The 112,360-nt window shown below is 73.9% G+C and carries 102 protein-coding genes and 2 pseudogenes (2 of these 104 only partly in view); 48 read left to right on the plus strand and 56 right to left on the minus strand.

Annotation, left to right across the window (positions count from 1 at the left end; genetic code table 11):
* Together KV205_RS08875 and KV205_RS08880 are read left to right on the plus strand one after the other, a co-directional pair.
* Positions 1-1,382 carry the 3' portion of an NHLP family bacteriocin export ABC transporter peptidase/permease/ATPase subunit gene (locus KV205_RS08875; RefSeq protein WP_265863696.1) on the plus strand. It extends 793 nt beyond the left edge of the window, so 1,382 of the gene's 2,175 nt are visible here — the last part of the coding sequence; its start codon lies beyond the left edge, outside the window; its stop codon occupies positions 1,380-1,382.
* A 1-nt stretch (position 1,383) separates the two neighbouring features.
* A complete protein-coding gene (locus KV205_RS08880; RefSeq protein ID WP_265863539.1) occupies positions 1,384-4,329 on the plus strand; it encodes an NHLP bacteriocin export ABC transporter permease/ATPase subunit in 2,946 nt (981 codons plus the stop codon).
* Between the two features lie 15 nt (positions 4,330-4,344).
* Here the strand turns inward: KV205_RS08880 and KV205_RS08885 are convergent, their stop codons facing one another.
* From KV205_RS08885 to KV205_RS08910, 6 genes are all read right to left on the minus strand, one after another.
* Positions 4,345-5,931, minus strand: coding sequence for a glycoside hydrolase family 13 protein (locus KV205_RS08885; RefSeq protein ID WP_265863540.1), 1,587 nt, complete (start codon positions 5,929-5,931; stop codon positions 4,345-4,347).
* Positions 5,932-5,963: 32 nt separating this feature from the next.
* Positions 5,964-6,839 (minus strand): carbohydrate ABC transporter permease, encoded by an 876-nt coding sequence (locus KV205_RS08890; protein WP_265863541.1) that lies wholly within the window; start codon positions 6,837-6,839, stop codon positions 5,964-5,966.
* Positions 6,840-6,858: 19 nt separating this feature from the next.
* Entirely contained in the window at positions 6,859-7,815 is a 957-nt protein-coding gene (locus tag KV205_RS08895) for a carbohydrate ABC transporter permease (RefSeq protein ID WP_265863542.1), read from the minus strand.
* Positions 7,816-7,928: 113 nt separating this feature from the next.
* A complete protein-coding gene (locus tag KV205_RS08900) occupies positions 7,929-9,341 on the minus strand; it encodes an extracellular solute-binding protein (protein ID WP_265863543.1) in 1,413 nt (470 codons plus the stop codon).
* A 188-nt stretch (positions 9,342-9,529) separates the two neighbouring features.
* Positions 9,530-13,762 (minus strand): discoidin domain-containing protein, encoded by a 4,233-nt coding sequence (locus KV205_RS08905; protein ID WP_374214653.1) that lies wholly within the window; start codon positions 13,760-13,762, stop codon positions 9,530-9,532.
* A 237-nt stretch (positions 13,763-13,999) separates the two neighbouring features.
* Positions 14,000-15,010, minus strand: coding sequence for a LacI family DNA-binding transcriptional regulator (locus KV205_RS08910; protein WP_265863544.1), 1,011 nt, complete (start codon positions 15,008-15,010; stop codon positions 14,000-14,002).
* An 86-nt stretch (positions 15,011-15,096) separates the two neighbouring features.
* On the opposite strand from KV205_RS08910, the gene KV205_RS08915 reads away from it, so the two are divergent.
* A complete protein-coding gene (locus KV205_RS08915) occupies positions 15,097-15,522 on the plus strand; it encodes a hypothetical protein (RefSeq protein ID WP_265863545.1) in 426 nt (141 codons plus the stop codon).
* Between the two features lie 38 nt (positions 15,523-15,560).
* Here KV205_RS08915 and KV205_RS08920 read toward each other — a convergent pair whose 3' ends face one another.
* From KV205_RS08920 to KV205_RS08930, 3 genes are all read right to left on the minus strand, one after another.
* The gene (locus tag KV205_RS08920; protein WP_265863546.1) at positions 15,561-16,208 is read right to left on the minus strand and encodes an alpha-ketoglutarate-dependent dioxygenase AlkB; all 648 of its coding nucleotides are present in this window, start codon (positions 16,206-16,208) and stop codon (positions 15,561-15,563) included.
* Positions 16,209-16,269: 61 nt separating this feature from the next.
* The gene (locus KV205_RS08925; protein WP_265863547.1) at positions 16,270-17,142 is read right to left on the minus strand and encodes an SDR family oxidoreductase; all 873 of its coding nucleotides are present in this window, start codon (positions 17,140-17,142) and stop codon (positions 16,270-16,272) included.
* 110 nt (positions 17,143-17,252) lie between these two features.
* Complete coding sequence (locus KV205_RS08930) at positions 17,253-18,611, minus strand: aldehyde dehydrogenase family protein (protein ID WP_265863549.1); 1,359 nt, start codon at positions 18,609-18,611, stop codon at positions 17,253-17,255.
* Positions 18,612-18,735: 124 nt separating this feature from the next.
* Between KV205_RS08930 and KV205_RS08935 the strand changes: the two genes are divergently transcribed.
* The 5 genes from KV205_RS08935 to KV205_RS08955 are packed head-to-tail and all read left to right on the plus strand — an operon-like array spanning position 18,736 to position 24,387.
* Entirely contained in the window at positions 18,736-20,493 is a 1,758-nt protein-coding gene (locus KV205_RS08935; protein WP_265863550.1) for an ABC transporter substrate-binding protein, read from the plus strand.
* Between the two features lie 6 nt (positions 20,494-20,499).
* Entirely contained in the window at positions 20,500-21,450 is a 951-nt protein-coding gene (locus KV205_RS08940) for an ABC transporter permease (protein ID WP_265863551.1), read from the plus strand.
* A 5-nt stretch (positions 21,451-21,455) separates the two neighbouring features.
* Positions 21,456-22,442, plus strand: a complete 987-nt coding sequence (locus KV205_RS08945) for an ABC transporter permease (protein WP_265863698.1) — start codon at positions 21,456-21,458, stop codon at positions 22,440-22,442.
* Complete coding sequence (locus KV205_RS08950) at positions 22,442-23,416, plus strand: ABC transporter ATP-binding protein (RefSeq protein ID WP_265863553.1); 975 nt, start codon at positions 22,442-22,444, stop codon at positions 23,414-23,416. The genes KV205_RS08945 and KV205_RS08950 overlap by 1 nt, the downstream gene beginning before the upstream one ends.
* Positions 23,413-24,387, plus strand: coding sequence for an ABC transporter ATP-binding protein (locus tag KV205_RS08955; RefSeq protein ID WP_265863554.1), 975 nt, complete (start codon positions 23,413-23,415; stop codon positions 24,385-24,387). The genes KV205_RS08950 and KV205_RS08955 overlap by 4 nt, the downstream gene beginning before the upstream one ends.
* A 71-nt stretch (positions 24,388-24,458) precedes the next feature.
* Here KV205_RS08955 and KV205_RS08960 read toward each other — a convergent pair whose 3' ends face one another.
* From KV205_RS08960 to KV205_RS08970, 3 genes are all read right to left on the minus strand, one after another.
* On the minus strand, positions 24,459-26,135 hold the full coding sequence (locus KV205_RS08960; RefSeq protein WP_265863555.1) for a carbohydrate binding domain-containing protein: 1,677 nt from the start codon (positions 26,133-26,135) through the stop codon (positions 24,459-24,461).
* Between the two features lie 172 nt (positions 26,136-26,307).
* Entirely contained in the window at positions 26,308-27,453 is a 1,146-nt protein-coding gene (locus KV205_RS08965) for an LCP family protein (protein ID WP_265863556.1), read from the minus strand.
* Between the two features lie 137 nt (positions 27,454-27,590).
* Positions 27,591-28,250, minus strand: coding sequence for a hypothetical protein (locus KV205_RS08970; protein WP_265863557.1), 660 nt, complete (start codon positions 28,248-28,250; stop codon positions 27,591-27,593).
* 606 nt (positions 28,251-28,856) lie between these two features.
* On the opposite strand from KV205_RS08970, the gene KV205_RS08975 reads away from it, so the two are divergent.
* Entirely contained in the window at positions 28,857-29,636 is a 780-nt protein-coding gene (locus KV205_RS08975; RefSeq protein WP_265863558.1) for an NPP1 family protein, read from the plus strand.
* A 102-nt stretch (positions 29,637-29,738) separates the two neighbouring features.
* The gene (locus KV205_RS08980) at positions 29,739-32,669 is read left to right on the plus strand and encodes an AfsR/SARP family transcriptional regulator (RefSeq protein ID WP_265863559.1); all 2,931 of its coding nucleotides are present in this window, start codon (positions 29,739-29,741) and stop codon (positions 32,667-32,669) included.
* Between the two features lie 30 nt (positions 32,670-32,699).
* On the opposite strand, the gene KV205_RS08985 is transcribed toward KV205_RS08980, so the two are convergent.
* A complete protein-coding gene (locus KV205_RS08985) occupies positions 32,700-33,635 on the minus strand; it encodes a MerR family transcriptional regulator (protein WP_265863560.1) in 936 nt (311 codons plus the stop codon).
* A gap of 96 nt (positions 33,636-33,731) precedes the next feature.
* On the opposite strand from KV205_RS08985, the gene KV205_RS08990 reads away from it, so the two are divergent.
* The 5 genes from KV205_RS08990 (at position 33,732) to KV205_RS09010 (ending at position 38,604) form a co-directional block, all read left to right on the plus strand.
* Positions 33,732-35,267, plus strand: coding sequence for an alpha/beta hydrolase (locus tag KV205_RS08990; protein ID WP_265863561.1), 1,536 nt, complete (start codon positions 33,732-33,734; stop codon positions 35,265-35,267).
* Between the two features lie 93 nt (positions 35,268-35,360).
* Entirely contained in the window at positions 35,361-36,044 is a 684-nt protein-coding gene (locus KV205_RS08995) for a hypothetical protein (protein WP_265863562.1), read from the plus strand.
* Positions 36,045-36,134: 90 nt separating this feature from the next.
* Positions 36,135-36,848: a molybdopterin-dependent oxidoreductase gene (locus KV205_RS09000; protein ID WP_265863563.1), complete on the plus strand. Its 714-nt coding sequence runs from the start codon at positions 36,135-36,137 to the stop codon at positions 36,846-36,848.
* Complete coding sequence (locus KV205_RS09005) at positions 36,832-37,500, plus strand: cytochrome b/b6 domain-containing protein (protein WP_265863564.1); 669 nt, start codon at positions 36,832-36,834, stop codon at positions 37,498-37,500. Before KV205_RS09000 ends, KV205_RS09005 begins: the two co-directional genes overlap by 17 nt.
* 54 nt (positions 37,501-37,554) lie before the next feature.
* Complete coding sequence (locus KV205_RS09010; protein ID WP_265863565.1) at positions 37,555-38,604, plus strand: NAD(P)-dependent oxidoreductase; 1,050 nt, start codon at positions 37,555-37,557, stop codon at positions 38,602-38,604.
* A 361-nt stretch (positions 38,605-38,965) separates the two neighbouring features.
* Here the strand turns inward: KV205_RS09010 and KV205_RS09015 are convergent, their stop codons facing one another.
* Complete coding sequence (locus KV205_RS09015; protein ID WP_265863566.1) at positions 38,966-40,078, minus strand: sensor histidine kinase KdpD; 1,113 nt, start codon at positions 40,076-40,078, stop codon at positions 38,966-38,968.
* Positions 40,075-40,983: a response regulator gene (locus tag KV205_RS09020; protein ID WP_265863567.1), complete on the minus strand. Its 909-nt coding sequence runs from the start codon at positions 40,981-40,983 to the stop codon at positions 40,075-40,077. The genes KV205_RS09015 and KV205_RS09020 overlap by 4 nt, the downstream gene beginning before the upstream one ends.
* A gap of 133 nt (positions 40,984-41,116) precedes the next feature.
* On the opposite strand from KV205_RS09020, the gene KV205_RS09025 reads away from it, so the two are divergent.
* Genes KV205_RS09025 through KV205_RS09035 form a run of 3 tightly spaced genes read left to right on the plus strand, consistent with a single transcriptional unit; the run spans position 41,117 to position 43,133 of the window.
* Complete coding sequence (locus KV205_RS09025) at positions 41,117-41,809, plus strand: glycosyltransferase family 2 protein (RefSeq protein ID WP_265863699.1); 693 nt, start codon at positions 41,117-41,119, stop codon at positions 41,807-41,809.
* Positions 41,806-42,438, plus strand: coding sequence for a DUF2064 domain-containing protein (locus tag KV205_RS09030; RefSeq protein WP_265863568.1), 633 nt, complete (start codon positions 41,806-41,808; stop codon positions 42,436-42,438). The genes KV205_RS09025 and KV205_RS09030 overlap by 4 nt, the downstream gene beginning before the upstream one ends.
* The gene (locus tag KV205_RS09035) at positions 42,435-43,133 is read left to right on the plus strand and encodes a bifunctional 2-polyprenyl-6-hydroxyphenol methylase/3-demethylubiquinol 3-O-methyltransferase UbiG (protein WP_265863569.1); all 699 of its coding nucleotides are present in this window, start codon (positions 42,435-42,437) and stop codon (positions 43,131-43,133) included. Before KV205_RS09030 ends, KV205_RS09035 begins: the two co-directional genes overlap by 4 nt.
* On the opposite strand, the gene KV205_RS09040 is transcribed toward KV205_RS09035, so the two are convergent.
* Complete coding sequence (locus KV205_RS09040) at positions 43,094-43,546, minus strand: hypothetical protein (protein WP_265863570.1); 453 nt, start codon at positions 43,544-43,546, stop codon at positions 43,094-43,096. The two genes, KV205_RS09035 and KV205_RS09040, sit on opposite strands and share 40 nt — an antisense overlap.
* A gap of 2 nt (positions 43,547-43,548) precedes the next feature.
* Positions 43,549-44,787, minus strand: coding sequence for a molybdopterin-dependent oxidoreductase (locus KV205_RS09045; protein ID WP_265863571.1), 1,239 nt, complete (start codon positions 44,785-44,787; stop codon positions 43,549-43,551).
* A gap of 113 nt (positions 44,788-44,900) precedes the next feature.
* Here KV205_RS09045 and KV205_RS09050 point away from each other — a divergent pair, with 113 nt between their 5' ends.
* Entirely contained in the window at positions 44,901-46,385 is a 1,485-nt protein-coding gene (locus KV205_RS09050; protein WP_265863572.1) for a glycosyltransferase family 87 protein, read from the plus strand.
* Here the strand turns inward: KV205_RS09050 and KV205_RS09055 are convergent.
* Positions 46,322-47,239: pseudogene (locus tag KV205_RS09055) on the minus strand (AraC family transcriptional regulator); the annotation flags it as partial. The gene KV205_RS09050 and the pseudogene KV205_RS09055 sit on opposite strands and share 64 nt — an antisense overlap.
* Positions 47,240-47,453: 214 nt before the next feature.
* Between KV205_RS09055 and KV205_RS09060 the strand changes: the two are divergent.
* From KV205_RS09060 to KV205_RS09085, 6 genes are all read left to right on the plus strand, one after another.
* Entirely contained in the window at positions 47,454-48,806 is a 1,353-nt protein-coding gene (locus tag KV205_RS09060; RefSeq protein WP_265863573.1) for a DUF1254 domain-containing protein, read from the plus strand.
* A 44-nt stretch (positions 48,807-48,850) separates the two neighbouring features.
* On the plus strand, positions 48,851-50,215 hold the full coding sequence (locus KV205_RS09065; protein ID WP_265863574.1) for an MFS transporter: 1,365 nt from the start codon (positions 48,851-48,853) through the stop codon (positions 50,213-50,215).
* A 76-nt stretch (positions 50,216-50,291) separates the two neighbouring features.
* Entirely contained in the window at positions 50,292-51,860 is a 1,569-nt protein-coding gene (locus KV205_RS09070) for a long-chain fatty acid--CoA ligase (protein WP_265863575.1), read from the plus strand.
* Positions 51,861-51,931: 71 nt separating this feature from the next.
* The gene (locus tag KV205_RS09075) at positions 51,932-52,819 is read left to right on the plus strand and encodes a M24 family metallopeptidase (protein WP_265863576.1); all 888 of its coding nucleotides are present in this window, start codon (positions 51,932-51,934) and stop codon (positions 52,817-52,819) included.
* Between the two features lie 145 nt (positions 52,820-52,964).
* The gene (locus KV205_RS09080) at positions 52,965-54,311 is read left to right on the plus strand and encodes an ammonium transporter (protein WP_265863577.1); all 1,347 of its coding nucleotides are present in this window, start codon (positions 52,965-52,967) and stop codon (positions 54,309-54,311) included.
* Positions 54,308-54,646, plus strand: a complete 339-nt coding sequence (locus KV205_RS09085; protein ID WP_265863578.1) for a P-II family nitrogen regulator — start codon at positions 54,308-54,310, stop codon at positions 54,644-54,646. The genes KV205_RS09080 and KV205_RS09085 overlap by 4 nt, the downstream gene beginning before the upstream one ends.
* Before the next feature lie 69 nt (positions 54,647-54,715).
* On the opposite strand, the pseudogene KV205_RS09090 reads toward KV205_RS09085, so the two are convergent.
* A pseudogene (locus KV205_RS09090) lies at positions 54,716-55,018 on the minus strand (long-chain fatty acid--CoA ligase); the annotation flags it as partial.
* Positions 55,019-55,041: 23 nt separating this feature from the next.
* Between KV205_RS09090 and KV205_RS09095 the strand changes: the two are divergent.
* On the plus strand, positions 55,042-55,815 hold the full coding sequence (locus tag KV205_RS09095; RefSeq protein WP_374214647.1) for a hypothetical protein: 774 nt from the start codon (positions 55,042-55,044) through the stop codon (positions 55,813-55,815).
* A gap of 66 nt (positions 55,816-55,881) precedes the next feature.
* Here KV205_RS09095 and KV205_RS09100 read toward each other — a convergent pair whose 3' ends face one another.
* Entirely contained in the window at positions 55,882-56,547 is a 666-nt protein-coding gene (locus KV205_RS09100; protein ID WP_265863579.1) for a Tat pathway signal sequence domain protein, read from the minus strand.
* Positions 56,548-56,970: 423 nt separating this feature from the next.
* Between KV205_RS09100 and KV205_RS09105 the strand changes: the two genes are divergently transcribed.
* From KV205_RS09105 to KV205_RS09115, 3 genes are all read left to right on the plus strand, one after another.
* Positions 56,971-57,699 (plus strand): TetR/AcrR family transcriptional regulator, encoded by a 729-nt coding sequence (locus KV205_RS09105; protein WP_265863580.1) that lies wholly within the window; start codon positions 56,971-56,973, stop codon positions 57,697-57,699.
* A gap of 180 nt (positions 57,700-57,879) precedes the next feature.
* A complete protein-coding gene (locus tag KV205_RS09110; RefSeq protein ID WP_265863581.1) occupies positions 57,880-58,536 on the plus strand; it encodes a DUF6230 family protein in 657 nt (218 codons plus the stop codon).
* A 2-nt stretch (positions 58,537-58,538) separates the two neighbouring features.
* Positions 58,539-59,018 carry a DUF6114 domain-containing protein gene (locus KV205_RS09115; protein ID WP_265863582.1) on the plus strand — a complete coding sequence of 160 codons (480 nt, stop codon included), beginning with the start codon at positions 58,539-58,541 and terminating at the stop codon, positions 59,016-59,018.
* Positions 59,019-59,163: 145 nt separating this feature from the next.
* On the opposite strand, the gene KV205_RS09120 is transcribed toward KV205_RS09115, so the two are convergent.
* Positions 59,164-59,517 (minus strand): helix-turn-helix domain-containing protein, encoded by a 354-nt coding sequence (locus tag KV205_RS09120; RefSeq protein WP_265863583.1) that lies wholly within the window; start codon positions 59,515-59,517, stop codon positions 59,164-59,166.
* A gap of 70 nt (positions 59,518-59,587) precedes the next feature.
* On the opposite strand from KV205_RS09120, the gene KV205_RS09125 reads away from it, so the two are divergent.
* Complete coding sequence (locus KV205_RS09125) at positions 59,588-60,523, plus strand: NAD(P)-binding domain-containing protein (RefSeq protein ID WP_265863584.1); 936 nt, start codon at positions 59,588-59,590, stop codon at positions 60,521-60,523.
* Here KV205_RS09125 and KV205_RS09130 read toward each other — a convergent pair.
* Together KV205_RS09130 and KV205_RS09135 are read right to left on the minus strand one after the other, a co-directional pair.
* Positions 60,520-61,689 (minus strand): alpha-hydroxy-acid oxidizing protein, encoded by a 1,170-nt coding sequence (locus KV205_RS09130; RefSeq protein WP_265863585.1) that lies wholly within the window; start codon positions 61,687-61,689, stop codon positions 60,520-60,522. The genes KV205_RS09125 and KV205_RS09130 overlap by 4 nt on opposite strands.
* A gap of 126 nt (positions 61,690-61,815) precedes the next feature.
* The gene (locus KV205_RS09135) at positions 61,816-62,397 is read right to left on the minus strand and encodes a Type-2Aa cytolytic delta-endotoxin (protein WP_265863586.1); all 582 of its coding nucleotides are present in this window, start codon (positions 62,395-62,397) and stop codon (positions 61,816-61,818) included.
* Between the two features lie 252 nt (positions 62,398-62,649).
* Here KV205_RS09135 and KV205_RS09140 point away from each other — a divergent pair, with 252 nt between their 5' ends.
* The 6 genes from KV205_RS09140 (at position 62,650) to KV205_RS09165 (ending at position 68,358) form a co-directional block, all read left to right on the plus strand.
* Positions 62,650-63,783, plus strand: a complete 1,134-nt coding sequence (locus KV205_RS09140; protein ID WP_265863587.1) for a YncE family protein — start codon at positions 62,650-62,652, stop codon at positions 63,781-63,783.
* Between the two features lie 76 nt (positions 63,784-63,859).
* Positions 63,860-64,345, plus strand: coding sequence for an NUDIX hydrolase (locus tag KV205_RS09145; protein ID WP_265863588.1), 486 nt, complete (start codon positions 63,860-63,862; stop codon positions 64,343-64,345).
* 25 nt (positions 64,346-64,370) lie between these two features.
* Positions 64,371-65,237, plus strand: a complete 867-nt coding sequence (locus KV205_RS09150) for a DUF6585 family protein (RefSeq protein WP_265863589.1) — start codon at positions 64,371-64,373, stop codon at positions 65,235-65,237.
* Positions 65,238-65,321: 84 nt separating this feature from the next.
* Positions 65,322-66,554 (plus strand): phosphodiester glycosidase family protein, encoded by a 1,233-nt coding sequence (locus KV205_RS09155; protein ID WP_374214648.1) that lies wholly within the window; start codon positions 65,322-65,324, stop codon positions 66,552-66,554.
* Positions 66,555-66,665: 111 nt separating this feature from the next.
* Positions 66,666-67,463: a VOC family protein gene (locus KV205_RS09160; RefSeq protein WP_265863590.1), complete on the plus strand. Its 798-nt coding sequence runs from the start codon at positions 66,666-66,668 to the stop codon at positions 67,461-67,463.
* A gap of 250 nt (positions 67,464-67,713) precedes the next feature.
* Complete coding sequence (locus KV205_RS09165) at positions 67,714-68,358, plus strand: GAP family protein (protein WP_265863591.1); 645 nt, start codon at positions 67,714-67,716, stop codon at positions 68,356-68,358.
* Positions 68,359-68,429: 71 nt separating this feature from the next.
* Here KV205_RS09165 and KV205_RS09170 read toward each other — a convergent pair whose 3' ends face one another.
* Positions 68,430-69,272, minus strand: coding sequence for a hypothetical protein (locus tag KV205_RS09170; protein WP_265863592.1), 843 nt, complete (start codon positions 69,270-69,272; stop codon positions 68,430-68,432).
* A gap of 205 nt (positions 69,273-69,477) precedes the next feature.
* Here KV205_RS09170 and KV205_RS09175 point away from each other — a divergent pair, with 205 nt between their 5' ends.
* Entirely contained in the window at positions 69,478-70,842 is a 1,365-nt protein-coding gene (locus KV205_RS09175) for a glutamate decarboxylase (protein ID WP_265863593.1), read from the plus strand.
* Positions 70,843-70,890: 48 nt separating this feature from the next.
* Here the strand turns inward: KV205_RS09175 and KV205_RS09180 are convergent, their stop codons facing one another.
* From KV205_RS09180 to KV205_RS09225, 10 genes are all read right to left on the minus strand, one after another.
* A complete protein-coding gene (locus KV205_RS09180; RefSeq protein ID WP_265863594.1) occupies positions 70,891-71,085 on the minus strand; it encodes a hypothetical protein in 195 nt (64 codons plus the stop codon).
* Positions 71,086-71,221: 136 nt separating this feature from the next.
* Complete coding sequence (locus KV205_RS09185) at positions 71,222-71,893, minus strand: ABC transporter ATP-binding protein (protein ID WP_265863595.1); 672 nt, start codon at positions 71,891-71,893, stop codon at positions 71,222-71,224.
* Positions 71,886-72,887, minus strand: coding sequence for an ABC transporter ATP-binding protein (locus KV205_RS09190; RefSeq protein WP_265863701.1), 1,002 nt, complete (start codon positions 72,885-72,887; stop codon positions 71,886-71,888). The genes KV205_RS09185 and KV205_RS09190 overlap by 8 nt, the downstream gene beginning before the upstream one ends.
* Positions 72,888-72,898: 11 nt before the next feature.
* Positions 72,899-73,735, minus strand: a complete 837-nt coding sequence (locus KV205_RS09195; RefSeq protein ID WP_265863596.1) for an ABC transporter permease — start codon at positions 73,733-73,735, stop codon at positions 72,899-72,901.
* Positions 73,728-74,693, minus strand: a complete 966-nt coding sequence (locus tag KV205_RS09200) for an ABC transporter permease (protein WP_265863702.1) — start codon at positions 74,691-74,693, stop codon at positions 73,728-73,730. The genes KV205_RS09195 and KV205_RS09200 overlap by 8 nt, the downstream gene beginning before the upstream one ends.
* A gap of 23 nt (positions 74,694-74,716) precedes the next feature.
* The gene (locus KV205_RS09205) at positions 74,717-76,327 is read right to left on the minus strand and encodes an ABC transporter substrate-binding protein (RefSeq protein ID WP_265863597.1); all 1,611 of its coding nucleotides are present in this window, start codon (positions 76,325-76,327) and stop codon (positions 74,717-74,719) included.
* Between the two features lie 88 nt (positions 76,328-76,415).
* On the minus strand, positions 76,416-77,525 hold the full coding sequence (locus KV205_RS09210; RefSeq protein ID WP_265863598.1) for an acyl-CoA dehydrogenase family protein: 1,110 nt from the start codon (positions 77,523-77,525) through the stop codon (positions 76,416-76,418).
* Positions 77,522-78,766 (minus strand): acyl-CoA dehydrogenase family protein, encoded by a 1,245-nt coding sequence (locus KV205_RS09215; RefSeq protein WP_265863599.1) that lies wholly within the window; start codon positions 78,764-78,766, stop codon positions 77,522-77,524. The genes KV205_RS09210 and KV205_RS09215 overlap by 4 nt, the downstream gene beginning before the upstream one ends.
* Positions 78,763-79,731, minus strand: coding sequence for an NADPH:quinone oxidoreductase family protein (locus KV205_RS09220; protein WP_265863600.1), 969 nt, complete (start codon positions 79,729-79,731; stop codon positions 78,763-78,765). Before KV205_RS09220 ends, KV205_RS09215 begins: the two co-directional genes overlap by 4 nt.
* 81 nt (positions 79,732-79,812) lie before the next feature.
* Entirely contained in the window at positions 79,813-80,517 is a 705-nt protein-coding gene (locus KV205_RS09225; RefSeq protein ID WP_265863601.1) for a helix-turn-helix domain-containing protein, read from the minus strand.
* Positions 80,518-80,582: 65 nt separating this feature from the next.
* On the opposite strand from KV205_RS09225, the gene KV205_RS09230 reads away from it, so the two are divergent.
* Positions 80,583-81,578: an NAD(P)/FAD-dependent oxidoreductase gene (locus KV205_RS09230; RefSeq protein WP_265863602.1), complete on the plus strand. Its 996-nt coding sequence runs from the start codon at positions 80,583-80,585 to the stop codon at positions 81,576-81,578.
* A 234-nt stretch (positions 81,579-81,812) separates the two neighbouring features.
* Positions 81,813-82,592 carry a VOC family protein gene (locus KV205_RS09235; protein WP_265863603.1) on the plus strand — a complete coding sequence of 260 codons (780 nt, stop codon included), beginning with the start codon at positions 81,813-81,815 and terminating at the stop codon, positions 82,590-82,592.
* Between the two features lie 32 nt (positions 82,593-82,624).
* Here the strand turns inward: KV205_RS09235 and KV205_RS09240 are convergent, their stop codons facing one another.
* From KV205_RS09240 to KV205_RS09295, 12 genes are all read right to left on the minus strand, one after another.
* Positions 82,625-83,344 carry a PIG-L deacetylase family protein gene (locus tag KV205_RS09240; RefSeq protein WP_265863703.1) on the minus strand — a complete coding sequence of 240 codons (720 nt, stop codon included), beginning with the start codon at positions 83,342-83,344 and terminating at the stop codon, positions 82,625-82,627.
* A 131-nt stretch (positions 83,345-83,475) separates the two neighbouring features.
* Positions 83,476-84,369: an SIS domain-containing protein gene (locus KV205_RS09245; protein WP_265863604.1), complete on the minus strand. Its 894-nt coding sequence runs from the start codon at positions 84,367-84,369 to the stop codon at positions 83,476-83,478.
* A 94-nt stretch (positions 84,370-84,463) separates the two neighbouring features.
* Positions 84,464-85,612 carry a substrate-binding domain-containing protein gene (locus KV205_RS09250; protein WP_265863605.1) on the minus strand — a complete coding sequence of 383 codons (1,149 nt, stop codon included), beginning with the start codon at positions 85,610-85,612 and terminating at the stop codon, positions 84,464-84,466.
* 195 nt (positions 85,613-85,807) lie between these two features.
* Complete coding sequence (locus tag KV205_RS09255) at positions 85,808-87,121, minus strand: alpha/beta fold hydrolase (protein WP_265863606.1); 1,314 nt, start codon at positions 87,119-87,121, stop codon at positions 85,808-85,810.
* A gap of 89 nt (positions 87,122-87,210) precedes the next feature.
* Positions 87,211-87,597 carry a VOC family protein gene (locus tag KV205_RS09260; RefSeq protein WP_265863704.1) on the minus strand — a complete coding sequence of 129 codons (387 nt, stop codon included), beginning with the start codon at positions 87,595-87,597 and terminating at the stop codon, positions 87,211-87,213.
* 173 nt (positions 87,598-87,770) lie between these two features.
* Positions 87,771-88,619, minus strand: coding sequence for an ammonia-dependent NAD(+) synthetase (gene nadE, locus KV205_RS09265; protein ID WP_308404071.1), 849 nt, complete (start codon positions 88,617-88,619; stop codon positions 87,771-87,773).
* A gap of 120 nt (positions 88,620-88,739) precedes the next feature.
* Positions 88,740-89,870 (minus strand): sulfite oxidase, encoded by a 1,131-nt coding sequence (locus KV205_RS09270; RefSeq protein WP_265863607.1) that lies wholly within the window; start codon positions 89,868-89,870, stop codon positions 88,740-88,742.
* 320 nt (positions 89,871-90,190) lie between these two features.
* Positions 90,191-91,771, minus strand: coding sequence for a molybdopterin-dependent oxidoreductase (locus KV205_RS09275; protein WP_265863608.1), 1,581 nt, complete (start codon positions 91,769-91,771; stop codon positions 90,191-90,193).
* 66 nt (positions 91,772-91,837) lie between these two features.
* Positions 91,838-92,752 (minus strand): amino acid ABC transporter permease, encoded by a 915-nt coding sequence (locus KV205_RS09280; protein ID WP_265863609.1) that lies wholly within the window; start codon positions 92,750-92,752, stop codon positions 91,838-91,840.
* Entirely contained in the window at positions 92,749-93,414 is a 666-nt protein-coding gene (locus tag KV205_RS09285; RefSeq protein ID WP_265863610.1) for an amino acid ABC transporter permease, read from the minus strand. The genes KV205_RS09280 and KV205_RS09285 overlap by 4 nt, the downstream gene beginning before the upstream one ends.
* Positions 93,415-93,424: 10 nt before the next feature.
* Entirely contained in the window at positions 93,425-94,264 is an 840-nt protein-coding gene (locus KV205_RS09290; protein ID WP_265863611.1) for a glutamate ABC transporter substrate-binding protein, read from the minus strand.
* A gap of 61 nt (positions 94,265-94,325) precedes the next feature.
* Positions 94,326-95,081 (minus strand): amino acid ABC transporter ATP-binding protein, encoded by a 756-nt coding sequence (locus KV205_RS09295; protein WP_265863612.1) that lies wholly within the window; start codon positions 95,079-95,081, stop codon positions 94,326-94,328.
* A gap of 317 nt (positions 95,082-95,398) precedes the next feature.
* On the opposite strand from KV205_RS09295, the gene KV205_RS09300 reads away from it, so the two are divergent.
* The 5 genes from KV205_RS09300 to KV205_RS09320 are packed head-to-tail and all read left to right on the plus strand — an operon-like array spanning position 95,399 to position 100,533.
* Complete coding sequence (locus tag KV205_RS09300) at positions 95,399-96,010, plus strand: prephenate dehydratase domain-containing protein (protein ID WP_265863613.1); 612 nt, start codon at positions 95,399-95,401, stop codon at positions 96,008-96,010.
* On the plus strand, positions 96,007-97,329 hold the full coding sequence (locus tag KV205_RS09305; RefSeq protein ID WP_265863614.1) for a DUF6421 family protein: 1,323 nt from the start codon (positions 96,007-96,009) through the stop codon (positions 97,327-97,329). The genes KV205_RS09300 and KV205_RS09305 overlap by 4 nt, the downstream gene beginning before the upstream one ends.
* On the plus strand, positions 97,326-98,381 hold the full coding sequence (locus tag KV205_RS09310; protein WP_265863615.1) for a DMT family transporter: 1,056 nt from the start codon (positions 97,326-97,328) through the stop codon (positions 98,379-98,381). Before KV205_RS09305 ends, KV205_RS09310 begins: the two co-directional genes overlap by 4 nt.
* The gene (locus KV205_RS09315; RefSeq protein WP_265863616.1) at positions 98,378-99,655 is read left to right on the plus strand and encodes an ATP-grasp domain-containing protein; all 1,278 of its coding nucleotides are present in this window, start codon (positions 98,378-98,380) and stop codon (positions 99,653-99,655) included. Before KV205_RS09310 ends, KV205_RS09315 begins: the two co-directional genes overlap by 4 nt.
* Entirely contained in the window at positions 99,652-100,533 is an 882-nt protein-coding gene (locus KV205_RS09320) for a branched-chain amino acid aminotransferase (RefSeq protein WP_265863617.1), read from the plus strand. The genes KV205_RS09315 and KV205_RS09320 overlap by 4 nt, the downstream gene beginning before the upstream one ends.
* Before the next feature lie 68 nt (positions 100,534-100,601).
* Here KV205_RS09320 and KV205_RS09325 read toward each other — a convergent pair whose 3' ends face one another.
* Positions 100,602-101,294 (minus strand): alpha/beta hydrolase, encoded by a 693-nt coding sequence (locus KV205_RS09325; protein WP_265863618.1) that lies wholly within the window; start codon positions 101,292-101,294, stop codon positions 100,602-100,604.
* Between the two features lie 207 nt (positions 101,295-101,501).
* Between KV205_RS09325 and KV205_RS09330 the strand changes: the two genes are divergently transcribed.
* Entirely contained in the window at positions 101,502-101,960 is a 459-nt protein-coding gene (locus KV205_RS09330) for a Crp/Fnr family transcriptional regulator (RefSeq protein WP_265863619.1), read from the plus strand.
* Positions 101,961-101,992: 32 nt separating this feature from the next.
* Here the strand turns inward: KV205_RS09330 and KV205_RS09335 are convergent, their stop codons facing one another.
* Positions 101,993-102,478: a GNAT family N-acetyltransferase gene (locus tag KV205_RS09335; protein WP_265863620.1), complete on the minus strand. Its 486-nt coding sequence runs from the start codon at positions 102,476-102,478 to the stop codon at positions 101,993-101,995.
* Between the two features lie 221 nt (positions 102,479-102,699).
* On the opposite strand from KV205_RS09335, the gene KV205_RS09340 reads away from it, so the two are divergent.
* The 3 genes from KV205_RS09340 to KV205_RS09350 are packed head-to-tail and all read left to right on the plus strand — an operon-like array spanning position 102,700 to position 105,046.
* On the plus strand, positions 102,700-103,986 hold the full coding sequence (locus tag KV205_RS09340; protein ID WP_265863706.1) for a diacylglycerol kinase family protein: 1,287 nt from the start codon (positions 102,700-102,702) through the stop codon (positions 103,984-103,986).
* Entirely contained in the window at positions 103,979-104,560 is a 582-nt protein-coding gene (locus tag KV205_RS09345; RefSeq protein WP_265863621.1) for a phosphatase PAP2 family protein, read from the plus strand. The genes KV205_RS09340 and KV205_RS09345 overlap by 8 nt, the downstream gene beginning before the upstream one ends.
* A gap of 54 nt (positions 104,561-104,614) precedes the next feature.
* Positions 104,615-105,046, plus strand: a complete 432-nt coding sequence (locus KV205_RS09350; protein ID WP_265863622.1) for a PPOX class F420-dependent oxidoreductase — start codon at positions 104,615-104,617, stop codon at positions 105,044-105,046.
* A gap of 18 nt (positions 105,047-105,064) precedes the next feature.
* Here the strand turns inward: KV205_RS09350 and KV205_RS09355 are convergent, their stop codons facing one another.
* The 8 genes from KV205_RS09355 to KV205_RS09390 all read right to left on the minus strand — a co-directional run.
* Positions 105,065-105,781: a GntR family transcriptional regulator gene (locus KV205_RS09355; RefSeq protein WP_265863623.1), complete on the minus strand. Its 717-nt coding sequence runs from the start codon at positions 105,779-105,781 to the stop codon at positions 105,065-105,067.
* 49 nt (positions 105,782-105,830) lie between these two features.
* Positions 105,831-106,835, minus strand: coding sequence for an ornithine cyclodeaminase family protein (locus tag KV205_RS09360; RefSeq protein WP_265863624.1), 1,005 nt, complete (start codon positions 106,833-106,835; stop codon positions 105,831-105,833).
* Positions 106,832-107,929, minus strand: coding sequence for a proline racemase family protein (locus KV205_RS09365; RefSeq protein WP_374214649.1), 1,098 nt, complete (start codon positions 107,927-107,929; stop codon positions 106,832-106,834). The genes KV205_RS09360 and KV205_RS09365 overlap by 4 nt, the downstream gene beginning before the upstream one ends.
* Positions 107,926-108,930, minus strand: coding sequence for a proline racemase family protein (locus KV205_RS09370; protein WP_265863625.1), 1,005 nt, complete (start codon positions 108,928-108,930; stop codon positions 107,926-107,928). The genes KV205_RS09365 and KV205_RS09370 overlap by 4 nt, the downstream gene beginning before the upstream one ends.
* 62 nt (positions 108,931-108,992) lie before the next feature.
* The gene (locus KV205_RS09375) at positions 108,993-109,907 is read right to left on the minus strand and encodes a dihydrodipicolinate synthase family protein (protein ID WP_265863627.1); all 915 of its coding nucleotides are present in this window, start codon (positions 109,905-109,907) and stop codon (positions 108,993-108,995) included.
* 70 nt (positions 109,908-109,977) lie between these two features.
* Positions 109,978-111,456 carry an NAD(P)/FAD-dependent oxidoreductase gene (locus KV205_RS09380; RefSeq protein ID WP_265863628.1) on the minus strand — a complete coding sequence of 493 codons (1,479 nt, stop codon included), beginning with the start codon at positions 111,454-111,456 and terminating at the stop codon, positions 109,978-109,980.
* On the minus strand, positions 111,437-111,709 hold the full coding sequence (locus tag KV205_RS09385; protein ID WP_265863630.1) for a (2Fe-2S)-binding protein: 273 nt from the start codon (positions 111,707-111,709) through the stop codon (positions 111,437-111,439). Before KV205_RS09385 ends, KV205_RS09380 begins: the two co-directional genes overlap by 20 nt.
* 64 nt (positions 111,710-111,773) lie before the next feature.
* On the minus strand, positions 111,774-112,360 hold the 3' portion of the coding sequence (locus KV205_RS09390) for an FAD-binding oxidoreductase (RefSeq protein ID WP_265863631.1). The gene runs 577 nt beyond the window's last position; only the last 587 of its 1,164 coding nucleotides appear in the window; its start codon lies beyond the right edge, outside the window — the gene reads right to left on this strand; the stop codon is at positions 111,774-111,776.

Genomic DNA, 112,360 nt, shown 5'->3' on the forward strand with positions numbered 1-112,360 from the left:
GTCCCGCCGACCTGGTGCAGCGGCTGCGCTCCAACGACCAGGTCGCCGAGACGCTGGCCCGTGACCTGTCGGCGGCGGGCGTGGACGCGGTCGTGGTGCTGCTGTACGCGGCGCTGCTGTGGACGTACGACCCCCAGCTGACCCTGGTCGGCGTCGGGGTGGCGCTGCTCAACGTGGCGGCGCTGCGGATCACGGTACGGGTGCGGGCCACCGGGGCGCACAAACTGCGCGCCGAGAGCGCCCGGCTCACCAACACCTCGTACGGCGGCCTCCAGACGATCGAGACGATCAAGGCGACCGGCGGCGAGGACGGCTTCTTCCGGCGCTGGTCGGGGCAGCACGCGGTCACCCTCGACGTGCAGCAGCGGCTCGGCGTCCCCGGCGCGTGGCTGGCGATCGTCGCGCCCACCCTGGCCGCCCTCAACAGCGCGCTGATCCTGCTGGTCGGCGGGCTGCGGGCGGTGGAGGGGCATCTGACGGTGGGTCTGCTCGTCGCCTTCCAGTCCCTGGTGACCGGCTTCACCGCGCCGGTGGCGCGGCTCGGCGGGGTCGCGGGCCGGATCCAGGACCTCACCGCGGACGTGGCGCGGCTCAAGGACGTGGAGAACTTCCCCGTCGACCCCGTGCACACCCGGCGCGAGCCGGCCACCGGGGCGCGCCGGCTCACCGGCCATGTCGAGCTGGACGGTGTCACCTTCGGCTACAACCCGCTGGACGCGCCGCTGCTCGCGGACTTCTCCCTCTCCGTCGGCCCGGGCCGGCAGGTGGCGCTCGTCGGCGGCTCGGGCAGTGGCAAGTCCACCGTCTCGCGGCTGATCGCGGGCCTGTACGCGCCGTGGGAGGGCACGGTCCGGATCGACGGGATGCGGATCGCGGACGTGCCGCGCGGCGCGCTCGCCGCCTCGGTCGCCTTCGTCGACCAGGACGTCTTCCTCTTCGAGGGCACGGTCCGCGACAACGTGGCGCTGTGGGATCCGTCGGTGCCGGACGAGGCGGTGCGCGCCGCGCTCGCGGACGCCGCCGTCCTCGACGTGGTGTCACGCCGTCCCGGCGGCATCCACAGCCGGGTCGAGCAGGACGGCCGGAACTTCTCCGGCGGACAGCGCCAGCGGCTCGAACTGGCCCGGGCCCTGGTCCGCGACCCCGGCGTCCTCGTGCTCGACGAGGTGACCAGCGCGCTCGACGCGGTCACCGAGCGGGAGGTCATCGACAATCTGCGGCGGCGCGGCTGCGCGTGCGTGGTGATCGCCCACCGGCTGAGCACCGTGCGCGACAGCGACGAGATCCTCGTCCTGGACCGGGGCACGGTCGTGGAGCGCGGACGGCACGCCGCACTGGTGGCGGCGGGCGGCCCGTACGCCGAACTGGTCAAGGAGCACTGACATGACCACCCCCGCCACCCCCTCCCCCTACGCGGCGCAGGCCGCGGCGCCCGGCCCGGCCGATCCGGTGCTCACCGCGCTCGGCGGCCTCGGCGCCCCGCTGGACTGCTCGGGTCTGCGCAGCCTGTCCCTGGAGGGGCCGTCGGTGCTCTGGCTGGTCGTGCACGGCAGCCTCGACCTGTTCGCGGTGGACGCCGGGCAGGCCGGTGCCTGGCACTTCCTCGGCCGGGTGGAGAGCGGCGCGCTGCTCCTCGGGCCCGCCGAGGGTCCCCGGCACACGCTGGTCGGCCGGCCGTCCCGGGAGTGCCTGCTGCGCCGGATCGAGCTGCGCGAGCTGCACCGGCCGGAGACGTACGCCCAGGGGTACGACGGCCATGGGTACGAGGGCCAGGGGTACGGGAGTTACGGCTACGCGGGCGGCTGGGACGCGTACGGCACCCCGCAGGTCCCGGTCGCCAGCCCGCTGGAGGACGCCTTCGCGCTGGGCGTCGGCCGCGGCCTGCGGGTGCTGTACGAGGCGCCGCTCGACGCCCGGCCCGGCGACGGGCGGGCGGCCGGCGACGACGAGGTCATGTGGATGCAGGTGCCGCCGGGCAGCGTGGCGTACGGCGCCGCGTACGAGGCGGGCACGGCCGGCGGGCTGCTCGTCGACGCGGCGCTGTGGCAGGGCATGGTGGAGCAGCAGTACCGGCTGCTCTACGCCCTCGACGACTGGATCGAGGAGCGCGAGCGCGCGCAGGAGGACCGGACGGCCGCCGGTCTCGCGGCCGGCCGGGCGGCCGGCAGCGAGGCGGACCGGACGCTGCTCGCCGCCCTCGGCCGGTCCGGCGGGCGCGGCGGCCGGCGCGGGGCCGTGAGCGGGACCGCCGGGGTCGATGCGACGCTCGCGGTGTGCCGGCTCGTCGCCGCGGACGCCGGGGTGGTGCTCGCGGAGTCGGCGGCCGGGGTGGCGGCGGGCGCCGGTGTGGACGGCGAGCGGCTCGACCCGGTCGAGCGGATCGCGCTGGCCGCGCGGGTCCGCACCCGTGAGGTCGGGCTGCACGGCCGCTGGTGGCGCGAGGACTGCGGGCCGCTGGTCGGGCGGCGGGAGGCCGACGGGGCTCCGGTGGCGCTGCTGTGGCGGCGCGGCGGCTATCTGGCCGTCGACCGGGCGGGCGCCCGCCGGGAGCGGGTCGGCGCCGACAACGCGGCGGACTTCGAGCCTCGGGCGGTGATGTTCTACCGGCCGCTGCCGGAGGGCCGGCCGACCCTGCTCCGGCTGTTGCGCTTCAGCGCCGGCGGCACCCGCCGTGAGCTGCGGGCGCTGTTGCTCGGCGGTCTGGTGTCGGTGGTGCTCGGGGCGACCGTTCCCCTGGCGACGGGCCGGATCCTCGGTGCGTACGTGCCGGCGGGCGAGCGCGGTCTGATCGTGCAGACGGCGGTGGCGCTCGGCGCGGCGGCGGTGCTGCAGGCGGCGTTCATGCTGCTGCAGAACGTGGCGCTGCTGCGGATGGAGGGCCGGATCGAGGCCACCCTGCAGCCGGCGGTGTGGGACCGGCTGCTGCGGCTGCCGGCGCCCTTCTTCGCCGGCCGGTCCACCGGCGAGCTCGCCAACGCGGCGCTCGGCATCGGGGTGATCCGGCGGATGCTGTCCGGGATCGCGCCGGTGTGTCTCCAGTCGACCGCGGTCGGCGCCGTGAACCTCGTGCTGCTGCTCGCGCACAGCGTCGCGCTCGGGCTGCTCGCCATGGCGATGCTGCTCGTGGTCGGGGCGGTGCTGCTCGGCCTGGGGCTGTGGCAGCTGCGCTATCAGCGGCGTCTCGTCGAGCTGGGCAACCGGCTCGACAACCAGGCCTTCCAGACCCTGCGCGGGCTGCCCAAGCTGCGGGTCGCGGCGGCGGAGAGCTTCGCCTACGCGGCCTGGGCGCGGGAGTTCGCCCGCACCCGGGTGCTCCAGCAGCGGGTCGGCCGGATCCAGAACACGGTCACGGTGATCGGCGCGGTGTGTCTGCCGCTGTGCACCCTGGTGATGTTCGCGCTGCTCGCGGGCCCGGCCCGGGGTGCGATGTCGGCGGCGGGCTTCCTCACCTTCTCCACCGCGCTCACCCTGCTGCTCTCCTCGGTGACCCAGCTGACCGGCGCGCTCCTTTCGGTGGCGGCCGTACTGCCGGTGTACGAGCAGGTCGAGCCGATTCTGGCGGCGGAGCCCGAGGTGCGGGCCGGGACGGTCCGGCCGGGTGTGCTCAGCGGGGCGATCGAGGCCCGCCAGGTGTCGTACCGCTACACCGAGGACGGGCCGCTGGTCCTCGACGGGGTCGATCTGTCCGTCCGGCCCGGGGAGTTCGTGGCGATCGTCGGCGCGAGCGGCTGCGGCAAGTCGACCCTGCTCCGGCTCCTCATCGGCTTCGACCGGCCCACCGAGGGCAGTGTCCTCTACGACGGGCAGGACCTTGCGGCGCTCGACCGGGCGGCCGTGCGCCGCCAGTGCGGTGTGGTGCTGCAGGACGCCCGCCCGCTGACCGGCTCGATCCTGGACTGTGTGCGCGGGGCGGAGGCGTACACCCTGGAGGAGGTGTCGGAGGCGATCACCCTGGCCGGGCTCGCCGAGGACGTGCAGGCCATGCCGATGGGGCTGCACACGATGCTCTCCGACGGCGGCGGCACCATCTCGGGCGGTCAGCGCCAGCGGCTGATGATCGCCCAGGCGCTCATCCGCAAGCCCCGCGTCCTCTTCCTCGACGAGGCCACCAGCGCCCTCGACAACGAGGCGCAGCGCGTGGTCATCGAGTCCACCCGCGCGCTGCGCACCACCCGGGTGGTGATCGCCCACCGGCTTTCCACGGTGATGGGCGCCGACCGGGTGATCGCCATGGCGGACGGCCGCGTGGTGCAGCACGGCTCGCCCGCCGAGCTGCTGGCGGACCCGACGGGTCTGTTCCATGAGCTGGTCCGGCGTCAGCTGACGTGAGCGCCGCTCCGGTTCTCAGTCTTCCCGGAGCCAGACCGAGGTGTCCGGCGGGAGTTCCCCGGCCTCGGTGAGCGGGCCGCTGGCCAGGAGCAGCAGCGCGTGCGGGGGCAGTGGGACGGGCTCGGCCGACAGGTTGGTGACGTGCAGCAGGCCGTACGGGCGGCGGAAGGCGAGCACACCGGGGGCGGCGGGCAGCCAGTCCATGGGGCCGTCGCCGAAGCCGGGTTCGGTGCGGCGCAGGGCGAGGGCGGTGCGGTAGAGAGTGAGGAGCGAGTCCGGGTCGGCGCTCTGCCGGTCGACGGCGTAGCGGGACCAGTCGGCGGGCTGCGGCAGCCAGGGTTCGGTGGTGGAGCCGAAGCCGGCCCAGGGGGCGTCGGCGGTCCAGGGCAGCGGGACGCGGCAGCCGTCGCGGCCGGGGTCGGTGCCGCCGGAGCGGAAGTGCATGGGGTCCTGGACGCGGCCGGCCGGGATGTCGGCCTCGGGCAGGCCGAGTTCCTCGCCCTGGTACACGTACACGGAGCCGGGCAGGGCGAGGGTGAGCAGGGCGGCGGCGCGGGCGCGGCGGGTGCCGAGGGCGAGGTCGGTGGGGGTGCCGTAGGCCTTGGTGGCGAAGTCGAAGGCGGTGTCGGCGCGGCCGTACCGGGTGACGGTGCGGGTCACGTCGTGGTTGCAGAGGACCCAGGTGGCGGGGGCGCCGACGGGGGCGTGTTCGGCGAGGGTGGCGTCGATGCCGGCGCGCAGCCGCTCCGGTTCCCAGGGGCAGGCGAGGAAGGAGAAGTTGAAGGCGGTGTGGAGTTCGTCGGGGCGGAGGTAGCGGGCGAAGCGTTCGGCGTCGGGGAGCCAGACCTCGCCGACGAAGACGGCGCCGTAGCCGTCGGCGACGGTCCGCCAGGAGCGGTAGATGTCGTGGAGTTCGTCCAGGTCGATGTACGGGTGGGGGTCGACGCCCGCCTCGAAGTCGGCGAGCGCGGGGTCCTTGGCGAGGAGCGCGGCGGAGTCGATGCGGACGCCGGCGACTCCGCGGTCGAACCAGAAGCGGAGCACGTCCTCGTGTTCGCGGCGGACGGCGGGGTGGGCCCAGTTGAGGTCGGGCTGTTCGGGGGTGAAGAGGTGGAGGTACCACTCGCCGTCGGGAACCCGGGTCCAGGTGGGTCCGGAGAACTGGGAGGGCCAGTTGTTGGGCGGGAGTTCGCCGTGCGCGCCGCGTCCCGGCCGGAAGTGGAAGAGCTCGCGTTCGGGGCTGCCGGGTCCGGCGGCGAGGGCGGCCCGGAACCAGGCGTGCTGGTCGGAGACGTGGTTGGGGACGATGTCGACGATGACCCGCAGGCCGAGGGCGGCGGCCTCCTCGATGAGCTTCTCGGCCTCGTCGAGGGTGCCGAAGGCGGGGTCGACGGTGCGGTAGTCGGCGACGTCGTAGCCGCCGTCGACCAGGGGCGAGACGTACCAGGGGGTGAACCAGACGGCGTCGACGCCGAGTTGGGCGAGGTAGGGCAGTCTCGCCCGGACGCCCGCGAGGTCACCGGTGCCGTCGCCGTCGCCGTCGGCGAAGCTGCGGGGGTAGACCTGATAGATGACGGCGTCGCGCCACCAGTCGGCTGACACGTGAGGTCCTTTCCGTCGGGTGCGGGGTTTGTTCAGCCCTTGAGGGAGCCGGCGGTGAGACCGCTCATGATGTTGCGCTGGAAGATCAGGAAGAGGATCAGCGTCGGCACGGAGGCGATGGTGAGCGCGGCGATCAGGACGTTGACCGGGACTCCGTTGGACAGCGAGTAGATGCCGACGTTGAGGGTCTGTTTCGCCGGGTCGGGCAGGGTGAGCATGGGCCAGAGGAAGTCCTTCCAGACCCCGACGACGGCGAAGATGGACACGACGCCGAGGATGGGGCGGGAGATCGGCAGCACGACCGACCACAGGACGCGCAGCGGGGAGGCGCCGTCCAGGCCGGCGGCGTCGAGGAGCTCCCGGGGGATCGAGTCGAAGAAGCGCTTCAGCAGGAAGATGTTGAAGGCGTTGGTGACGGACGGCAGCCAGATCGCCCAGGGCGTGTTGAGCAGATTGCGTTCGACGATCGGCACGTCGAGCACGGTGAGGTACTGCGGGACGACGAGGACGGTCGCCGGGATCATCAGGGTGGCGAGCATCATGCCGAGGATCGCCTTGCCGAGGACCGGCCGGAGCTTGGAGAGCGAGTAGGCGGCGGCGATGTCCAGGACGAGCTGGAAGAGGAGTGCGCCGACCGCGTAGTAGAGGGTGTTGAGGAGCAGCGAGGAGAGGTCCATGACCTCCCAGGCGCGGCGGTAGTTCTCCGGCTCGAAGCTGCCGGGGACGAGGGTGGGCGGGGTGGCGACGGCTTCCTGGGTGTCCTTGAGTCCGCTGGAGGCCATCCAGTAGAGCGGGCCGAGGAAGACCAGGGTGAAGCCGGCGAGTACGAGGGCGAGGGCGGCCCGGTAGAGGGCCTTGCCGCGGGGCCGGTTCAGCCGGGCCGGTGCGATGAGGGTGCGGGTGGTCATGCCGGTCTCCCCCGGGTTCCTAGGCGTCCTCGGCGCGGCTGAGCTTCACGTACACCGCCGAGAATCCGGCGAGGAGTACGAGCAGGAGCAGGCCGAGGGCGGCCGCCGCGCCGTAGTCGTTGAAGTTGAAGGCGTACTGGTAGATCAGGTAGACGACGGTCGTGGTGGAGCCCTCGGGGCCGGCGCCGCCGGTGAGCAGGAAGGGTTCGACGAAGACCTGCATGGTGGCGATGACCTGCATGAGCAGCATCAGCGAGAGCACCAGCCGGGTCTGCGGGATGGTGACGTGCCAGATCTTGCGGAGGAGGCCCGCGCCGTCGAGTTCGGCGGCCTCGTACAGCTCGCCGGGGATGCCCTGGAGGGCGGCGAGGTAGACGAGGGTGGCGCCGCCCATGTTCATCCAGGTGGCGGCGATGACGACGGAGAGCAGGGAGAGGGCGGGGTCCTGGAGCCACTGCTGTTCGGGCAGGTGGAGCAGGCGGAAGAGTTCGTTGAGGAGTCCGTAGCCGGGGTCGTAGAGGTATTTGAAGAGGAGGACGGAGGCGACCGGCGGGAGCATCACGGGCAGGTAGACGAGGAGCCGGAGGTAGCCCTGGCCGTGCCGGAGCTCGTTGATGACGAGGGCGGTGACGAAGGGGACGGCGAAGCCGAGGACCAGGGCGAGCAGGGTGAAGAGGAGGGTGTTGCGCCAGGCCTGCCAGAAGGCGGGGTCGGCGGCGACGGTGGCGAGGTTGTCGAGGCCGGTCCAGGTGCTGTGGCCGTGCTCGGTCTTCTGGAAGGCGAGGAGGACCTCGCGGACCATCGGGTACCAGGAGAAGAGCGCGAAGCAGACGACGGCGCCGATGAGGAAGCCGTGGGCGGTGAGGTTGCGGCGCAGGCTGCGGGCGAACCGGCCGGCGGGCGCGGCCTCGGTGCGGGGCGGCGGGGCGGGTCGGGGGGATCCCTTGGTGCGCGGGGTCAGGCCGGTGACCGACATCGGCGCTCCTTGTTCCTCGGTACGGGTCGGGGTTCCTCGGTACGGGTGGGGTGGGGCGTGGTGCGGGGGCCCGCGGGGCGGTCCGGCTGCGGGGCTGGACCGCCCGGGCGGGGTCATCCGTGGGCGAGGACCTGGTCGACCTGGGCCGCGGCGGTGGCGAGCAGCTTGTCGATGTCGGCGTCCTTGTTGGTGAGGATTCCGGACATCACGTTGTCGAGGACCTTGTAGATCTCCTGGGCCTGCGGCGGCTCGGCCTTGCCGGGGACCGGGTTGTCCATGAAGGTCTTGAAGTTGGCGACCGGCATGGTGGCGTTCTGCACGCGGGCCGCGTCGTCCGTGGTCTTGGACTGGCCGCGCCAGAAGTTGGGCTGCGGGACGCCGACCGGGAGGCCGTCGGCCTTGGTGCGGGCCCAGTCGAACTGGCCCTTGCCGACGGTGAGGTTCTTGAAGTTCAGCCAGGCGACGGCAGCCTTGATCTTGTCGCCGGAGATGCCCTGCTTGATCATGTAGTTGTTGCCGCCGGCCAGGGTGTTCTTGCCGCCGGGGATCGGGCCCATGCCGAAGTTCTCGTACTTGGCGCCGAGTTGCTGGACCATGTACGCGATGTCGTCGGGCGCGGCGAGGAACATGCCGAGCTTGTCGGTGGCGATCTGCTTCTGCAGGTCGCCCCACTTGAGCAGCTGGGTCTTGCCCATGCTGTCGTCCTCCCAGCGCATGGCGTGGAGGTTCCTGGCGACCTGCTTGCCGAGCTCGTTGTCGAAGGCGGCCTTCTTGCCGCTCGCGTCGACGACGTCGCCGCCGAGGCTGTACATCTGGGCGGTGAAGTGCCAGCCGCCGGTGTTGCCCGCGCTGTACTCGCCGTAGCCGGCGATGCCGCCGCCGAGGCCGGCGATCTTCTTGGCGGCGGCGCGGACCTCGTCCCAGGTGCGCGGCGGGTTGTCGGGGTCGAGACCGGCCTGCTGGAAGAGCTTGCGGTTGATGAGCAGGCCCATCGTGTAGTTGCTGGTGGGCAGGCCGTAGAGCTTGCCGTCCTGCTTGAGCGAGCCGAGGACGTCGGTGTCGATGTCGGCGAGGGCCGGGACGGTCTTGTCGTTGACGTAGGCGCTGATGTCGGCGGCGCCGTCCTCGGAGAGGACCTGGGGCAGGTCGGTGAAGTAGGTGTAGAAGACGTCGGGCTGGGACTTGGCCTTGAGCATCGCGGTGAAGCGCGGGGGCTCCAGGCACTGGCCGGGGGTGGAGCGGCCCTCGATGGTGACGTTCGGGTAGAGCTTGTTGAACGCGGCGACGTCCTCCTTCCACTCCTTGAGCTCGGCCGCCTTCGCCGCCGGGGGCATGCAGTCGATGGTGAGGGTCACCTTCGTCTTGGGGTCCAGCGGGGCGGACGGGTCGGTCGATCCGCTCCCCTCGGATCCGCCGTCGTCGCCGCTGCTGCTCGTGCCGCAGGCGGCGAGCGCGGTGAGCGCGAGGGCGGAGACGAGGGCGGCCGCGCCGGCGCGGCGGCTGCGGCGGAACCGGGCAACTCTCATGGGGGTCCCCTTCGGGCTGGGCGTGCGTGGCGTGCGGGGTGCGGCACACTCAACCACCGCCGACAGATGGACGCAAGATATCGCGCTGATTTCGTAAATGCTCGACAGGGACATGCAACTCCCCATGCAGGCAAGGCCGGTGCCCGTCGCGCGAACGACGTGCACCGGCCTGCCCGAAGGGCTCCCGACTACGGGTTGCGGTGGATGGTGAAGGTGGAGGTGGTGTTGCGGATGTCGACCACGTTTCCACTCAACTCAAGGCCATTGAACGTCACTTCGCCGACCGCCGGGCCCTGGCCCGCCTCCGGCAGCTCGTTGGCCCACAGTCCGAAGCCGGACTTCGCGTCGTACGCGTCACCGCTCTTGCGGGCGCCCGTCACCGACACGTCGGTGAACACCGTGTCCTTGATGGGGAATTGCGGCTGCCCGCCGATGTAGTTCGTCTGGAACATCACGCCGCTGTAGGTCGGGTCGACGATGTCGACATGGTTGACCCGGATCCCCTGGAAGACCTTGGACGCGGAGAACAGCCAGATCCCGGGGAAGGTCTGCCCGCCCCAGAAGTGGCCGCCGGCCCGGACCACCGAGATGTTCTCGAAGGTCGTCGGCCCGGTCCCGAAGCCGTTCATCGGATAGCCGAAGTCCAGCGAGGAGATGGTGATCCCCGAGTAGACCAGGGTGTCGGCGATGTGGATGTTGCGGAAGGTGTTGTCGTAGCCGCCGTAGACGGCGACGCCCGCCGCCCGCCAGGTCAGGGTGGTGGTCAGGTTCTCGTAGACGTTGTTCTTCTCGTCCGCGCCGCCCGCGTCGATCGCCGAGAACAGCGCGAAGCTGTCGTCGCCCGTCGCCCGGGCGTCGTTGTTGGTCACCAGGTTGTCCGTGGAGCCGTTGGTCATGTTGACGCCGTCGGCGAACATGTCGCGGATCCGGGAGTTCTTGATGGTCATCCGGTCGGTGTTGGCGCCCCAGTAGAGGCAGACCATGTGCTCGTTCCAGATGTCGTCGATGACGATGTCGGAGACGTTCGAGAAGTCGAAGACCTTCCCGGGGCCGTCGATGCGCGAGGTGTAGTTGCCGAAGTAGGCGAAGCCCTTGAAGAGCGAGCCCTTCGCGGTCGCCTCGGCCCGGTAGCCGACGTCGGTGTTCTCCTGCCCGGCCGGGGCGTGGAAGACCGTGTACCAGGGCCCGGCGCCGACCACCTGGACGGCCTTGCCGTACACCTGGAACTTGCTCGACGTCTGGTAGTCGCCGGGCGGCAGATAGACGCCGGTGAGCTTGCCGGTGGCGTCCATGCGCACCTTGTCGAGGGCGTTCTGCACGTCCTGGTGGGTGAATCCGGCCGGCACCGTGTACGTGGCGGGGTCCGGGTTCGCGGCCGGGGCGACCTGCTCCAGGTTGACGAAGTCGATCGCGTAGGGGTGCGAGTTGGCGGCGTCCTTCTGGAGCCGGATCCGGCTACCGGCCGGGATCGTCTCGCCGAACATCAGATGCGCCTCGTCGTAGATGTGGCGGGGCGCGCCGGCGCTCGGGGAGTTGCCGGGCGCGGTCTCCGCCCCGTACAGCCAGGCGTACTTCGAGGTGACGGGCAGCGCCTTCTTGAGGACGCCGTCGACATAGACGTCGATGGTGGAGTCGATTCCGCCGCCGCCCGGTGCGTCGGGCAGCGAGACGCGCGCGACCAGGGTGTTCGTGGCGGCCCGGGTGGTGAACTCGACGTACTCGCCGGTCGCGTCGAGGCTGACGGCCTTGCGGCCCGAGGCCTCGCCCGCGATGTCGCCGACGGTCCGGTTGGGGCCGACGACGGTGGCGCCGCCGCCCGTGCTGCCGTCCTCGGCCTCGTACATGTCGTACGGCATGTGGGCGCCGCGTCCGACGAACAGGCCTTGCACGGCGGTGTTGTTGGCGCGCTTGACCGCGGGTTCGTTGGCGTCGTCGGCGAGCACGGTCCTCACCGTGTACGAGCCGTTGACGGCGGCCCACGGGCCGAGGGTGACGTCGGCGGAGGCCCCGGGCGCCAGGGCGCCGGAGTGGGCGCCGGTCAGGGTCTTGACCACGGTGCCGCGGTCGTCGGCGAGGGTGAGGGTGACGCCGTGGCTGCCCGAGGCACTGGCGTCGGTGCCCTGGTTGCGCACGGTGACCTTGAAGGTGACGGTGTCGCCGGCGGCCGGGCTGGACGGGGTGGTGGTGACGGTGGCGGGGAGCAGGTCGGAGCCCGCGACCGGCTTGACGACGAGGCCGGTGGGGCTGGTGTAGGTGTTGTTGGTCTCGTTCTGTTCGATGACGGCGCCGGGCTCGTCGGCGACGGCGCTCAGCGCGTACGTACCGGCCTCGCGGGTCCCGATGGCGGCGCTGACGGTGGTCTGGGCGCCGGCCGCGAGGGCGCCGACCTGCGCGGTGGCGACCTTGCTGCCGCCGAGGCGGACGGCGAGCGTGCTGGCCGGGGCGGCGACCGGGCCGCTGTTGCGGACGGTCGCGGTGACGGTGACGGGGTCGGACTCGACGGGTGCGGCGGGGCTGACGGTGAGTCCGGTGACCTCCAGGTCGGGGTTGGGGGCGGGGGTGCCGATCGCCTGGAGTTCGGCCAACTGTCCTGCCGGGGCACCGGAGTTGGCGGTGAACTTCAGCTGCACGTCGGCGACCCGGGCGGTCAGCGGGACGGTGACGGAGTTGCCGCCGCTCGCCGGGTCGAAGGAGTAGCTCCTGGCGGCGACCAGGCTGGTGTAGCCGGTGGCGTTCTGCTCGCGGCCGAGCACCTCGACGGTCTGGCTGCGGGCGGACCAGGCGGGGTCGGGGTTGAGCTTGAGGACGAGCCGGGTGAGGTCGGCGTTGGCGCCGAGCTTCACGGTGAGGGTCTGCGGATAGCTGCCGCCCGCGCCCTCCCAGTAGGTGGCGGGGTTGTTGTCGTTGGCGTTCTCCGCCGCGTAGATGTGCACGGTGGAGCTGGCGGTGATGGGCCTGCCGACGGCGAGGTCGGAGCCGGTGCCGCCGGTGCCGTCGCGGGTGACGGCGTTGCTGGGCGCGGACCGGTTCCCGGCGGCGTCCTTGGCGCGGACGGTGTAGGTGACGGTCGCGGTGGTGGGCTGGGTGTCGGTGTAGGTCGTGGTGGATCCGCCGACGGTGGCCCGCGGGGTGTTGTTCGCGTAGATCTCGTAGCCGGTGACGCCGGTGTTGTCGGTGGCGGCGGTCCAGGTCAGCCTGATCTGGCCGGCGGCGGGTTCGGTGAGGGCGAGGTTCGCGGGCGCGGTGGGCGCCTGCGTGTCGCCGGCGTCGCCGATGCGGGTGACGGTGTTGCTGTCGCCGGACTGGTTGCCGGCGGCGTCGCGGGCGCGGACGGTGTAGGAGACGGTCTGTCCGGCGGGCCGGTTGTCGGTGTAGGTCGTGGTGTCACCGGCGACGGTGGTGAGCAGGGCGCCGTTGGCGTAGACGTCGTAGCCGGTGACGGCGGTGTCGTCGGTGGCGGCGTTCCAGGTGAGGCGGATCTGGCCGGTGGTGGGCTCGGTGTAGGCGAGGCCGGTGGGGGCGGTGGGAGCCCGGGTGTCACCGCCGGCCGGGCCGTAGATCTCCAGTTCGGAGATCTGGGCGGCGTTCTGGACGCTGTTGGCGGTGACCAGGACCCGGACGTGGCGGGTGGTGACGGCGTCGAAGGTGATCGTGGCCGTGTTCCCGGTGCCGGGGTCGAAGGCGTAGGCGCGGGCGGCGGTGAGGTCGGTGAAGGTGGAGCCGTCGGTGCTGCCCTGGATCTTCAGGGTCTGGCTGCGGGCCTCCCAGCCGGCGGGCAGTGCGAGCACCACGCGGTCGACGCGGACGGCGGAGCCGAGGTCGGCGTTCAGCCACTGCGGGAAGGCGCCGCCGGCGCTCTCCCAGTAGGTGGCGCGGTTGCCGTCGTTGGCGCCGGGCGCGGTGTACGTCTGGGTGTGGCTGCTGGCGGTGAGGGTGCGGCCGGCGGCGAGGTTGCCGGAGGAGCCGTCGGCGGCGTGCACCTCCAGTTCGGCGAGCTGGGCGGCCGGCCAGCCGGTGTTGGCGGTGACGTCGATCCGCACGAAACGGGTGAGGGCGGCGGGGAAGCCGACGGTGACGGTGTTCCCGTTGCCCGGGCCGAAGGTGTGGGCGGCGGAGCTCTTGAGGGTGGTGAAGGCGGTGCCGTCGGCGCTGCCCTGCACGAACAGGGTCTGGCTGCGGCTCTCCCAGCCGGCGGGCAGCTTCAGGACCACCTCGTCGATGCGCTGGGTGGTGCCGAGGTCGGTCTGCACCCATTGCGGCAGTGCGCTGCCGGGGGCGCTCTCCCAGTACGTGCCCTGGTTGCCGTCGGTGATGGCGCCGGCGCCGTACCCGGACTGGGAGCTGCTCGCCGCGGCCGGCTCGCCGAGGGCGGCGTTCGGCCCTCCGGCGGCGCCGGCGGGCGCGAGCGGGCCGCCGAGCATCAGGAGGCAGGTGGCGACGAGCGCGCCCGTGGTCCGGGCCCATAGTGTGCGTAGTCTCATCAGTTCCTCGATCTCGTCTACGGGAAACACGATGCTGTTCATTCCTTGCAATGAACGCTCAGAGAGTTCCAGAGGACTGTCGAGTCGTCTACGCCCCCGGACAAGACCGGGACAAGAAAAAAGACGCCCCGCTCCGGAAGGGAGCGGGGCGCCGGGCGGGCCGCCGGGGACGGCGGTTCAGCCGAGCGGCGGTGGCGCGGTCGAGCCGCGCACCACCAGCTCCGGCTCGAAGAGCAGCTCGCCGGAGTGGGTCTGGCTGCCCTGGATCTGGGCGCACAGCAGCTCGACGGCGGCCCGGCCCATCGCCTCGATGGGCTGGCGGACCGTGGAGAGCGGCGGCTCGGTGCAGTTCATGAAGGCGGAGTCGTCGAAGCCGACGACCGAGACCTCGCCGGGGACGGCGAGCCCGCGCCGGCGCGCGGCCCGGATCGCGCCGAGCGCGAGCGGGTCGCTCGCGCACACGATCCCGGTCACCCCGCGCTCCAACAGACGTCCGGCGGCGGCCTGTCCGCCCTCCAGGGAGAACATCGAGCGCTCGACGAACTCCTCGGCGAGCTCACGGCCCGCCGCCCGCGAAGCGCCGTACGCCGCTTCGAGCTTGCGCCGGGAGGGCACGTGGTCGGCCGGGCCGAGGACCAGGCCGATCCGCTCGTGCCCGAGCGAGGCGAGATGGCGCCAGGCCTGCTCGACCGCCACGGCGTCGTCGCAGGACACACAGGGGAAGTCGAGCCCCTCGATGGGGGCGTTGACCAGGACCACCGGGATCTTGCGCTCGGCGAGCCGCCGGTAGTGCTCGTGCGGGGCGTCGGCCTGGGCGAAGAGACCGCCGGCGAAGACCACTCCGGAGACGTGCTGCTGGAGCAGCAGGTCCACGTAGTCGGCCTCCGAGACGCCGCCCTTGGTCTGGGTGCAGAGCACCGGGGTGAGGCCCTGCTGGGCCAGGGCGCCGCCGATGACCTCGGCGAAGGCCGGGAAGATGGGGTTCTGCAGCTCGGGCAGGACCAGGCCGACGAGCCGGGCGCGCTCGCCGCGCAGCTGGGTGGGCCGCTCGTAGCCGAGCACGTCGAGCGCGGTGAGGACGGACTGCCGTGTCGCATCGGAGACCCCGGGCTTGCCGTTGAGTACCCGGCTGACGGTGGCCTCGCTGACCCCCACCTTCTTGGCAACCTGAGCAAGTCGTCGCGTCATACGCGCAAGGCTAGCGCAAATCCCGCAAAAGAATTGCGTTGCCGCGTCAGGACCGCTCGGGCGTTCGAAATGAGAGGATCTTGGTCATGTCGCTTCCCGAACCCGCCGATCTGACCTCGCTCGTGCTGCGTACGGACTTCGCCGACGAGCCGACCTGGGAGGCGGTCCGCGCCGCGCTCGACGCCGTGGACGCGTACCCGCACGCCACCTGCGTGGCCGAACGGCGGTTCGCCGACGCGCGCGTGGCGGAGCTGGTCGCCTGGGACTCGGCCGCGCCGGAGGGAGAGCGGATCCACTACGTGTTCCTCGCCGACGCGACCGCGCTGGCCGATCCGGAGCACCCGCTGCTCGCGGTGGACCTGGCCGACGAGCCGGGGCGGACCTTCCGGGTGCCGGTGCGCTGGTTCCCCGACGTCTCGGCGAACCTGTCGCTCGCCAACATGGACTTCGCCGAGTTCGCGGACACGGCCGACGAGGGCGACGGGACCTACCGCGGCTTCGGCGAGGACTGACGACCCGGACCGGCCGCCCCGCCCTGCCGGGCGCGGGGTCAGCGCACTCCGCGCGGCCGGAACTGGACGCTGATGCGGGGGCCGACGGCCCGCGTGGTCTTCGGTACGGCGTGCTCCCAGGTGCGCTGACAGGAACCGCCCATGACGAGCAGGTCGCCGTGCCCGGACGGCAGCCGCAGGGCCACCGGCCCGCCGCCGCGCGGGCGGAACACCAGGTCGCGCGGGTCGCCGAGGGCGAGAATGGCCACCATCGTGTCCTGGGTGGCGGACCGTCCGGTGCGGTCGCCGTGCCAGGCGACGCTGTCCCGGCCGTCGCGGTAGAGACAGAGCCCGGCGGTGGCGAAGGGCTCCCCCAGCTCGCGGGCGTAGTGCGCGCCGAGCGCGTCGCGGGCCTCGGCGAGCGCGGGGTGCGGCAGCGGGGCGCCCTCCCGGTAGTGGGCGAGCAGGCGCGGCACGGCGACCACGTTCTCGTACATCCGGCGCTCCTCGGCCTGCCAGGGCACTCCGGCGGCCAGTTCCTCGAAGAGCGCGTCGGCGCCGTGCAGCCAGCCGGGCAGGTGGTCGACCCAGGCGCCGGCGCCGAGCACGGTGCGCCGGAGGCCCGTGAGGGGTCCGGGTCCGATCTCGGCGCCCTGGTCGAAGAGGGAGCCCTGGAGTCCGGGGATGTCGGGTCGCGCCGTGGTCATGGCTCCAGCCTAGACCAGAAACCGAACACACGAGCGAATCTCTTCGGTCACGGCCTCGCCGTCAGTGCGGGAGCAGGTGCCGGTAGCACTCCGGGTGGGTCGCGAGGAAGTCGGCGAAGGCCTGCGGCGGGTGCCCGGTCAGGGTGCGCACGTCGTCGGAGACGTCGGCCATCTCGCCCGCCGCCACCGCCTCGTACGAGGTGACCCAGCCCTCGACCTCCCAGTCGGGCGCCTCGTAGACCGCGCGCGAGGCGTAGGCCTCCTCCCGGGTCTCGGGCACATAGGCGACCGGCCGCCCGCTGGCCCGGGTGAGCGCGGCGGCGATCTCCGCGAAGCTCAGCGCCTCGGGGCCGGTCATGTCGTACGTGGCGCCGTCGTGGCCACCGCCGGAGTCGAGCAGCACCGCGGCGGCCGAGTCGGCGATGTCGTCATGGGCGACGGCACCCACCCGGCCGTCCCCGGCGGGTCCTCGCAGCACGCCCTCGGGCGAGGTCATCGCGGCCAGGTCGGCCTGGTAGGTGCTGTCGCGCAGGAAGGTGAAGGCGAGGCCGGTGGAGCGGATGTGCTGCTCGGTGTGCCAGTGATCGCGGGCGTAGGTGAAGGTCGCATGGGGTGCGGCGTTGAGGTACGAGAGGTAGACGATCCGCCGCACCCCGGACGCCACGGCGGCGTCCACGGCGCCGGCGTGCAGCCTGACCCGGCCCGGCGCCTCGTGGGCGGAGACCAGGAAGAGCGTGGCCGCGCCCTCCAGCGCGGCCTCCATCGCCCCGGCGTCTGCGTAGGACGCGGCCCGGGTGTCGCCGGTGGCCAGAGCGGCCAGCTTCTCCGGGTCGCGCCCCAGCGCGCGGACGGTCGCCCCCGCCTCGGCCAGCCGGCGCACGACCCGCCGGCCGATCCGCCCGGTGGCCCCGGTCACCGCGATGAGCTCGCTCATGTCCTGCCCTTCCGCCGTGGGTCCCGCCGCGGGGCCCGCACCCCATTCGACCGCGTGGACCCCCGCCGCGCACGCCCGCGCGCGCCGCCCTCCGGCGGATTCGGGCGGGGTCAGCCGGGCGTGAGCGTGTAGGTGCGGGAAGAGGTGTAGAAGTCGAGCGCGGCCCTGCCCTGTTCGCGCGGGCCGGAGCCGGAGGCCTTGGCCCCACCGAACGGCAGATGGAAGTCGACGCCGGTGGTGGGGGCGTTGATCCGGATCATGCCGGTGTCGAGCCGGTCGAGGGAGTCCAGGGCGGCGCCGAGGTCGGCGGTGTGCACGGAGGTGACCAGGCCGTAGCGGGTGCCGTTGCCGATCCGTACCGCCTCGTCGAGGTCGCGGGCCGGCAGCAGGGCGGCGACCGGGCCGAAGACCTCCTCGGTGAGCAGCGGGTGCCCGGACGGGGCCTTCTCCACGAGGGTGGGCGCCGCGTACCAGCCGGGCCGGTCGGGGACGGTGCCGCCGGCGAGCACCGAGAGCCCCTGCCAGGCGCCGCCGACGGCCTCGCGGGCGGCCTCGCCGATGAGCGGGCCGCAGACGGTGGTCTCCTCGGCGGGGTCGCCGACCGGGAGGGCCCGCAGCGCCTCGGCGAGCGCCTCGCGCAGCGGGTCCAGGGCCGCGCCGACGGCGATGACCCGGCTGGTCGCGGTGCACTTCTGGCCGGCGTATCCGGCGACGGCGGCGGCGATGTGCGCGGCGGCCCGCTCGATGTCGGCGTCGGGCAGCACGATCGCCGCGTTGAGTCCGCCGGTCTCGGCCTGGACCGGGACGCCCCGGGCGGTGGCGGTGCGGACGACCTCGCGGCCGACGCCGGTGGAGCCGGTGAAGGAGACCGCGTCGGCCGCGCCGACCAGCGCCCCGCCCTCGGCGGCCCCGCCGGGCACGACGGTGAACACCCCTTCCGGCAGGGCACCTTGGACGAGTTCGGCGAGGCGGAGGGCGCAGGCGGTGGCCTCGGGGGCGGGCTTGAGGACCACCGCGTTGCCGACGGCGAGGGCCGGGGCGGCCTTCCAACTGGGGATGGCGAAGGGGAAGTTCCAGGGGGTGATCAGGCCGGCGACGCCGTGCGGGCGGCGCCGGGTGAGCAGTAGTCCGGGGCCGGCGGCGGGCTCGTGGACGGCGCCGGTGGGCTCGTACGGCGCCTGCGCGTAGTAGCGCCAGACGGCGACGGTACGGGCGAGTTCGGCGCGTGCCTCGGCGGCCGGCTTGCCCACCTCCCGTACGGCGAGCGCGGCGAGTTCGGCGCTCGAGGCCTCGACGGCGGCGGCGACGCCGGTGAGGGCGGCGGAGCGGGCGGCGGCCCCGCCGAGCAGCCAGCCGGGCTGCGCGGCGCGGGCCCGCTCGACCGCGTCGGCGGTGAACCGGGCGCCGGGGGCGGGGAGTTCGACGAGGACGTCGGACGGGTCTGCGGGATTGCGCGAGATGACGCTCATGCGGCGAACCTTCTCCGGGGTGCGAGGGCTTGGTCATGTCCAAGGGCTTGCGCAGTACAATTTCACATTACTATTTTACGGGTCACATTTTCTGCTTGGACTCCCCACCCGGAAGTGACCCCTGATGGACAAGCACCCTCGCATCACCCTCGCCGCGGCCCTGTTGACGGCCCTCGCGCTCGGCACCACCGCCACCGCCTGTTCCGGCTCCGGCGGCGCCTCGGACCGGGGCCGGTCCGGCACCAACCCCGCGACCGGCAACCTCGGCCGGGTCGTCGGCGGCACCCCGGCGAAGGGCGGCACCCTGAACGTGCTGTCCAACCAGGACTTCACCCACCTCGACCCGGCCCGCAACTGGGTCATGGGCGACATGGACTTCGGCACCCGGCTGCTCTACCGCACCCTGCTCACCTACAAGGCCGAACCCGGCGCCAAGGGCAGCGAGCTGGCCCCCGACCTCGCCGAGGACCTGGGCACCTCATCCAACGGGGCCAAGACCTGGACCTTCCGCCTCAAGCAGGGCCTGAAGTACGAGGACGGATCCCCCGTCACCGCGCAGGACGTCAAGTACAACGTGGAGCGGTCCTTCTCCCCCGACCTGCCCGGCGGCCCCGACTACGCGGCCCGCTACCTCGCGGGCGCCGAGGGCTACAAGGGCCCGGCCGGCGGCAAGCACCTCGCGTCCATCAAGACGCCCGACGCCCGCACCATCGTCTTCGAACTCCGCACGCCCTTCGCCGAGTTCCGCTACGCCACGGTGCTGCCCACCTTCGCCCCGGTGCCGGCCGCCCAGGACAAGGGCCCGCAGTACGACAACCGCCCGTTCTCCTCGGGGCCGTACCAGATCGAGTCGTACGCCCGGGACAAGCGGCTGGTCCTGGTCCGCAACCCGCACTGGGACGCCGCCACCGACCCGGTGCGCAAGGCCTACCCCGACCGGATCGTCGTGACCATGGGCCTCAAGGGCGGTCAGGTGGACGACCGGCTCGTCGCGGGCGCGGGCGCCGACGCCTCCGCCGTCCCCTGGGCGGGCCTGCGCCCCGAGTCCACCCCGAAGGTGCTCACCAAGCCCGACATCCGCGCCCGGCTGCTCGCCGAGTCCAAGAACTGCACCGAGATGGTGCAGATGCACACCGGCCGCGCGCCCTTCGGCGACGTGCGGGTGCGGCAGGCCGTGCAGTACGCCCTCGACCGCGAGGCGATCCTCACCGCCTCCGGCGGCCCGGCGCTCAACGACCCGGCCACCGCGCTCATGCCCGGCTCCCTCTTCACCGGCGGCAAGCAGCCCGACACCCTGAAGATCCCGCTCACCGGCGACGTGACCAAGGCCAAGCAGCTGCTCAAGGAGGCCGGGAAGGCCGACGGCCTCACCACCCGCCTCACCGTCGCCACCGGCGACAAGGGCGTCGCCGAGGCGATACAGGAGGCCCTCGGCCGCGCCGGGATCAAGGTCGTCATCGAGACCGTCGACCCCTCCGCCTTCTACGACACCATCGGCGACACCAAGAACCGCACCGACCTCGTCTACACCGGCTGGTGCCCCGACTACCCCTCCGGCTCCACCTTCCTGCCCTTCGTCTTCGACGGCCGCTACATCAAGGAGAAGGGCAACTCCGGCAACCACTCCCTCTTCCGCGACCAGCCCACGATGCGGCGGATGGACGAGATCGCCGCCATGACCGACGCCACCCAGGCCAACAAGGCCTGGCAGGAGCTCGACGGACAGATCCTCGCCAAGGCCCCGACCGCGCCCGTCGTCATCGAGCGCATGCCGCTGCTGGTCGGCCCCAACATCGCCGGTGCCTTCGGCCACAGCTCCTTCGGCGGGCAGATCGACTACGCGACGATCGGCCTCAAGGACCCCGCGAAGAGCGGGAGCTGAACCGCCGTGACCACCACCGACACGCGCCCCGAAGCCACCGCGGCGCCGCCGCCGGCCGCCGCCGGCAGCCCCTGGCGGCTCGCCCTGGCCGAACTGCGCCGCCGCCCCTCCGCCCTCGCCGGGCTCGCCGTCGTCGTCCTCTTCGCCGTGCTCGCCGCCGGCGCCCCGCTGATCGGCGGGCTCGGCGGCTGGCGCCCCGACGAGTTCGACAAGTCGGCCGTCGACCCGTACCTCGGCGGACTGCCGATCGGGCCGCTCGGCGGGATGTCCGCCGAGCACTGGCTCGGCGTCGAACCCGTCACCGGCCGCGATCTGTTCGCCCGGGTCGTGCACGGCGCGCAGGTCTCGCTGCTCATCGCCTTCGCCGCCACCGCCATCGTGGTCGTCGTCGGGGTCGCCGCGGGCGTCGCCGCCGGCTACTTCGGCGGCCGCACCGACACCGTGCTCTCCCGGCTCATGGACCTCACCATGTCCTTCCCGTCCCTCATCTTCATGATCGCGGCGATGTCGGTCGCCAGGGACGTCAACCGGATCCTGCTGATGGTCCTGGTCATCGGCCTCTTCGGCTGGCCCGGCATCGCCCGGATCGTCCGCGGCCAGACCCTCTCGCTCAAACACCGCGAGTACGTCGACGCGGCCCGCGTCGGCGGCGCCTCCACCTGGCGGGTGCTCACCCGGGACGTGCTGCCCGGGGTCGCCGGGCCGGTCATCGCGTACACCACCCTGATCGTGCCCGGCATGATCGCCACCGAGGCCGCGCTCAGCTATCTCGGCGTCGGGGTGCGCCCGCCGACCCCGTCCTGGGGGCAGATGATCGCCGAGAGCGTCGCCTTCTACGACACCGACCCGATGTACTTCATGGTGCCGAGCCTCTGTCTCTTCCTCACCGTCCTCGCCTTCACCCTGCTCGGGGACGCGCTGCGGGACGTCTTCGACCCGCGCGGAGGCCGCGCGTGAGACAGCTGATCCCCTATGTCGGCCGCCGACTCCTCGGGATGCTCGGCGTGCTCCTCGCCGTCGCCGCCATCACCTTCCTCATCTTCTACGTGCTGCCCTCCGACCCGGCCGCCGCGGCCTGCGGCAAGTCCTGCAGCACCGAACGTCTCGCCGCGATCCGCGCCCACATGGGCCTGGACCAGCCGCTGTGGCGCCAGTTCGGCGACTTCGTCACCGGCATCTTCACCGGACGGACGGTCGGCAGCGGCCCGTACGCGCTGCGCTGCGACTTCCCGTGCCTGGGCTACTCGTACGAGAACAGCCAGCCCGTCTGGGACCTCCTCGTCGACCGGATGCCGGTGTCCGCCTCGCTCGCCGTGGGCGCGGCCGTGATCTGGCTGGCGCTCGGCCTGGGCGCGGGGGTCACCGCGGCCCTGCGCAAGGACACCCTGACCGACCGGACGCTGATGGTCGGGGCGGTCGCCGCCGCCTCGCTGCCGGTCTACTTCACCTCGGTGATGCTGATCTACGGCTTCATCCGGGTCGCGGGCCTGCTGCCCTATCCGCAGTACGTGCCGTTCGGCGCCGACCCGCTCGACTGGGGGCGGAACCTGCTGCTTCCCTGGCTGGCGCTCGCCCTGCTGTACGCCGCCATGTACGCCCGGCAGAGCCGGAGTTCGATGATCGAGTCGATGGCGGAGCCGTACATCCGCACCGCCCGCGCCAAGGGCCTGCCGCGCCGGACCGTGGTGGTCAAGCACGGGCTGCGGGCCGGGATGACGCCGATCCTCACCCTCTTCGGCATGGACCTCGGCGGGCTGCTCGCCGGCGCGGTGATCACCGAGTCGCTGTTCGGGCTGCCGGGCGTGGGGCGGCTCTTCTACGGTGCCCTTTCCACCGGCGACCAGCCGGTGATCCTCGGGGTGACGCTGCTCGCCGCCGCCTTCATCGTCGTCGCCAACCTGTGCGTCGACCTGCTCTACGCCGTCGTCGACCCGCGAGTGAGGTTCTGATGCCGCCGCTGCTGTCCGTGCGCGACCTGTCGGTCGTGTTCCCGACCCGGCGCGGGCCGGTGCGCGCCGTGGACCGGCTCTCCTTCGACGTGCCGCGCGGAGGGACCCTCGGCATCGTCGGCGAGTCGGGCTCCGGCAAGTCCGTGACCTCGATGGCGGTGATGGGCCTGCACACCGGCGCCGAGGTGACCGGCTCGGTCGTCCTCGACGGCCAGGAGCTCACCGGGCTGCGCGAGCGGGAGCTGAACCGGCTGCGCGGCCGGCGGATGGCGATGGTCTTCCAGGACCCGCTGTCCAGCCTCCATCCGTACTACACCGTCGGCGAGCAGATCGCCGAGCACCACCGGGTGCACTTCGGCTCACGGCGGCGGGTGGCCCGCGAGCGCGCCGTCGAGGCGCTCGCCGAGGTCGGCATCCCGGAGCCGCGGCGGCGGGCCGGCGCGTATCCGCACCAGTTCTCCGGCGGGATGCGGCAGCGCGTGATGATCGCGACGGCGCTGGTGTGCGAGCCGGACCTGCTGATCGCGGACGAGCCGACCACCGCGCTCGACGTCACCGTGCAGGCCCAGATCCTGGACCTGATCGCCCGGGTGCAGCAGGACCGGGGCCTCGGCGTCGTGCTCATCACCCACGATCTGGGCGTGGTCGCCCGGGTCGCCCACGAGGTCCTGGTGATGTACGGCGGGCGGGCGGTCGAACAGGCCCCCGTGGACGCCCTGTTCGCCTCCCCCGCGCACCCCTACACCCAGGGACTGCTCGACTCGCTGCCCCGGCTCGACGACCCGGACGACACCCCGCTGCGGGCCATCCCCGGCTCCCCGCCGTCCCTGCTCGCCCCCGCGCCGGGCTGCGCCTTCGCGCCGCGCTGCGCGCGGGCCCGGGACCGCTGCCGGGAGGAAAGCCCGGTGCTCAGCGGTCCGGCGGACCATCCGACGGCCTGTCACTTCCCCGCGTACGAAGGCGTCGCCTCATGAGCACACCTCCCCTCCTCTCCGTCCGCGACCTCGCGATGACCTTTCCCGGGCGCGGGTCCCGCTCCGCCCGGGTGCGGGCCGTGGACGGCGTCTCCTTCGACATCGCCCGGGGCGAGACCCTGGGCCTGGTCGGGGAGTCCGGCTGCGGCAAGTCGACCACCGGACGGATGATCGTCCGGCTGCTCGAACCCACCTCCGGCACCGTCACGTACGACGGGCGGGACATCAGCCGGCTCTCCGCGCGGGCGCTCAAGCCGCTGCGCCGCGAGATCCAGATGGTCTTCCAGGACCCGCACTCCTCGCTCAACCCGCGCCGTACGGTGTCCCGGATCATCGCCGATCCCCTGCTGGTCCAGGGGAGTTCGGCCGCCGAGGCCCGGGCGCGGGCGGCCGAGCTCCTGGAGCTCGTGGGGCTGCTCCCGGAGCATCTGGACCGGTTTCCGCACGAGTTCTCCGGCGGTCAGGCGCAGCGGATCGGCATCGCGCGCGCCCTGGCGACCGGGCCGCGGCTGGTGGTCGCCGACGAGCCGGTGTCGGCCCTGGACGTGTCCGTACAGGCGCAGATCGTCAATCTGATGGGGCGGCTGCAGCGGGACCTCGGTCTGTCGTACCTCTTCGTCGCCCACGATCTGTCGGTGGTGCGGCGGGTCTGCGACCGGGTGGCGGTGATGTATCTGGGGCGGATCGTGGAGATCGGCCCGAAGGAGCGGGTGTACGGGGCGCCCGCGCACCCCTACACCCGGGCGCTGCTCTCGGCGGTGCCACTGCCGGACCCGGCGGCCGAGCGGGCCCGGGAGCGGATCACCCTGCTCGGCGACCCCCCGAGCCCGGCCGCGCCGCCCCCGGGCTGCACCTTCCATCCGCGCTGTCCGAAGGCGCAGGCGCTGTGCCGGACGGAGTCTCCCCCGCTGCGGCGGACCGCGGCGGGGGAGGCGAGGGAGGTGGCCTGCCACTTCCCGGAGGGGGGCTGAGTCCTGGGGCCCGGCCGGTCACGGGGGGCCGGCCGGGTCCCGGGGAGGGCCGCCGGTCCCGGGGACCCGGGTCAGCCGGTGAAGCCGGCGGTGATCCGGGTGAACTCCCAGTCGCTCTGGGCGATGCCGGAGCAGGTCTCGGTCACGCCGCCGCCCGCGCAGCCGCGGTCGCGGTTGACGGACCAGAAGGCGAGCCGGGCGATGTGGTTGGCGTTGGCCCAGTCGCGGATCTGCGTCCAGATCTGCTGCGTGGTGACCTCCTGCTGGTCGGAGAGGCCGTTCATGCCGGAGATGCCGACGTGGGCGTAGGCGGTGGCGTCGTCCCAGCCGTAGACCGACTTCAGCTTGTTCTTGAGGCCGTTGGCGGCGTTGACGGTGTTGCCGTACATGTCGGCGCCGCCGCCGAAGTCGAAGGGCATGATGGTGAAGACGTCGATGTTCGCGTTCAGCGCCTTGGACTGCTCGATCAGCCGGTTGCCGTAGTAGGTGGGGCCGGTGGTCGAGGTGCCGAAGGTGAGGATGGTCCGCAGGCCGGGGTTGTTGGCCTTGACGATCTTCAAGGCGCCGAGGATGCGGTCCTGGACGGCCGCGTTCTCGAACTCGTCGGTGTTCTCGATGTCGACGTCGATCGACTTCAGGCCGTAGGCGTCGATGACCTTCTGGTAGGCGCCGGCCAGGGCCTCGGGTGTCGAGCAGTTGGGGCCGAGCTTGTTGCCGGACCAGCCGCCGATCGACGGGACGATGTCGCCGCCGGCCGCCCGGACGGCGGCGATGGTGGACTGGTCGACGCCGCCGGTCAGCGGGCGCTGCCCGTCCCAGGCCGGGTTGCAGCCGCCGGAGGAGAGGATGAAGGCCATGGTGAAGGTCTTGATGCCGGTGGCGTTCATGACGGTGGCGGGCGCCGGCGGGTTGCCCCAGCCGAGGTAGAGGTAGGGCGCGGCCTGCTTGAAGCCGGTGCCGCCACCCCCGCCGCCGGCCTCGGTGGTGACGGTGGCGGTGTTGGAGGCGGGCGAGACGTTGCCCGCGGCGTCCCGGGCCTTCACGGTGAAGGTGTACGAGGTGCTCGCGGCGAGCCCGCCGACGGTGGCCGAGGTGCCAGTGACCGTGCTGACCTTGGTGGCGCCCTGGTAGACGTCGTACCCGGTGACGCCGACGTTGTCGGTGGCGGCTGCCCAGCTGAGGGTCACCGCGGAGGCGGTCTTGGACGCCACCTGGAGACCGGTGGGCGCACTCGGCGCCTGGGTGTCGGTGCCGCCGCCCCCGCCGCCGGGGCCGTCGAGGCTGATGTCGTCGGCGTGGTAGGTGCCCTGGCCGTACCAGCCGTGGGTGTAGACGGTGGCGCTGGTCTGGCTCGCGCCGGTGGTGAAGCTGAGCGACAGGCGCTGGTACGAGGGCGCGGACGCGGTCCAGGTCGAGGTGCCGCCGTCGACGCCGAGGTACACGTAGGTGCCGCGTACCCAACCGGACAGCGTGTAGGTGGTGTTGGGCTGCACGGCGACGGTCTGGGCGCAGCGGGCGTTGTCGGACGCGCTCGCGGCACCCGCCAGGGCCTTGGTGCCGCTGTGCACGGGGGTGGTGACGACGGAGCCGGTGCCGCCGGAACAGCTCCAGCCGGACAGGGTGCCGGACTCGAAGCCCGGGTTGCTCAGCAGTTCGGCGGCCTGAGCGGGGGCGGGCAGGGCGACCAGGGCCGCCGCGCCGAGGAGCGACGCGCCGAGCGTCGCCACCAGGCGGTTGCGGACGAGCACCGTACCTCCAGGGGGAGTTGTGGGGGCGGGGGAGCGTGCGGGGACTGCCGGGGAGTGCGGGAGGACAAGCGCGTCACAGATTGGACTGGACCAATGCGTCCGTCAAGCCCCCGTCTCACTCCCCGCCCGCTTTCCGCACGCCACCGGGGCCTCGACTCCCTGTCTGACCTGCCTAGTTGGTGGCAGGGCGAAGCCGGTCGATCGGATGGGTGTCGACGTAGTCCCCGACCTCGTCGTCCTTGTACGCCTGCCAGAGCGCCGTGCAGCGCGCCCGGTCGAGGTAGACCACCGACTGGCCCTTCTCCATGCCGGTGCCCTTCACCGGAGCGTTCATGAAGGTCATGTCCCCGGACCGCACCTCCCGCATGTTCCAGACCAGTTCGCGCATCTCGTCGTCACCGAAGCGCTCGTCGACCGAGACCGTCTCGGTGAAGATGTCGAGGGTCTCCTTCAGCCGCAGCGGATCCTTCAGGGAGGCGGAGTCCATCACCTTCTCCAGGACCGTGCGCAGATAGTTCTGCTGCCGGTGGGTGCGGTCGAAGTCGCCGTTGGGCAGGTCCTTGCGCTCCCCCACGTAGTCCAGGGCCTGTTCGCCGTTCAGGTGCCGGCGCTCGCCGTCCGACATGATGATGTCGACGCCGCCGACGGCGTCGGTCAGCTTGCGGAAGCCGTTCCAGTCGATGACGGCGAAGTGGTCGACCCGGACGTCGGTGAGCCGCTGCACGGTGTCGATGAGCAGCGGCGGGCCGCCCCAGGAGAAGGCCGCGTTGAGCTTCGCCCGGCCCCGGCCGGGGATGTCCACCCAGGAGTCGCGGGGCAGCGAGACGACATAGGCGGCGGAGTGGTCGGCCGGGATGTGCACCAGCATCATCGCGTCGCTGCGCTGGTCGCCGTACTTCCACAGTCTGCCCTTGGCGTCGCTGCCGGTGGTGGGCACGTCGGAGCGCGAGTCGAGGCCCATGAGCAGGAAGTTCTGGCCGCCCTTGGACGCGGCGGGCACCGGCGCGTCGGTCGGGAAGGTCTGCGGGATGCGCTGCACCCGGTCGGTGTAGTGCTGGTACGCCCAGTAGCCCGCCCCGGCGGTCAGGAGCACCGCCGCGACGAAGAGCGCGAGGGCGCTCAGGAGGACGGTCCGGCCCTTGGGGCGGCGCCGCTTCCTGGGCGCGGGGCCCTGCGGGGCGCCGTCCGACTCGGCACCGTCCTGCTCTGTGCCGTCCTGCTCGGCGGCGGGCTGCTCTACTCCGTCCCGCTCCACGCCGTCCTGCTCTGCGGCGGGCTCCCGCCCTTCCGCCTGCTCCTGCATGTCGTGCGCGCTCATGGCCGCGTCTCCCCCCTCCACGGCCCCCGCCGCGGATCACCCACCGGGCCCCCAACGCACCCCGCCGGGGGCGTACTTCAGGCCACCAGGATGCCGAAGATCGGCGGGGTGCGCATCGGGTCGGGGGAACCGGGCGGTTACCCGGTCACGGTGATCCGCTGGGCGGGGTCGGTGGTGTCGGTGATCTGGTACGTGGCGCTGAAGGTCGCGGACTGGTCGCCGGTCGGGCAGAGGAAGCCGCCGGTGACGGTGGCGGGGACGGGAGCGCCGCTGATGGCGAGGGTGGACGGGGCGCCGTTGGTCCAGGCGCCGTTGACGGCGGTGGGGCCGGCGGGCGAGGCGGTGATGGTGCAGGCGGCGAAGCCGCTGGTCTTGAGGACGACACCGCCCTTGGGGATGGTGAAGCCTCCGGTGGCCGGGGCGCCGTTCTGCGCGGACAGCGTCCAGGCGCCGTTGGTGGCGTTGGCGGTGACGCTCACGCTGACGCCGAAGACGCTGGTGGTGCAGCCGCTGAAGGTGGGCGGGTTGATGGTGGCGCTGACCGGCCCGGCGTCGTTGTGGTTGGCGGGTGCGGCGGGGACCTGGTTGTTGGCGCCGGTGCCAGGCACGGACGCGGAGACCGTGCAGGTCATGGTGGTGGACCCGGCCACGAAGGTGGCCTTGCCGGTCAGCTTGGCGGCGAAGGAGTGGCCGGCCGGCAGCAGTGTGGTGGAGGCGGCGGCCTGGGTGCCGGCGCCGCCGAAGGCGAGAGCGGCGGCCGCGGCGAGTCCGGTCGCGGAGACGAGCAGCTTGGACATGGGGATCTCCTCGGTTGCGGTGTGTGGGGAGCGAGGAGGTGCGGATGCGCGTGGGGTGGGGGACACGCGCGGTGGCTCAAGAGAAGTGACTTGAGAGTAGAACCGACCGGTAGTGACGTCCAGGCAGGTTTTCCGCCACTGCTGATGGATTGTCAGAAGGTTGGCGCGACCGCGTACTTGACCGGGATCCCGGGACCGATCCCCGCCCGGATCCGCCCCGCCCTCTCGGGTCCAGTGGACACGCCACCGCCCCCGGAGCGGAGCCTCGTCCCGGGGGCGGCGATGAGCGGCGATGTCGGCGCACGACGCTCGGCACGGGATCCGAGAGCCCCCACGGCTCTCGTTCGGAAACGACCCCGGCACCTCCGATCCTGCCGTGTCCCGGCGCCCGGTTCGATGATCGACGGGCCCCTCCCACACGATCCGGGGAAGCCGGGGGCGCGCCTTGACGGCCCGCGCGCCCCGCCGCGCGCCCGCCGGACCGGCGGGGCACGGAGGTTCCGGGCGGCGCTTCCGGAGTCGTCACTCCCTGTTCCCCGCAGGGTGGTTGACGCTCCGTACGGGCGACTGCGAAGGTCTGGCACCACCCCCACTCAAGGAGTTGACGTGCACCTGACCTCCGCGCCGCGGCGGCGCCGCCGTACGGCGCTCGCCGCCCTGCTGTGCGCCCTCGGACTCGTCGTCGGCGTCCCGGCCACCGCCCAGGCGGCCGTGCTCCCGCCGCTCCCGCAGAACGCCGACGGCCTCGACCAGACCTTCGCCCCGGCGTACGACTTCGACACCGACGGCTGTTACATGACCGCCGCCATCGGCTCCGACGGAACGCTCAACCCCGGTCTGAAGCTCGGCGGCACGGTCAACGGCCAGTGCCACGACCCGGCCCAGCTGGCCGCCGCGAACAGCTACTCGCGCGCCAAGTGCAACAACGGCTGGTGCGCCGTGATCTACGCCGGCTACTACGAGAAGGACCAGGCGACCTGGGGCCCGCTGGCGATCGGCCACACCCACGACTGGGAGCACATCGTCGTCTGGATCAGCGACAACCAGGTCAAGTACGTGTCGGCCTCGCAGCACAGCGGCTACCAGATCGCCGACCGCTCGACGATCCGCTTCGACGGCACCCACCCCAAGATCGTCTACCACAAGGACGGTCTGTCCACCCACTGCTACCGCTTCGCCAACTCCTCCGACGACCAGATCGAGAACTCCACCGGCGGCTGGTTCTACCCGCGCCTCGTCGGCTGGAACGGCTACCCAGCGGGACTGCGGGACCGGCTGACGGCGGCGAACTTCGGTTCGGCCACCCTCAAGATCGACGACGCCGACTTCTCGTACGCCCTGTCGAACGCCAAGCCGGCGGGCATCCCCTTCGACCCGAACGCCTAGACACGCCCGGAAGGGGCCGAAACCGGCCGCCTGCCGAACGACCCGGTCCCGGCGTTGGGGATACTGGAAGGCCCACGGGATCGAGGCGACAGGGAGGGCTGGGTGGAGTTCCGCCTGCTCGGGACGGTGTCCATCACGGCCGAGGCGGGTGAGCTGCCGCTCGGCCCCGCCAAGCGGAGAAGCGTGCTCGCGGCGTTGCTGCTGCGCGCCAACTCCGTCGTACCCGTCGACCGGCTGATCGACACGGTGTGGGCGGAGGACCCTCCGGCCCGGGCCCGCACGGTCGTCCAGGGGCATGTCTCCCGGCTGCGCGCGCTGTTCGAGCAGGGGGGCGCGGACGACTACGGGGTGGAGCTGGCCACCCGTTCCCAGGCCTACGAGCTGCGCATGCCGGACCGGCTCCTCGACACCCACCGCTTCGAGGAGCTGGTCCAGCTCGCCGGGCACCAGAAGCACCCGGGCGACGCCGTCCTGATGCTGCGCGAGGCACTCGCGCTGTGGCGCGGCCCGGCGCTGACCGGGACGGTGGCCAGCGAGCCGCTGCTCGTCGCCGCGCAGGCCCTGGAGGAGACCCGGCTGGTCACGGTCGAGCAGCTCGCGGCGGCGTACGGGCGGCTCGGCGAGCACACCCGGGCCGCGGCCGTCCTGCGCGCCGAGGCCTCGGCGAACCCGCTGCGCGAGTCCCTGACGGCGGCCCTGATGCTGTCGCTGTACCGCGCGGGCCACCAGTCGGACGCGCTCGACTGCTACCACCGCACCCGAGGCCTGCTCGCCGACGAGCTCGGCGTCGACCCGGGCCCGGCGCTGCGCGCCGCGTACGAGGCCGTGCTGCGCGGCCTCACGACCACGCCCCCGCAGACGGTCGCCGTCGCCGCTGTCGCCGACGGGCCGGTACGGGCCGAGCACCCGCCGCGGCCCGCCGCGACCGACGAGATCACGCCCTCCGTGGCGGCGGTACGGGACGCGGACGCCGGGCCCGGGACGGGCCCCGGTGCGGGTACGGATGCGGGTGCGAGCCCTGGTGCCGGCGCCGTCCCCGGCCCGGCCGGTCATCACGCCTTGGCGGAGATGCCGGTCGATGGTGCGGCCACCGGAACGGGACCCGGTACGGGTACGGGCGCCGGTGCCGGGGCCCCGCAGTGGCCCGCGCCCGATCTGCTGCCCCGCACCCCGCGCGGCTTCCTCGGGCGCGAACGCGAACTGGAAGAGCTGGACGCGGCCGTGGACGCCGCCCGCGTCGCGATCGTCACCGGCCCCGCCGGGGTCGGGAAGACGGCGCTCGCCCTCCAGTGGGCGCACCGGCGCGCGCCGCGCTTCCCCGACGGCGTGCTCTACGCCGACCTGCGCGGCTTCAGCCCCGACGAGGGTCTGGACGCGGCCGATGTCCTGCGGGAGTTCCTGCTCGCGCTCGGCGTGCCGCCGCGCCGGGTGCCGGAGTCGCCGACGGCCGCCGCCGCGCTGTACCGCTCGCTGACCGAGGACCGGGCGCTGCTGGTCGTCCTCGACAACGTGCGCGGCGCCGACACCGCCGGGCCGCTGCTGCCGGCCGGCGCGCGCAGCGCCGCCGTGGTGACCTCCCGGCTGCGGCTCGGCGGGCTCGTCGTCTCCGAACTGGCCCGGCCGGTGCCGCTCGGCGTGCTCGGCGTCGACGAGTCGGCGGCGCTGCTCGCGGCGGCCGTCGGCACCGACCGGGTGGCCGCCGAGCCGGCCGCCGCGCGGCTGCTCGCCTCGCTCTGCGACGGGCTGCCGCTCGCACTGCGGGTCACGGCGGCGCAGCTGGCCGCACGCCCGCACTGGCGGCTGTCCGATCTCGCCGCCGAACTCGCCGACGAACAGCGGCGGCTCGCCCTGCTGTCGGTGGACGGCTGCGCGGGCCCCGACGCGCAGGGCGTGGCCGCCGCGCTGCACCTCACGGTGCAGGGGCTGCCGGAGGAGGCGGCCCGGCTGTTCCGGCAGATCGGCGCGCTGCCGGGCCCCGATCTGGACCGGAACGCGGCGGCGGCGCTCCTCGAACGGCCGCCGGCGGTCGCCGCCGAGGCCCTGGACCGGCTCTGCGACGCACACCTCCTCACCGAGTACGCGCCGGGCCGGCACACCCTGCACGATCTGGTCCGGCTCTACGCGCGGCGACTGCGCCCCGACGACGCGGCGCTGCTGCGGCTGCTCGACCACTACATGTACACGGCGATGGCGGCGACGAAGACGGCCGAGCCCGACGACCTGCCGTGCTGCACACTGCCCGGGAACGCCCACCGGCCGCCCGCCACGCCGCACTTCGCGGGGCGTGACGCGGCGCTGCTCTGGTACGCGGCCGAGCGCGACAACCTCGCCGCGGCGGTCGCCGCCGCCCGGGCGGCCGGGCACCACGACCGGGCCTGGCGGCTCGCCCTGCTCCAGTGGCCGTACATGCTGTGGAACAGCCACGACGGCTGGGTGCCGCTCCTGGAGGCGGCGGTCGACTCGACCGCCCGCGAGCACGACCCGGACGCCGAGTCCCGGGCCCGCGCGCTGCTCGGCTGGCTCCTCACCCAGGAGGACCGCCTTCCCGAGGCCCTGGTCCACCTCCGCCTCGCCCCCGGCCTCGCGGCCCGCGCCGGCGAGCCGTCCAGCGAGGCGACCGCCCTGGTCAACCTGGCGGTCGCGCTCGACGCCTCCGGCGTCTCCGAGGAGTCCCTCGCGCACACCGCCCGCGCGATCGCCCTCGTCCGGGACGGCGACGACGTCATCACCGAACTCCTCGCCCTGGAGCACCGCGCCCAGCAGCTCCTCGCCGCCGGCGACCCCGCCGGCGCCCTCGCCTGTGCCCGCCGCGGCCTCACCCTCGACGGCGACACCGTCAACGGCCTCCTCGGCGTGCGCCACAGCATGCTCACCGCCACCATGGGCGCCGCCCTCCTCGACCTCGGCGACCCCACCGCCGCCGCACCCGCTCTCACCCGCGCCCTCGAACTGGGCCTGGCGCACGGCTACAAGGAAACGGTTCAGCGCGCGGAGAAGGAGCTCAGGCGCCTGCGGGAGACGGTCGGGGGCTGACGCGCCGCGGATGACGGGAGGGGCGGGGGGCTACTCGCCCCACACCCCGGCCGACGGATCCGGCCATGGTTCCGTCACCGCGCCCGCCTCCGCCGTGACCTCCCGTTTGAGGGCCAGGCACATGCGGCCGTGGAGGGCGCCCGCCGTGGGGCCGTGTTCCGGCGGGCGGAGTTCGGCGACGAGGTGCCAGTAGCGGCCGATCAGGGGGTCCGCGCCCGTGGCGAGGAGGCGGGCGAGGCGGCGGCGGAAGGCGGGGGTGTCGCGGGTGGCGAGGGCGTCGGCATAGGCGGCGACGAAGCGGTCCAGGGCCTCGGTGCGGTGCGCCGCCGCCAGGTCGTACGCCTCGGCGAGGCCCTCGTAGAGCGCGCTCGCTCGGTGCGCCACGCCGGCGAGGTGGACGGCCGGGGCGGGTGCCGCGGCGACGAGGGCGTGGAGCCGGGCGTACGCGAGGACCTGGGCCGGGGTGGGGTCGGCGGGCGGTTCCGGGACCGCGACGTCCACGACGGCGGCCGCGAGCCGCGCCGGGAACCGTACGGGCAGGGTGCGCCGCCAGAACCGGGCCAGCGCGGTCGTGTCCGGCGGCGTCGCCAACCCGCCGAGCAGCCGCAGGCGTTCGGCCCGCTCGGCCGCCGGGGCGTCGCGGAGCAGCCGCAGCGAGGCCTCGTGCCAGCGCAGCGCCGTCATCCGCCGCTCGACCTCGCGCAGCCGGCCCGCGACGACGTCCTCCCACGCGGACCCCTGGTCGAGCACCCGGCCCACGTCCGTCACCGGGAGCTCCAGGGCGCGCAGCGCCCGGATCGAGCGCAGCCGCTCCAACGCCCCCGGCCCGTACCGCCGGTGTCCCCCGCCGGTCCGTCCGCCCTCCGGCAGCAGCCCGCGCTCGGAGTAGTAGCGCACGGTCTTGACGGAGACGCCCGCCCGTTCGGCGAGCTCCCCGATGCTCCACACCTCGTCCTCGGCCCCCACGCTCCCGACCCTAACGGCGCTCGCCTTGAACCTCCCCCTGGGGGAGTTCCTACGGTCCTCTCCACGGAACGAGCGACGCGAGGAGAGGAGAGGGCGATGACCGCTTTCGTGTTGGTGTCCGGGCCCTTCACCGGCGGCTGGGTCTGGGACGAGGTGGCGGAGCGGCTGCGGAAGGCCGGGGCCGCCGCGTACCCGGTGACGCTCACCGGCATGGCGGGGGCCGAGACTTCAGAGCCGGAGACGGAGACGGAGGCAGAGACGGAGACGGATCTGGAGACGGATCTGGAGACGCACATCGGGGACGTGCTGCGGGCGATCGACGAGGCGGGAACCGGCCCGGACGCGGGCGAGGTCGTCCTCGTCGGGCACGACTACGGCATCCATCCGGTGCTCGGGGCCGCCGACCGGCGGGCCGGGCGGGTCGCGCGGGTGGTCTACCTGGACGCGGGGCTGCCGGGCGACGGGGACCCGGCGAGCGCCTTCGTCCCGGACCCGACCGCCGTCGGGCGGGCCGGCGCGGACAGGCTCGTACCGCCGCCGTCGGGCGCCGAGTGGGCGCGGTGGGGCAGTACGGAGGGGCTGTCGGCGGCGGTTCTGGCCCGGCTTGACCGGCTGGCCGCGCCGCAGCCGGTGCGCACCCTGACCCAGCCGCTGCGGCTGACCGGCAGCCCGTTCGGCCGGCCGACGACGGGCGTGCTGTGCACCGCGAACGGCCCGGGGATCTCGGGCGTGGAGATGCTGCTCGCCGCGGGCCCGCCGCGGTTCCGGGTGCTCGCGTCCCCCACGGTGACCTTCTTCGAGCTGGAGACCGGCCACTGGCCGATGCTGTCCGCGCCCGGCCCGCTCGCCGAGGTGCTGCTGCGGGCGGCGGCGGACGAGGGCGTGCGGCTCTCCGTACCGGAGACGGCGTCCCCCTTCGAGGGCCGGGGCTTCCTGCTCGACGTGCCGGAGCGGCCGTCCGAGCGGCACGGACCGATCGACCTGTACCTCCCGGAGGCCGAGGAGCCGCGCCCGGCCGTGCTGTTCGTGCACGGCGGACCGGTGTCGCCGGACCAGAAGCCGACGCCGCGGGACAGCGACTTCTTCCAGGGGTACGGGCGTTACGTGGCGGGTCTCGGCGTCGTGGGCGTCACCCTGGACCACCGGCTGTACGGCCTCGCGGACTATCCGCACGCCGCCGAGGACCTGGCGCGGGCCCTGGAGCTGGTCCGGGCGGACCCCCGGGTGGACCCGGAGCGGATCGCGCTGTGGATCTTCTCCGGCGGCGGCCTGCTCGCGGCTGACTGGCTCGCGGCCCCGCCGCCGTGGCTGCGCTGCGTGGCGCTGAACTATCCGGTGCTCGCGCCGCTGGCCGACTGGCGCCAGGTGGACGCCCGCTTCCGCCCTGCGGAGGCGCTGTCGGCGGCGAGCCCGCCGGTCGTGCTGACCCGGGCGGGCCTGGAGCATCCGCCGTTCCAGGAGACGGTCGACGCGTTCCTGGCGGTCGCGAAGCGCACGGGCGCCGAGGTCGAGCTGATCGACGTGCCGCTCGCCCACCACGGTTTCGAGGCGATCGACCACCTCCCCGAGACCCGCGAGGCGGTGACCGGGGCCGCCGCCTCGGTCGTACGGCATCTGACGGCGGGCCACTGACCCCCGGGCCGGGCCGTGCCGGGCCGCCCGGCACGGCCCGGACATGGCCCGGACATGGCCGTCAGCAAGATCATCAGTCGATAGTGTGTGTCCATGTCACGCATACGTCTCACCCTCGCCACCGCCCTCGTCGGGGTGGCCGCGCTCACCGCCTGTTCCTCCGGCGGCGACGGGCCCGCCTCGGCCGACGGCCCGCAGAAGAAGGAGGAGAAGCCGGCGGCCGCTCCGCGGCCGATCACCGAGGAGCTGAGCCAGGCCCACCTCTCGCAGGCCCTGCTCGGCGACGGCGAGACCCTTCCCGGCTGGACCCTGCACGACGACAAGTCGGTGACGGACGGGCAGTACTGCAACGGCTCGCGGGACGACGACTCCGTCCCGGCGGGCTGGGTGCGCGGCAGTGACGCCTCGTACGAGTACAACGGCTCCACGGTCGACATGACGCACATACACATCTGTCTGTTCAAGACGGCCGAGGACGCCCACCGCCAGTACGTGGCCTGGAAGGGCACCGAGACGAGCAAGCAGCAGAAGCCGAAGGTCCCCGTGGGCGACGAGAACACGCTCGTCATCAACCCCGGTCTCAGTGAGGACTCCGTCTACGGGTACGTGCGTTCGGGCAAGGTCAACATCCGGGTGCGCACCGAGGGCGGCACCGCGGGCGACCCGTCGGGCACCCAGGCCGTGCTCGCCGCGACGCTCAAGCGCCTCCAGGAACTCCAGGACGGCAAGGCGGCGACCGTGACGGCCCCCGACGAACAGGCCGCCGCCCGGCAGTAGCGGCAGTAGCCGCGAGGGACTGATGACGAAAGTCTGACGGAACGGCGCCGGCCCTGTTCCCGGGCGGGGACAGCTGGTCGTATCGGGGGTGTGAACAGCACAGACGAACACCCCCGAGGCACCCCCGTGGGCCGCCGCGTCGTCCTCGGTCTGCTCGGGCTCGGCGCCGCCGGCGTCGCGGCGGGGCCGTACCTCCAGCAGGCCCAGAGCGCCGTCGCCGCCAAGGATCCGACCGGGCTGACCGCGCTGCTGCCGGGCGGCGGCGGCTTCCGCTACTACTCCGTGGTCTCCTCGGTGCCGGCCCGCACCGAGCGGACCTACACGTTGACGGTGGACGGCCTGGTCGAGCGGCCGGCCCGCCACCGCCTGGCCGACCTGCGGGCCATGCCGCAGCGCCGCATCGTGCGGGACGTGCAGTGTGTGACCGGCTGGCGGGTGCCGGACACCCCGTTCGAGGGCGTCTCCCTCGCGCACCTGCTTGACGTCGCGGGGGTACGAGAGGGGGCCGGCGCGGTGCGGTTCACCTGCTTCGACGGCACGTACACCGAGAGCCTCACGCTCGATCAGGCACGCCGAGACGACGTCCTGCTGGCGCTGCGGATGCAGGACGCCCCGATCTCCCATGCCCACGGCGGGCCGGTACGGCTGTATGTGGCGCCGATGTACTTCTACAAGTCCGCCAAGTGGCTGTCGGGCATCACCGTCACCCCGACGGTGCGGCCGGGCTACTGGGAGCGGTACGGCTACGACGTCGACGCCTGGGTCGGCCGGTCGAACGGGCGGGACGATGCGCCGACCGCCTGACTCCGCCTCCGACGTCGAATCCGGCTCCGATTCCGGCTCCGAATCCGGCCGTCTGCTGCGCTTCGCCCGCCCCGTGCGCTGGGCGCATCGCACCACCGCGGCGCTGATGCTGATGTGCCTGGCCACCGCCGCCTGTCTGTACGTGACGCCCCTGGCCGAACTGGTCGGGCGCCGCCGGCTGGTCGTGACCGTGCACGTGTGGTGCGGTCTCGCCCTGCCCGTACCCCTGCTGTGCGGACTGCTCTTCCGGGCGCTGCGCGCGGACGCGGCCCGGCTCAGCCGGTTCACCCCGCTCGACCGGGCGTGGCTGCGGGCGGTGCGGTCCCGTGATCCGTACCGCCCGGCGGGGAAGTTCAACGCCGGGCAGAAGCTGTACGCGCAGTGGACGCTCGGGACGATGCTCGTGCTCGTCGGTACGGGACTGCTGATGTGGCTCACCCACCTCGCGCCGCCGTCGGCGCGGACCGGTGCGACGTTCGTCCACGACTGGCTCGCCGTGGCGGTCGCCGTGGTGACGGCCGGGCACATCCGGATGGCGGCGCGGGATCCGGAGGCCCGGCTCGGGATGCGCACAGGTCTGGTGGACCGCGACTGGGCCGCGCGGGAGCACCCGCACTGGAGACGGGAGCGGCGAGCTCTTACGGAAAGGTGACGGGAGGCCGTGGTGCGGGCCGGACCGGGCCTCGGCCCTCTAGCGTGGGGCGGTATGCGGGTATTGGTCACCGGCGGAGCCGGTTTCATCGGAACCCAGATCGTCGACGCGCTCCTCGCGCGCGGCCATGATGTCGTCTCGTACGACGTCCTGCTGCCGTCCGCGCACTCCGGTCCGCCGCGCGCGGCGCGCCCCGGTGAGGAGCTGGTCGTCGCGGACGTCCGGGACGGCACGGCCGTCGCGGAGGCCCTGCGGGGCGTGGACGCGGTGTGCCACCAGGCGGCGATGGTGGGCCTGGGCAAGGACTTCGCGGACGCGCCGGAGTACGTCGGGTGCAACGATCTCGGCACGGCGGTGCTCCTTGCCGCGATGGCCGGGGCCGGCGTGCGGGAGTTGGTCCTCGCCGGCTCGATGGTGGTCTACGGCGAGGGCCGCTACGAGTGCGCCCGGCACGGTGTGGTGCGGCCGGCCCCGCGCCGGGAGGCGGATCTGGCGGCGGGCCGCTTCGAACCCGGCTGCCCGCTGTGCGGGGCCGCACTCACGCCGGGCCTCGTGACCGAGGACGCGCCGGCGGACCCGCGCAACGTCTACGCCGCGACGAAGCTCGCGCAGGAACACCTCGCCGCCGCCTGGGCCCGCGCGACCGGCGGCCGGACGGTGTCGCTGCGCTACCACAACGTCTACGGCCCCGGCATGCCCCGGGACACCCCGTACGCCGGCGTGGCCTCCCTGTTCCGCTCCGCGCTCGCCCGCGGCGAGGCCCCCCGCGTCTTCGAGGACGGCGGTCAGCGCCGCGACTTCGTCCACGTCCGGGACGTCGCCGAGGCGGCGGTCCTGGCCCTGGAGGCCGCGCACGGCCTGGCCGACGGCTCGTTCACCGCCTACAACACCGGCAGCGGCGATCCCCGTACCGTCGGAGACATGGCCCGCGCGCTCGCCCGCGCGTACGGCGGGCCGCTGCCGGTGACCACTGGCGAGTACCGGCTCGGCGACGTCCGCCACGTGACGGCGGACTCGTCCCGGCTCCGCCGGGAGCTCGGCTGGAAGCCGCAGGTCGGATTCGAGGCCGGAATGCGGGAGTTCGCGCGCGCGGAGCTGCGCTAGCGGCTGTCTTGTCGATCAGGCCGGATCGGGGAGCCGCTCCCCCACAGCCCCCGCCTGGGTGTGGACACCACCGGGCCCGCAGGGCCCAGGGGCGTGCCGTGCTGGGGGCACCACCCAGGCGAAGCGCTGCAGGTCGGTGAGACACCCCCTGACGGCCCGGTCGCCGGAGCAGCACGAGCCCCTCCGGCCCGGGCGGGCCTGGACCGGGCCGGGGCGCGGGGGCGAGAGCTGGGTGGACGAGGGCGAGGCCGGCCGGGCCGGCCGTCGGGCCCGGCCGGAGGGCGCAGGGCGGCCGGAGCCCAGCGTCGGGGTGCGGGGCCGCCGGGCCCGGCGGAGGGCCCGCGTCGAGGCCGGTGCCGGGTCAGTTCAGTGCGACCGGCAGGGTGACCTCGAAGCGGCAGCCGCCCGGGACGTTGTGGACCTCGGTGCGGCCCGCGTGGGCCTCGACGATGCCGCGGACGATGGCGAGGCCGAGGCCGGCGCCGCCTGGTGGGGTGCGGGCCTCGGTGCCGCGCCAGCCGGTGTCGAAGACGCGGGGCAGGTCGTCGTCGGCGATGCCGCCGCAGCCGTCCGTGACGGACAGGACGACGGCGCCGGCACGCCGTTCGGCCGCCACCGCGACCGTGCCGTCGGCCGGTGTGTGGCGGATGGCGTTGACGAGCAGGTTCGCGAGGACCCGGGTCATCTCCTTGCCGTCCACCTCGACGGGCACCGCTTCGACCTCCTCCCCCACCAGCCGCACCCCGTGCTCGCGGGCGAGCGGGTCGGCGCCGCTCAGGGCGTCGCCCACGAGGTCGTACACGGACATGCGACTCGGGCTGATGGCCAGCGCGCCGGCGTGGATGCGGGAGAGTTCGAAGAGGTCGGTGACCATGGTCGTGAGGCGCTCGACCTCGGTGCGGATCTGCCGGTGGTAGCGGGCGGGGTCGGCGGCCACTCCGTCCTCCAGGGCCTCCGCCATGGCCCGCAGTCCCGCCAGCGGGGTGCGCAGGTCGTGGGAGATCCACGCGACGAGTTCTCTGCGGGAGGCCTCCAGGGACCGCTCACGGCGCCGGGAGGCGTCCAGCTTCGCGCTGGTGGCGGCCAGTTCCCGGGTGAGCGCGGCGAGTTCGGCGGTGGCGGCGCCGTCCGGGGCGGCGAAGCTGCCGCCGTCGCCGAAGTCGCGCGCGGCGCGGGCGAGGGCGCGGCTGCGGGCCACCACCCAGCGGCCCAGGACCAGGGCGGTGCCGAGCGAGACGAGCGCCGCCATGGCCACGACGACGGTCACCACCCACAGGTCGTGCGCGGACAGGAACATCGCCTGGGCGACCGCGAGCGTCCCAGCGAGCATCGCGGTCACCGTGACGGCCGCGACCACGGTCAGGGAGACCGCGACCGAGCGGCGCCGTACGAGGCGGAGCACCAGCGCTCCGCCGATCCCGGCGCACACGGCCCCGGCCAGGGCGAACCCCGCGATCAGCAGGAGGTCCTTCATGCCGCTCCGCCTTCCGTCCCGTCGCCTTCCGGCTCGAAGCGGTAGCCGACGCCCCACACGGTACGGATGAGCCGGGGCCGGGCCGGGTCGTCCTCGATCTTGGCGCGCAGGCGCCGCACGTGGACCGTGACCGTGGACAGGTCGCCGAAGTCCCAGCCCCATACCTGCCGCATCAGTTCCTCCCTGGTGTGCGCGGCGCCGGGGTGCTCCAGAAGGTACGCGAGGAGGTCGAACTCACGGAGTGTGAGGGCGAGTTCACGGCCCGCCCGGGTGGCCCGGCGGGTGACCGGGTCGACGGTGAGACCGGCGGCGCGCAGGACCGGCCGGGGAGCCGCCGGTCCGGTGGCCGCGCGGCTGCGGCGCAGCACGGACTCGACCCGCAGCACCAGCTCGCGCGGGCTGAACGGCTTGGTGACGTAGTCGTCCGCGCCGACCTCCAGGCCGGTGATCCGGTCCTCCTCGTCACCGCGCGCGGTCAGCATGATCACCGGAACGGGCCCGGTCTCCCGCAGCCTGCGGCACACCTCCAGGCCGTCGAGGCCCGGCAGCATGAGGTCGAGGAGCACGAGGTCCGGCCACCGCTCACCGGCGCGCAGCAGGGCCTCGGGGCCGTCGGCCGCGTGCTCCACGGCGAAACCGGACCGGTCGAGGTAGCCGGTCACCACCTCGGCCACGGTCGGGTCGTCGTCCACGACCAGGATCCGGGCCGCGGGCCGCGGCTCGGGCCGGGCCTCGGGCCGGGGCTCGGCCCGGAACTCGGGCCGGAGTTCGGGCCTGGTCTCAGGCCGGTCCACAGGCCGGGGCTCGGCCCGGAGCTCGGGCCTGGTCTCAGGCCGGTCCACAGGCCGGGGCTCGGCCCGGAGCTCGGTCCGGTCCACGGACCCGGGGGCGCTGTGCTCGTTCATGCCGCCCAGCGTCGCATCCGCCGCACCCGGGGTCACCGCCACCCGGGGGTACGAGGGCCGCCGTCCGCGTTTCGTAAGGACTTCCGCGCCCCCGATCCACCGGCTGCTTCCTACGGTGGGAGCCGTGACACTCATGACCGTAGATGTCGTCCTTCCCTGTCTCGACGAGGCCGAGGCGCTGCCCTGGGTGCTCTCCCGCGTCCCGGCCGGCTGGCGGGCGATCGTCGTCGACAACGGCTCCAGCGACGGCTCCGCCGGCATCGCGGCCGGCCTCGGGGCCACCGTGGTGACCGAGCCCCGGCGCGGTTTCGGTGCCGCCTGCCACGCCGGGCTGCTCGCCTCCGACGCCGAGTTCGTCTGCTTCTGCGACTGCGACGCCTCCCTCGACCCCGGCCTGTTGCCGGACCTCGTCGCCGCGGTGGCCGACGGCTCCGCCGACCTCCTGCTCGGCCGCCGCCGCCCCACCGCGCGCGGCGCCTGGCCGGTCCACGCCCGGGCGGGCAACCTGGCGCTTTCCTGGCTGCTGCGCCGCCGTACCGGCCTCCGGCTGCACGACCTCGGCCCGCTGCGGGCCGCCCGCCGCGAGGCGCTCCTCGGGCTCGGGCTCACCGACCGGCGCAGCGGCTACCCGCTCCAGATGGTCGTGCGGGCGGCCGACGCGGGCTGGCGGGTGCGGGAGGTCGACGTGCCGTATCTGCCGCGGGCCGGACGGTCGAAGGTCACGGGCACCTGGCGGGGCACCTGGCAGGCGGTCCGTGACATGCGCAAGGTGCTCGACGAGCCGGCGCCGACGCGCGGGACCCCGACGGCCGGAGTGCGCCCGTGACCGCCCTCCTCGTCATCGCGAAGCAGCCCATGCCCGGCCGGGTGAAGACCCGGCTCACTCCCCCGTTCACGCCCGAGCAGGCCGCGGCGCTCGCCGAGGCGGCCCTCGCCGACACGCTCACCGCGGCCGCCCGCGTGCCGGCGGACCGGCATGTCCTCGTGCTCGACGGGGCGCCCGGCCCCTGGCTGCCGCCGGGGTTCCAGGTCGTCCCCCAGGCCGGGGGCGGGCTCGACGCACGGCTCGCGGCCGCGTTCGCCGCCTGCGCCGGACCGGCCCTGCTCATCGGCATGGACACCCCGCAGGTCACCCCCTCCCTGCTCGCCCCGGCCCTGTGCTGGGACGCGCACGACGCCTGGTTCGGTCCGGCCGCCGACGGCGGCTTCTGGGCCCTCGGCCTCGCCCGCCCCGACCCTTCGCTGCTGCTCGGCGTGCCCATGTCCCGGCCGGACACCGGCGCCGTCCAGTACGCCCGGCTGCGGAAGGCCGGGCTGCGCGTCGGCCGCCTGCCCGTCCTGCGGGACGTGGACACCGCGTCGGACGCCCGGCGGGTCGCGGCCGCCGCGCCCGGCACCCGCTTCGCCGCCCGGTACGCCGAGTCGACCGGCGCGACGGCGGGAGCGGTCCGTTGACCACCTCGACCACCACGACCACGGCGGCGACCGCCTGGCGGGCCGATCCGTACACCGACGCCCTGCTCGCCGGCCGGGGGCCCCTCTTCCTCCGCCGCCACGACGGCTGGCTGCTGCCCCTGGAGGTCGAGCGCTGGTGCGAGGCGCCCGACGCCGCCGACCGCTCCGTGCTCGACCGCTGCCGCGGCACGGTCCTCGACATCGGCTGCGGGCCGGGACGGCTCGTCGCCGCCCTGGCCGCCGAGGGCCGGCGGGCCCTCGGCATCGACATCAGCCCGGCGGCGGTGGCCCGCACCGCGCGACTCGGCGCCGCGGCGCTGTGCCGGTCGGTCTTCGACCCGCTGCCCGCCGAGGGACGGTGGGACACGGCGCTGCTGATCGACGGCAACATAGGCATCGGCGGAGACCCGGCCGCGCTGCTGCGCAGACTGTGCCAGGTCGTGTCGCGCTCCGGACACGTCATCGCCGAGTGCGCGCCCGTCGACGTCGACGAGTGCTGCGACGTACGGGTCGACGACGGCCGGGGCGGCCGTGGAACGCCGTTCCCCTGGGCCCGGGTGGGCGTCCGCGCCCTGGCCGCGCACGCCCGGAACGCGGGCTGGGCCGTCCACGAACAGTGGACCGTGGACGGGCGCCCCTTCCTGTCCCTGGTGCTTCAGTCCTCCGCTCGGGCGTCGGCGCCAGGGTCCCGCTGAGGCCGAACCCGCCGCAGTCGATCCCGCCCCCGCCGTACGAGATACACCGCTCCCGCCGCGGCGGCGACGCCCGCCAGCACGATCGCGAGATTCCGGCCGTACGGGAGGGGCAGCGCCGACGGGTTGGGCGGGGCTCCCGGCCGTACGAGCAGGGGCAGGGCGATCAGGATCACGCAGCCCGCCACCAGCAACGCCCCGCGCCACAGCCCGCGTTGACGCCGACCCACGAGCAGCAGCCCCACGCCGAACACCAGCGGGGCGAGGATCCCGTCGTGCAGCACGAGCGCGCCGGCCAGCCACAGCAGCACCCCGAGCGGATCCGGCTCGGCCACCACCAGCCAGGCCCCGAGCCCGATCAGGGCGAGACCGAGCCCGCCGACCGCGTACCGCAGCACCTGAGCCCCACTCGTCACGCTCACAACACCTCCAGCCGGTGCACCCACTTGGTCTGCAGGACCCCGGGCCGGCCGGGGGCGATGATCCGGGCCGGGAAGCCGTGGTCGAGCGAGAGGGGCTGCCCGTTCAGGGTCAGGGCGAGCAGGGTGAGCGGGTCGTCCGCGTACTCCGCGCCCATCTCCATCACCCGGTAGGCGCCGCTCACTTCGAGCGAGGTCACCCGTACCCCGTCCCGGCCCGGCCGCCCGCCGGCCCGCTCGACCAGGTCCCGTACCCGTACCCCGCCCCAGTCCGCGTCGACGCTCCAGCCTTCGACGCAGGCGATCGGCAGCCGGGCCCGGCCCCGCGCCATCGACCGCAGGGCGTCGAGCGTGAGGACGTACGGCCGGGGCCCGGAGACTTCGAGCCGCCACCCGGCCAGGCCGCGCGCCGTGACACCGGCCGCGGCGGCGGTCCGGTTGACGGGCACCCCCTGCGGGCCGTGGTCGGGGTGCCGGGGCGCGAGCAGGTCGAGCGCCTTCAGCGGGGTGAAGGACTGGCCGACCGTCGTCAGCGTGACGACGCCGACGGCCGCGCCCGTGGCGAGGAGCAGTGAGCGGCGGTCGACCGCGTCCTCGGCCGGCAGGGCGCGCGTCCCGGCCGAGCGGCGGCCCCAATGGTCCCTGATCTCGGGGGCCTTGACCGCGATGTGCAGCAGGAGCGCGCCGGTGACGACCCAGGCGACGGCGAAGTGGACGGGGACGAAGGCGAAGGGCCACGGATACCACTCGACGATGTTGAGGAGCCCGGTGAGCACCTCGAAGACGGCGGCGGCCACCAGGAGGGCGACGGACAGGCGCTCCAGGGCGTGCCGCACGGACCGCACCGGCGGCCATGCGAACAGCCGGGGGTACACCGCCCACAGCTTGACGAGGAGCAGCACGATCGCCGCGAGTCCGGTGCCGACGTGCAGGCCCTGGGTGAGCGCGTAGCCCCACACCGGCCGGGCGGGCAGCCGGTCGGCGAGCCAGTCGGGCGGTTGCTGGAGGTAGTGGCTGACGAGGCCGGTCGCGAAGCAGACGGCGAAGGCCGCGCCGAGCCACCGGCCGACGGCCGTCGCGGTCCTGGCGTCGTGCAGCCGCCCGGTGAACGCGGGCGGCCGGACGGCCGGGAGCCGGAACGCGGGGCGCGGCAGGCGAGGCGGGCCCGGCGGGCGCAACAGGCGAGACGGGCGTGACAGGCGAGGCCGGCGCGGCAGCCTGGGCTTGCGGAACGTCATGCCGTCCATGACACCGCCGCGAGCGGCCGCGCGGAGCGCCCGACACCTTACGAAACCCGAACGCCTCGCCGGGTCTCCTCCTCGTCCGTGGCGCGCGCTGCCAGTCTGCGCCCATGACCCGCGCCCGCCGTCTTCCGCTCCCCGGCCCCATCCCAGTCCCCGTCCCCGTCGTCGTCACCGCCCTTCTCCTCTCGCTGCTTGCCGTGTCGCTGACCCTGCTGCTCCGCGGGGACGCCCACGGGCCCGCCTTCCTGGCCGGGTACGCGGGCGCATGGGCGGTGTTCGCGGCGGCGGTGGGCGCCCTGCGCCGGGTCCCGCGCCGGCAGGTCGTACCGCTGCTGCTCGCGGGGGCGGTCGCGGTGACGGCGACGGGGCTGGCGGCGGCCCCGCGGACGAGCACCGACTCGTACCGTTACGCGTGGGACGGGCGCGTGCAGGCCGCCGGCATCTCGCCGTACGACCACGCGCCCGCGGACCCCGCGCTCGCCGGGCTGCGCGACGACTGGCTCTTCCCCGGCGCCGCGGCCTGCGCGCGGGGCGACGCCGACCTCGCACCGCTCGACTCCGGCGGGTGCACGCGGATCAACCGTCCGGCCGTGCACACGATCTACCCGCCCGTGGCGGAGGGCTGGTTCCTGCTCGTCCACGAGCTGTCCCCGGACGGCGTGCGCCACAAGGGGCTGCAGGCGGGCGCGGCGCTGCTCTCGCTGGCCGTCAGCGGGCTCCTGATCGGCGTGCTGCGCCGGCGGGGCGATCCGCGCCGGGCCGCGCTGTGGGCGTGGTGCCCCGCGGTCCCCGTCGAGGCCGTCGACAACGCCCACGTCGACGTCCTCGCCGTGCTGCTCTCGGTCGGCGCGCTCGCTCTCGTCGCCCGCCGCCGTCATGTCACGGGCGGGGTGCTGCTCGGTCTGGCGGTCGCGGCCAAGCTGCTGCCCGCCGTGCTGCTGCCGGGCGCGCTGTCCGGCGTCCGGCGGCCCCGTACGATCGCGGCCGTCACCCTGTCGGCGGCGGCGGCCGTGGCGCTGGCCTACCTGCCGTACGTGCTGCTCTCCGAGGGTTCCGTCCTCGGCTATCTGGGCGGCTACGCGCGGGAGGAGGGCTACGACGACGCGGGCGCGGGCGGGCGGTACGCCCTGCTGCGACTGGTGCTGCCCGACGCGTGGGCGCTGCCCGCGGCGGCGCTCGGCATGGCGGCGGTGTCGGTGGCGGTGTGGTGGCGCGGCGACCCCGAACGCCCGTGGCACGGAGCCCTGTCGACCATCGGCACGGGGTTCCTGCTGCTGACGCCGGGCTATTCCTGGTACGCGCTGCTGCTGGTCGCCCTGGTCGCCCTGGACGGGCGCCGGGAGTGGCTCGGCGTCGCCTTCGCCGGCGCGGTGGCGTATCTCGCGGGCCCGGTCACCGGCCCGGTGGGCGGCACCCTCGCGTACGGGGCGGCGGCGGCCGCGGTGACGGCTCAGCCCCTGACCGCCTGGGTGCGCCAGATGCTGGGGCTGGTGTCGAAGCGGGTGCGGAACCAACGGGAGAAGGTGGCGAGGGAGGAGAAGCCGAGCAGGCCCGCGATCTCGGTGAGCGGGCGGTCGGAGCCTCCCACGTAGCGCCGTCCCAGTGCCGTGCGGACCGAGTCGACGATCGAGGAGTAGCCCTCCCCGCTCTCCGCGAGGCGTCGCTGGAGGGTTCTCGGGTCGATGTCGAAGGTGCGGGCGACCTGTTCCAGGGAGCAGCGGCCGGTGGGCAGGAGAGCCTCGACGACCTCCCGCACGCGGTCGGTGAAGGCGCTGGCGGGCGAGGGCGCGATGTTCTCCAGGAACTGGCGGGCGTAGGGCCGCAGCCGGGGGTCGGCGAGGGTGTTGGGCGCGTCGAGGTCCGAGGGGTACAGGATGATGCCGGAGCGCGGCTGCCCGAAGGTGACGGCGGGGCCCAGGATCCGGTGATGGGGGCCGGGGTCGTCGGGGGCGCTGTGGCCGAGCGGTACGCCGACCGGTGTCCAGTCGGCGCCGAGCAGTCGGCCGATGAGCCCGTGGCAGACCCCGACCAGCATGTCCGTCGCCTGGGGGCGGCTGTCGGGCGGTGAGTCCAGGGCCAGGTCCACCCAGATCGCGGCCAGGCCGTTGCTGAGGGTGATCTCGGCGCGCAGGGCCTCGTTGTAGAGGTGGAGGTGCTGGATCAGCAGCTCCAGGGCGCTGCGCACGGAGGGCTCCTCGCGGGCGACGAAGCCGATGGGGCCGAGGTTCGAGAAGCGGGCGAGCTCGGCGAGCCGCAGGCCGAAGTCGGGGCGTCCGGTGGCGGCGGCGGTGTCCTCCAGGAGCCGGGCGACCGCGGCCACGGGGAGCCAGCGGTCGGCGGCGGCCAGCGCGGCCGGGTCCAGGCCCACGCCGCGCATCAGTGCCGACGGGTCCGCCCCGAGGGAGCGGGTGAGGTCGACGTAGTTGGCCAGGCCGGTGGTGCGCATCCGCAGTTCCACGGTGGTCTCCCGAGTGGTCTCCCCAGCTCCGACGGCTGTCGCGAAATGCTAAACGATTCGTCGCCTGAAGCAAAGCACGTCGTCTTTCGGCCGGGTAGCGTCCGGATCCAGGCGCTCCGGCGTCCGAGCCGCCCTCGATACCGGGCGCGCCGGCCGGGCATCCACGCCACTGCCACGCCACCCATCCACCCGAGGAGATCCCGTGACCACGACCGAGACCCAGGCCACCGGGGAGTCCGCCGCGCTGACGGCACTGGCCGCCGAGGCGTACGTCTTCGCCTATCCGCTGGTCACCATGGAGCTGACCAGGCGCCAGATGACCACTCCGGGTGCCGTCGTCCCCGGCAGTGCCGCGCCGAACACCTTCGCGCACCTGCCGGTCACTCCGGACGCGTCGTTCGAGGGCGTGGTCAGCCCGAACGCGGACACGCTGTACTCGCTGGCCTGGCTGGACCTGTCGGCGGGGCCGGTGCGGCTCTCCGTGCCCGACACCCGCGGGCGGTACTTCCTGCTCCCGCTGTACGACGCCTGGACCAACGTCTTCGCCTGCCCCGGCTCCCGTACGACGGGAAGCACCGCCGGTGAGTTCGCCCTGGTCGGCCCCGGCTGGGCGGGCGAACTGCCGGCCGGGGTGGAGCGGATCGACGCCCCCACCTCCATGGTCGCGATCATCGGCCGGACCCAGGTCAACGGTGTGGCGGACTACCCGGCGGTGCACGCCGTCCAGGCCGGCTACCGGCTGACTCCGCTCACCGGCACCTGCACCGACCCCGACTCGGCCTCGGCCGTGGCGGCGGGCCCCGGCCCGGTCGACCTGGTGACCGCTCCGGTCGACCAGGTGGCCGCGCTGGATCCCGCCACGTTCTTCGCCATGACCGCCCACCTGATGGCGGCCAACCCGGCGAAGCCCGATGACGCCCCCATGGTCGAGCGGCTGGCCCGGCTCGGTGTCGTCCCCGGCCGGCCCTTCGACTGGGACTCCCTGAGCCCCGAGGACCAGCAGGCGATCGCCCAGGGTGCCGCCGAGGGCATCGCCCGGGTGGAGGCGGCCGGCCGCAGCCCGCGGGCGCGGGTCCGCGACGGCTGGATGACCCCGGTCGAGATCGGCGCCTACGGGACGGACTACCTGCAGCGGGCCGCGGTCACGCTGATCGGCCTGGGCGCCAACCTCCCCGAGGACGCGGTCTATCCGGTGTGCCGGGTCGACGGCGACGGCGAGCCGCTGCACGGCCGTCACCGCTACCGGCTGCACTTCGCCGCCGACGGCCTGCCGCCGGTCAACGCGTTCTGGTCGCTGACGATGTACAACGACCGCCAGTTCTTCGTCGACAACCCGATCGACCGCTACGCCGTCGGCGACCGCGACGCGCTGAAGTTCGACGCCGACGGCTCGCTCACGCTGCTGATCCAGCACACGGCGCCGGCCGAGGGTCCGGAGTCCAACTGGCTGCCCGCGCCCGAGGGTTCCTTCAACCTCATGATGCGCCTGTTCTGGCCCGGGCCCGCGGTCCTGGGCGGCACCTGGCACGCACCGGCCGTCCGCCGCGTCGGCTGACCCGGCCACCCACCACCTGACAGCCCCTGCCCCGGAGGTCTCCCATGGACAGCCCCTCGCCCCACCCGGCGGTGCTCCCGGCGCCCGGCTCGCCGGACGCACCGGGTTCGCCGGGCTCGGAGAAGCCGCCGGTGTCCAGGCGGTACGCCTGGACCGTGTTCGCCCTCGCCTTCGCGCTGATGCTCACGGACTTCGTCGACCGGCAGATCATCGTCGCCACCTTCCCCCTCCTCAAGGAGGAGTGGGGACTGTCGGACACCCGGCTCGGGGCCCTGGTCTCGGTCGTCTCCGTGACCGTGGCGCTCGGCGCGCTGCCCTTCGCGCTGGTGGCCGACCGCTGGAGCCGGGCGAAGTCCATCGCCGTGATGGGCACGGTCTGGAGCCTGGCGGCCATGGCCTGTGCCGTGGTGGGCAACTACGCCCAGCTCCTGGCGGCGCGGGCGGCCATCGGGCTCGGCGAGGCCGGTTACGGGCCGGCCGGCGGCGCCCTGATGGCCGGTCTCTTCCCGCAGCGGCTGCGGGCGACGGTGGTGGGCGCCCTCCAGGCGGCCGGACCGCTCGGTGTCGTCCTGGGCGTCTTCCTGGGCGGGCTGATGGTGCCCTCGCTCGGCTGGCGCATGACGCTCGCGGTGTTCGCCGCGCCCGGTCTGCTCCTGGCCCTGCTGTTCCTGAAGGTACGGGAGGGGCGGGAGGGGCGTACGCCGGTGGCGAGCCCCGCCGACGCGGCCGCCCCCGCCGACGCGGCGCCGATCCGTACCCGGGGCGCCCTGGCCGAGCTCTTCCGCAGCCGTACCGCCGTCGCCTCGTACCTGGGAGGCGCCATGCAGCTGGTGGTGCTCTCCACGCTCTACGCGTGGCTGCCGAGCTACCTCACCCGTACCCACGACTACACCAGCGCCAAGGCCGGCGCGGTGTCGGCGGCCGCGGTCGTCGCCAGCGCGGTCGGCACCGTCGTCCTGGGCTACGCGGCCGACCGGGCCGGAGCGGCCCGGGCCCGGCGCAAGCTGACCCTGCCGGCGGGTCTCGCTCTGCTCGCGCTCGTCCTGCTGACCTCCGCCTTCGCGTGGGTACCGGCCGGCCCCGTGCAGCTGGTCCTGATCGTGGCCGGTGCCTTCACGGTGACGGCGGCGGTGGGCCCGGTCCCCGCGGTCGTGATGGACGTGGTCGACCCGAAGCTCCGCGCCACCGCGCTCGGCATGGTCACGCTGATCCAGAACCTCTTCGGCCTGGCGGTGGGCCCGCTGCTCACCGGTTGGCTCTCCGACACCCTGGGCATCGCCGCCGCGCTCGCCCTGATGCCGCTGTTCTGCGCCGGCGCCGCCGCCGCGCTGTGGACCGCCTCGCGCAGCTACGAACGCGAACTGCGCACGGACGCCGACGGCGCCACCCCGCAGTCCGCCGCCCTCTGACCCCCGGTCCCCGGACCCTCGATCCCCGGCCCCGCCGTCTCCGCCCACTCGCCCCTCGCACCCGTACGGAGTTCCCATGTACAACCTCGCCGTGATGCTGGAGGACAGCGCTCGCGCCGTCCCCGACCGTACCGCCGTCGTCCTGGGCGAGCAGCGGCTCAGTTACGCCGAACTGGACACCGAGGCCCGCCGGGTGGCCGGCCTGCTGCGGGCCCGCGGCATCCGGCCCGGCGACAAGGTCGCCCTGTCCTGCCCCAACCTGCCGTGGTTCCCGATCGTCTACTACGGCATCCTCAAGGCCGGTGCCGTGGTCGTCCCGCTCAACGTGCTGCTCAAGGGCCGCGAGATCGCCTACCACCTGGCCGACTCCGGGGCCAAGGCCTACTTCTGCTTCGAGGGCTCCGCCGAACTGCCCCTCGGGCAGGAAGGGTTCTCCGCCTTCGAGCAGACCCCGGGCTGCGAGCACTTCTTCCTGATGACGGCGGACGCCGCGAGCTCCGAATCGCCCGTCCCCGGCGCCGAGTCGCTCGGCGCGGCGCTCGCCGACCAGCGCGGCGACGTCGACACCGTGCCCACCGAGGCCGACGACACCGCCGTCATCCTCTACACCTCCGGCACCACCGGCCGCCCCAAGGGCGCCGAGCTCAGCCACGCCAACATGGCGTTCAACGCCCTGGCCTGCCACAAGCTCTTCGGCGAGGCCGAGCACGACGTCCATCTCGTCACGCTGCCGCTCTTCCACTCCTTCGGCCAGACCGTGCAGATGAACGCCGGGCTGTCCGCCCGCGCCACCCTGGTCCTGCTGCCCCGCTTCCAGGCCGCCGACGCCCTGGCCCTCATGCGGCGCCACTCCGTCACGTTCTTCGCCGGCGTGCCCACCATGTACTGGGCCCTGCTCGGCGAGGACTCCTCCGCCGCGACCGCCGACGCGGAGCGGATCGCCGCGCACCTGCGCACGGCCGTCTCCGGCGGCGCCGCCCTGCCGGTGGAGATCCACCGGCGCTTCGGCGAGCGGTTCGGCGTGACCATCCGGGAGGGGTACGGCCTGTCGGAGACCAGCCCGGTCGCCACCTTCTCGCCCCGTGGCGAGGCCGTCCGCCCCGGCTCCATCGGGCGGCCGATCTGGGGAGTCGACGTGGCCCTGATCGCCGAGGACTGGTCCCCCGTCGAGGGCCCCGACGCCGTCGGCGAGATCGCCGTCCGCGGCCACAACGTCATGAAGGGGTACCACGGCCGCCCCGACGCGACCGCCGAGGTGATCCGCGACGGCTGGTTCCGCACCGGCGACCTGGCCCGCCGGGACGCCGACGGCTGGTACTACATCGTCGACCGCGCCAAGGACCTGATCATCCGCGGCGGGTTCAACGTCTACCCGCGGGAGATCGAGGAGGTCCTGCACACCCACCCCGCGGTGAGCACGGCCGCGGTCATCGGCGTCCCGCACGAGCGGCACGGCGAGGAGATCAAGGCCTGCGTCGTACGGGCTCCCGGTGCCGCGCTCACCGAGGACGAACTCGTCGCCTGGTGCAAGGAGACCATGGCGAGCTACAAGTACCCGCGCCTGGTGGAGTTCCGCGACGCCCTGCCCACCAACGCCACCGGCAAGATCCTCAAGCGCGCGCTCCGGGACGCCCCCGCGTCGTAACCCCCGCCTCGCAACCCCGCTTCCCTCAGAGACCCCACCCACCCGTCACTCCTCCGAGAGGCTCCCCTCCCATGGCCAAGGAACACTTCACCCCGCAGGAACTCGCCGACTTCAAGGCGGCCCAACGACTCGCCTACGACGCGGTGGCGGCCGTCGAGGCGCAGCTGTACGAGGGGATCACCGAGAGGCAGGCCGCGCGGGCCGTCGAGGACTGGCTCCGGGACCACGGGGTGACGCGCTTCTTCCACTACGGCTTCGCGTGGTTCGGGGAGCGCACCCGGTTCCGGGACTTCGCCAAGCCCAAGGGCGGCGCGCTCGGCAGCCTGCTCAACCCGAAGATGGCCCACTTCGGCAAGCAGTTCCAGCCGACCGACCGTCCCCTGCGGCACGGCGAGGCCGTCATCCTCGACGTCGGTCCGGTGGTCGGCGACATCGCCTGCGACATGGGGTACTCGTGCACGCTCGGCGGCGAGGACAGCGAGGAGTTCCACGAGGCGCGCATGGCCCTCGAGCCGCACCGCGCACTGATCCTGGACCTGGTCAGGAGCGGTGCCACGCAGGCCCGGATCTACCGGGAGGTCGACGAACTGATCGCCGACCAGGGCTTCGAGAACATCCACAGCTACTACCCCGGCTCGGTCATCGCCCACCGGGTCGGCAAGGTCCCGGGCACCCGCCTGCCCACCTTCCGGATCAACGGCTTCAGCCCGCAGGCCCTCGCCTATCTCAGCGGCCATCTCCTCTCCTCCGCGATCCGTCCGCGCCTGAACCGGACGCCGCTGTGGAACGAGGGCTCCGACCGGCCGTGCGAGCCCGGTCTGTGGGCCGTCGAGCCGCACATCGGCAAGGGCGAGATCGGGGTGAAGTGGGAGGAGTTGCTGGTGGTCACCGAGGACGACGCCTACTGGCTGGACGACGACCTGCCGCACACGCGGTACTGGGCCCGGCACAACGCCTGATCGTCTCGCCTGCGCCGGTCCGCCGCCGCCCCCGGTGAGGGTCCGGTAACCCCCGTGCAATGAAACACGGCGGAAACTCCGGCGTAGGCAACGCGAAACGCGCGGCCGTGAGGCTCTCCCCCGACCCCGTAGGAGGAGACCGTTGATGCCCCTCGCCGCCGCACCCCGGCTCGACACCGGCGACACCGCCTGGCTGCTCGCCGCCACCGCGCTCGTACTGCTGATGACCCCGGGCCTGGCCCTGTTCTACGGGGGCATGGTCCGCACGAAGAGCGTCCTCAACATGCTGATGATGAGCTTCGTGTCCATCGCCCTGGTCACGGTGGTCTGGCTGGTCGCGGGCTACTCGCTCGCGTTCGGCGACGACGCCTTCGCCGGCCTGGTCGGGGGTCTGGGGCACGTCGGCCTGGCGGGCATCGGTCCCGGCACGCTCACCGGCACGGTTCCCACGTTCCTGTTCAGCACCTTCCAGCTGACCTTCGCGATCATCACGGCGGCGCTGATCAGCGGCGCGGTCGCGGACCGCACCAGGTTCGCGGGCTGGCTGGTCTTCGTACCGGTGTGGACGCTGCTCGTATACGTTCCGGTGGCGCACTGGGTGTGGGGCCCCGGCGGCTGGATCTCGCACTCGCTCGGCGCCCTCGACTTCGCGGGCGGACTCGTCGTCGAGATCGCGTCGGGCGCGTCCGGTCTCGCGCTGTGTCTGGTGCTCGGCCCGCGCATCGGCTTCAAGAAGGACGCGATGCGGCCGCACAACCTGCCGATGGTGCTGCTCGGCGCGGGTCTGCTGTGGTTCGGCTGGCTCGGCTTCAACGGCGGTTCGGCGCTCGGCGCCAACGGTCTGGCCGCCGCCTCCCTCCTCAACACCCTGGTCGCCGGGTGCACCGGTCTGCTCGGCTGGCTCTTCGTCGAGCAGCGGCGCGACGGCCACCCGACCACCTTCGGCGCGGCGTCCGGCGCGGTGGCCGGGCTCGTGGCGATCACTCCGGCGTGCGGGGTGGTGGGGATGCCGGGCGCGGCAGCGGTCGGTCTGGCGGCGGGGGTCGTCTGCTCGTACGCGGTCGCCTGGAAGTTCCGCTTCGGCTACGACGACTCCCTCGACGTGGTGGGCGTGCACTTCGCCGGCGGGGTCGTCGGCACGCTGCTCATCGGTCTGTTCGCGGCGCCGGTGATGACCGGTGGGGCGGAGGGCCTGTTCTACGGTGGCGGGCTCGGCCAGCTCGGCCGCCAGGCCGTCGCGGTGGTGGCCGTGGCGGCGTACACCTTCCTCGTCACGTACGGGATCGGCAAGGCCCTCGACCGGGTGATGGGGCTGCGGGCCTCCGCCGAGGAGGAGCTGACGGGACTCGACCAGACGGTGCACGCGGAGACCGCCTACGATCACGGCGTGCTCGGGCACGGCGGCGCGCCCCTGCACTCCGCGTCCTCCGTCGTCTCGCCCGTCGCCTCGCCCGCCAGCTCCCCCGTCAAGGACAGGAAGCCCTCCGCATGAAGCTGATCACCGCGATCGTCAAGCCGTTCCGCCTCGACGAGGTGAAGACCGCGCTCCAGGCGCTCGGCGTCCATGGGCTCACGGTCACCGAGGCCAGCGGTTACGGGCGCCAGCGCGGCCACACCGAGGTGTACCGGGGCGCCGAGTACCGGGTGGACCTGGTGCCGAAGGCCCGGATCGAGGTCGTCGTCGAGGACGCCGACGCGGAGCCCGTCATCGACGCCATCGTCCGTGCCGCCCACACGGGCAAGATCGGCGACGGCAAGGTGTGGGCGGTGCCGGTGGAGACGGTGGTCCGGGTGCGCACGGGCCAGCGGGGCCCGGACGCGCTCTGACGCCCTCCGGCGCGCGTGGACCCGGCGGGCGTCCGGCGTCACACCCGGGTGTGACGCCGGACGCCCGCGTCACACCCGGGTGCGCGGCACGGTGACGGTGATCTCGCGCTTGAGGATCTTGCCGGTCGGACCCTTGGGGAGTTCGCCGACGAGGCTGACGACGCGCGGGTACTTGTAGGCGGCGACGCGTTCCCTGACGTACGCGCGGATCTCCTCGGCCGTCGCCTCGGCGCCGGCCCGCAGCACGACGACCGCGGCGACCTCCTCGCCGTGCAACGGATGGGGCGTGCCGACGACCGCGGCCTCGGCGACCGCGGGGTGCTCGTACAGCACCTCCTCGCTCTCACGCGGGTGCACGTTCCTGGGTCCACGAGCACCTCGTCCCCGGCGCGCAAGTGCAGTCGATCTGCGGCGGCACCGACGTCTGCTCGGTGCTCGCGGGCGCCTCCCCGCTGCTGCCCGTACGCGTGGGTCGCATCCCGGGCCCCGCGCTGGGGGTGGCCCTGGCGGCCTGGGACGACGCGGGCCGCCCCCTGACGGGCGAGCAGGGCGAGCTGGTGGTGACCGCACCCCTGCCGTCCATGCCGCTGCGTTTCGTCGCCGACCCCGACGGCGCCCGCTACCGGGACAGCTACTTCGCCACGTACCCCGGCGTCTGGCGGCACGGCGACTGGGCCACCGTCGACGAGGACCTGTCGGTCGTCGTGTCCGGGCGCTCCGACGCCACGCTCAACCGCATGGGCCTGCGCATGGGCTCCGCGGACATCCACGCGGTGGTGGAGCGACTGGCCGGCATCACGGACAGCCTCGTCGTGGGCGTCGAGCAGGACGACGGCGGCTACTTCATGCCGCTGTTCGTGGTGGTCGACGAGGGCGGACACCAGGACGAAGACGCCGGGCCCGACGACGACGCCCTGCGCGAGCGGATCGTCGGCGCCATCCGACGGCAGCTGTCCCCTCGCCATGTGCCGGACACGATCGTCAGGGTGCCCGCGCTGCCACGCACCCTGACCGGAAAACGCCTTGAGGTGCCCGTGAAGCGCATCCTGCAGGGTGCGCGCCCCGCCGACGTCTGCGCCCCCGGCGCCGTCACCCACGCCGACCTGCTCCCTTGGTTCGCGGAGTTCGCCGCGCGAGGGCACGTCACGGCGCGGCGGGGCCGCCGCTGACCTCGGCAGACGGCGGAGGGGCGGCCCCGGAGCCCGCAGGCTCCGGGGCCGCCCTTCGCCTTGGCGTCAGTTCACGAACACCGCCGGGCTGCCGGCCTGGCTGGTGTCGAGGACCGGGCCGTACTTCGCGCTGAAGTAGCCGCTGCCCGGACAGGTGCCGGGGCCGCTGTACTTGGTGAAGAGCTGGTTGGAGAAGGTGAGCGAGTTGTCGGCGTTGTTCGGGGTGGCGGTGAGGCTGCCGGCCCGGTAGACGCAGGTGGACGTGCCGAGGATGGTGCTGACCTTGAGGGTGGTCTGGATCGGACCGGCGGCGCCGGCCGTGACGGTGAGGCTGCCGCCGGAGCTGACCGCCGCGTTGAACGGCAGGTTGTTGACGGTGATGCTCTGCACACCGGTGGCGCCGATGATGTTGGTGGTGCAGTTGCTCAGGGTGTGCGCGGTGACGGACTCGGTGGCGGTGCCGGGTGCGGCGGGGTTGGCGGTGGCCGTGGCGGTGAAGGCCGAGGTGTTGCAGGTGATGCCGGTGCTGCCGCCCGAGGTGGTGGCGATCCGCGCCTGGGTGCCCGTGGCGAGGGAGGCCGACAGGACGTCGCCGACGGCCACGGCGGGGCCGCCGGAGCTTCCGGTGGTGAGGACCTCGCCGGCCGCGGCGGTCGCGGAGGCGGAGGCGGTCACCGCGAGAACGGCGGCGACGGCGGCACCTAAGGCAGCGGAGAGAGCACGCTTGTCCATGGGGGTTCCTTTCGCACGAAGGCGGAGGGTGAGAGAGAACTCGGCGGATCGCGTGGCTGCGCGGGCCCGTGCGCACGGGGGACGTGGGCACGGGGGGAGGTACGAAGGGGCGCGCCGCGCGGGGGATCACGTCAGGCGCACCTGCCCGGCCGTGGCGGGGCGTTGATGCGGGTGACATGGTGAGGCGGCGGCGCCGTGCGGCGACGGCCACCGCCGGAACGATCCGGCGCCACGGATCTCCGGCAGCGGTGTCGCGATACGGGGTGGAGCGTAATACTCGGTGTGCGGTGCGCGGCGGCGCCGCATCCCGTCCCACGGGGGTGCGGTTCCACCGGTGTTCGCCCGGAGCACCGAGAGGAAAACCCACGAGGGTTGTAATCCTGCCGGGTATGTGACGTCAACAACCGCCGAAGGATGTGGCCGATGACGAGCGTTCGGGGCGCCGAGGAGGAACTGGTCCTGCCGGGGGCCCGCACGGGCCGCGAGCCCGAGCGCTCGCTGCGGCCCGGGCCGCGCCGGCTGACGCCCGAGGAGGTGGCCTCGCGGCAGCGGGAGCGGCTGCTCGACGGCGTGGCGCGCACGGTCGCGGCCAACGGCTACACGGGCGCGCGGATCAGCGACATCTGCCGGGCTGCCGGAGTGACCCGTCCGGTCTTCTACGAGCTGTTCTCCGGCAAGGAGGACGCGGTGCTCGCGGCCTTCCGGGGCGGCACCGAGACGGTGTTGCGGGCCATGCAGCGGGCGTACGAGGAGACCGGCGGCGCGGTCGACTGGCCGGGGGCGGTGCGGGGCGGGCTCGGGGTCCTCCTCGGCCTGCTCGCGCGCAATCCGGCCTTCGCCACGATGGTGGTGGAGATCGAGTCGGTGGGCCCGGCCGGGCGCCGGGCGCGCGCCGAACTCTTGGCCAGTTTTCGACTGTTCTTCGCGGACGCGCCGGCGGGGCCGCCGGGGGTGCCGCGGGGCGAGCTGGTGGACACGGTGGTGGGCGCGGTGCACGCGGCACTGCTGCGGGCGGTGGACGAGGGGCGGTTCGGAGAAGGGGCCGAACCGGCACCGGTCGAGGGGCTCGGGGCGCTCCTGGACGTGCTCGTGCATGTGGTCGTGGCGCCCTTCGGATGGCCCTGCGGGACCGCGCCCTCGATTCCTGAATGATCGTCAACAGGGATTTGTTACTGGGTAGTTGACGCGCCTTATAACGGCGCGTACGGTCCGTTTCGGTTCCCTGCGGCACCGCCGCCTCCGCACGATCCCGGGAAGACCCAGGTGGATGGGGAACCGTCCGCGCCAGGACGTCGCCGCGCTCCGTTTCCTCATCCATGTCAGGAGCAACGCATGGCCCTGTCCGAAGGCACCACCGACCCCGGCGCGAAGCCCGCGCGCGCCGCCGCATCCGACAGACGGGGCGGGGTGCGCTACCGCCGCGCCGCCCTGATGGGCGTCCCCGCCTTCCTCGCCGCGTCGACCCTGGTGGTGCTCACCGCCCAGGGCGCGCTCGCCGCCCAGTTCGCCATCTCCGGCATGCCGTTCGTGGTCTCCGCGGACTCCCTGGAGGGCACCGGATTCGGGCAGTTCGGCGCGCTCGACAACATGGCCGAGGGCAGCCCCAACGCGGGCGACACCGGCGGCCAGGTCCTGGTCATCGTGACCGCGATCCGCGAGGCGAAGCTGACCAACCTGTGCCAGAGCGTGGAGCTCGGCGGCACCTATCTGCACATCACCGCCGGCAACAAGGGCACCCCGGTCAAGGCCTCCGGGCTGACCACCGACTCGACCGACATCACCGGCAAGCTCGCCGACTTCGACAACATCGAGATCGGCGGGGACGCCAGCACCTTCGAGAAGCCGCCGGTCAAGGGCCCGCTCGGCTCCTTCGGCCAGCAGGCGGACACGGTCAGGCTGAATGATCTCCGGCAGACCAACTACGCCACCACGGCGGTCCGCTTCACCCTGCCCGACCTGCACATGAACTTCAGCTCGGAGGGCTGCTGACCATGGCACCGGGCACGGACGAGGCCGTCGCCGAAGCCCCCGGGACCCCGAGCGGCGAGCCGGCCGACAGCCGCCGCCATCCCTGGCGGGCCTTCCGGCGCTGGCGGCACCGGCGGCCCTTCGGGGCCGGCCTCGCCCTGGCGCTCGGCGGCGCGGAGATCCTGCTGACCCAGCGGGCCAGCATCTCGGTGGTCCTCGCCGCCGGCGCCGACAGCCTGGCGGGCTACGTACTGCCGATGGTGATGACGGTCTGCGGACTGCTCATCGTGTTCAACCCCCGCCAGCGGCTGTTCTATTCGGTGATCGGCGTGCTCGCCTCGCTGGCCAGCTGGGTCACGTCCAACCTGGGCGGCTTCTTCATCGGCATGCTGCTCGGCCTCGTCGGCAGCTCGCTGGCCTTCGGCTGGCTGCCGGACCGGCCCCGGCGCCGCCGGTGGCTGCGCCGGAACCGTACCCGTACGGAGGCGGTGCAGGCGGAGTAGCGCGGCGGCAGGTACCCACAAATAGGTGGGTACTTGTCGCCCCACCGCCCCCGGGAGAGGCTGAGCACGACCGAGGGAACGGACCGAAGGAAGAGCGAAGGGACGAACGAAGGAACCACCGCACCACCAGACCCCACCAGCAACCTCAGGACGGCACGACGCGCTCCGCGACCAGCCGGTCGATCCGGCGGTGGCCCCACGCGGCGACCGGGGCGAGCGCCGCCGAGAGCGCGCGACCCTCCTCGGTCAGCGAGTAGACGGTCTTCGGCGGCACCACGTCGTGCACCTCGCGGTGCACCAGCTCGTCGGACTCCATCTCGCGCAGCGCCTGGGTCAGCACCTTCTCGCTGATGTCCGGGATCTTCCGGCGCAGTTCGCCGGGCCGGTGCGGGCCGGCCTCCAGAAGCCACAGCAGCAGGGTCTTCCACTTGCCGTCGATCACCGCGACGGCCGCGGTCACTCCGCACACGTCGGTGTCCCTGGCCCGCTTGCGCGTCATCCGTCCCGTCCTTCGTCTTCCTCTGTCATGCCCTCTGCCCAGTCTTTCCTCGTTACAAGGGAGTTCCGCCATGTCTTCTTCCCCGCTGCCCGCATCCGCGCCCGCATCCGCCTCCGCCGTCACCGTGCTCGGGCTCGGCCCGATGGGCCGCGCCCTGGCCGGTGCATTCGTCGCCGCCGGAGTGCGGACGACGGTGTGGAACCGTACGCCGGGCCGGGACCGCGAGCTGGTCGAGCGCGGCGCCGTCGGGGCGGCGAGCGCCGCCGAGGCGGTCGCCGCGAGCCCGCTGACTGTGATCTGCCTGGTCAACTACGACGCCACCGACGCGGTCCTGCGCCAGGACGCGGTCACCTCGGCGCTCAAGGGGCGCACCCTGGTCAATCTGAGCGCCGACGTCCCCGAGCGGGCCCGGGACACCGGGCGCTGGGCCGGCGAGCACGGCATCGGCTATCTCGACGGCGCCATCATGACCCCGACGCCCACCATCGGCACCCCGCACGCGGTCTTCCTGCACAGCGGCCCGGAGGAGCTGTACCGTGCGCACCGTCCGGTGCTCGACGCACTCGGCGGCACCCACAGCCACCTCGGCGAGGACGTCGGCCGGGCCGCCGCGTACGACATCGCGCTGCTCGACGTCTTCTGGACGGCGATGGCCGGCTATGTGCACGCCCTCGCGGTGGCGGGCGCGGAGGGCATCACCCCGCGCGAACTCGCCCCGTACGCCCAGGGCATCGGCGCGATCCTGCCGCCGCTGTTCGAGGAGCTGGCCGGGGACGTGCAGGACGGCGGTTTCTCCGGCGAGGGCAATCCGCTGACCTCGGCGGTCTCCACGATGGCGCACATCGTGCACGCCGCGGAGGCGCACGGCATCGACACGGGCGTGATGCGGGCGGCCGAGGGCCTGGCCCGCCGTACGGTCGCCCTCGGGCACGGCGCGGACGGCTTCTCCCGGATCGCCGAGGTCCTCGCCCGCCGCACAGGCCCTAAGCCGTCCCGTATCGCCTAGGGGAGCCGCCGCAGGGCGCCCTCCGCGCGCAGGTCGGCGAGGGCCGGGTAGCCGTCCACCGCCATGATCAGGTCGGTCTCGGCGAGCAGCGAGCGCAGCACGTGGACGATGCCGTCGGTGCCGTCGAGGGCGAGCCCGTAGGCGTACGGGCGGCCGACGGCGACGGCGGTGGCGCCGAGGGCGAGGGCCTTGACGACGTCGGCGCCGCTGCGGACGCCCGAGTCGAAGAGCACGGGCAGTCCGTCGGCGGCGGCGACCACGTCGGGCAGCGCGTCGAGGGCGGGCAGTCCGCCGTTGGCCTGGCGGCCGCCGTGGTTGGAGCAGTAGACGCCGTCGACGCCGCCGTCCCGGGCGCGGCGCACGTCCTCGGGGTGGCAGATGCCCTTGAGGAGGAGCGGCAGCCTGGTGAGGGACCGCAGCCAGGGCAGGTCGTCCCAGGTCAGCGGGTTGCCGAAGATGCCGGTCCACTCCAGGGCGGCGGCCTGCGGGTCCTCCTCGGGCGCCTTGGCGAGCCGGGCCCGGAAGACCGGGTCGGAGGTGTAGTTGGCGAGGCAGTGGCCGCGCAGCTGGGGGAAGTTGCCGGTGGCGAGGTCGCGCGGGCGCCAGCCGGTGACCCAGGTGTCGAGGGTGACGACGATGCCGCGGTAGCCGGCCTCCTCGGCGCGCCGCACCAGGCTCTCGGCGAGGGCGCGGTCGGTCGGGGTGTAGAGCTGGAAGAGGCCCGGGGTGTCGCCGAGGGAGTCGGCGACCTCCTCCAGGGGGTCGACGCTCAGGGTGGAGGCGATCATGGGGACGCCGGTACGGGCGGCGGCGCGCGCGGTGGCGAGGTCGCCGTGGCCGTCCTGGGCGCACAGGCCGATGACGCCGACCGGGGCCATGAGCAGCGGGGTGGGCAGCCGCATCCCGAACAGGTCGACGGAGAGGTCGCGTCGGGCGGCGCCGACCATCATCCGGGGCACCAGGCCCCACTGCTGGAAGGCCTCGGTGTTGGCGCGCTGGGTGCGTTCGTCGCCCGCGCCGCCGGCGACGTAGGACCGGATCGAGGGCGGGAGCGCGGCCTGGGCGCGCCGTTCGAGTTCGGCGAAGTCCATGGGGAGCTTCGGCAGGGTGCCGAAGAGTCCGTTCAGGTAGATCTCGTTCTGGTAGTCGCCGAACCGCTGGTTCATCGTGCCCTTCGCCCTTCGCCTGCCGACCGGGTCCCCCTGGGGCACGGACGCTACCGTCCGGTACGGCGGTTGGCCATGGCCCGGGACGGCGGGCCGGGACCTGTGGCGTACGGCGACTCCGTGCCGTCAGGCGGCGGCGAGGGCGAGTTCCTGGCGGACGACGATCGCGTTCAGGCGGAGCGCGAAAGGCACGGTGTCGGTCATGGCGAGCGCGCCGACCCGGGCCTTGGCGAGGCCGACGGTGACGTCGGCGCAGAAGGCGATGGCGTAGAGGTAGGCGCCGGTCTCCGCGTCCTGGAGGGCGAAGAAGAGGTCGCGGTAGTAGCGGGTGCGGTCGGGGCCCTCCTCGTAGTAGGAGAGGCCGGGCCGGCCCTCCTGCCCGGCGAGGCCGGTGAAGGCGGACACCAGCTCGCGTTCGACGGTGTCCCAGAACCCGGCCTCGGCCGCCTCGGGCGGCAGCGCCTGGCGGACCGCCTCCTTGAGGGAGAGCACCATCACCAGGACGGGCGCCTCCTCCTGGAGGCCCCAGCCGCGGACCATCCGGACGACGGTGCTGTCGGGGAGCGCCGCGGCGGCGGTGTGGATGTGCTCGAAGTCGAAGTTGACGGTGGCGGGGGCGATCGCGTCCTGGAAGGCGCGGGCGAGGCCCTCGGCCTGGGCACGGTGGGCGGGGCCCACCTCGATGACGGTCTTGAAGCTGGCGGCCAAGACTTCTCCTTAAACAATCTGTTGATCAAGGCGGCGTCAGTATGCCGCAGGGGTGGGGTTCGGGCGGGCGCGGGGCCCGACAGGTGGACGGCCGGGCGCCCGACGGCTGACGGCCGGGTCGGCCGATCGGTTGACCCGGGCGGGGCGGGACCGGGCGGAGCATGGGTGCCGGGGGCGGACCTGCCACCCGTCCGCCCGTCCGCTGCCTGCCTGCCTGCTTGCCTGTCCGCTCGTGCCCCTGGGAGCCCGCCGATGATCCGATCCCGTGCCCTCGCCGTGCTCGCCGCCTCCGTCGCACTGCTCGCCGGCTGCGCGCAGGGCGGCGGCAAGCCCGCCGGGTCCGCCGCCCCCGCCAACGCGGCTCCCGCCACGACGGCCCCGGCCCCGGTCCCGGCTCCCGCCACGGGCGGCACCCCGCCCGGCACCCTGCTCGTGGCCGATTTCGGCGCGGACACGGTGAGCTTCGTCGACCCGGCCCGGGGCGCCTTCGCCTCGGTCGAGGTCGGCACCGCCCCGTACGGCCTGGCCGTCGGCGCGGACGGGCGGGCCTGGGTCGCCACCGCCGAGGGCGTCGCCGTCGTGGACACCGAGGCCCGTACGCGCCTCGCGCTCGTCCCGTACCGCACCGCGAGCGGACCGGCGACCACAGGCGAGTACCGGGGCGGCGGCATGGGCATCGCGCTCTCCCCCGACGGGCGCCGGGTGTACGTGGGCGTCAACGTGCCCGGCGGCAACGGCACCCTGGAGGTCCTCGACACCGCGTCCCTGAAGGTCGTCGACCGCGTCCCGGTCGGCCGGCGCCCGTTCGACGTGGACGTGGCGCGCGACGGCTCCGAGGTGTACGCGACGAACCACGACTCCTTCGACGTGACCGTGGTGCGGGCCGACGACCTGACCACCCGGCGGATCGAGGTGGCGCCGTACGGCACGGAGGGCGGCCTCGGCTCCTGGCTGAAGCCGCACTACACGGCCGTGCGCCCGTCGGACGGGCGGCTGCTGCTGCCGTTCGAGGGCGAACGCCTGGTGGTGGTCGACCCGCGCACCGGTCGCTCCGAGATCCAGGAGATGACCGCCGACACCCATCAGCACGGCACGACGATCACCCCCGACGGCACCCTGCTCACCGTCGGCACCGGCCCCATCGACCCGGCCAGCGACCGCGGCCCCTCCCTCACCGTCCGCGCCCCCGACGGCACCGAGCGGGTCTTCCCGCTGGACGGCCCGCACGAGGACGTGGCGGTGTCGAAGGACGGCCGCACCGCGTATGTCACGGGCGGCTTCACCCGCGACGGCTCCTGGGACGGCCTCTCGATCGTCGACCTGCGGACCGGCGCGACCCACCGCCTGCCGGCCGGTTCGCGCCCGCTGGGCATCGCCGTCCTCTGACGGCCTGAAGGAGGGCGCTGTCACTGGCGTGGTGTTGGGTGGCGGCGTACGTGTACGTCCCCGGCCGAGGAGTCCGATGAGCATCGCCGACCGCAACACCACCCCGCCGCCCGCCCACGCCTCGCTCGGCGCGGGCGTCGTCGTGACCGACCCGGAGGGGCGGGTGCTGCTCGGGCTGCACCACTCCGGGGTGTGGGAGCTGCCGGGCGGGAAGGTGGAGCCGGGCGAGTCCCTGGAGGCCGCGGCGGTCCGCGAACTCGCCGAGGAGACGGGCCTGGTGGCCGACCCCGCCGACGTCTCCGTGCTCGGTCTGATCCTCGACACCGCGAGCTTTACTGCTCTGACCTGCGTGACGGCGGCGACGGCGGTCCGCGCCCACACCGGCACCCCGCAGGTGACCGAACCGGACAAGATCGCCCGCTGGTCCTGGTTCCCGCCGACCGGCCTGCCGGCCCCGCTCTTCCACCCCTCGGCCCAGACCCTCGCCTTCGCCTACCCCGAACTCCCGCTCGCGAAGGGCTCGTTCCACCGCTACCCGATGGCGCCGGCCGCGGGGCGCTGACATCATGGCGTCGGGGGGATGCGCGATGGAGCGGATCGACCGGGTGACGGTGCCGCCGCCGGACGAGGCGGCGACACGGGCCGCGCGCGAGGCGGGGCTCGGGGTGTATCTGCGCGGTTTCCGGGCGCGGCACGGGGACGGTGCGCAGGAGTTACGGGGGCGGGGTCGCCGTTGTCTGCCGGTGCTGCTGCTCGCGGCGGCCGGTCTGGCGCTGCCCGCGCTCGCCACCCGGTGGGCGGGGCCCTGGCTGGGGATCCCGCTGCTGCTCGTACCGTTCGGGGCGCTCGGCTGGTTCCTGTGGCGCTCCTTCCGCCCGCCGGCGCCGCCCCCGCTGCTGCCCGGCGAGTACGTGTACCTGTACGAGCGGGGTCTGGTGTGTCCGGGCAAGGCAGGCGAGGCGCGGGCGGTGCCCTGGCGGTCCGTCACGGCGATGCACCAGGACGTGACCCGCACCTATGTCAACGGCGGCTACACCGGCACCCACTACGCCTACCGGCTGCTGACCGACGGGCGGACGGGGGTCACCGTCGGCGGGTTCCTCAACGAGGAGGTCGTGGCGCGGCCGGCGGACTCGCAGATCCGTGAGCTGGCCCAGATCGTCCTGGACGAGACGGTGCGCCGTGCGCTGCAGCCGGCGGTGACCGCCCTGGAGGCGGGAGAGCGGGTCGCGTTCGGCGAGGTCGCGCTCGCCGGCGAGGGCATCGCGCTGCCGTCGGGGACGGCGCCGTGGGAGCGGGTGCGGGGCTGCGAGTGGCGCGGGGACGGCCTGGTGGTGGTGCGCACGGCGGGCGCGGGCCGCTGGGCGCGGGAGGCGAAGGACATCCCCGACTTCCCGGTGTTCTGGACGCTGGTGAAGGAACTGTTCCCGCAGGCCCGGGAGTTCCGCCGCTGACGGTTCACCCGATCGGGTGCCTGGTCAGCTCTCGTGTCCCTTGGGACATTTGAGGGGACGACAGGGGACCCGGGGGGGGCGACTGTGACGGATGCGTACGCGCGGCTTCGGACGCTTGTTGCACTGCTGCTGGCCTGGTGCGTGCCGGCCCTCGGTCTCGCACCCGGCGCGACGGCGGCCGTCCCGGGCACGGACCCGTGGCAGGCGCTGGCGCCGGGGGTCGCGTACCGCACGTACGAGACGAGCGCCGCGCACGGCCCGGTCCGGGTGCATCTGCTCTCCGTGGACCTGCGGGCCGAGGGCGTGGAGGTGGATCTGCTGCATCCGGGCGCGGTGGCGGCGCGGGCTCCGCTGTCGGCGCTGGCGGACGCGCGCGGGGCGATCGCCGGGGTGAACGGGGACTTCTTCCACATCTCGGAGGCTCAGCACCCGGGCGTGGACGCCACCGGCGCGCCGGTGGGCCCGGCGATCGGCGCCGGCCGGGAGCTGAAGGCGGCCGTCCCGGCGGGGCAGCGGTTCGGTCCCGCGCTGCCGCCGGGGACCGACACGCGTGAGGTGTTCGGGGTGGGTGCGGACCACCGGGCGCGGATGGGCCGGCTCACCCTGGACGGCGCGGTCACCGACCCGGCGGGCTCGTTCCCGCTGGGCGGGCTGAACCAGTACGCGCTGCCGGTGGGCTCGGTCGGTGTCTTCACCGCCGACTGGGGCGCCGCCTCGCGGGCGCGGGCGGTGTGCGGGACGGACGCCGACCGGGCGGCGGCGTGCTCGGCGGAGACGTACGAGGTGACGGTGCGCGGCGGGCGGGTGGTCGGGGTCGCTGACGCCCCGGGGCGCGGTCCGGTCGCCGAGGGCACCGAGGTCCTGGTGGGCCGGGAGGAGGGTGCCCGGCGGTTACGGGCGCTGGCGGTCGGCGACCGGGTGCGGGTGCGGCACCGGCTTGTCGCGGAGGGCGCGGGCGTGCCGTACCGCTTCGCGGTCGGCGGCTTTCCGCTGCTGCGGGACGGGACACCGCTGCCCGGCCTGGACGCGGTGACGGCGGCCGTGCGGACCGCGGCGGGGATCACCCACGGCGGGCGGGGGCTGCTCCTGATGGCCCTGGACGGCGCGCCGGGGCTCCGGGCGGGCATGACGCCGGCCGAGGTGGCGGCGCTGCTCGCCGGGTCCGGGGCGAGCGAGGCGTTCGGTCTGGACGGCGGGGGCTCGTCGACGCTGGTCGGGCGGGCGGCGGGCGAGCCCGCGGTGACGGTGCGCAACCATCCCAGCGGGGGCGCCGAGCGGCCGGTGCCGAACGGCATCGGAGTCTTCTCCGGCGGCTGAGGTGCCGGGACTCCGGCCCGGCCACCGTGCGTCACCGAGCGGGCCGGGGCGGACCTGGCTAGCGTGGCAGGCGAGACAAGGACGTCATCGAGCGGAAGAGAGAGTCCCGTCATGGCCTCACGACCTGAAGGCACGCCGGTCTGGACCGACGCGATGTTCACCGACCTCGAGGGTGCCAAGGAGTTCTACGGCGACGTGCTGGGCTGGACCTTCGGCGAAGCCTCCTCGGAGTTCGGCAACTACACGCAGGCCCTCAAGAACGGCAAGGCCGTCGCGGCGGTGGTGCCGCCGATGCCCGGACAGGACGGCGAGGCGCAGTCGGCCTGGTGTCTGTACTTCGCCTCGCCCGACGTCGCCGCCACCGCCGAGAAGATCAAGGGCGCGGGCGGCACGCTGCTGATGGAGCCCATGCAGGTCGGCGACTTCGGCTCCATGTGCCTCGCGCAGGACCCGACGGGCACGGTGTTCGGCGTCTGGCAGGCCGGTCAGCACGAGGGCTTCGAGCTGCAGGGCGAGACGGGCAGCTTCGTGTGGGCCGAGGTGTTCACGCGGGAGCCGGCGAAGGCGGACGCCTTCTACACGACGGTGTTCGGCTACGGCTCGAAGAAGATGAAGGACGACCAGATCGACTACCGGATCTTCGACCTGGGCGCCGATCCGCTGCTCGGCCGGATGGTGATGACGGCGGACGACTTCCCGCCGGAGATCCCCTCGTACATCCAGATCTACTTCGGCGTGGACAACTGCGACAAGGCCGTCGAGAAGGCGGAGGCGGCCGGCGGCCGCAAGGTCTTCGGCCCGATGGACAGCCCCTTCGGGCGCTTCGCGGCGCTGCTCGACCCGCAGGGCGCGGCGTTCGCGGTGATCGACGTGCGGACGACGGTCGGCGAGATGCCCGAGATGGAGTGACCTCGCCCTCCCCCGCGCGAGGGTGCCCGGGACCGCGGGGCCCCGGGCACCCTTGTGCACGAGGGGGGCTCGCGGACCAGGTCGCGCTCCGCCCTCCGAAACTCCGACCGGCGTGGGCGTGGCCTGCTTGACCCGCCAGGCCGCCGCCTGCACAGTCGGGATGCGGCACCGTGACAGCGCCGATCCCTCTGCCGGCCGATCCCTGGTGCATGGGTGGCGGACGGCCTTGATGCTAGGAGCGACTGGCCCGATGGTCCTTGACCTGGTGGTGATCGGTACGGCCATCACCCTGGGGCCCCTGCACAACAGCGCCTTCATCCTGCTGCTCTCCTCGCGGCGCGGCGTCCGTAAGGGCCTGGCGTTCCTGTTGTCGTGGCTGGCCAACCTGATCACCGTGATCGCCGTCGTGGTGCTGCTGACCGGCGGTCAGCCCCCGGCCCACCACAGCGCGCCCTCGACCGCCGCGATCGCCGCGAAACTCGCCATCGGTCTTGGGCTGGTGCTGTACGGCGCACACCGGCGACGCCGGCCGCCCCGCCCGCACGGCCCCCCGCGCTGGGCCGCCCGGATCGACAACGCCTCCTGGATCACGGCAGCCGGTCTGGCGTGGCTGCTGCAGCCCTGGGGACTGGTCGGCGCCGGCGCCGCCACGGCCCTTCAGGCGAATCTCTCCACCGCCGCCGACTGGCTCGCGCTGACCGGCTACTGCCTGCTGGCCACCCTCAGCCTCATCGTCATGGAGATGTACGCGGTCTGGGCACCTGCGGTCGCGGAAGCCCGGCTGAACGCCCTGCGGGACTGGCTGAGCCGGCATCAAGAGCAGCTGATCGTCACGCTCTCCCTCCTCGCCGGCCTGTGGCTGACGGCCGTGAGCATCTACGAGCTGGTCACCTGACGCGGATGAAGGAAGCCTTCAGCGCCTCGCTCTTCGCTTCGCCGCTTCGGATCGGGTCGGGTCAGGTCAGGTCAGGGACGTTCGTAGTGTTGGAGGATCCCGCCCGCGGAGAAACAGAGGGCACCGGTGAGGGTGCCCCAGTTGGCGATGTCGGCGTTGATCAGGCTGCCGGTGGCGGGGCGTGTGTAAGCGGCGAGTGCCGAGACCATGAAGAGGACGGAGCCCAACTGGTTCACAGCGACGATCCACCAGCCCAGGTTGCGCTGTCGGATGCACGGCCGGCCGTGGCAGATCTCGACGAACGCCAGATGGCCGGAGATCAGGAAGAGCACGCAGCCGATCACGTCGGGTGCCCAGATCAGTCGGTTGATCTGCTGGGTGGTCAGGCCCTGGAGGAAGGAATCGAGCAGGTCGACGGCGAACACCAGAGTGCCGGCGAACAGGACGAAGGCGCCCAGCCAGTCGACCCGCATCGGTTCATAGCTCCACCACCGCCACCGTCGGGCGACCAGGGCGCCTTCCCCTCCGGGCACATGGCGCGGAGCGTTGACGACCTGGAGCAGAGACAGGTAGCCACCTGTGTTGAAGAACAGGCCGCCGGCGAAGTAGATCGAAGCGCAGGTGGTGGCGGAGCCGGAGCCGAACTGGGCGACGGCGGCGCCGGCCGCGAAGAGCGCTCCGCCGATGATGAAGGCGGTGGCGGCCACGGCGTTGAGCCTGCGCATCCGGGCGAGGACGGGGCCGTCGGCGCTGACCTGACGGGCGCCGACCGCGCCGGGCGGACGGACGGCGACCATGCCTCGGCGCCGGGCGGGCCGGGATTCCCAAACGGCCGTGCCGCCGCCGGGCGGCCGCCAGGTGAGGCGGGTCGTGAACGGTCCTGCGCCTTCGGTCCGCTGATCGGGCTGGTCCACGGGCCGAGGCTAGACGTCCTGCCAGTCGTCGGCCGAACGCAACGCCGTCGGTGGGGCGGGCCGCGCCCCGGTCGGCGAACCCGGCCACCACTCCACCGGCCGTTCTCGCGGCGGGCCGACCGTCACGAACCATGCCATGTGCCCGGCAATTGCCTCTCGGCGTGTCCCTCACCGAGGCGGGAACTCGCGCTGTTTGAATCCTCATATGACCAAGCGTGATGACGCGGTTCTTTTCGGCAACCGATTCCTGACCGCGCCTGCCCCCTCCCAGAGATTCCCCGACGAAGGCATGGCCGCGACGGACGCGATGCGACTCGTGGACGTGGATCTCGCCATGGAGGGCGATCCGCAGCGCAACCTCGCTACGTTCGTCACCACATGGATGGAGCCGGAGGCGCAACGGCTGATCGCCGAGAACCTTCACCGCAATTTCATCGACCACGCGGAGTACCCCATCTCCGCCGATATCGAGCAGCGTTGCGTGCGCATGCTCGCCGACCTCTTCCACGCGCCGGGCGACACCGCCGGGTGCCGGACCCAGGGCTCGTCCGAGGCGATCATGCTCGGAGCGCTGTCGCTGAAGTGGAAGTGGCGTGAGCGCCGTCAGGCCGCCGGCCTGTCGACCGACAGGCCCAATCTGGTCTTCGGCGGGGATGTCCACGTGGTGTGGGAGAAGTTCTGCCGCTACTTCGACGTCGAGCCGCGGATCGTACCGCTCGAGGAGGGCCGGTACACGATCGGCCCGGAGGACGTGGAACCCCACCTCGACGAGAACACGATCGGTGTCGTCGCCGTCCTCGGCACCACGTTCACCGGCCACAAGGACGACGTCGTCGGCATCGACGCGCTCCTGCGGGAGGTACGTGAAAAGCGGGACCTCGACATCCCGATCCACGTCGACGGCGCCAGCGGCGCGTTCGTGTGGCCCTTCCTCTACCCGGACTCCGCATGGGACTTCCGGCTCGAGCAGGTCCGTTCGATCAACGTCTCGGGCCACAAGTACGGCCTGGTCTATCCCGGTATCGGCTGGCTGATCTTCCGTGAGGAGTCCGGCCTGGCCAAGGACCTCGTGTTCTACGAGAACTACCTGGGCAAGACCGACGCCACGTTCACGCTGAACTTCTCCACCGGCGCGTCGATGGTGCTCGCCCAGTACTACAACTTCGTGCGGCTCGGACGTCAGGGCTACACGTACGTCATGAAAATGATGCAGGAGAACGCCCGCGTCCTGGCGGACAACCTGCGGAGCAGCGGCCGCTTCGAAGTGATCGGCAGCGACCTCGAACAGCTGCCGCTCGTCGCGTTCCGCCTCGCGGAAAAGCGCTCCTACGACGAGTCCGACATCGCCTGGCAGCTCTCCGCCGAACGAGGGTGGATGGTGCCGGCGTACACGCTCCCGCCCAACGCGGAGCGGGTGAAGATCATGCGTGCCCTCGTCAAGGAGACCCTGAGCCGCGAACACATCGACCGCCTGAGTCAGGACATCACCGATGCCTGCCGGACCCTGGACGACAAGGGTGCCGCGCACGATGCCGAGCGGGCCCAGGTCAAGCGCGGCACCGGATACTGAGGTTCGCGAGTGCCCGCCGTTTCATGGCACTTCACGCGTGCGCAACGGTCAGGGTTTGAGGCTGGAGACCACGTTGGCGGTCGCGGCGACCCCGTTCTGGATGGTCGGCGCCATGCTGGTGCTGGCCAGGAAGAAGCCGAGCAGGGCACAGACGATGGCGTGCGAGACCTTCAGGCCGCCGCTGCGGAGAAAGATCACGGCCAGGATCAGCAGCAGCAGGACGACGGATACGGAAATGGCCACCGGGCTCACCCTCCTTGCGCCGCACCGGAATTGCGGCGTTCGGCGGACAGTGTGACGGAAGGGACGATCCGGACGGCGGTATGGCGTGGCGGCCATCCGGGTGACGTTCCGGAGCGGGCCGTTCCCTGGCGGGCGTCTAGCCCTTGGCCGGCCCTTCTGTGAGCTGGTCCCAGTCGGCGGTGCGGTCGGTCCAGCGTTCGAGGAGGACCCGGTCGTGGCCGACGGCGAGCAGGCCCGCGCCGGTCTCCGCCCGGTAGTTCTCGACGGCGGCGACGAGCGCGGCGGTGGTCGAGGCGTCGAGCATCGCGGTCATCTCGTCGCAGATCAGCCAGCGGGGCCGAAGCACCAGGGCGCGGGCCAGGCAGGCGCGTTGCAGCTGGCCGTCGCTGACCTCGTGCGGGCGCCGGGCGAGCAGGTCGGGGGTGAGGCCGACGGCGGGGACGAGCGCGTCGAGGCGTTCGGGGACCTCGGCGCGGCGCCCGGTGGCGCGCAGCGGCTCGGCGATCAGGTCGGCGAGCCGCAGGCGCGGGTCGGCGGAGAGCCGCGGCTGCTGGAACACCACGCCGATGGCGGTGCGCAGGGCGCGCGGGGCACGGTGCCGCCAGCCGCGTACCTCGGTGCCGTCGACCACGACCCGCCCGGCGTCGGGGCGGTGCAGCAGGGCGGCGACCCGGGCCAGGGTGGACTTGCCGCAGCCGCTGGGGCCGAGCAGGCCGACGGACTCGCCCGGGGCGACGGTGAGCGACACCTCGCGGACGACGGGCGCGTGCCGCTGGTATCCGGCGGTGACGCAGTGGAGTTCAAGCACGGGCGGCTCCCGGAGCTCCGTGGGGGTGGTGGCAGGCGACGCCGGCCCGGAACGCGGGCCGTGCGGCGCACGCCTCGGTGGCGCGGGCGCAGCGCGGGGCGAAGGCGCAGCCTGCGGGCAGGTCCGACAGCTCGGGCGGGAACCCGGGGATCGGGGTGAACTCCCGTTCCGGGAGGGCGTCGAGCAGACCGCGGGCGTACGGGTGGCGGGGGCCGGGGGCGCCGAAGAAGCGGGCGGCGGGGGCGAGTTCGACGATCCGTCCGGCGTACATGACGGCGACCTGGTCGGCGACCCGGCGGGCCGCCGCGAGGTCGTGGGTGATGAGCAGCAGCGCCTTGCCGCGGTCGGCGTGCCGGCGCAGTTCGTCGGCGGTGCGGTCGACGAGGGCGCGGTCGAGTCCGGTGGTGGGTTCGTCGGCGAGCAGCAGCGGCGCGTCGCCGATCAGCGCGAGCGCGGTGGCGGCGCGCTGCGCGAGCCCGCCGGACAGCTCGTGCGGGTGCCGGTCGAGATGTCCGGCGGGGAACGCTGCCCGCTCGGCCGCGGCCTCGGCCGCCGCGCGCCGCTCGCCCCGCCGGGTGCCGGTGAGCGCCCGTACAGTCTCCTCCAGATGCGCCCGTACGGTGCGCACCGGCGTGAGGTGGGCGGCGGGGCTCTGCGGTACGAGCCCGATGCGCCGGCCCCGTACGGTGCGGGCGAGGGTCTTCTCGTCGGCGGCGAGCAGATCCGTACCGTCGAGGAGGGCGCTGCCGGAGGTCTCGGCGTTCCCGGGCAGCAGCCCGAGCAGGGCGGAGGCGAGGACGGACTTGCCGCAGCCGCTCTCGCCGACCAGGGCGAGGCACTCCCCCGCCGCGAGGTCGAAGTCGGCGTCGGTGACGGCGGCGACCTCGCGCCCGCCGCGCAGCCGGAAGCGGACGGTGAGCCCGCGCACGCTGAGCAGGGCGTCCTCGGCCCGTTCGGCGGAGCCGGCCCGGAGGGCACGGAGGGCGCGGAGCACGTTCTCGGCGGTCACAGCATCAGCTCCGATCGGCGGCGCGGGTTGAGCCGGTCGCGCCAGACGCCGGCGAGGCCCGCGACCGCGAGGGTGGGGGCGATGAGCAGGAGGCCGGGGAAGAGGGTGGGCCACCAGTGGCCGGTGAGGAGGGAGGAGCGGGCGGTCTGGACGAGGTTGCCGAGGCTGGCCTGGTGGCTGGGGAGGCCGAGGCCCAGGAAGGACAGGGCGGATTCGTGCCACATGGCGTGCGGGATCATCAGGACGGCGGCGAGGCCGGCCTGCGGGAGGACGGCGGGGAGCAGATGGCGGACGCCGATCCGCCAGCGGGTGGCGCCGCCGGAGATCGCCGCGTCGACGAACGGCCGGGAGCGCAGGGACAGCACCTCGGAGCGGACGATGCGGGCGGTGGAGAGCCAGTGGGTGAGGGCCACGGAGACGATCACCGGCCAGACCCCGGGCCGGAACATGGCCACGACGAAGATGCCGAGCAGCAGGTGCGGCACGGAGGAGAAGGCGTCGACGATCCGCATGAGGAGACGGTCGGCGCGGCCGCCGAGCGCGCCGGCCGTCGCGCCGACGGCGGTGCCGATGACGGTGGCGACGAGGGCGGCGACCAGTCCGACGAGGAGCGAGACGCGCAGTCCGTAGACGCAGCGGAGCAGCAGGTCGCGGCCGACGTCGTCGGTGCCGAAGGGGTGTGCCCAGGAGGGCGGGAGGAGTTTGGCGCCGAGGTCGACGGCCTGCTGGTCGAGGGGGACGAGCGGCGGGACCAGGAGGACGGCCAGGACGACGGTGCCGGTGACGAGGGCGGAGCTCCGGAGCCGGAGGCGCCGGGTGCGGGGGTCAGCCATCGAAGCCCACCCTGGGGTCGGCGAGCCCGTACAGGAGGTCGGAGAGCAGGTTGCCGAGCAGGACGGCGGCGGTGGCGAGCACGGTGAGTGCGGCGAGCAGCGGGAAGTCGGCGGAGAGGGCGGCCTGCACGGTGGCGGCGGCGATGCCGGGCCAGCTGAAGACGGTCTCCACGAGGAGGGCGCCGGTGATGAGTTCGGGGATCCGGGAGCCGACGAGGGTGAGCATGGGGAGCATTCCGGAGCGCAGGGCGTGGCGGGTGAGGACGGTGCGTTCGGCGAGGCCGCGGGCGCGGGCGCCGCGCACCGGGTCCTCGTCGAGGGCGTCGCCGACGCCCTGGCGTACGTACAGGAAGAACCAGGGCAGTTGGGAGACGCCGAGGACGAGGGCGGGCAGCACGAGGTGGGTGGCGACCTGTCCGGCGGTGACCGTGTCGCCCGCCGTGTCGGTGAGGCCGCCGGGCGGCAGCGCGCCGAGTTCGAGGGCGAAGAACCAGATGGCGAGGAGTCCGAGCCAGAAGGCGGGGGCGGCTTCCAGGGTGTACGCGAGCGAGGACACGGCCCGGTCGAGCAGGCCGCCGCGGCGGCGGGCGGCCAGGACGCCGAGGAGGGTGCCGAGCAGGATCGCGACGAGGAAGGCGGTGCCGGCGAGGAGCGCGGACCAGCCGATGCGTTCGGCGACGACGTCGGCGACGGGCCGGCGCATGACGCCGGAGTCGCCGAGGTCGCCGCGCAGGGCGTGGCCGAGCCACTCCCACCAGCGGGTGTACCAGGGTTGGTCGGCGCCGAGGTTGGCGCGCAGCTGGTCGAGGTTCTCCTGTGAGGCGGTGAGTCCGGCGGTGCCGGCGTAGGCCTGCACGGGGTCGAAGGGGGAGGCGGCGGCGACGGCGAAGACCGCGAGGGTGACGCCGAGGAGGACGGGGACGGCGGCGAGCGCGCGCCGTCCCGTCATCCGGGCCATGGCCCGGAGCGGGAGAGCGCGGGTCACTGCTTCGGCGTCCAGTCCTCGACGTTCCACCAGGGGCCGGAGCCGAGTCCGTGCTCGTGGGGTTCGACCTGGGTGGTGAGGCGGCCGGCGGGGGTGGTCCAGCGGTCGGCGACGACGTAGACGTGGTCGACGTGGGTGAGGAAGGTGTAGCCGGGGTTCTTCACCAGTTCGCGCTGGACGGTGTCGTAGGCGGCGCGGCGGCGCGCGGGGTCGCCGGTGCGGCGGCCGTCCTCCAGTGCGCGGTCGACGGCCGGACTGGCGTACGAGGCCATGTTGTTGAAGCCGTCGCCCGCGAGCTCGGACTTGAGCAGAAGGTACTGGTCGAAGTCGGGGTCGCCGGACGAGCCGCCGCCGGCGAGCACGGCGTCGGTCTTCATCCGGGGTTCGATGACCTCCCAGGTGCCGGCCTGGGTGGCGATCTCGATGCCGGCCTTCTTGGCGTCGGAGGCATAGGCGAGGGCGTGGTCCTGGCGGAGCTTGTCGCCGGAGAGGTACCAGAGGGGGAAGGCGGCGCGGACGCCGTTCTTGACGCGGATGCCGTCGGGGCCGGGCTTCCAGCCCGCCTCGTCGAGGATCTTCCGGGCGCCGGCGAGGTCGTGGCGGCGTTCGGTGCCCTTGGCGAACCAGGGGCTGTCGGTGGGCACCGGGCCGTAGGCGGGCCGGCCGGCGCCTTCGAGGATCTTGTCGACCATGGCCTGCCGGTCGACCGCGAGGTCGAGGGCGCGGCGGACGGCCACGTCGCCGGCGACCCGGTTGTGGCTGGGCAGGGTGACGGTGCGGTAGTCGAAGGTGGTGGCGGTGTGCACTTTCCGGGTCTTGTCGGCCTTGAATCCGGCGGCGAGGTTCGGCGGCAGGATCGCGGCGTCGAGGTCGCCGGCGCGCAGCCGGGTGGCGCGCACGTCGTCGTCCTTGACGACGGCCATGGTGAACTTCTCGACCGCCGGTGCGCCGCCCCAGTAGTGCGGGTTGGCGCGGAAGGTGAGCTTCTCGCCCCTGGTCCAGCCGGTGAGGACATAGGGGCCGGTGCCGATGGGGCGGGTGGTGAAGGGGCCGCTGTTGACGTCCTGCTTGCCGGCGACGCGTTCGGGGGCGATGGCGAGGACGGTGCGCCGGGCGAAGGGCGCGTAGGGGTACTTCAGGGTGAACGTGACGGTGTGGTCGCCGGTGGCGCGCACGTCCTTGAGGGCGTCGAGTTCGCTGCGGGACGGGTTGTTGGTCTTCGGGTCGAGCACCGCCTGGTAGGTGAAGACGACGTCCCGGGCGGTGAAGGGCGTGCCGTCGCTGAAGGTGACGCCCTTGCGCAGGGTGTACGTGTAGGTGAGGCCGTCGGCGCTGACCGCGGGCAGTGCGGTGGCGAGGGCGGGCCGGAGCCGCATGCCGGCGTCGAGGGCGAGCAGCCCGTCGAAGATCTTGGAGTTGCCGTCCTTGCCGTAGCCGAGCAGCGGGCTGAGGGTGTCGGGTTCGGCGGCGATGCCGACGACCGCCGAGTCACGGGGCCCGCCCTGGCCCTTGGCGGCGCCGTCGGGGTTCGCGCAGGCCGCCGCGGTGAGGGCCGTCACCCCCGTGAGGATCGCGGCGGTCGCACGGCGGACGGGTCGGGCGGCCATGAAGTCCACACCCCTCTTGAAGATCAACTGTTATTGCGAAGACTTCGCAATTAAACAGTATGTAGAGGGGTGTGGACTCCGGCGCCCCTTACCTCGGGGCGCGCAGGTCGACCAGGGCGGCGATCACGTCCTGGTGCCGGCCGGCCGAACCGAGCGCGGTCTGCGCGGACTTGGCCCGCTTCAGCGCCAGGTGCGCCGGGTGCTCCCAGGTCATGCCGATGCCGCCGTGCAGCTGGACGCACTCCTCGGCGGCGTGCACGGCGACCTTCGCGCAGTACGCCTGGGCCACGGCGACCGTCAGCTCGGTGTCCGGGGCGCCGGTGGCCAGCGCGTCGGCGGCGGCGCGGGCCACCGCCCTGGCCCCGACCAGCTCCAGCCACAGCTGGGCCATCCGGTGCTTGAGCGCCTGGAAGGAGCCGATCGGCCGGTTGAACTGGTGGCGCTCCTTGGTGTGCCGGACGGTCTCCTCCAGGCACCAGGCGGCGAGCCCGAGTTGCTCGGAGGCGAGCAGCCCGGCACCGGCGAGCAGCCCGCGCCGGACCGCCGCCCCGCCGGTCTCCGGTCCGGCGAGCCGGGTCCCGGCGACGCCCGTGGTGTCGACGACGGCCAGCGGACGGGTCAGGTCGAGGGGCACCTGCGGGGTGATCCGGGCCTCGGCGGCCGGCACGGCGTACAGCCCGTCGGCGCGCGGCACCAGCAGCACGTCTGCGGCGGCCGCGTCGGCGACGGCGGGCACCGGGCCGTCGGTCACCGGGTCGGCGCCCGGCGCCGTGGACAGCGGCACGGCGAGCACGGCGGTCTTCTCGCCGGCCGCGAGCGCGCCGAGGAGTTCCGCGACCGGGCCGCCCTCGTCGGCGCCGAGCGCGAGCAGCGTCTCGGTCGCCACGACGGCACTGGTGAGGTACGGGGCGGGGGTCACGGCCCGGCCCAGCTCCTCCAGGACCACGGCGGCCTCGCGGTGGCTCGCGCCCTGACCGCCCAGCTTCTCGGGCACCAGCAGTCCGGCGGCGCCGATGCCGCCGGCGAGGGCGTCCCAGAGGCCGGGGAGGTACGGGGCCTCGCCCTCGATCCGGGCGAGCAGCGCCTGCGGGTCGGCCCGGTCGGCGAGCAGCGAGCGGACGGCGGCGCGCAGGTCCTCCTCGGCCTCGGAGTAGAGCAGATCGAGCTGGGCGGCCGTCGGCTTCGGCGTCTCGGTCATCGGGCGAGGTCCTTCCAGGCGACGTCCTTGTCGTTGCGGGGCTCGGGCGGCAGTCCGAGGACCCGCTCGGCCACGATGTTGAGCAGCACCTCGGTGGTGCCGCCCTCGATCGAGTTGCCCTTGGCGCGCAGATAGCGGTAGCCCGCGTCGCGGCCGGTGAAGTCGACGAGATCGGGCCGGACCATCGTCCAGTCGCCGTACAACAGGCCCTCGTCGCCGAGGAGTTCGACCTCCAGGGCGCTGATGGCCTGGTTGAGCCGAGCGAAGCCGAGCTTCATCGCGCTGCCCTCGGGTCCCGGCTGGCCGGCCACCAGCTGCTGGCGGAGGCGCTCGCCGGTGAGCCGGGCGACCTCGGCGTCCACCCACAGGTCGAGCAGCCGCCGGTGCAGGTCGTGGGTGCGCAGCTCGGGGCGGGAACGCCAGGTGGCGTCGGCCTTGCCGATCATGCCGCCCTCGCGGGGGATGCGGGCGCCGCCGATGGAGACCCGCTCGTTCATGAGGGTGGTCTGGGCGACCCGCCAGCCGTCGCCGACCTCGCCGAGGCGGTGCGCGTCGGGGATGCGCACGTTCGTGAGGAAGACCTCGTTGAACTCGGCCTCGCCGGTGATCTGGCGCAGCGGCCGGACCTCGACGCCGGGGTCGGTCATGTCGCACACGAAGTAGCTGATGCCGCGGTGCTTGGGCAGGTCGGGGTCGGTGCGGGCGATGAGGATCGCCCAGCGGGCGACATGGGCGCTGGAGGTCCACACCTTCTGCCCGTTGATCACCCAGTCTCCCCCACTCGCGGCTTCGCCCGAGCCGGAGGTGCCCCCAGCGTCGCGTACGGCGCGGGTGCCGAGCGCGGCGAGGTCGGAGCCGGCGCCGGGCTCGCTGAAGAGCTGGCACCAGACCTCCTCGCCGACCCAGAGCGGCTTCAGGAAGCGCTCCTTGACGGCGTCGGAGCCGAAGGCGAGGAGGGTGGGGGCGGCCATGCCGAGGCCGATGCCGATCCGGCGGGGGTCGTTGTCGGGGGCGCCCGCGGCGGTGAGTGCGGCGTCGACGACGGCCTGCAGGGAGCGCGGGGCGCCGAGTCCGCCGAGGCCCACCGGGTAGTGCACCCAGGCGAGGCCGGCGTCGAAGCGGGCGCGCAGGAAGTCGGTGCGGTCGGTGGTGGCGGGCGGGTGCTCGGCGAGCAACCGGCGGGTGCGGTCGAGCAGTTCGGCGGCGTCGGGGGCCGGGGCGGTGGCGGGGTGGGCGCTCATGCGCGGGCTCCTTCCGGGAGGACGACGAGCCGGCCGGTGGTGACGCCCTCGGCGAGCCGCTGCACGGCGTCGGCGGCGCCCGCGAAGGGCACCCGCTCGCTCACGTACGGCTTGATCAGGCCCTTGGCGGCCAGCTCGGACAGGGTCTCGTGGCAGCGCAGGACGGCGGCCGGGTCCTTGAGGTTGTACAGGCCCCAATGCAGGCCCAGGATCGAGTAGTTCTTCACCAGGGCGTGGTTGAGGGCGGGGGCGGGCACGGTGCCGCTGGCGAAGCCGACGACCACGATCCGGCCCTCGAAGGCGACCAGCTTGGCGGACTGCTGGTAGGCGGCGCCGCCGACCGGGTCGTAGATCACGTCGGCGCCGCGGCCGCCGGTGGCCTCCTTGACGGCCGCGACGACGTCCTCGGCGTGCCGGTCGACGACCGTGTCGCAGCCCAGCCCGCGGGCGACGGCCGCCTTGTCGGCGCCGCCGACGACGCCGATCACGGTGGCGCCGGCCGCCTTGCCGAGCTGGACGGCGGCGCTGCCGACGCCGCCCGCGGCGGCGTGCACGAGCAGCGTCTCGCCCTCCTTCAGCGCGGCCCTGCGGTGCAGCCCGAACCACCCGGTCTGGTAGCCGATGTGCAGGGCGGCCGCCTGGGCGTCGTCCAGGGCCTCCGGGGCGGGGAGCAGCGCGGCTGCGTCGGCGACGGCGTACTCCGCGAGGCCGCCGTACGGGAGGGCGGGGGTGGCGATGACCCGGCGGCCGTCCTCGGTCTCGGCGCAGATCTCCACGCCGGGGGTGAAGGGCAGCGGCGGCCGCACCTGGTACTGGCCGCGGCACAGCAGCGCGTCGGGGAAGTTGAGGCCGGTGGCCCGGACCTTCAGGAGCACCTGCCCCGGCCCGGGCTCGGGCGCCGCGACCTCGTCGAGCTGCATCACCTCGCCCGGCTCGCCGTTCTCGTGCACTCGCCATGCCTGCATCGGGGGCCTCCACGTGCCGTCGTGCGTCCTGCGCGGTCGACCGCATACTAAGCGGTCGCTTGGCCCGTGGGGAACAGGCTCTCAGGACTTCTTCGGCCGGGCCCGTACGTGCATCCGCTCGCCCTGCGGGCCGAACAGGCTCAGGAACTCCACCGGCCGGTCCCCCGCCGGGCCGAACCAGTGCGGCACCCGGGTGTCGAACTCCGCCGCCTCGCCGGCGCCCAGCTCCACGTCGTGGTCGCCGAGCACCAGGCGCAGCCGCCCGGACAGCACGTACAGCCACTCGTAGCCCTCGTGCACCCGGGGATCGGGCTGCTCGGCACCGGGCTCCTGGAGCACCTTGTACGCCTGGAGGCCGCCGGGCTGGCGGGTGAGCGGGTACAGGGTGCGGCCGTGGCGGCGGATCGGCTTAGCCTTCACCCGGGGGTCGCCGACCGGGGGCGCGCCGACGAGCTCGTCGAGCGGGACCTGGTGGGCGCGGGCGATCGGGAGCAGCAGCTCCAGGCTGGGCTTGCGCTGCCCCGACTCCAGCCGGGAGAGGGTGCTCACGGAGATGCCGGTGGCGGCGGAGAGGTCGGCCAGGGTCGCGTCGCGCTCGCGGCGGATGCGGCGCAGGCGGGGGCCGACCTCGGTGAGGACGTCGTCGATGCGGTCGTCGCCGGTGCGGTCGTCGCCGGTGTGGTCGTCGCCGGTGCGGTCGTCGCCGGTGCGGTCGTCGCCGGTGCGGTCGTCGCCGGTGCGGTCGTCAGCGGTGCGGTCGTCAGCGGTGTGGTCGTCAGCGGTCATGCTCTTCATTGCAGAAACGGCAACTTTGTTTGTCAAGCGGCTGCGGGCTCGGCGAACCTCGCGGCATGAACGCACACAGCGCGCAGCGCGCATACGAGTCCGAGCACGAGTCCGAGTACGACGTGGTGGTGGTCGGCGGCGGCGCGGCCGGCCTGAGCGCTGCCCTGGTCCTGGGCCGGGCCCGCCGCCACACCCTGGTCGTCGACGCGGGAGAGCCGCGCAACGCGCCCGCCGCCCATATGCAGGGCTATCTCGGCCTCGACGGCACGAGCCCGGCCGAGCTCCTGGCGACCGGACGCGAGGAGATCGCCGCGTACGGGGTGGAGTGGACCAAGGGCCTGGTCACCGCCGCGACGCCGACGCCGGAGCCCGGCGAGGGCTTCGCGGTGGACCTGGCCGACGGGCGCCGGGTCCGCGCGCGGCGGCTCGTCGTCACCACGGGCCTGGTGGACGAGCTGCCCGACCTGGCCGGGGTGGCCGAGCGCTGGGGCCGGGACGTCATCCACTGCCCGTACTGCCACGGCTGGGAGGTGCGCGACCGGGCCTTCGGCGTGCTCGCCCACCCCGTGATGCCGGCCCACCAGGCCCTGATGGTCTCCCAGTGGTCCCCCGACGTCGCCCTCTTCCTCCACACCGCCCCCGACCCCTCCCCCGAGGACACGGCCCGGCTCGCGGCGGCCGGGGTCACGGTGGTGACCGGCGAGGTCGCCGGCATCGTCGTCGAGGACGACCGGCTGACCGGCGTACGGATGGCCGACGGCCGGATCGTCCCCCGCGAGATCCTCTTCGTCGGCACCCGCACGGTCCCCCGCGACGGCCTTCTCACCGCCCTCGGCGCCGACACCCACGAGACGCCCCTCGGCCGCTTCGTCACCGTCGACGAGTCCGGCCGCACCTCCGTCCCGGGCGTCTGGGCCGCCGGCAACGCGATCGGTCCCTTCGAACAGGTCGTGAACGCGGCCAGTGGCGGCTACCGCGCGGCGGCCGCGATCAACGCCGACCTCCTGATGACGGACCTGGACCGGCGGGTGGCGGAGGCCGCGGGCGCGCCGGGCGCGTGAGGGGCGTCGGGTCGGCGCCGGGCCGGGACCTGGCGCCGACCCGGGGGAACCCGCACCCCCTTCCGGGCGTGAGCCCGGGGCCGGTGCGCTGCGCCGTGCGGATGAAACCCGGCGGGCGGGGCTGCGCCCGCACCGGCGGAGGGCGAGGATCGGCCATGGTGGCCGGAAACCCCGGCCCCGTACGACGCCCACGGCACCGCACGGCCTCCCACCCGGAAGGACGGGACCCACCCCATGCTCGGTACGGACTTCATCACCGGCTCCCCCGACTGGCTCGACCTCGGCAGCCCGGACACGGCCGCCGCCGCCCAGTTCTACGGCCGGGTCTTCGGCTGGGACTTCGCCTCGGCGGGACCCGACGCCGGTGGCTACGGCTTCTTCCAGCAGGACGGCAAGACCGTCGCGGCGCTCGGCCCGCTGACGGAGGAGGGCGCGAGCAGTGCCTGGACGGTCTACTTCCAGACCCCGGACGCCGAGGCGACCGCACAGGCGGCGGAGAAGGCGGGCGGCACGGTGCGCGCGGCGGCGTTCGACGTGATGGACGCGGGGCGGATGGCCTCACTGACCGACCCGGCGGGCGCCCAGTTCGCGGTGTGGCAGCCGAACGCCGTCAAGGGCCTGGAGCGCACCTCGCAGAACGACACCCTGGTCTGGGTCGAGCTGCACGTGCCCGACCCGGAGACCACCCTCGGCTTCTACCAGGGCCTGTTCGGCTGGCGCTGGCAGGAGATGGAGTCCTCGGGCATGACCTACCGCGTGCTGCTGACCGCCGAGGGCGAGCCGCAGGACGCCTCGTTCGGCGGGGCGGCGCCGCGCCAGGAGGGCATGGACAAGTCGATGTGGGTGCCGTACTTCATGGTGGCGGACGCGGACCGCACCTCGGTGACGGTGCAGGAGAACGGTGGTTCGGTGCTGCTGCCGCCCTCGGACGTCCCGGACGTCGGCCGGCTCGCCTGGTTCACGGACCCGTTCGGCGCGCCGTTCGCGGTGCTGCGGCCCGACCCCAACATGTAGCCACGGCCGGGACGCACCGGCCCGGACCGGCCCTAGCGGGGGAACACCTCGAAGGCGACGGCCGGACGGCCGCCGAAGCGCGCCGAGGCCCGGCCGGTGGATTCGGCGACGAACGAGCGGCAGTACGCGTCCACGTCCTGGTCGGTCAGCGCCTCGATGTAGGTGCGGTGGGCGCGCAGCGAGCGGGTGGCGCGCTCCAGGCCGGGGCCGGCGTCGACGGCGTGGGTGGGCAGGTTCGAGCCGGCGACGGCGACCCAGCGGACCCCGTTCCAGGGGTCGAGGCCCTGCTCGGCGAGCTCGGGGAAGATCCAGCGGTTGCCCGCGTCGGCGGCCGCGTCGAGGACGGCGCGGCCGACGGCCTTGTGGTCGGGGGTGTTCCAGAAACCGCCGGGCTCGGGGCCCCAGGTGTCGCGGTGGTTGAGGGTGATGACCAGTTCCGGCCGGTGCCGGCGGATCGCGGCGGCGATGTCCCGGCGCAGCCCGAGCCCGTACTCGACGACGCCGTCGCGGTGGTCGAGGAACTCCACGCTCGTCACGCCCACGATCGCGGCGCTCTCGCGCTGCTCGCGTTCGCGCAGCGGGGCGCAGGTGGCCGGGTCGAGGGTGTCGATGCCGGCCTCGCCGCGGGTGACGAGGAGGTAGCCGACGTCCTTGCCCTGGTCGGTCCAGCCGGCGACGGCGGCGGCGCAGCCGTACTCCAGGTCGTCGGGGTGGGCGACGACGGCGAGCGCGCGCTGCCAGTCGGCGGGCATCTCGGCCAGCGGCGGGGCCTGTTCGGTGTCCTGGCCGTTCTCGACGTTCTCGCTGTTCTCGCCGTTCTCGCTGTTCTCGGTCATGGGGGCAGGATACGAGCCGGGCCCCGCCGTGATCCGCAGAACAGGCGCTACCGGGCCCCGGCCAGGATCACCGAGCGGGTCAGGTTGCGCGGGCGGTCCGGGTTGAGGCCGCGGCGGGCGGCGAGGGCGACGGCGAGGCGCTGGGCGCGCACCAGGCCGGCCACCGGGTCGACGGCGTCGGCGACGAACTGGGCGCCGGTGGCGTCGACTTCGTCGGCGAGGCCGGGCGGGACCGGGCCGAGGCACCAGACCAGGCTGCCGGGGTCGCTGATGCTGATGGGGCCGTGGCGGTACTCCATCGCCGGGTACGACTCGGTCCAGGCGCGGGCCGCCTCGCGCAGCTTGAGCGCGGCCTCGTCGGCGAGGCCGACGGTCCAGCCGGTGCCGAGGAAGGTGAACTGGCCGTGCTTCTCCCAGGCGGTGGGCAGCGGCTCGTACAGGGCGAGTTCGGCGTCGGCGATCGAGGGGCCGAGGCCGACGCCGAGCGCGGCGCGCAGGAGTTGCAGGGCGGTGGTGGCGAACCGGGTCTGGACGACGGAGCGTTCGTCGGCGAAGCCGAGGTCGACGACGGCGTCGGCGTGGTGGCCGGCCGGGCTGTCGGGGACGCCGGTGAGGGCGACGGTGGGGATCAGGCCGGCGGCGCGGGCGAGGAGTGCGGCGACCTCGGTGGTGGTGCCGGAGCGGGTGAGGGCGACGATCCGGTCGTAGCCGCGGCCGAGCGGGGTCGGGTCGGAGGCCGGGAAGGCGTCGGTCTCGCCGCCGCCGAGGGACTCGCGCAGCGCGGCGTAGGCGCGGGCGATGAAGTACGAGGTGCCGCAGCCGACGACGGCGATCCGCTCGCCCGTCCGGGGCAGCAGGTCGGCCCGCTCGGCGGCGAGTTCGGCGGCCCGCCGCCAGCAGTCGGGCTGGCTCGCGATCTCGTTCTCGACGTGGGTGGTCATGTCCGTCCTCTCTCGGCGCGGTGAGCCGCCCGTTGAGGGACCGGGGGCTCGGACGGAGTTCTATCCCGGCGGACCGGAGCGCAGCCATGAGCAATCAGTGAGCACCGCTTGGACTTTTGTGCGCGCCGGCGGCGATTCCGGCAGCGGATACGGGGGCGGGCGCGGCGCCGCAGGAGGCGCGGACCACGAGCCGGGGCCGCAGCTGCACCTGGTGCAGCGGGGAGGCGTCGCCCTCGGCGAGGCGGCGCAGCAGGATCTGCGCGGCGAGCCGGCCGACCTGGAACTTGGGCGGGGAGACGGCGGTCAGCGGGGTCTCGGCGACGTCGGCGAGCTCGTTGTCGTACGAGATCAGGGCGAGGTCGTCGGGGACCCGGAGCCCGGCGCGGCGGGCGGCGGCGAGCACGAGCGCGGCCTCGCGGTCGCCGAAGCAGAGCGCGGCGGTGACCCGGGCGGCGCGCAGCGCGGCGACGGCGGCGTCGGCGCGGGCGGCGTGCCACTCCACCGTCGTCGCGCGCTCGCAGTGCGGTGCGGGCAGGTGCAGATCGGCGACGGCTCGGGCGAAGCCGGACTCGAGCGGGGCGGTGGTGGGGGCGTCGGAGCGGACCAGGAGCCCGATTCGGCGGTGGCCGAGGCCGCGCAGGTGCCGCACGGCGTCGTAGGCGCCGCCCTCGTGGTCGGTGCAGACGTGTTCCGTGGGGTCGCCGGGGCCGTGCGCGGCGAGCCGCCGTTCGACGAGGACGGCGGGCACGGGCAGGGCGAGCAGTTCCTCGGCGCGCCGGCCGGGGTCGGTGGCGGTGTGCAGGGTGGGCACGAGGAGCAGTCCGTGCACGCCGGAGCCGAGCAGCCGGGCGACGGCGGCGTCCTCCTCGGCGGGGTCGTAGTGGGAGCAGGCGAGGACCAACCGGGCCCCGGCGGCGGTGAGTTCATGCTCGATGCCGTGCAGGACCCGGGGGTAGTAGAAGGCGGTGTCGGGAACGAGGACGCCGACCACGGTGCGGCCGCCGCGCGGCTCCTCGGGGTGCGCGGCGGCGAAGGAGCCCGCGCCCTGGCGGCGTTCGACCAGGCCGAGGGCGACCAGCTCCTCGTACGCGCGGCGGACCGTCGTCACGGACACGCCGGTGTCGGCGGCGAGGGCCCGCTCGGTGGGCAGTTTGCTGCCCGGCGGCCAGGTGCCGTCCAGCATGCCCTGGCGCAGCCGGGCCGTCAGGGCGCGGAACTTCAGCTCGCGTCCGGACGACGGCACGGGGATCCCGCCGGGTGTCACCGGTCCCCCTGCGGCCAACGGTCCCCCTGGTGCTCGAACGGGCGGCGGGCGATCGCCGATTGCTCACCGATTGCGCGCGCATCCTATCGCCGGGCGCGGGCGGCGGACCCCGGCGCGGAGCGACCGGTTCCGCCACCCGCCACCCGCCACCCGCGCCCCGGGCCGGCGCCGCGCTCAGACCTCGTCGCGGACCAGGGCGAGGAGCCGGTCGAGGACGCGCGGGCCGCCGGCCCGGACGCCGTCGTGCTCGAACTCGTCGGTGACCCAGGTGCGCAGGCCCCGGATGGTCCGGGCGGTGCGCAGGGAGTGGGCGGTGTCCACGTACATGTCGTCGTGGTAGACGGCGGCGGCGACCGGCACCTCGTTGGCGGCGAGCCGGGCCGGGTCGTACAGCGGCGCCCAGTCGGCGCGGGCGGCCAGGTGCTCGGCCGTCTCGCGCAGCGGGGCGAGCGCCGGGTCCGTGGTGAAGTGCCAGGGGTGGATGCTCTCGCCGGTGAGCAGGACCGGTCCGTCGCCGGTGAGCGCCTTGGCCGCGTCGAAGGCGGGGAACTCGGCGCGGACCCGCTCGGCGGCCCAGTCGGTGGCGCCGTGACCGTGGCCCGGACCCTGGGCGTAGATGGCCTCGTGGAGCACGGCGTAGAGCGGGTGTCCGGCGAAGGAGAGCTGGGCCCGGACGGCTTCCAGGAAGGCGTCGGAGAGCGCGGCGCCGGCGGGGGTGGGGACGAAGGCGTCCTCCAGGAGCAGATGGAGCTGGTGGGTGCCCTGGCCGGTACCGAGGAGGATGCCGAGGGACTGGAAGGCCTCGGGGGTGAGGGTGCCGCCGCCGGGCAGGGCGGCGGGCCGTTCCTGCAGGTGCGCGACGATCGCCCGGACCCGCTCGACGTCGTCGGGGTAACGGGCGTAGTGTGCCTCGTTCTTGCGCAGGATCCTGGGGTACGCGGCCCGGTAGACCTCGTCGGCGGTGGCGCCGAGCGAGGGCAGGCCGCCGGTGATGAGGACGGTGGCGAGGCCCTCGGGCGCGGTGGAGAGGTAGTGGGTGGCGCAGAAGCCGCCGAAGCTCTGGCCGAGGACGGTCCACGGGGCGCCGCCGGTCAGCTCGCGGCGGATCAGTTCGCAGTCCTTGACGATGGAGTCGGCGCGGAAGTGGGCCAGATAGGCGGCCTGCTCGCGCGGGGTGCCGCGGAGCGGCAGGGTCTGCCGGTTGGCGGGGGTGGAGCGGCCGGTGCCGCGCTGGTCCAGGAGCAGCACGCGGAACTCGCGCACGGCGCGCCCGAGCCAGGCCTGCGGGCCGATGAAGCGGCGGGCGCCGAAGCCGGGGCCGCCCTCCAGGTAGAGCAGCCAGGGCAGGTCGCTGCGGTCGGCCTTGTCCCTCGCGACGACCTCGCGTCCGTACAGCTCGATCGTCTCGCCGTCGGGGCGGGCGTGGTCGAGGGGGACGGTGTAGTGGCGGTCGGTGAGGACGAGTTCCGGCTGACGGTACGTGGACACGGCGTACGGCTCCTGTTCGTGTGCGCCCCCGCCAGGACAGTGGATCACATGACGGGGGCGCACGCCGCCCAAGGGCCGGAAGCGGCGGATCAGCGCTGGAGCACCGCGATGACGTTCTTCGCGGAGTCGGTGAACCAGGCGATGGCGGGGCCGCGCTCGTCCCGGCAGATGCCCTTGGCGTCGAACTCGAAGCCCTCGTAGCGCTGGAACTCGACACCCTTGTCGGCGAGGGCGTCGACGGCGACGTCGATGTCGTCGACCTGGAAGTTCAGGACGGTGAAGCTCGCCGGGCTGTGCGCGTCGCCCTTCGGGTAGACCATGACCCTCGCGCCGCCGGCGAGGGTGAGGAACAGCATCCGCATCTCCCCGGTGCCCTCCACGTCGGCCTGGAGGCCGAGGGTGTCGCCGTAGAAGGCGCGGGCCGCGTCGAGGTCGTCGACCGAGAAGCTGCTGAATGCCGTGGTGCTGCCGAACAACACGGGTGATCTCCCTTCGGTGGGGCGTCTGCTGACGTCCCCACAGGGCACCACGGCCCGGGCGCCCGGCCGCCCCCGCCACGCGGAAACGGCCGGATGGTCCCCCGCCTGTCACCCTCGGGTGACCGTGCCCGGAAGGGGCGGGGGCCCAGGAGCCTCAGGGCGCGATCGGCTCAGGGCGCGATCGGCAGGCCGCGCTTGTGGTCGGTGAGCCGGTAGCGGCGCACGATCGCGTCGAAGGCGGCCTCGCCGACCGGCTTGCCCTCCAGGAAGTCGTCGATCTCGTCGTACGTCACGCCGAGCGCGTCCTCGTCGGGCTTGCCCGGGTCCAGGGTCTCCAGGTCGGCCGTCGGGGTCTTCCACACCAGCTCGGCGGGGGCGCCGAGCTCGGCCGCGACCGCGCGCACCCGGCGCTTGGTGAGACCGGTGAGCGGGACGAGGTCGGCGGCGCCGTCGCCGTACTTGGTGAAGAAGCCGGAGACCGCCTCGGCGGCGTGGTCGGTGCCGACGACCAGGCCGTCGTGCGCGCCGGCCACCGCGTACTGGGCGATCATCCGCTGGCGGGCCTTGATGTTGCCCTGGACGAAGTCCTGGTGGTGCGCGTCGCGGAAGGAGACGCCGGCGGCCAGGGCCGCGTCGAGGGCGGCGTCGCTGGCCGGCTTCACGTCCACGGTGAGGACCTGGTCGGCCCGGATGAAGCCGAGGGCGAGCTGGGCGTCGTGCTCGTCGGCCTGGACGCCGTAGGGCAGCCGCATCGCGTGGAACACGGCCTCGTGGCCGGCGGCCCGGGCCCGCTCGACGGCGAGCTGGCAGAGCCGGCCCGCGGTGGTGGAGTCGACGCCGCCGCTGATGCCGAGGACCAGGGAGCGCAGCCCGGTGGAGGTGAGGCGGTCGGCGAGGAAGGCCACCCGGCGCTCGATCTCCGTCTTAGGGTCGAAGGTCTCGCCGACCTCCAGCTCCCGGGCGATCTGCTGCTGCAGGGCCGTCTGCTGCTGCAGGGCGGTGGTCTCCGGGTCGGTCACGGAATGCTCCTCGGTGCTGCGGTGTCTGGCCTGCGATGTCCGGCCGGTGGTGACGGTCGGTCCCGGTCGACTCTATCCGGCCGTACGGACACCCCCGCGGCGGCGACCGGGTGGGACGGGTCACTCCGCCAGGCAGTGCACCTCGACCCGCTGCACCAGGTTGTTCCCGAAGCCGCTGCGGTTCCAGGGGGCGGTGAGCGGCTGGGTGCGGCCGGTGGCGTCGGTGGCGCGGACGCTGAGGAGGTACGTGCCCGGGGTCGCCGTCCAGCCCGCTCGCCAGGCCGCCCAGGCCCAGGGCCGGTCCGGGTCGGCGGTGACCTCGGCGTCCGTCCAGCTCTCCTCGCCGTCGGCGCTGAGCTCGACCCGGACCACGGGGCCGTGCCCGGACCAGGCGCGGCCGGCCAGCGGCACCGGGCCGGGGCGGACGACGCGGGCCCGGGTCATGAAGTCGGGGAAGCCGGGCGGGATCATCAGGGCGCGCGGGGCGATCAGGGTCACCGGCTCGCCCGGGTCCTCCGGGTCCTCGGTGGCGCGCCGGTAGCGGTAGGCGACGGCCTGCTGGAAGCCGGTGAAGGGGGTGTCGGTGACGGTGACCGAGCGGAGCCACTTCACCGAGGCCATGCCGTACCAGCCGGGCACGACCAGGCGCAGCGGGTGCCCGTGCTGGGGCGGCAGCGGGGCGCCGTTCATGGCGTACGCGACGAGGACGCCGCGGTCGGGGTCGGCGGCCGGGCCGAGCGGGAGGCTGCGCCGGTAGTCCTGTTCGACTCCGCGTTCCACGCCGTGGTCGGCGCCGGTGAAGACGGCCTCGACGGCGCCGGCCCGCGGGCCCGCCTCGGCGAGCAGGGCGGCCAGCGGGACGCCGGTCCAGTCGGCGGTGCCGACGGCCTCGGCCAGCCAGGGCTGGCTGACCGGGCGGGGCGTGAGGCGGGCCCGGCCGTTGCCGGCGCACTCCAGGGTGACCCGGTGGGTGACGGCGGGGCGGGCGCGGAGCGCCGCGAGGTCGAGCGAGAGCGGGTGGTCGACGAGGCCGTCGAGGTCGAGCCGCCAGGTGTCGGGGTCGGTGGCGGGGATGTCGTAGTGCACGAGGACGTAGTGCAGGCCGGGCGGGCTGGTGTCGTGGGCGAGCGCTTCGAGCGGCAGGCCGTGGTTGCGGGTGGCGAGGGCCAGTTCGGCGGTGCTGATGCCCTCGTCGGGCCCGGCGACGCGGCCCGGCGCGCTGACCTCCCCGAGTCGCGGCGTACGGTCCATGCTTCTCATGGTGCGCCGTACGGGCCCCGGCGGCATCCGCCGGGGCGGGGCAGCCGGCGGTCTCGGCCGGGGTGCCGCGCTGGGGGCCGCCGGGCCGCGGCCCGGCCGGGCGCCCGCGGGCCGGCGTTCCTCGGACGCCCGCCGTCGACGAGACGTACCGGTGCCGCGCCACCGACGGCGGGCCCGGGGCACTGGGCAGGTTCGGTGGTGGGCGAGGCGGGCGGGGCGTACCGCTGCCGCCCGGCAGGTGCAAGGCGCTCGCGCGCCGGTGGCGCCCGGCCGCCGTGGGCGGGGACGCATCGGCCACCCGGTGCCGCCGCTCAGTCCTCCGTGACGGTGACCTCGACGGAGTGCAGGCCGGTCGCCCCGTCCGGCATGACGTCGGCGCGGCGGTCGGTCTGCACGGCGCCGGTGCCGTCGGTGGCGCGCACCGTGAGGGTGTGCTTGCCGGGGGTGGCGGGCCAGCGGTGGACCCACTGGCGCCAGGTGTCGCGGCCGTCCTCGGCGCCGAGCTCGGCGTCCTGCCAGGGCCCGTCGTCGACCCGTACCTGCACCCGGGAGACGCCCCGGTGCTGGGCCCAGGCGACGCCGGCGACGGCGACCGGGCGGCCGCCCGCGGTGATCCTGGCGAGGGGCCGGGGGGTGTCGATCCGGGACTGGGTCTTGACCGGCGCCTGCGCGGACCAGCCGCGCGGCACCCAGTAGGCGTCGTAGGCGGCGAAGGTGGTGAGCTCCAGGGAGCTCAGCCACTTGCAGGCGGAGACGTAGCCGTACAGGCCGGGGACGACCATGCGGACGGGGAAGCCGTGCGCGAAGGGCAGCGGCTCGCCGTTCATGCCGAAGGCGAGGAGCGCGTCGCGGCCGTCCATCACGGCCTCGACGGGGGTGCCGATGGTCATGCCGTCGACGGAGCGGGCGACGAGCTGGTCGGCGGGGCCGCCCTGCGAGGGCGGGCGGACCCCGCACTCGCGGAGCAGGGCGTCGAGGCGGACGCCGAGCCAGCGGGCGTTGCCGACGAGGGAGCCGCCGACCTCGTTGGAGACGCAGGCGAGAGTGATGTCGCGTTCGACGACCTCGCGGCGCAGCAGCTCGGGCAGGGTGAAGACCCGCTCCCGCGGTACGCCGCTGCCGTGGACGCGCAGCTTCCAGGTGTCGGCGTCGACGCGCGGGACGACGAGCGCGGTGTCGACCCGGTAGAAGTCCTTGTTCGGGGTGACGAAGGGGCTGATGCCCTCGACCGGGAGCTGGGCGCCGGGCGGTACGGCGGGGGCGGGCGAGGCGGGCCGGGGCAGCCGCAGCGCGCTGCGGGAGGCGGCGGCGTGCTCGGAGCGGGTGGAGCCCAGGCTGCGGGCCAGGAAGGTGGCCGCGGTGGCGCCGGCGGCCACGCCGGCCCCGGCGAGCAGGAAGCCGCGGCGGTCGGTGCGGGGCGCCGCGGCGGGGCGCGGCCGGGTGAGCCGGGCGATCAGGACGTACAGCAGGGCGGCGGCGGTGGCCGCGCCGGCGAGCGAGGGCAGCGCGTCGCCGGCGGAGGTGGAGTCGGGCCGGGTGACGGCGGCGAGCACCCCGAGCGCGCCGAGCAGCCCCACGCCGGCGAGGGCGGCGGCCCGGCGGCGCAGGGCGAGCAGACCGAGACCGGCGGCGATCAGCGCGAGCAGCACGAGGATGCCGAATTCCAGGACCGCCTTGTCGCTCTCGCCGAACGTGCGGATGGCCCAGTCCTTGACCCCGGCCGGGGTGCGGTCGACGACCGCGTCGCCGACGGCGGGCACCGGCCCGGCCTCGGGGCGCACGACGACGGCCACGAGCGCGGCGACCGCGAGCCCGCCGTATCCGGCGAGGATCCCGGCGAGAGCGGCGAGCAGCCGGTCGGTACGGGTGGGCGGCGGGGGCGCGGCGGTCATGCCCCGATTCTGGGCGCCGGAGTGCCCCGGGGCGAGCATCCGGGGCGCGGCGTCGTTCGTCCGGACTCAGGGCCGTTCCCCGCCGCCCGGCGGGTGTTCGCCGGGTACGGCGAGCTCCTCCACCGCCTCCACGCCGACGACGGCTCCGGTGGAGCGCTTGCCGCGGCGCAGCCGGCCCTCCAGCCAGGAGGCGAAGGTGGTGAGGAGGAAGTTGAGGATCACGAAGACGACGGCGACGATGGTGAACGAGGCGATCGTGTTCGCCCCGTAGTTCGCGCTCATCGGGCGCACGGAGGCGAGCAGTTCCGAGAAGCCGAGCATCGCGCCGCCGAGCGCGGTGTCCTTGACGATCACGACGAGCTGGCTGACCAGGGCGGGCAGCATCGCGGTGACGGACTGCGGGAGCAGCACGTACGCCATGGTCTGGCCCTTGCGCATGCCGATCGCCTTGGCCGCGTCGGTCTGCCCGCCGGGCAGGGCGAGGATGCCGGCCCGGACGACCTCGGCGAGGACCGAGGAGTTGTAGAGCACGAGCCCGGTGACGACCGCGTACAGCGGCCGGTTCTCGGGGCTGACGTCGGTGAACTCCGAGTAGGCGGCGTTGGCGAAGAGCATCAGGATCAGTACGGGGATGGCGCGGAAGAACTCCACGACCGTGCCGGCCGTCGCCCGTACCCAGGTGTGGTCGGAGAGCCGGGCGATGCCGAACAGCGCGCCGAGCGGCAGGGCGATCACCATGGCGAGGGCGGCGGCGATGACGGTGTTCTTCAGGCCCGGCAGGATGTACGTGTTCCAGATCCGGGGGTCGGTGAAGAACGGATCCCACTTGGTCCCGTCGAGCTGGTTCTTGGCGGCGAGGCTGTCCACCACCCACCACACCAGGGCGCCGATGGCGACCAGGAAGAGCACGGTGAAGAGGACGTTCCGACGGCGGGCGCTCGGCCCGGGGACGTCGTAGAGGACGGTCGGCTTCTCCTTCATCGCTTCACCGCCACCTTCTTGGCGATCCAGCCGAGGAACAGTCCGGTGGGCAGGGTGAGACAGATGAAGCCGAAGGCGAAGATCGCGGAGATGAGCAGGAGCTGCGCCTCGTTCTCGATCATCTCGCGCATCAGGAGCGCGGCTTCGGCGACGCCGATGGCGGCGGCGACGGTGGTGTTCTTGGTGAGGGCGATGAGGACGTTGGTGAGGGGGCCGACGACCGAGCGGAAGGCCTGCGGCAGCACGATGAGGCGCAGGGTCTGGGTGAAGTTCAGACCGATGGCGCGGGCGGCCTCGACCTGGCCCAGGGGCACGGTGTTGATGCCGGAGCGCAGGGCCTCGCAGACGAAGGCGGAGGTGTAGGCGGTGAGGCCGAGGACGGCGAGCCGGAAGTTGATGGTCGTGAAGTCCTTGGCGCCCAGGCTGACTCCGAGGGTCTGGAAGAGGCCGAGCGAGGTGAAGACGATGATGACGGTGAGCGGGATGTTGCGGACGATGTTGACGTAGACGGTGCCGAAGCCCCGCATGAGGGGAACGGGGCTGACGCGCATGGCGGCCAGCAGCGTTCCCCAGATGAGGGAGCCTATGGCGGAGTAGAACGTCAGCTGGATGGTGGTCCAGAAGGCGCCCAGGATGTCGTAGCCCTCGAGGAAGTCGAACACGGCGGCCTGCTCACTGGACGATGACGCCGATCTTGGGGGCGGGTTCGTTCTGGTAACCGGCGGGGCCGAGGTTCTTGTCCACGGCGGCCTGCCAGGATCCGTCGGCGACCATCTTCTCCAGGGCCTTGTTGATCTGGTCCTTGAGTTCGCTGCCCTTCTGGACGCCGATGCCGTAGTTCTCGTTGCTCAGCTTGAAGCCGCCGAGCTTGAACTTGCCCTTGAACTCGGGCTGCGCGGCATAGCCGGCCAGGATCGAGTCGTCGGTGGTCAGGGCGTCGATCACGCCGTTCTCCAGGCCGGTGAGGCACTCGGAGTAGCCGCCGTACTCCTGGAGCTGGGCGTTCGGGGCGATCTTCGTCTTGACGTTCTGGGCGGAGGTCGAGCCGGTGACCGAGCAGAGCTTCTTGTTGTTGAGGTCGGTGGGCTTGGTGATGGTGTTGTCGTCCGCGCGGATCAGCACGTCCTGGTGGGCGAGGAGGTAGGGACCGGCGAAGTCGACCTTCTCCTGCCGCTTCTCGTTGATCGAGTAGGTGGCCGCGATGAAGTCCACGTCGCCGCGCTGGAGCAGCGTCTCACGGTCGGCGCTCTTCGCCTCCTTCCAGACGATGTCGGACGGATCGTGGCCGAGTTCCTTCGCGACGTACGTCGCGACGTCGACATCGAAGCCCGTGTACTTGCCGTCCGGCGTCTTCAGGCCGAGGCCGGGCTGGTCGAACTTGATCCCGACGGTGATCTTGTCGTCGCCGCCCCCGCCGCCGCCACCGTCGTCGCTGCACGCGGCGCCGGTGAAGGCGAGGACGACCGCGGCGGCCGCGGCGACGGTGATCCTGCGGTTCCTGTGCGGGTTCATGGTCTTCACTCCACGGTGGTGCGGGTACGGGTACGGGTTTCGGGTGGGGGTACGGTGCGGGTCAGTGCTTGAGGATCTTCGACAGGAAGTCCTTGGCGCGCTCGCTGCGCGGGTTGCTGAAGAACTCGTCGGGCGTGGTCTCCTCGACGATCCGGCCGTCGGACATGAAGACCACACGATTGGCCGCCGAGCGGGCGAAGCCCATCTCGTGGGTGACGACCACCATCGTCATGCCGTCCTTGGCCAGCTGCCGCATGACCTCCAGGACCTCGTTGATCATCTCCGGGTCGAGCGCCGAGGTCGGCTCGTCGAACAGCATCACCTTGGGGTCCATGGCGAGCGCGCGGGCGATCGCGACGCGCTGCTGCTGTCCGCCGGAGAGCTGCGCCGGGTACTTGTCCGCCTGGTTGGCCACGCCGACCCGCTCAAGCAGGGCGCGGGCGCGTTCCTCGGCCTTCTTGCGGTCCTTCTTGCGGACCTTGATCTGGCCGAGGGTGACATTGGCGAGGACGGTCTTGTGGGCGAAGAGGTTGAACGACTGGAAGACCATGCCGACGTCGGCGCGCAGCGCGGCCAGCGCCTTGCCCTCGGCGGGCAGCGGCCGGCCGTCGATGGTGATGGTGCCGGAGTCGATCGTCTCCAGCCGGTTGATGGCACGGCACAGCGTGGACTTGCCGGACCCGGAGGGCCCGATGACGACCACGACCTCCCCACGGTGGATGGTGAGGTCGATGGACTGGAGCACGTGGAGCGCGCCGAAGTGTTTGTCGACGTCGCTCAGGACGACGAGTGCGTCGCCACCGTCCGGGACGGCCATGACACCCTCCTGGGTCACCGCCCCCGTATCGCCGCTTCCTCCCCACGTTCATGCTCCGCCCTCCGCCCGGGAGGCGCACGCCGGGCCGGGGCGCGCGGACACGGAGCGTGGCGGGGCGGCCGTACGGCGCGAGAGGAACGGCGCGGGTGAACGGCGGGCGGCGGAGGCGCAACGTCCGTATTTCACCATCCGGGACGCGCCCGAAAGGCCTTGCCCTCGCTCGCCCGCACTTGCTTGGATCTTGTCCGCTCGCAGAACCAGGAACAGCGCACGACCTGCCGGTGCCACACGCAGCCCACGGAAAGGCCCCCACACCGATGCACGCGCGACCGGACGACGTCCGTCATCTGCACACGTTAGGTCCGCACGGGACGAACCTGGAGGCCGCCTCTCACGAGTGGCTGCGCCGCCGCGGCGTCACCGACGGCTCCGTCACCCTGCACGCCTCGATCGAGGAGGCCCTGGAGGCCGTCCCCGACGACGGCCGGCACGCGCTCACCGCGTGCGCCGTCTACCCCGCCCTGCACACGCTGGTCTTCGCCAATCTGCACCGGCTGCACATGATCGACAGCTTTGTGATGCCGACCCACAACATGGTGCTCGCCAGCCGCGGTACGGACACCCCGGCCGTGGTCGCCTCGCACCCGGCGCCCCAGGGCCTGGTCCGGCCGGCCCTCGCCCCGGCCGGCGTCGAGGTGCTCGAGGTGCTGAGCAACTCCCAGGCCGCGATCGACTGCGCGGAGGGCCGGGTGGACGGCTGCATCACCACCATCGTGGCCGCCGAGCGCCACGGACTGCGGGTGATACGCGACTTCGGGCCGGTGCCCATGGTCTTCACGGTGCACCAGGTGCTCGCCGTCGACCTCTCGTCCGACGCCGCCGCGATCGCGTCCGACACCGCCGCACCGCTCGCCGGGGCCGCCCGATGAGCCTGCGTACGACGCCCGCCGCGGGACGGCCCGCCACCGCGCCCGTGCCGGAGTATCTGCTCGCCGAGGCGACCGTGCTCATGGACTCGCTGATCCCGCTGGTGAACCGCTTCCGGACGCGCCAGGCCGACGACGGCACGGTGCCGGCGCCCACGGCCGACGACCGGGAACTGCTGGCACGGATACGGGACGAGGGCGCGGCCTGGTACCGGCGGCACGCGCTCGACGGGCAGGCGGCGGCCCTGGAGGCCGACGTCGACGGCTGGCTGGCCGCCGGGCTCGACACCCGCCCGCACTTCGGGCGCTCCCGGGACGCGCTCGCCGCGCCCGCCGACGGCGAGACCACGTTCTTCCTGGCGCCGATCCAGACCACCAACAGCGCGCCGCCGGTCGGCAAGCGGCTCGACTGCTTCTTCGCCCTGCGCAAGGAGCCCGACGCGCTGCCGGTGCTCGCCGAGAGCTTTCCGCACCCCAAGAACAACTGCCAGTCGCTGATCCTGCTCACCGGCAGCGCGGGCTTCGCGCACGGCTCGTGCATCGTGTTCTTCCCGGAGAACGTGGCCGCGCACGACAAGGTCACCGAGCAGCCGTACGCGATGTTCTTCTTCAACAAGATGCGCAAGATCCACGAGACGTACGCGCTGCCGGCCGCCGCCGCGGTGCTCACCGCGGACTCGCTGCCCCGCGCGTCCGGCGGGCTCGCGGCCGACGTGTGCTTCGAGGCCCGCGCGATCTGGGGCTATCTCCACGACGCGATGCACTACCAGGGGCTGTGGCCGTTCGACGAGCACATCGCGCTCAAGATGAACTGGTTCGTGGGGCTCCTGGAGGAGATCAAGGTCGACGCGAAGACGGTGCTCGCCTGCGCGGACAGCGGGCTCGTGCCGTACGCCGCGGAACAGATCGCGATGATCCTCATGGAGCGGGTCTTCCGCTATCCGCAGGCCGACGACGCCACCGGCAACTTCGACTCCGGCACCGGGGTCTTCCTCTACTCCTGGTTCCGCGAGCACGGCGCGCTCACCGGCGACCCGGCCGGCGGCGGACTGCTCCGGCTCGACCTCGAACGGGCCGTCGAGGCGCTGCGCGCCTATGTGGCCACCATGGAGAAGCTGGAGGCGGAGGTCACCGAGGACGCCGAATACCGCTCCCGCGCACGCGAGCTGGTACGGGAGTACCTGCCGGCGCCGGAGTCGGACCGGGACGCCTCGGGGCGCCGGCTGCGGTACGCCTTCACCGCCGACCAGGAGGTCCTGCGGCGCGCCAAGGGCGGGCTCGACCGGCTGCCGCCGCTGGAGTTCGCGCGGGCGGAGTGGTGACGGACCACGACACGGAGCACGGCAGGGCGGGGCACGGGCAGCGGGGCGGGCGGCTCGCCGTCCCGGGGCTCGCCGCCCTGATGGTGCTGCTGCTCGCGACCGGCTGGCTGCTCTCCGGGCATCTGGTGAGCGGCGCGCCCGCGCTCGCGGTCGCCGCCGGCCGGACCGCGGCGAGCTTCGTGGTGATCACGGCGGTCGCGGCCGTGCTGCCGCGCACCTGGGCCGGGGTGCGCACCGCCACGGCCCGCCCGGGAGCGGTGGCCGTGCTCGCGTTCCTCGGCTTCTTCGCGTACTACTCGGGCACGCTGCTCGGCACCAGCCGGATCGGGGCGTCCCGGGTCGGTCTGATCGTGTCCCTGCTGCCCTGTCTCACCTTCCTGATCGGCATCGCCGCCTTCCGCGAGCCGTCCACCCGCCGCAAGCTGCTCGGCACGCTCCTCGCGGTGGCCGCCGCCTGCGGGTACGCGGTCGCCGACGGCCGGGCGGGCGGCGACACGGTCGGCACGGGCGCGCTGCTGACCGGCGGTCTGATGGCGCTCGGCGGCACCTTCACGTACGCGCTGTACGGCTATGTCTACCGGCAGCGCATGGCGGACGTGCCGCCGCTCGCCGCGCTGCCCGCGATCACCGGCGCGGGCACCGTGATGCTGGGCGCCGCGACGCTGCTCTTCGTGCCGCTGGGCTCCGTGGACGCGGCCGACTGGGCGGGGATCGGGGTGCTCGGCGCGGTGCTCACCGCGCCGGTGTTCGTGATCTCGCACGAGCTGATCCTGCGCAAGGGCCCGCTGTTCACCTCGGCGGTGGCGCTGGTCGTGCCGTTCCTGGTACGGCTCGGCGAGTGGGCGCTGGGCACGGCGGGCCCGCCCGGGCCGCTGGTCGTGGCGCTCATCGCGGTCTGCGCGGCGGGCGTCTGGCTGACCGTCGGCGGGCGCGCCGCGCCGCCCCGGCCCGTACCGGCGCCGCAGCGGCCCGGCGACCAGGACGCGGAGACCCGGGACGCCGGCGAACAGGACGCCGAAACCACCGCACCGAGGCAAGGAAACCGTTCATGACCGAAGCCCGTCCCACCGTCGTCCTGCTCTACCAGCGCGTCTCGCTCCCCTGGATCTTCGAGGGCGCCGCGCGGGCCGGCGTCGACGTGGTGCTCGTCCCCCGGCCCGACGAGGAGGTGCCGGCCGACCGGCTGCCGCCCGCCGTCGTCGAGGTGCTGCCGCTGGACGTGGACGGCGACCCGGCGGGGGCACTCGACGCGCTGCGCAAGCGGCACGAGGCCCGCCCGTTCCAGGGCGTCGCCACCCTGTTCGACCCGCTGGTGCCGTTCGTCGCGGAGGCCGCCGAGCTGCTCGGGCTGCCCGGCATCGGCCGGGACACCGCGCTCGGCGCCCAGGACAAGCGGGTCATGCGGGAACGCCTCGCGGCGGCCGGGCTCAACGTGCCGCGGTTCGCCCGGGTCGACGGCCCGGACCCCGAGCCGGGCCTCGCGGCCGCCGGCGAATTGGACTTCCCGGTCGTGGTGAAGCCCGCGCACGGCTTCTCCAGTCTGGGCGTGACCCGCGCCGACACCCCGGACGCGCTGCGCGGCACGGTCGGCGAGGTCCGCCGGGTGTGCGCCGCCAAGCTGGGCGTGACGGACGCGGCGCTCGTGGTCGAGGAGTATCTGGACGGGCCCGAGTTCGCCGTGGAGTCCCTGGTGTCCGGGGGCAGGGTCCGGATCCTGTCGATCGGCTACAAGGGCGAGCCGGAGGGCCCGTACTTCGAGGAGAGCGTCTACCGGGCGCCCGCCGTCCTGCCGGCCGCGGTCCGCGACGCGGTGGTGCGCGAGGTGACCGCCGCCCACGCGGCGCTGGGCATCGCCGACGGCCCCACCCACACCGAACTGCGGCTGCGCGGCGGCACGAAGCCGTACCTCCTGGAGATGGGGGCACGGATCGGCGGCTCCGGGGTCTCGCACTATGTGGCCTCGCACGTCAGCGGGGTCGACCTGGCCGCCGAGGCGCTGCGGATCGCGGTGGGCGGTGCGCCGGCCGGCGGGTACGGGGAGGGGCTCGCCGAGCCGGTCGGGGCCGCCGCCAACTACATCGTGCCGTGCGGCGGGCACGGCCGGATCAGCGCCGTGCACGGCCTGGCGGCACTGCGGGACGACCCGCGCGTCGACCACGTGGTGCAGATGCTGTTCCCGGGCGACGAGGTGCGCCCGTACCCGGACTTCACCGGCTATCCGGCCTTCGTGATCTCCCGGCACGGCAGCACGGCGGAGGCCGAGGAGTTCCACGCCCTCCTTGAGCGGGCGATCCGCATCGACTACGCCGAGGAGGCCACCGCGTGAGCCCCGAACCCTTCGACGACCGGGACGGCAGCGTCTGGCTGGACGGCGCCTTCGTGCCGTGGCGGGAGGCCCGGCTGCACGTCCTCTCGCACGGACTGCACTACGGCGGCGCGGTGTTCGAGGGCGTGCGGGTGTACGGCGGGCGTCCGTTCAAGTCCGTGGAGCACGCGGAGCGGCTGCGGGCCTCGGCCCGCGAGCTGAACTTCGCGCTCCCGTACGCGGCGGCCGAACTCGACGCCGTCACCCGGGAGATCGTGGCCCGCGAGGGCATCACCGACGGCTATGTACGGCCGGTGGCCTGGCGCGGCGCCGAGCAGATCAGCGTCTCCGGGGCCGGCAACAGCGTCCATGTCGCGGTGGCCGCCTGGGAGTGGCCGCACGTCTTCGCGGACGGGGCGCAGGAGCGGGGCATCCGGCTCAAGACCTCGCGCTGGCGTCGCCCTTCGCCGGACACCGCCCCCGTCCGGGCGAAGGCGGCCTCGCTGTACGCGATCGGCACCCTGGCCCGCGACGAGGCGGAGGCGGCCGGCTTCGACGACGCGCTCCTCCTGGACCACCGGGGCCGGCTCGCCGAGGCGACCGGCGCCAATCTCTTCCTGGTGATCGACGGCGAGCTGCACACCCCGGTCCCGGACGGCTTCCTCGACGGCATCACCCGGCAGACCGTCATCGCCCTGGCCGGTGACCTCGGCCTGACGGTACGGGTACGGGGCATCGACCCGGCCGAACTCGCCCTGGCCGACGAGGTGTTCCTCACCGGCACGGCGTACGAGGTGCAGCCGGTGCGCACGGTCGACGACCGCGCGTTCACGGTCGGCAAGACGACGCTGCGCCTCGCGGAGGCGTACGGGGAGCTGGTGCGGCGAACCGAGCCGTAGAAGGAGTGACGGCCCGCCCCGTTCGGCCGACGGGGCGGGCCGCGTCTTGTGGTGGTGCCGTCCGGGGCTCAGCCGGTCTCGCGGACCGCGGCCTCGATCAGGTCGCAGACCTCGGCCGGGCGGGAGGCAAGCGAGGCGTGGCTGGCGTCGAGTTCGACGATCTTGCGCGGGTTCATCCGCTGGGCCATCCGGCGCTCGTTGTCCGGGTGGATGGCGTGGTCCTGGGCGGAGACCTGGTACCAGGACGGCTTGGTGCGCCAGGCGGGTGCGGTGACGGTGTCGCCGAAGGTGGAGCCGACCGGCGCCTTCTGGGTGACGGCCATGACCAGGGCCTCGTCGGCGGTGAGGTCGGCGCAGAAGGTCTCGTGGAACTCGTCCTGCTTGATCCAGAGGTAGCCGTCCGAGTCGGGCACGATGCTGCTGAAGCCCGCCGGCGGCATCTCCTGGCTGATCTGGCCGGGGCTCTCCCCCGCGTCCGGCGCGAACGCCGCGATGTAGACGAGCGCCGAGACGTTGGGCAGGTCGCCGGCCTCGGTGATGACCACGCCGCCGTAGGAGTGGCCGACGAGGATCACGGGTCCGTCGATCTGCCGGATCATCTTGCGGGTGCGCTCGGCATCGTCGGCCAGCGAGGTGAGCGGGTTCTCGACCGCGTGCAGCCGGTCGTGGCCGCGCCTGTTCAGTTCGACGATCACCTTGGACCAGTGGGCGGCGCCGCCCCAGAATCCGTGGACGAGGACGATCGAGGGCCTGTCGGCCATGAAGAGGAAACCGTTCTGCGTGGAGATCCCCCCGGGACGAGCTCACCGTATGCGGGCGGTGACCGGCCCGCCACCGGCCGTTCGGGGGGCGCCGCGACGCGTGTACGGCGTCCGTGTGACCGCCCGGGTGCGGTGTCTGCGCACGGGGCGCGGGCGGCGGACACTGGAGGCGGGACGCACGCCGCCACCGCGCAGAGGAGGCCCGCCATGAGCGCCGCCGCACCCAAGGTCAGCACGCTCCCGCCCGAGCACCGGGAACGCCTGATGGCCTTCGCCGAGGACGTGTACTTCGAGGCGGGCGACCGGTTGTTCGAGGAACAGGACCGCGCCGACCGCTTCTGGATCGTGAAGACGGGCGCGGTCACCCTGGACGCCAGGGTGCCGGGGCGCGGGGCGCCCGTCATCGAGACGCTGCGGCACGGCGAGCTGGTGGGCCTGTCGTGGCTGTTCCCGCCGTATCTGTGCCAGTCGGGCGCGGAGGCGATGACGCCGGTCAGGGCCTACGAGTTCGACGGCGCGGCGGTGCGGTCGATGTGCCGGACGGATCCGGAGTTCGGTTCGTCGGTGATGTTCTGGGTCGGCCAGATCCTCGCCCACCGGCTCCAGGTGACCCGGGTCCGGCTGCTCGACCTGTACGCCCCGCACGGCAGCGGGATCCTGGCCTGACCCCCGTACGGCGTCTCCCCGTACGGCCTGGTTCAGCCCTCCGGCGTGTCGAGCTCCTTGACGTGCCAGTCGAGCAGGGCGCCGTCGGCGCGGCTGATCTGGCCGCGCCGGGCGAAGCCGGCCCGGCGGGCCACGGCCCCGGCACCGGCACCGGCACCGGCACCGGCGGCGGTGTCGGCACCGGGCGTCTCGGCCGGCGCGAGGACGACCGCGCGACGGGCGCCCGCGGCCCGGGCGTGGTCGCAGGCGAGCAGCACGGCCCGGGTCGCGAGGCCCCGGCCGCGGGCCTCGGGCCGGAGGGAGACGCACAGGTCGACGTCGCCGCGGGCGAACCCGGCGGCCGCCGGGCGCAGCTCGACGGTGCCGACGAGCCGCCCGGCGCGGATGCCGAGGATCCGTACGGGGCCGTGGGCGCGCCACGGTTCCCAGGGGTGGGGGGCAGGGGTCCGGCCCGGGTCGTCGGGGCCGAGGGGCGACAGGGTGACGACCCCGTCCGAGAGCTTCGATTCTTCACGCACCTGAGCGATCTTGTCGCCTATCCGCCCGTGCCACAATCGGTATCCGGACGGACACGCGGAGGCATCATGCCACGCCGTCACCCTAACGGGCGCCCGGGGCGGTGCGCTCCCCCGGCGGACCGCAGGCTGGGAGCGTCGAGACGGGGAGGCCGAGGGTGAGTACGGACGATCCCGCGCGGGTGCGGGCCGCGGCCCGGTCCCGGCTGCTCGCGCGCTGCGCGATGCTGGCGGCCGTCGTCGCCGTGCTCACGCTGTTCCTGCCGTTCGGCGAGGGCGGCGTGCTGATCGTGCTCAGCGGCCTCGCCGGGCTCGCGCTGTGCGCGGCGGGCGTCTGGTGGTTCCTGGCGCACCGCGGCCCGGTGCGGTTCCTCGGCGCGCTGCTCGCGGCCGGCACACCGGTCGGCGTCATGCTCCTGTACGTGGCAGGGGGGCTGTGGCCGTCGGCGCTGACCGCCCTGGCGCTGTGGGGCGTCGCCCTGTCCTGCGCCCGCCGTGCCCTGCACCGGCCGAGCCTCGGGCACCGGGCGCGGCCCGCCGCGCGGCCCGCGCGGCCGGTGCTCCTGATGAACCCGAAGTCCGGCGGCGGGAAGGTCGAGAAGTTCGATCTGGTCGGGAAGGCCGAGCGGTTGGGCGCGAAGGTGCTGCTGCTCGCCCCGGCCGAGCCGGGCGGCGCGTTCCCGGACGCGGCCGAACTGGCCCGCGCCGCCGTGGCCGGCGGGGCGGACCTGCTGGGGGTGGCGGGCGGCGACGGCACCCAGGCCCTGGTGGCGGCCGTGGCGGCCGAGCACGACCTGCCGTTCCTGGTGATCAGCGCGGGCACCCGCAACCACTTCGCGATGGACCTCGGCCTGGACCGCGCCGACCCGTCGCGCTGTCTGGACGCGCTCACCGACGGCGAGGAGCTGCGGGTGGACCTCGGGGACGTGGCCGGGCGGCCGTTCGTCAACACCGTGTCCTTCGGCGTGTACGCGGATGTGGTGCAGCGCCCGGAGTACCGGAACGCGAAGGCGGAGACGGCGCTGAGCATGATGCCCGACCTGCTCGCCGCCGGCTCGAGTCGGCGCCTCGACGCACGGGCCGACGCCACCGAGCTGTCCGACCAGCAGGCGCTGCTCGTCTCCAACAACCCCTACAACTCGCCCGATCCCTTCGGCGGCGGCAAGCGGCCCCGGCTCGACGGCGGCGCGCTCGGCGTGGTCGGCATCCGGGTGGACGGCGCCGCGCAGGCGGCGGACCTCGCGGTGCGCGGGGCGCAGTCGGCCGGTCTGAACGTGCTGACGGCCGTCCGGGTCGAGGTCGTCTCCGCGTCCACCGAACTGGCGGTGGCCGTCGACGGCGAGGCCCTGACCCTGCCGACGCCGGTCGTCTGCACCCTGCGGCCGAGGGCCCTGCGGGTCCTGGTGCCGCGCGACCGGCCGGGCACCCTGCCCGCCGCTCCGCCGCTGAGCTGGCGCCGGGTCGTCGCGCTCGCCTGCGGCCCGCGCCGAGGAAGGACCTCCCATGACTGAGCCCGCTCCCCCGGACACCGTCCGCGCCGTGCTCGCCGATCTGCGGGCGATCGACGGCGCGCTGTACGCGGCGGTCGCCGCCACGCCCACCCCGACCCTGGACCGGGCGCTGCGGCTCCTTTCGGCCGCCGCCGACCACTCCAAGATCTCGTTCACGGTGGCCGGGGCGCTCGCTCTGGCGGGCGGCCGGGCGCGGCGGGCGGCGATCGCCGGGGCCGGCGCGATCGCGATCGCCTCGGTCTCGGCGAACCTGCTCGGCAAGCGTCTCGTACGGCGCCGGCGGCCGGACCGGGAGGCGGCCCGGGTCATCGTGGCGCGGCACGTGCCGATGCCCTCGTCGGCCTCGTTCCCGTCGGGGCACATGGCGTCGGCGATCGCGTTCGCCACCGCCGTGGGCGTGGTGCTGCCGCCGATGGCGGTCCCGCTGGGGATCCTGGCGAGCGCCGTGGGCTACTCACGGGTCCACACGGGTGTCCACTACCCGGGTGATGTCGCCGCCGGCGCCGTGCTCGGCCTGGCCGCCGCGGTGACCTCGCTGGCCGCGACCGAGGCGCTGCTGCCGGAACGGGACTGACCGGCCCCGCGCCGGCGGGAACAACCGGGCTCCTCAAGGGACTTGAAGAAGGACATGACGACCTCCTCGTTCGACACCCGCACCCTGCTCGCCGAGAGCCGCCTCGGCGTCCTCGCCACCCTGAAGGCCGACGGACGCCCGCAACTGTCCCCCGTGATGCCGTTCTACGACCCGAAGACCGAGACGCTGTACGTGTCCATGACCGAGGGCCGGGCCAAGACGGCCAATCTGCGCCGGGACCCGCGCGCCGCCCTGGAGGTGACCGCCCAGGACGGCCGGGCGTGGGCGACCGCCGAGGGCACGGTCACGCTGACCGGGCCGGGCACCGACCCGTACGGCCCGGAGGTCGAGGCGCTCGTCGAGTACTACCGGCTGGCCGCCGGGGAGCACCCCGACTGGGAGGAGTACCGGGCGGCGATGGTCGCCGACCGGCGGGTGCTGATGCGGATGTCCGTCGACCACGTCTACGGACAGTCCCTGCGCTGAGTCCGGCGTGCGGCCCGGTCAGTTCTTGCGGACCGGGCCGAGGCGGCCGGCGGGGCGCTCGACCGGCTCGTCGCGGGCCTCGGCCCACAGCGAGCGCACATGGCCGAGGTGGCGCATCATGCACTCCTCGGCGCCCTGCCGGTCGCCGGCGATCATCAGGTCGAGGAGCTCCACGTGTTCCTCCGCCGACGACACCAGCTTGCCCGCCTCGTCGAGGCCGGTCAGTCCGTACAGCCGGGAGCGCTTGCGCAGGTCGTTCACGGTCTCGACGAGACGGTCGTTCCCGGCCAGACCGAGCAGGGTGAGATGGAAGCGGCGGTCCGCCTCCAGATAGCCGATGAGGTTGTGCTCGCGCGCGTTGGTGACGATCTCCTCGGCGAGCGGGCGCAGCGCCTCCAGCTGCTCCTCGGTGGCGGTCTCGGTGACCCGGCCGACCGTGGGGACCTCGATCAGGGTGCGCAGTTCGGTGCACTGGTCGAGCTCGCGCTCGCTGACCTCGGTGATGCGGAAGCCCTTGTTGCGGACGGGTTCGACCAGGCCCTCGCGGGCCAGGTCGAGCATCGCCTCGCGCACCGGGGTGGCCGACACGCCGAGTTCGGCGGCGAGTCCGGGCGCCGAGTAGATGCTGCCCGGGCGGAGTTCGCCCGCTATCAGGGCGGCGCGCAGGGCGTGGCCGACCTGGTCGCGGAGCCGCTCCTGGGCCTTGATGAGACTGTGCTGCTTCAGGTCACCCACGCTGATCCTCCGAGAACTCGCCGGAGGACAGCGTACAATGTCACGTTTCTCAGGCCGACCTGCCCTGTGCGGTGCGGGCAGCGCCGTACACGGCGACGGCGACCGCGAGGTCCTCCCAGGCCATGCCGACGCTCTTGAAGAGACGGGGAACGGCGGGGCCGGGCGGGGCCGCCCGGCCGGTGACCAGATCGGCGAGCGTGCCGGCCGGGTGACCGGGGCCGATCACCCCCTCCGCCTCCGGGATCAGCAGATCACCGGCCTCGCGGGCCGCGGCGGCCCGCGACTCCACGTAGACGGCGGACCGCCGCACCAGCTCCGAGTCGGTCTCGCGCGCGTCCGGTTCGTGCGAGCCGACGGCCACGACCGTGGCGCCGGGCGCGACGAGCCGCCCGTCGAAGAGCGGGGTACGGGCGGTGGTGCAGCACACCACGAGGTCCGCGTCCGGCACGTCCCCGGCCGTGCCCGTACGGGCCTTCGGCACGCCGTGGTCCCGGGCGTGCGCGGCGAGCCGGGCCGCCCGGCCGGGGTCGCGGGCCACCACCACGACGTCGGCGACCCCGCGTTCGGCGAGCACCGCCGCCAGATGCCTGTACGCCTGCGGCCCCGAGCCGAAAAGCAGCAGCCGCACCGGGCGGCCGGGCGCGGTGAGGTGACGGATCGCCAGGGCGGACACCGCCGGGGTACGCAGGGCGGTGAGCGCGGCACCGTCGAGGACGGCCACCGGGCGCAGGGTCGGCCCGTCCAGGAGCAGATAGCTGCCGGTGATCCGGGGCAGGCCGCGGGCCGGGTTGCCGGGCGCCACCCCGGCGACCTTCACCCCGGCCCAGGACGCGGACGCGGCGGGCATCAGCAGGAGTTCACCGGCCGGCACCGGTACGGCGGTGCGCGGCGCGGCGGACTCCGGGTCGAGCCCGTCGCGGAGGGCCGCGGCGAGCGCGTCGGCGGCCGCGGCCGGGGGCAGCAGCCGGGTCACGGCTGCCGCGTCGAGGACGAGGGGGGTGGAGGTCTCCGAGGACTCGGAGACCTCCGGGGAATCGGGGATCTCGGGGTTCACAGGGTGAATCCCGTGCCGAGGGTGTCGTCCGGGTCGAGCACGAAGCGGTGCTCGCCGGTGCGGTGGGCGGTGCCGGTCACCTCCGTGACCCTACCGGCGGCGCCCGGCCGCGCCGGCAGGACACGGCCGGTGAAGACCGTGCCGATGATCGAGGTGTGGGTCAGCTCCTCACCCTCCGTCAGGCGGCCCTCGTCGGCGAGCAGGGCGAGCCGGGCGGAGGTGCCGGAACCGCAGGGCGAGCGGTCGATCTGGCCGTCGGCGAAGACGGTCACATTGCGCTGGTGCGGGCCGCGCGGGGTGTCGGGCAGCTCCTCGTACAGGATCACGCCGTACACCCCGGAGAGCCGCGGGTCCGCCGGGTCGCGGGTCGCCGGGTGGTCCGCGAGCGCCGTGCGGATCTCCTGACCGGCGCGGGTCAGGGCGGCGAGCCGGGCCACCTCGACGGTGAGGCCGAGTGCGGCGGCGGGCAGCGCCGCGTAGCAGGCGCCGGCGTGTGCGAGGTCCACCTCGACCGTGCCGAGGCTGGTGGTGACGGGCACCTTGCGGGCCGCGACCCGCGCGGGCACGTTGCGGAAGGTGACCCCGGTGGTGCGGCCGCCCGCGCGGTGCACGGTCGCGGTCACCCGGCCGGACGGCACGTCGATACGGACCTGGGCGTCGCCGTCGGCGGGCGCGGCGACCCGGCCGGAGTCGACCGCCCAGGCGCCGAGCGCGATGGTGCCGTGTCCGCAGGCCGTGGACCAGCCGTCCTTGTGCCAGAACAGGACGCCCAGATGGGCGCCGTCGTCGTCCGGCGGGACGACGAGCCCGCCGTACATCCCGGCATGGCCGCGCGGCTCCCGGACGAGCAGCCGGCGCAGGTCGTCGTGCGGGCCGGGGCGCGGGTTGGTGCCCCCGCCGTGGCCGGCGGCGCTGCCGGGCCGGGGCGGGGTGAGGAGGGTGGCGCGGCGTTCGGCGACGGTGTCGCCGGGCACCGGCGGGAGGCCGGAGCCCGTGAGGTCCGCGAGGTCGACGATGCGGAAGGGCTCGCCGGCCGTGTGGTAGTCGGTGGTGCGCACCCCGGTGAAGGGTGCGGGGAAAGGGGTGGCGGTCACAGGAGGAATCCCGCGGGGAAGGGGTCGGTGGGGTCGAGGAAGTACTGGGCGGTGCCGGTGATCCAGGCCCGTCCGGTGACGGTGGGGACGACGGCCGGGCGGCCGGCGACCGTGGTCGCGCGGACGAGTCGGCCGGTGAACTCGGTGCCGATGAAGGACTCGTTGACGAAGTCCGTGTCGAGCGGCAGGAGTCCGCGCGCGTGCAGCTGCGCCATCCGCGCGCTGGTGCCCGTACCGCACGGGGAGCGGTCGAACCAGCCGGGGTGGATGGCCATCGCGTGCCGGGAGCGGCGGGCGTCGGAGCCGGGGGCGGCGAGATAGACGTGCTTGAGGCCGGACACCGCCGGGTCCTCCGGGTGCACCGGGCGGTCCGGGCCCGCGTTCACCACCTCCATCAGGGCGAGCCCGGCGGCGAGCAGGTCCTCCTTGCGGTCCCGGTCGAAGGGCAGGCCGAGCGCGTCGAGTTCCACGAAGGCGTAGAAGTTGCCGCCGTAGGCCAGGTCGTAGGTGACGGTGCCGAAGCCGGGGACCTCGGCCTTGAGGTCCAGGCCGACCGAGAAGGCGGGCACGTTGGTGAGGGTGACGGCGGTCGCCGCGCCGTCCTCCACGCGGACGTCCACGCTGACCAGGCCGGCCGGGGTGTCGAGCCGGACCGTGGTCACGGGTTCGGTGACCGGCACCATGCCGGTCTCGACGAGGACGGTGGCGACGCCGATCGTGCCGTGGCCGCACATCGGGAGCAGCCCGGACACCTCGATGAACAGCACGCCGTAGTCGGCGTCGGGGCGGGTGGGCGGCTGCAGGATCGCGCCGCTCATGGCGGCGTGCCCGCGCGGCTCGTACATGAGGAGCGTGCGCAGATGGTCCAGGTGCTCGATGAAGTGCAGCCGCTTCTCGGCCATGGTGGCGCCGGGGATCACCCCGACGCCGCCGGTGATCACCCGGGTGGGCATGCCCTCGGTGTGCGAGTCCACCGCGTGGAAGACGTGACGGGTGCGCATGGGTCGGTTCCCTCCGGTCAGTGGTGGCGCCGTCTCAGTGATGGCCGGTCAGTCATGGCCGGTCAGTGGTGGCCGTCGGCCAGGGCCTTTTCGGTGGCGGCGCGCACGGCGCTCGCCGTGGTGCCGGTCAGCGGGAGCCGCGGCGCCCGGGTCGGGCCGCCGGGGCGGCCGGCGAGGTCCATCGAGGCCTTGATGGCCTGGACGAACTCCGTCTTGGAGTCCCAGCGGAGCAGCGGGTGCAGCGCCCGGTAGAGCGGCAGTGCGGTGGCGAGGTCGCCGGCGGTGGCGGCGCGGTAGAGGGTGGCGCAGGAGGCCGGCAGCGCGTTCGGGTATCCGGCGATCCAGCCCACCGCACCGGCCAGGGCCAGCTCCAGCAGGACGTCGTCCGCGCCGATCAACAGGTCGAGGTCCGGGGCGAGTTCGGCGATCTCGTACGCCCGGCGCACATCGCCGCTGAACTCCTTCACCGCCACGATGTGTCCGGCCGCGTGCAGCCGGGCGAGGAGCGGCGGGGTCAGGTCGACCTTGGTGTCGATGGGGTTGTTGTACGCGACGACCGGCAGGCCGACGCCCGCGACCTCCGCGTAGTGCGCGAGCACCGCCGACTCGTCGGCCCGGTAGGCGTTCGGCGGCAGGAGCAGAACGGATCCGGCGCCGGCCTCAGCGGCCTGCTCCGCCCAGCGGCGGGACTCGGCACTGCCGTACGCGGCGACCCCGGGCATCACCCGCGCGCCGTCGCCGGCCGCCTCGACCGCCGTACGGACCACCCGGGCCCGCTCCTCGGGCGTGAGGGTCTGGTACTCCCCCAGCGAGCCGTTGGGGACGACGCCGTCGCAGCCGTTGTCGATCAGCCAGCGCACGTGCTCGGCATAGGCGTCGTAGTCGACGGAGAGATCGGGGCGGAGGGGAAGGGTGGTGGCGACCATGATGCCGCGCCAGGGGCGGGCGGGACTCCAGTGCGAGGTGGTGACGCTCATCAGCAGCTCCTTAGTAGTGTGTGACATTTTATTGGTGGGTGCGGGTCGGCCACAAGGGGGCCGGAGGCGATCAATCCGCTGCGGGCGGCGGGAGTTGGGCGAGGTCGCGGAGCGGGACGGGGCAGGCGAGGGGGCGGCGGTCGGGGGCGGGCTGCTCCTGGTCCGTTGCGCCGGTGTCTGCGCCGGCGGCGGTGCCTGTGCCTGTGTCTGCCGTCGCGCACAGCGCGGACACCGCCGGGCCGCACATGCGGCCCTGACACCAGCCCATGCCCGCGCGGGTCAGCAGTTTGACGGTCCGTGCGTCGCGCGCGCCCAGGTCCGCCAGGGCCTCGCGGATCCGGCCCGCCGGGACCTCCTCGCAGCGGCACACGTCCGTCGCGTCGGGCAGCCAGTGCTGCCAGCCGGTGCCGGGGCGGTGGGCGGCGCCCATCACGTCGGCGAAGGCGCGCAGGCGGGTGCGGGTGCGGCGGAGGCGGGTCGGGGCGGGTGCGTGCGCGATGGAGTGGGCCGCCAAGGTGCCCTCGGCGACGGCGAGTTGCGCGCCGCCGATGCCGCCGGTCTCCCCCGCCGACCAGACGCCCGGGACGGAGGTGCGCAGGTCCGCGTCGAGCGCGAGGGCGACCGTGTCGTCCGGGGCCGTACGGGTGGCGCAGCCCAGGGCGGTGGCCAGGGACAGTTCGGGGACCAGGCCGTGGCCGACGGCCAGCGCGTCGCACGGGATGCGGCGGGATGTGCCGGGCACCGGCCGCCAGTCGCGGTCCAGGCGGGCGACCGTGACGGCCTCCACCCGGTCGGTGCCGTGCGCCTCGACGACGGCGTGGCGGGTGAGGAGGCGGGTGTGCGCCCGCAGGAGCGCGGCGCCGTGGCGGGCGCCCTCGGCGAGCTTCGCCGGGTTGCGGAGCAGCGCGGCGGTGGCGGCCGCGCCGCCGGTCGCGTAGGCGGTGTACGCGGCGGCCTCCACGACCGCCGGGACCCGGGCTCCGGCGCCGGCCAGCGAACCGGCGACCGCGAGCAGCAGCGGGCCGCTGCCGGCCACCACGATCCGGCGGCCCGGGAGCACCAGGCCGCCCTTCAGCATCGCCTGCGCTCCGCCCGCACCGACCACGCCCGGGAGGGTCCAGCCGGGGAAGGGGAGGTGGCGCTCGTACGAGCCGGTGGCGAGGAGTACGGCGGGGGCGGTGACGGGGGTGGGCGGGCTGCTGGTGGACGGAGCCGATTCGGTGGTGCGGGTGTGGAGGGTCCAGGTGGGGTCGGTGCGGGTGACGGACCAGACGTGGTGGTGCGGGAGGTAGCTGATGCGGCCCGCCGCTTGGTGGGACCTGAGGCGCGCAAGCAGCGTGGTGAAGGTGCGGTGGTCGTGGTGCGCGGTCGCCGCCTGTGGGCGGGTCGCGGCGAGCTCGGGCGCGGGGTGGCGGTAGTACTGGCCGCCCGGGCGGGCGCCCGCGTCGAGCAGCGTGACGGTCAGGCCGAGGTCCGCGGCCGTGACGGCGGCGGCGAGTCCGGCCGGGCCGGCTCCGACGACGGCCAGTTCAGTCTTCGAGCGCGGCACGGCCCGTTCCTTCCTGGGTGGTGACGGTGTCGCCGGGGCGGGCGGGCAGCAGACAGGCGCGCTGGTTCGGGCGCCCGTTGACGGTGACGAGGCAGTCGTAGCACTGGCCGATACCGCAGAAGGCGCCGCGCGGCGCGCCGTCGGTGCGGGTGGCGCGCCAGGCGAGGATGCCGGCCGACCAGAGGACGGCGGCGACGGACTGGCCCTCCTGGGCCGGGAGTTCACGGCCGTCGAAGGTCAGCGTGTAGGACACGGGGCGCTCCGGTGTGGGTGGGTGGGTGCGTGGTGGCCGCTCCGGTGGCCGCCACTTCCGTTCCTCATTCCGCTCCCCCGCCGTGTCCGTCGAAGTCCCGGTGGGGTGCGAAGGGTGCCAGGTCGAGGGGGGGTTCCGCGCCCGTGAGGGCGGCTGCGATCAGTGCCGCCGTCGCCGGGGCCAGGCCGATGCCCGCTCCCTCGTGGCCGCACGCGTGGAACAGGCCCGGCACCCGGTGGTCCGGGCCGATCGCCGGGAGATGGTCCGGGAGGTAGGGGCGGAAGCCGTGGTACGCCCGGATGACGTCCACGTCGGACAGGATCGGGAAGAGTGCGGCCGCCTGCGCGGCGAGGCGCTGGAGGGCCTGCGGGGAGAGCGTGCGGTCGAAGCCCACGCGTTCGCGGGTCGCGCCGATCAGGACCGGGCCCGCCGGGGTGCCCTCCACGACGGCCGAGGACTGGAGGTTCGCGGAGTCGCTGGCCACGTCGGCGACGTAGTCGGCCGCGTACACCTTGTGGCGGACGAGCGGCGGCAGCGGTTCCGTGACCAGTACGAAGCCCCGGCGGGGCAGTACGGGCAGGTGCGCGCCGGCGAGTGCGGCGATCTCGCCGCCCCATGTGCCCGCGGCGTTCACCACGGCGGGTGCGAGGA

It is taken from the genome of Streptomyces sp. SKN60, from assembly GCF_026236535.1.
In the GTDB taxonomy this organism is placed as follows: Bacteria; Actinomycetota; Actinomycetes; order Streptomycetales; family Streptomycetaceae; genus Streptomyces.

Excerpts from the sequence above, each read along its gene's own strand:
- KV205_RS09330 (WP_265863619.1), top strand. The coding sequence starts at position 101,502 with ATGAGCGCCGCCGCACCCAAGGTCAGCACGCTCCCGCCCGAGCACCGG.
- KV205_RS08920 (WP_265863546.1), bottom strand. The coding sequence starts at position 16,208 with ATGACCACGGCGCGACCCGACATCCCCGGACTCCAGGGCTCCCTCTTC.
- KV205_RS08895 (WP_265863542.1), bottom strand. The coding sequence starts at position 7,815 with ATGTCGGTCACCGGCCTGACCCCGCGCACCAAGGGATCCCCCCGACCC.
- KV205_RS09205 (WP_265863597.1), bottom strand. The coding sequence starts at position 76,327 with ATGGCCGCCCGACCCGTCCGCCGTGCGACCGCCGCGATCCTCACGGGG.
- KV205_RS09070 (WP_265863575.1), top strand. The coding sequence starts at position 50,292 with ATGTACAACCTCGCCGTGATGCTGGAGGACAGCGCTCGCGCCGTCCCC.
- KV205_RS09010 (WP_265863565.1), top strand. The coding sequence starts at position 37,555 with ATGCGGGTATTGGTCACCGGCGGAGCCGGTTTCATCGGAACCCAGATC.
- KV205_RS08900 (WP_265863543.1), bottom strand. The coding sequence starts at position 9,341 with ATGAGAGTTGCCCGGTTCCGCCGCAGCCGCCGCGCCGGCGCGGCCGCC.
- KV205_RS09150 (WP_265863589.1), top strand. The coding sequence starts at position 64,371 with ATGGAGCGGATCGACCGGGTGACGGTGCCGCCGCCGGACGAGGCGGCG.
- KV205_RS09315 (WP_265863616.1), top strand. The coding sequence starts at position 98,378 with ATGACCGAAGCCCGTCCCACCGTCGTCCTGCTCTACCAGCGCGTCTCG.
- KV205_RS09050 (WP_265863572.1), top strand. The coding sequence starts at position 44,901 with ATGACCCGCGCCCGCCGTCTTCCGCTCCCCGGCCCCATCCCAGTCCCC.
- KV205_RS08915 (WP_265863545.1), top strand. The coding sequence starts at position 15,097 with ATGTCGCTTCCCGAACCCGCCGATCTGACCTCGCTCGTGCTGCGTACG.
- KV205_RS09175 (WP_265863593.1), top strand. The coding sequence starts at position 69,478 with ATGACCAAGCGTGATGACGCGGTTCTTTTCGGCAACCGATTCCTGACC.
- KV205_RS09290 (WP_265863611.1), bottom strand. The coding sequence starts at position 94,264 with ATGAACCCGCACAGGAACCGCAGGATCACCGTCGCCGCGGCCGCCGCG.
- KV205_RS09115 (WP_265863582.1), top strand. The coding sequence starts at position 58,539 with ATGGCACCGGGCACGGACGAGGCCGTCGCCGAAGCCCCCGGGACCCCG.
- KV205_RS09120 (WP_265863583.1), bottom strand. The coding sequence starts at position 59,517 with ATGACGCGCAAGCGGGCCAGGGACACCGACGTGTGCGGAGTGACCGCG.
- KV205_RS09215 (WP_265863599.1), bottom strand. The coding sequence starts at position 78,766 with ATGAGCGCCCACCCCGCCACCGCCCCGGCCCCCGACGCCGCCGAACTG.
- KV205_RS09350 (WP_265863622.1), top strand. The coding sequence starts at position 104,615 with ATGACGACCTCCTCGTTCGACACCCGCACCCTGCTCGCCGAGAGCCGC.
- KV205_RS08970 (WP_265863557.1), bottom strand. The coding sequence starts at position 28,250 with ATGTCCAAGCTGCTCGTCTCCGCGACCGGACTCGCCGCGGCCGCCGCT.
- KV205_RS09370 (WP_265863625.1), bottom strand. The coding sequence starts at position 108,930 with ATGCGCACCCGTCACGTCTTCCACGCGGTGGACTCGCACACCGAGGGC.
- KV205_RS08995 (WP_265863562.1), top strand. The coding sequence starts at position 35,361 with ATGTCACGCATACGTCTCACCCTCGCCACCGCCCTCGTCGGGGTGGCC.
- KV205_RS08890 (WP_265863541.1), bottom strand. The coding sequence starts at position 6,839 with ATGACCACCCGCACCCTCATCGCACCGGCCCGGCTGAACCGGCCCCGC.
- KV205_RS09160 (WP_265863590.1), top strand. The coding sequence starts at position 66,666 with ATGGCCTCACGACCTGAAGGCACGCCGGTCTGGACCGACGCGATGTTC.
- KV205_RS09140 (WP_265863587.1), top strand. The coding sequence starts at position 62,650 with ATGATCCGATCCCGTGCCCTCGCCGTGCTCGCCGCCTCCGTCGCACTG.
- KV205_RS09085 (WP_265863578.1), top strand. The coding sequence starts at position 54,308 with ATGAAGCTGATCACCGCGATCGTCAAGCCGTTCCGCCTCGACGAGGTG.
- KV205_RS09210 (WP_265863598.1), bottom strand. The coding sequence starts at position 77,525 with ATGACCGAGACGCCGAAGCCGACGGCCGCCCAGCTCGATCTGCTCTAC.
- KV205_RS09125 (WP_265863584.1), top strand. The coding sequence starts at position 59,588 with ATGTCTTCTTCCCCGCTGCCCGCATCCGCGCCCGCATCCGCCTCCGCC.
- KV205_RS09145 (WP_265863588.1), top strand. The coding sequence starts at position 63,860 with ATGAGCATCGCCGACCGCAACACCACCCCGCCGCCCGCCCACGCCTCG.
- KV205_RS09305 (WP_265863614.1), top strand. The coding sequence starts at position 96,007 with ATGAGCCTGCGTACGACGCCCGCCGCGGGACGGCCCGCCACCGCGCCC.
- KV205_RS08935 (WP_265863550.1), top strand. The coding sequence starts at position 18,736 with ATGGACAAGCACCCTCGCATCACCCTCGCCGCGGCCCTGTTGACGGCC.
- KV205_RS08930 (WP_265863549.1), bottom strand. The coding sequence starts at position 18,611 with ATGAGCGTCATCTCGCGCAATCCCGCAGACCCGTCCGACGTCCTCGTC.
- KV205_RS08880 (WP_265863539.1), top strand. The coding sequence starts at position 1,384 with ATGACCACCCCCGCCACCCCCTCCCCCTACGCGGCGCAGGCCGCGGCG.
- KV205_RS09065 (WP_265863574.1), top strand. The coding sequence starts at position 48,851 with ATGGACAGCCCCTCGCCCCACCCGGCGGTGCTCCCGGCGCCCGGCTCG.
- KV205_RS09015 (WP_265863566.1), bottom strand. The coding sequence starts at position 40,078 with ATGAAGGACCTCCTGCTGATCGCGGGGTTCGCCCTGGCCGGGGCCGTG.
- KV205_RS09345 (WP_265863621.1), top strand. The coding sequence starts at position 103,979 with ATGACTGAGCCCGCTCCCCCGGACACCGTCCGCGCCGTGCTCGCCGAT.
- KV205_RS09200 (WP_265863702.1), bottom strand. The coding sequence starts at position 74,693 with ATGGCCCGGATGACGGGACGGCGCGCGCTCGCCGCCGTCCCCGTCCTC.
- KV205_RS09020 (WP_265863567.1), bottom strand. The coding sequence starts at position 40,983 with ATGAACGAGCACAGCGCCCCCGGGTCCGTGGACCGGACCGAGCTCCGG.
- KV205_RS09025 (WP_265863699.1), top strand. The coding sequence starts at position 41,117 with ATGACCGTAGATGTCGTCCTTCCCTGTCTCGACGAGGCCGAGGCGCTG.
- KV205_RS09375 (WP_265863627.1), bottom strand. The coding sequence starts at position 109,907 with ATGAGCGTCACCACCTCGCACTGGAGTCCCGCCCGCCCCTGGCGCGGC.
- KV205_RS08990 (WP_265863561.1), top strand. The coding sequence starts at position 33,732 with ATGACCGCTTTCGTGTTGGTGTCCGGGCCCTTCACCGGCGGCTGGGTC.
- KV205_RS09280 (WP_265863609.1), bottom strand. The coding sequence starts at position 92,752 with ATGAAGGAGAAGCCGACCGTCCTCTACGACGTCCCCGGGCCGAGCGCC.
- KV205_RS09005 (WP_265863564.1), top strand. The coding sequence starts at position 36,832 with ATGCGCCGACCGCCTGACTCCGCCTCCGACGTCGAATCCGGCTCCGAT.
- KV205_RS09325 (WP_265863618.1), bottom strand. The coding sequence starts at position 101,294 with ATGGCCGACAGGCCCTCGATCGTCCTCGTCCACGGATTCTGGGGCGGC.
- KV205_RS09235 (WP_265863603.1), top strand. The coding sequence starts at position 81,813 with ATGCTCGGTACGGACTTCATCACCGGCTCCCCCGACTGGCTCGACCTC.
- KV205_RS08905 (WP_374214653.1), bottom strand. The coding sequence starts at position 13,762 with ATGCTCGGCGGCCCGCTCGCGCCCGCCGGCGCCGCCGGAGGGCCGAAC.
- KV205_RS09110 (WP_265863581.1), top strand. The coding sequence starts at position 57,880 with ATGGCCCTGTCCGAAGGCACCACCGACCCCGGCGCGAAGCCCGCGCGC.
- KV205_RS08965 (WP_265863556.1), bottom strand. The coding sequence starts at position 27,453 with ATGAGCGCGCACGACATGCAGGAGCAGGCGGAAGGGCGGGAGCCCGCC.
- KV205_RS09105 (WP_265863580.1), top strand. The coding sequence starts at position 56,971 with ATGACGAGCGTTCGGGGCGCCGAGGAGGAACTGGTCCTGCCGGGGGCC.
- KV205_RS09240 (WP_265863703.1), bottom strand. The coding sequence starts at position 83,344 with ATGCCCGCCGACTGGCAGCGCGCGCTCGCCGTCGTCGCCCACCCCGAC.
- KV205_RS09075 (WP_265863576.1), top strand. The coding sequence starts at position 51,932 with ATGGCCAAGGAACACTTCACCCCGCAGGAACTCGCCGACTTCAAGGCG.
- KV205_RS09340 (WP_265863706.1), top strand. The coding sequence starts at position 102,700 with ATGCTGGCGGCCGTCGTCGCCGTGCTCACGCTGTTCCTGCCGTTCGGC.
- KV205_RS09220 (WP_265863600.1), bottom strand. The coding sequence starts at position 79,731 with ATGCAGGCATGGCGAGTGCACGAGAACGGCGAGCCGGGCGAGGTGATG.
- KV205_RS09230 (WP_265863602.1), top strand. The coding sequence starts at position 80,583 with ATGAACGCACACAGCGCGCAGCGCGCATACGAGTCCGAGCACGAGTCC.
- KV205_RS09130 (WP_265863585.1), bottom strand. The coding sequence starts at position 61,689 with ATGAACCAGCGGTTCGGCGACTACCAGAACGAGATCTACCTGAACGGA.
- KV205_RS09245 (WP_265863604.1), bottom strand. The coding sequence starts at position 84,369 with ATGACCACCCACGTCGAGAACGAGATCGCGAGCCAGCCCGACTGCTGG.
- KV205_RS09295 (WP_265863612.1), bottom strand. The coding sequence starts at position 95,081 with ATGGCCGTCCCGGACGGTGGCGACGCACTCGTCGTCCTGAGCGACGTC.
- KV205_RS09045 (WP_265863571.1), bottom strand. The coding sequence starts at position 44,787 with ATGACGTTCCGCAAGCCCAGGCTGCCGCGCCGGCCTCGCCTGTCACGC.
- KV205_RS09165 (WP_265863591.1), top strand. The coding sequence starts at position 67,714 with ATGGTCCTTGACCTGGTGGTGATCGGTACGGCCATCACCCTGGGGCCC.
- KV205_RS08950 (WP_265863553.1), top strand. The coding sequence starts at position 22,442 with ATGCCGCCGCTGCTGTCCGTGCGCGACCTGTCGGTCGTGTTCCCGACC.
- KV205_RS09275 (WP_265863608.1), bottom strand. The coding sequence starts at position 91,771 with ATGACCGCCGCGCCCCCGCCGCCCACCCGTACCGACCGGCTGCTCGCC.
- KV205_RS08910 (WP_265863544.1), bottom strand. The coding sequence starts at position 15,010 with ATGACGCGACGACTTGCTCAGGTTGCCAAGAAGGTGGGGGTCAGCGAG.
- KV205_RS08925 (WP_265863547.1), bottom strand. The coding sequence starts at position 17,142 with ATGAGCGAGCTCATCGCGGTGACCGGGGCCACCGGGCGGATCGGCCGG.
- KV205_RS09100 (WP_265863579.1), bottom strand. The coding sequence starts at position 56,547 with ATGGACAAGCGTGCTCTCTCCGCTGCCTTAGGTGCCGCCGTCGCCGCC.
- KV205_RS09080 (WP_265863577.1), top strand. The coding sequence starts at position 52,965 with ATGCCCCTCGCCGCCGCACCCCGGCTCGACACCGGCGACACCGCCTGG.
- KV205_RS09300 (WP_265863613.1), top strand. The coding sequence starts at position 95,399 with ATGCACGCGCGACCGGACGACGTCCGTCATCTGCACACGTTAGGTCCG.
- KV205_RS09225 (WP_265863601.1), bottom strand. The coding sequence starts at position 80,517 with ATGACCGCTGACGACCACACCGCTGACGACCGCACCGCTGACGACCGC.
- KV205_RS08955 (WP_265863554.1), top strand. The coding sequence starts at position 23,413 with ATGAGCACACCTCCCCTCCTCTCCGTCCGCGACCTCGCGATGACCTTT.
- KV205_RS09270 (WP_265863607.1), bottom strand. The coding sequence starts at position 89,870 with ATGGACCGTACGCCGCGACTCGGGGAGGTCAGCGCGCCGGGCCGCGTC.
- KV205_RS09195 (WP_265863596.1), bottom strand. The coding sequence starts at position 73,735 with ATGGCTGACCCCCGCACCCGGCGCCTCCGGCTCCGGAGCTCCGCCCTC.